We start from the raw sequence: 114446 nt of genomic DNA, 5'->3' as shown, positions 1-114446 counted from the left end.
CCACCGCCTCGAGCAGACCGCCAGCGGCAACGGCGGCCCGTCCAGCCCGATCACCGGCTACGGCGTGGTCCAGCCGGTCGAGGCGATCCAGCGCGACATCGCCGAGATGGGCGCCCAGCGCCAGCAGCAGGTCGAGCCCGCCCGCCCGCCCCGCGCCCAGGCCGACGCGCTGGCCGGTGCCCGCGACGACGCCGTGTGGTGGGGCCTCGGCGGCGGCGCCGCACTGGTCGTCCTCCTGCTGCTGCGGCCCTTGCTCTCCCGCCGTCGCTGACCTGCCACGGACCCGCCACGGAGGATGCCGCCCACCAGGCCCCGGAACGCCGAACGGCGCCGACTGGTGTCGACGCCGTTCGCGATGCTGGCGGAGCTGGGGGGATTCGAACCCCCGAGGGCTGTTAACCCAACCCGCTTTCCAAGCGAGCGCCATAGGCCACTAGGCGACAGCTCCGTGGAGGAGATTACCGGCACAGGGACGACGACGGGGAATCGGGAGCGACTTCCGAGGTGAGGGCTATCGTGCTGCCGTGACCAGCCGGCCGGCACGGGGCGGGACCAACGGGCAGATCGCCGCCGACATCGAGGCTCGCATCGTCGACGGCGAGTTCGCGCCGGGGGGCCGGCTTCCGAGCGAGGCCACCTTGGCCACCGAGTACGACGCCACCCGGGGCCGGGTGCGCACCGTGCTCGCCGCGCTGGCCCGCCGGGGAGTGGTCGTCGCGCGCCCCCGGGTGGGCTGGGTCGCCCAGGCGCGGCACCGCACGCAGAGCTTCGACCGGATGCAGTCCTTCTCGCAGTGGGCCGACCAGCACGGGCGGGTCGTGGGCGGTCGGGTGGTCGGGCGCGAGGACGGCCCGGCGACGGCCCACGAGGCGCGGGTGCTCGGGATCGGGCTGGGCAAGGAGGTGCACCGGTTCACCCGCACCCGGACCCTCGACGGCCGGCTCGTCATGGTGGAGCGCTCGGTCTGGGCACCGTGGGTGGGCCGTGAGGTCCGGGCGCTGCCCGACGACGTCGGGTCCGTGACCGGCGCGCTGGTCCGGGCCGGGATCGAGGTGGTGCGCGGCGAGCACCGGATCGAGGCGGTGGCGGCCTCGAGCCTGGACGCCGACCTGCTCGGCGTACGACGGTCCAGTCCGCTGCTCCAGGTCTCGCGGGCGACCGCGACCCGGGCGGGACGCCCGGTGGAGTACGGCGTGGACCGCTACCTGCCGCACGTGATCGCCTTCGACGTGACGGCCGGGGAGATGGCCGGAGCCGGCTGAGCGCCGCGCCGGCGCGGTGGCACCGGCCCAGTGTGCACAGTCGGCGGGCGGATCCGCCCCGGGGGCGCGTGCAGCGCCGTGCGGTGCCCCAGCGTTCACCTGCGGTTCGGAATCGTGCGTCTTGCTGGGCGGGAGCATTCCGCCCAGCCGAGGAGCACGACCATGGCCAGCGAGCCCACCCCCTTCGACGCCGAGCCCTACGACCGGGACCGGGTCGTCCCCGACGAGATCCTCCACTCCGGTCTCTCCCGGCGCGGGATGCTGCGCGCGATGGGCCTGCTGGGCGGCGCCGCCGCGGTCGCCGGCGGTGGCGCGGCGGCCTGGGCCGGCCCGGACGGCACCGCGGCGGGAGTGCAGTACGTCCTGCCGGAGGGCTTCTCCGGCGACATGGACGACCTGAGGCACGTGGTGATCCTGATCCAGGAGAACCGCTCCTTCGACCACTACTACGGCGCCTTCCCGGGTGTGCGCGGCCTCCACGACAAGCAGGCCCTGGCCTACCCGAACGGCACCACGGTGTTCGACCAGCCCCAGGGCAGCGGCGTGCGGCGTCCCACGCGGGTCACGACGGTCGCCGGGATGTCCACGGGTCTGCCGCACGGCTGGAGCGACGGACAGGCGGCGTGGGCCGAGGGCAGGAACAACGGCTGGGTCGCGGCCAAGGGCGCCGACTGCATGAACTACATGACGGGGGAGGAGCTGCCCTACCAGTACGCGCTCGCCAGCGAGTTCACCATCTGCGACCAGAACCACTGCTCGACGCCGACGTCGACGACGCCCAACCGGCTCTACCACATGTCGGGCACCTCGAGCTTCGAGGTGAACAACGGCAACGAGTCGACCGGGAGCCGCGCCTGGCAGACCTATCCGGAGGCGCTGCAGGCGGCCGGCGTGAGCTGGCGGATCTACGTCGACAACTCCAACAACGGCAGCAGCTGGGTCGGGGACTACACCGACAACCCGATCCGCGGTTTCGCGAACATCAGCCCGTCGGGCACGAACCTGCTCGACGCCGAGAAGAACCGCCCCGGGACCGGGCTGATGTGGCGCGCGGGCTCCGAGCCGTACCTGCTGCACGGGCTCCCCAACAACGACTCCGAGCAGAACCTCAACGGCGTGCTCAAGGACTTCATCGACGCCTGCCGGCCCGGCGCGGAGTTCCCGCTGCCGGAGGTGTCGTGGATCGTGGCGCCGTACGCCTGGTCCGAGCACCCGGCGGCCAACCCGGAGCACGGCGCGCACTTCACCAACCGGGTGCTCGAGACGCTCCAGGCCAACCCGGAGATCTGGAAGCACACGCTGTTCGTGATGACCTTCGACGAGAACGACGGCTACTTCGACCACGTGCTGCCGCCGCGTCCGGAGCCCGGCACGCCGGGGGAGTTCAAGGACGGCAAGGCGATGGGGTACGGCGCACGGGTGCCGATGATCCTCGTCTCTCCGTGGACGCGTGGCGGCTGGGTGAGCTCGGAGGTCTTCGACCACACCTCGATCCTGCGCTTCCTCGAGGTGTGGACCGAGCACCTCGGCAAGCCGGCCCGGTGCGCCAACATCACCGCCTGGCGGCGGGCGATCAGCGGCGACCTGACCAGCGCGATCGACTTCGCCCACCCGGTCGTCGCACCTGTCGACCTGCCCGACACCGCGGCGCTCAAGTACATCGCCGCGACGCTGCCCAACGCGCCGTTCGCCGGGCAGGTCGCCCCGGAGGACGAGTGGGTGCCGGCCAACCAGATCAAGCACCGGCCGCTGTCCTTCCACCCCCACGGCACCTTCGTCGAGGACCGCGCCGACGGCACCGTGGCGGCACGACTGGTCTTGGAGGGCGGACCGGACGGCAAGGCCGTGAGCCTGCAGGCGTTCCCCGACGCCCACCTGCCGTTCGCGAACACGCCCTACACCGTCTCGAAGACCAACTCGCGCAGCCACCTGTGGGACGTGAAGGCCACCGACGGCAGGTACGCCTTCACCGTCTACGGACCCGACGGCTTCGTCCGCTCGCACGCCGGCACGCTGCTCCCCGCCGGCCAGAACAGCGCGGGGGTGCCGCGTGCCGACGTCGCGCTGATCCGCGGCGCCAACGCGAAGGTGGAGATCACCTTGCGCAACGACGGTCGCCGCGCGGTGTCCTTCACCCTCGCCGCCAACGACCACGTCGGCGGCAGGCAGACGCTGTCCGTCGGGCCCGGCGCGACCAAGGTCGTGTCCTGGCCCACGTCGGAGGGCTACTACGACGTCGTGATCACGGCGAGCACCGGCACCGGCTGGAAGCACCGGTACGCCGGCCGCATCGCCACCGCCTGACCCACCCCTGCGAAGCTCTCGAGGAACCCTATGTCCCAGCGTTCGCTGCGCCACGCACTCACGACCCTGCTCGCCGGTCTCGTCGCCGCCACCGGCCTCGCGGCAGGCCCCGCTCCCACGGCCTCCGCCGACCCGACGTACGCGACGGGGAACCCCACGCCGGTGGTGTCCTACACCTTCGACACCGACACCGGGACGACGGTGCTCGACGCGACCGCCGGTCACGACGACGGCAGCTGGGTGGGCACGCCGGAGTACGGGCCGGGCATCTCGGGCCGTGCCGCCCGGGTCAGCAACAAGACGAACGAGGTCGTGCTGCCGAGGATCGTGGGCCGCACCGACGGGTCGGGCAGCTTCGCCTACAACTTCTGGATCAAGCAGGAGTCCTTCACCAGCGACTCCTGGGTCTTCACCAACATCGGCGGCTCGTCGTGCGATGCCGGACTCGGGCTCTACAACACCTCGGGATCGGGCGGCCGGCTCACCGGCTGCATCATCAAAGGCGGGATGAAGGACTACCAGACCAACTGGAACGGCACGAGCGGCATCAACGGCGCCTGGCACCAGATCGGCGTCTCGGTGGACCGGTCCGCGCAGACCCTCAAGTGGTACTTCGACGGCGTCCTGAAGAGCACCACCGCCCTCGACGACACCGTGGAGCTCAGCTCGGGCCTGCCGTTCACCTTCGGCGGCGACGCCGACCGGTCCTACGCGCCGTACACCAACGCGTGGATCGACGCCGTCAACTTCTACGACGTCGCGCTGAGCGACGGGCAGATGGCGGCGGACTTCGCCGCGACGGACCCGGCGAGCCACTTCCCGGTGACGGTGACCGACGACGGGCACGGCACCGGCTCCTCCAGCCTGCTGACCCCGACGGCAGGCGCGTCCGTCACGTTGAGCGCCCGGCCCGCGACCGGCTACCACCTCGACCGCTGGGTGCCGGTGACGCCGGCCGGCCTCGTGATCGCCGCGGACGGCACCTTCGCCGCGCCCGGTGTCGCCACCACCGTCAAGGCGCAGTTCGCCCCCAACCGCTATGTCGTGGCCTACGACGGCAACGGCGCAGACGGGGGCACGATGGCCCCGCAGACGATGACCTACGACGCCGCGGCCCCGTTGCGCGCGAACGCGTTCACCCGCGCCGGCCAGCAGTTCGCCGGCTGGTCGACCGTCCCGGACGGTCCCGTGGCCTACGTCGACGCCGCGAGCGTGACCAACCTCGCGAGCGCGCAGGACGCCACCACCACCCTCTACGCGCGCTGGGTGCCGGCGGGGAGCCGGCGCGTCGTCGTCCGCGGCGACGCCCAGGTCACCGTCACCGCCTCGAGCGACGTGACCGGCTTCGCGCGGCCCGGGGACGTGGTGACCCTGTCCTCGACCCCGAACCTCGGCTACCACGCCGCGTGGGACAGCACGCCCCACGTCGAGGTCGCCGCCGACGGCACCTTCACGATGCCCGACGCCGACCTCGAGGTGCGCGCCGTCTCGACGCCCAACTCCTACACCGTGCGCTTCGACGGCAACGGTGCCGACGGCGGCACCACCGCCGCACAGCCGATGACCTACGGCCAGGCCGCCACGTTGCGACCCAACGGGTTCACCCGTGCGGGCTGGGCGTTCCGCGGCTGGTCGCGGGCCACGACCGGGGCGCGCACGTGGGCGGACGGGGCGAGCGTCACCGACCTGAGCGCGACCGACGGCGCCACCGTGGTGCTGCATGCCGTGTGGAACCGGCTGCGGACCCCGGGCGACACGATCGCGCCGGTGGCCTCCTACGACTTCGAGGAGATCACGCGCGGCGTGGTCGCCGACAGCTCCGGCAACGGCTACGACGCCACGTTCACGGGGACCGTCGCCCGCGCGAGCGGCATCTCCGGGCGCGCCGCGCACGTCAGCGCCGGCACCAACGTCGTCAAGCTCCCGCTCGTCGCCGGGGTGAGTGACGGGTCGGGCAGCTTCTCGGTCTCCGGCTGGTTCGGCGTCTACGACAAGGTCGCGGACGCGCCGCTGGTCAGCAACGGTGACTTCTCGGCCTGCGCCAACGGCGGCCTGACCCTCTTCAACGACGAGCTGTCCGCCAAGACCGGCTTCTGCTGGGGCAACGGCAGCGGGACCAAGTACAAGTACCAGCAGAGCCCGACGGCCATCAAGGGCTCCTGGCACCACCTGGTCATGGTGGTCGACCGCGAGGCCGCGACCGTCCGGCAGTACGTCGACGGCGTCGCCGGCACGCCCGTGCCGATCGCGGCGGGCAGCAAGTTCGCCACCGGCCTGCCGTTCGTGATCGGCAACTCCGGCAAGCTCGACTACCACACGATCTCGCCGTACTTCGGCACGGTGGACGCGCTCGTCGACGACTTCGACCTGTACGACGCGGCGCTCTCGCCCGCCCAGGTCCAGGCGACCTGGGCGGCGACCCGGCCGGCCAGCGCGGCGCTGCCGGTCGACGGCGCGGGGGCGGCCCTGCCGACCGGCTTCGTGACGGACACCTTCTTCGCCCCGCAGGCGCGTACCGGTGCCGCCTGGGAGCAGAAGGTGGCCGGGCTGTGGACCGGCGAGGACCCGGTGACGACCTGGACCAAGGTCAGCGGTCCGAGCTGGGCCGACATCAGCGCCACGGGCGTGGTGAGCGGCCGGGCGCCGGGCCGCGCACCGCAGCAGCCCGCCGAGATCACGGTCGAGGCGAGTGACGGGACGACCACCTCGTCGATCACCGTCGTCGTGCCGGTGATCGACGGCGCGGACGCCCCGCGGTTGACCGCCGCGACCTGGAACCTGTGGGACGGGGGCAGCCACGTCGCGAGCTCCCTCGCCAAGGAGCTCGCCGTGATCGCGACCAACGGGCTCGACGTGATCGGCGTCCAGGAGGACGGCGGGGAGGGCGCGCAGGCGCTCGCCGACGCCCTCGGCTGGCACTCCTACGAGGGCGGAAACGGGCTCGGCATCGTCTCGGCGTACCCGCTGTCGGACCTGGTTCCGGCGAGCGCGGGCAGGCCGGTGGCCGGCGCGACGCTCGACGTCGCCGGCGTCGACCTGCGGGTGTGGACGACCGACCTCGACGAGGCGGGCTACGGCCCGCGCAAGGCGTGCCTGGACGGCGTCACCGACCCGGCCGCGCTGGTCGCAGCAGAGAACGGCAGCACCCGGATGGCGCAGGCGCAGGCCGTGGCGACGGCGATCGGGGCCAGCGTCGCGGCCGCCGACGACCTGCCGGTCGTGCTGCTCGGCGACCTCGCCTCGCCGTCCGGCGCCGACTGGACCGCCGCCACGGCGGCGAGCCACTGCGGCGTCGGCGCCGTCGACTGGCCGGTCGTCCCGACGATCCTCGGCACCGGGCTGACCGACAGCTTCCGGGCCGCGCACCCGGACCCGGTCGCCGCCCCCGGCGACACCTGGTCGCCGGTGGTGCGCGCCAACGGCGACCAGCCGGAGCCCCAGGACCGGATCGACTACGTCGCCCATGCGGGCGCGCTCCTGGAGCCGGTCGACGCCAGCACCCTGGTGGCCGGTTGGCCGTCCTCGACCGACATCGTGAACAACAGTTGGACGAGCGACCACCGCGCGGTGGTCGGGACGTTCACCCTCGGCACGCCGCTGCCGGCCGTCGAGGCGCCGTCCGTGGCCGTCGAGCACGACGTGGTGGCCTACCAGGTCCTCCGCGGCCCCGCGGACGATGCCGCGCTGCTCGCCGACCTCGGCGCGAGCGCCGATCCCGCGGACGCGACCCTCGCGGTCGACGACAGCGAGGTCGACTACGGCACCGTCGGCGACTACACCGCGCTGGTGAGCGCGACCCGGGACGGCGTCGTGTCCGACCCCGTGGCCGTGGTGGTCCAGGTGGTGCCGGCGGTCGAGGTCCGTCTCGCGCAGCCCGAGATCAGCCTGCGCCGCGCAGCGCTCACCGAGGCGTCGGTGCTCGCGGCGAGCGGGGCGCTGCTCAACGTGCCGGGCGAGCTGCACGTCGACCTCGCCGCCGCCGCGGCCGGGCCCGGGACCTACCGGGTCACCGTGACCGGCAGCGACCGCCACGGGTTCACCGCCACGGCCACCGTGACGCTCGAGGTGACCGGGGCGAGCCTCCAGGTGAGCGTCGATCCGGCCGTCCCCGACGGCGACGCCGGCTGGTATCGCACGCGTCCCACCGTGACCCTGACCGCCGACGACGCCGGCACCCCGGCCCCCGGGCTGGTCCTGGAGTGGCGCGTCGCCGGGGGCGACGGGGAGTGGACCCGGTACGCCGGCCCGTTGGCGGTCGCCGACGGCGAGCAGACCTGGCAGGTCCGCGCACGCGACGACGGGGGTGTGGCAGCCGCACCGGTCGACGTCGACCTCGCCGTGGACACCCTGGCCCCCGTGACCACGGGCTCCGTGGCACCCGGCGCGACCGGCACCGCGCCCGTCGTGGTCGAGCTCAGGGCGACCGATGCGACGTCGGGGGTCGCCGCGACCCAATACCGCCTCGGTGGCGGCACCTGGACCACCTACCAGCACGCGTTCGAGGTCACGCCCACCACGGCCGACCAGCAGGTGTCCTTCCGCTCGACCGACGCGGCCGGGAACCTCGAGGTCGCTCGCTCGCTCACGATCCCGGCAGCCGACCTGCGGGCCCCGACGCTCTCGGTGGGCGTCGCGCCGGCGACACCCGACGGAGCGGCCGGCTGGTACCTCACCTCGCCGCGGGTCACCGCCACGGCCACCGACGACGTCACGCCGGACCCGACGATCGAGGTCCGGACCGACGGCGGCGCCTGGACGGCGTACGACGGTGCGCTCGCGGTGGCCGACGGCGAGCACGCCCTCGAGCTGCGGGCCAGCGACCAGCAGCACAACATGTCCGCGCCCGTGGCCGTGGACCTGCGGGTCGACACCGTCGCGCCCACCGTCGCCGCCGACCTCGTCGCCGGGACCACCCGCAACGACCCGGCCACCGTCACCGTGACCGCGACCGACGCCACGTCGGGCGTGGCAGGCGTGGAGTACCGCATCGGCCAGGGCCCCTGGACGCCGTACGACACCGCGCTGGTGCTCACGCCCGGCGCGGCCGAGCAGGTCGTGACCTACCGGGCCACGGACGTGGCCGGTCACACCGCCGGCGGATCCGTGCGGATCCCGGCGGCCGACCACACCGCCCCCGTCCTCTCCGTCGGCGTCCTCCCGGCGGTGCCCGACGGGGCCGGGGGCTGGTGGGTCACCGCGCCGACCATCACCGCGTCCGCGACCGACGACCTCACCCCCGCGCCGGTCGTGGAGTACCGGGTCGGGGACGGCGCCTGGACCGCCTACCCGGGTCCGCTGGTCGCCGCCGACGGCGCCGCGTCCTACGGCTTCCGCGCCCTGGACGAGCTCGGCAACACCTCCGGCGTCACGACCGTCCCGGTCAAGGTCGACCGGATCGCGCCGGCCACCGTGAGCCAGGTCGCGACCGACGCCGACGGCGCGACGCTCACCCTGACCGCGACCGACGCGACCTCGGGTGTCGCCTCCACGCAGTACGCCGTCGACGGCGGCCCCGCGCAGGTCTACGGCGGCCCGTTCCGGGTCGCGCCGGCCGCGACCGGTCACACCGTCTCCTTCTGGTCGGTCGACGCGGCCGGGAACGTGGAGACGGCGGGCCGGGTCGTCGTCGGCGGGCGTGACTCGACGCCGCCGACGGTGACGGCCGGGCTGGATCGTGCGCCCGACGGCGCGGGCGGCTGGCATCGCACCCGGCCCGGGCTCGTGGCCTCGGCCGACGAGGCGGCGCTGCTGGAGTACCGCGTCGCCGGCGGCCCCTGGTCGCCGTACACCGGCCCGGTCGGGATCCCCGACGGTCGTCGGGCCTACGAGGTCCGGGCGACCGACGCCGCCGGCAACATCTCGCCCGCGGTCGTCGTCCCCGCCGCCGTCGACACCACGGCACCTGTGCTCCGGCCCCGGCTGCGGCTGGTCCGCCGCCACGGGCGGGTCGTCGCCCGCCTCGACCCCCGGGCCGCCGACGCGACGTCGGGCGTGGCGCGGGTGGAGTACCGCGCCGCCGGCCGGAGGTGGAGGACCGCCCGTGGCCCGATCGTCCTGCGCCCCGCCGCACAGGCCCGGACCGTGCGGGTGCGGGTCACCGACGGCGCCGGGAACCTGGCCGTCGTACGGGTGCGGGTGCCGGCGCGGCGCTGACCTCCGCCGGTCAGCCCCGCGCGGACGTAGGATCCGTCCATGACCGCGCGGGGCGACGATCTGGAGCCGTGGGCTCCCGAGGAGCACCTGCCCGCCGACGCGCGGCGGATGGGACTCAACAGCCTGGTCCCCGACGGCGCCCTGCTCGAGCTCGCGGGGTCGCTCGACGGGACGAAGCGCTCCCACCGGCTGGTCGCCTGGGTGCTGCTCGTCGCGATGCTCGCCCCCGTCGCGCTGACGGTGCTCAGCCTGCTGCGCTGAATGCCCCGGACGCGCGGGCTCCCCGGGGTCCCGGCCTCAGCGGTGCCAGAAGGCCAGCGGGTCGGCGGGCGCGCGGAAGCCGACCAGCTCGGCCATCGCCACGGCGTCGCGGAAGCCGGAGGCGACCAGCTCGGGCCGGTGGGCGTCGGAGGCGAAGCTGATCGCCTCGCCGCCGAGCTCGTGCCACCACTGGAGCAGGATCCGCGGCATCGGGAGCCGGGTGTTGACCTCGAGGACCTTGCCGCGCTCACGCAGGAGGGTGAGCACGTGGCGGTAGTGCTCGCCGAAGTCGTGCGCGTCGAAGGGCACGTGCTGCGGCCAGGCGCGCAGCGGGTAGTCGAGGTGGGCGAGGACCTGGAAGTCGTCGTACGACGTGACGAGGCGCGCGACCTCGTCGAGGTAGCCCTCGACCACCGCAGCGGGCGGGACGTGCGCGTAGTGCTGGCTGGAGTCGACGTGCCCGGCCGCGACAGGAGCGGAGTGCACGGAGGCCAGGACCCGCGCGAAGGAGCCGGAGGAGAGCAGCGCCGAGACGGCGGGAGCGTGCCAGTGCGGCTCGCCGAGCTCGACGCCGGTCAGGACGGTCAGGGACGGGTACCGCGCCCGGCAGCGCTCGACGGAGGCGAGGTAGCCCTCGACGTCGAAGGGTGGCGGGCGCAGCGTCCCCTCGACCACGCCGTGGCGGGTCCAGTCCTGCGGGAGCGCTGCGACGTCGTCGACGGCCCAGGCCGTGTGGTCGACGTGCTCGGTGAACGCGATCGAGGGCAGTCCGAGACGCACGGCGCGTGCGCAGGCCGCGTTCATGTCGCCGGCGGTCGTGTCCCACGACCACTGGCTGTGCACGTGGTCGTCGCCGGGCAGCCGCGGCGTGGGGGTCACGTGAGGGCCAGGCGCTTGCGCAGCCACACGCTGAGGAGGTCGATGAGGATGACCAGCACGACGACCTGGCACACGTAGGTCATCATCGTGTCGAACCGGAAGCCGGACACCGACTGCTTGATGTAGAAGCCGATGCCGCCGGCGCCGACGGTGCCGAGGATGACCGAGCTGCGGACGTTCGTGTCGAAGCGGTAGAGCAGCAGACCGAGCAAGGACGGCATCACCGTCGGCAGCACGGCGTGCACGGCGGTCTGGTAGCTCGACGCGCCCGCGCTCCGCAGCGCCTCGACCGGGCCCTGGTCGGCCTCGTCCATCGCCTCGGACCACAGCTTGCCCATCACGGCCACGTTGTGGATGGCGAGCGCGATGACGCCCGGGAAGGCACCGAAGCCGACGGCCGCGATGAACATGAGGGCATAGACGGTCTCGGGCACCGCGCGCAGGACCGACATCACCGCGCGGGCCAGCCAGAACAGCGGCGGGAAGCGGTTCGTCGTCCGGGAGCCGAGGACGGCGAAGACGAGCGACGCCGGGATCGAGAGGGTCGTCCCCATCAGGCCGATGCAGACCGTGAGCAGGCAGTAGCCGATGCCTGGCCTGATCGTCTCGCCCCACGACGTGTCGATCGGGAACGCGCCCTCGGTCGTGACGTGGTGGCCGTTGGGGTAGGTCTGGTCGCGCCCGAACAGGAAGTGCCAGATGCCCTGCCAGCCCTCGGCGAGCGCGGTGAGGGAGAACTCGGTCTGCGTCCAGGCGTACCAGTGGACGGCGAGCAGGCCCGCGGCCACGGTGCCGCCGATCGCGAGCGTGCGCTGGGAGACGCGGCGCGGAGCGGTACGACGCTCCGGCGTCGACGGCTCCCGCAGGGGGGCGAGGGTCACCGCTCCGCCTCGGCGTCGGGCCGGTAGAGCGCCTCGATCGTGGCGTCGTCCACCGCGCCGGCAGGCAGGTCGAAGGCCGAGCGCCCGTGCATCAGGCCGATCATCCGGTCGCTGTGACGACGGGCGAGGTCCGGCTGGTGGAGCACGGCGGCGACGGCGATGCCGTCCTCGTCGGCCAGGGAGCGGAGCAGGCGCATCACCTGCTCGGCGGCGGCCGGGTCCAGGGCCGAGACCGGCTCGTCGGCGAGCAGCACCTTGGCGCGCTGGCACAGCGCCCGCGCCACGGCGACTCGCTGCTGCTGGCCCCCGGAGAGCCGCCCGGCCTTCTCGGTGGCGCGGTCGGCGAGGCCGACCCGGTGCAGGCAGGCCATCGCCTCCTCCCGCAGCTCGGCGGGGAAGCCGAGCGTCGACCAGGACCGGGCGAGGTCGAGCCGGCCCAGCGCACCGGCGCAGACGTTGTCGATGACCGAGCGCCGCGGCACGAGATGGATCCGCTGGAAGACCATGGCGACGTCCGGGATCGGCCGGCCGTCGACGGCGGGCACGCCGTCGACGGTGATCGTGCCGCCGTCGGGCCTGCTGAGGCCGACGACGCAGCGCAGTGACGTGGACTTCCCGGAGCCGTTGGCTCCGAGCAGGCTGACCACCTCGCCCGCGGCGACGCTCATCGCGAAGCCGTCGAGGACCGACGTCGCGCCGTACCGCTTGGTGAGGCCGTCGATCTGCAGCATGGGCGCTCCCCGGTCGATCGTGTCGAGCTGCCGAGCAGAGGTGGTCAGCCGGGGCATCAGAGGTCGTCCGTGGTCAGGCCGAGGGTGTCGGCCAGGTCGAACAGCGGCTGGTAGTCGTCGTTGGAGACCTTGACCATCGCGCCGTCGGCGGGCGGGGTGAAGTCGAGGTAGCCGCCGATCTCGGCGACGGTGTCCGACGGCAGGGCGAGGAGCGCCTCCTGGACCTTGGCCGCGACCTCGGGGGTCATGTTCGGGCCCGCGGTGATCGGGTCGTTGAGGATCGGGTCGGACTTCCAGACCTGGACGAACTGTGACTCGTCGAAGGCGCCCTCGGCGATCGCCGAGGCGAGGGTCTGGCTGTTGATCTCGGCGGCGTCGACCTGGCCGTTGACCAGCGCCTGGAGGGCCTCGGTGTGGCCGCCGGCGTACTGCGCGTCGACGTCCTTGTCGATCCCGGCGTCGATCAGCGCCTTGCGCGGGACCGCGTCGCCGGAGGTCGAGCCCGACTCGGACAGGGCGAGCGTGTGGCCCGCGAGGTCCTCGATGGTCTTGATCGCCGAGTCCTTGGGCACCCAGATCCCGCCGGTGTACGACGCGGCCTCGCCGGTCTCGTCGGCGAACGCCGCGAGCGCGGTCGCGCCGGCCTGCTGGTTGGCGAAGACGAAGCCGAGCGGGCCGAACTGGCCGAGGTCGAGCTCGCCGTTCTGCATCGCGAGGATCTCGGCGACGTAGGTGTCGGAGACCTCGAGCTCGATCGTGCAGCCGAGCTCCTTGCCGAGGCCGTCGACGAGGGCCTGGTAGGCGGGGATCAGCTTCGCCGGGTCCTCGTAGGGCTCCACGCCCATGGTGAGGGTCCCGTCGGGGCAGACCTCGACGGCGCTGGAGGCGGGGGAGGTGTCGCTCTTCGCGTCGGTGTCGCCGCCGTCGCCGCCGTCGCCGCAGGCGGCGAGGGTGAGGGCGAGGGCGAGGACGCCGGAGGCGGCGCCGAGCGTGCGGATGGTGCGCATGGGTGGAGCTCCTGGCTGGTGGGGGGATGGGTGGAGGAGGTGTCTGGCTCAGAGCAGCTCGTCGAGGACCGACGCAGCGAGGCCCAGACCGGTGGTCATGCCGATTCCCGAGGTCACCGTGACCGCCCGGACGCCCGGGTGCGGAGCAGCGATGACGAAGTCCGTCGAGGGCGAGTCGGCGTAGACGCCGCGCCACCTCCGCCGGACGCTGAGCTCGGCGCCGAAGAGCCGGGCCCCTTCCCGCAGCACCAGGCCCGCGACGTCCTCGTCGTCGAAGGGCAGGTGGGTGCGGTCGTAGTGGTGGGTGTCGCCGAGGACGATCGAGCCGTCGGGGCGCTGGGTCAGCATCAGGTTCATGACGACCTCCAGCAGCTCGGGGTGGGTCGCCTCGACCTCCCGCCGCAGGGTCGCGGCCGACGGCTGCTCGACGAAGGCGGCGTAGCGCAGCAGGCTGGTCCCGGTGAGGAGCGCCGGTCGGATCCGGACGTCGCCGGGCGGCGCGACCTCGAGCATCTGGAGGCGGCAGCGGCGCACGTCGTACGCGTCGGCCAGGTCGGGGAAGAGCCGGTCGAGGTCGTGCCCGGTCGCGTGCACGACGTACGGCGCGGTGATGTCGCCGCGCGAGGTGTGCACGGCGCACGGGGTGATCGCGCCGACGTGGGTGTTCCACCAGAAGTCGACGCCGCGCTCCTCGAGCCAGGCGGCGAGGGCCGGCACCGCCTCGGTGGGGCACACCCGGAGGTCCCGGGGCAGGTGGGCGCCCCCGACGACCTCGTCGGTGGCGGCGGGGAAGTGGTCGCGCACGCCCTGGGGGGTGAGCAGGGAGACCTCGTCGGTGCCGCGGCTGGCGGCGAGCTCCTCGAGGACGGCGAGCTCGGTGGCCGAGCGGGCGACCACGACGGTGCCGGCGCGCTGCACCTCGAAGCCGGCGAGCTCGCCGAGGCGCAGCCACTCCTCGCGGGCGAGCAGGGCGTACTCGCGGGCCCGGCCGGCCTGGGGGGTGGTGCAGACGTGGCCGAAGTTGCGGATCGAGGCACCCACCGGCCGGTGGTCGCGCTCGACGACGGTCACGTCCAGCCCGCGGCGCACGGCATGGGCGGCGTGGGCGAGTCCGAGGATGCCCGCGCCGACCACGGCGAGGTCGGTGCGGGTGGCGGCGGAAGGGGTGGGCACGGCACGAGGTTCTTCGCCGTGGAGAGGGGTGTCAACGACTTGGAGCCGCTTGTCTGGACAAGTTCACTCGGTGTTTCTCCGTCCGCGGCTGGAGGTGAACTCCTGGCGACACGGTTAACCCGATGTTCGCTCGCGCCCTTGTCTGGTCAAGTGTAGGTTCGCCGGCATGGCCGACCCGTTGCACGCCCGGATCTCCGCCGAGCTCCGCGACCGCATCCTCAGCGGCGACCTCGCGCCCGGGGCCCCGCTGCCGTCGGAGGCCCAGCTGTGCGCCGAGTTCGGGACCTCCCGCGGCACCGTCCGCGCCGCGCTCGCGACCCTGCGCGCCGCCGGACTGATCCGCGGGGGGCAGGGCAAGTCACCGGTCGTGCGCGACAAGACGCTGAGCCAGCCGTTCGAGAACCTGCTCTCCTTCACCTCCTGGGCCGAGCGCGCGGGCCGCAGCCCCGGGCAGCGCACCGTCGAGCTCGCGCGCCGCCCTGCGAGCGCGCGGATCGCCCACCAGCTGGAGGTCGAGGAGGGCACACCGGTCGTCGAGCTGCTCCGGGTGCGCACCCTCGACGGCGAGGCGGTCATGCTCGAGCGCTCGTCGTGGGTGCTCGAGGTGGGCCGGCTGCTCTTCGAGGGCGGCTTCGACCCCGACGAGGGCTCGATCTACCGCTACCTCCTCGGCGCCGAGGTCGACCTGGCCACCGCCCGTCACACCATGGACGCGGTCGGCGCCGACGACCTCGACGCCCGCCTCCTCGACATCTCGGTGGGCACGCCGCTGCTGCGTGAGCGCCGCCTCGCGCGCGCCAGCGACGACCGCCCGTTGGAGTACGGCGACGACCGGTACATCCCCGGCCGCGTCACCTTCACCTTCGACAACGCCCGGCCGACCACCGCCGGGCAGCTCCCCAACCTGCGCATCCTCAAGGAGACCTCGTGACCCACCCCGCCTACGACCTGGCCGCCCTCGACATGGCCGGCACCACCGTGGAGGAGGGCGGGCTGGTCTACCTCGCGGTCGAGCGCTCCGTCGCCGAGGCGACCGGGGGCGAGATCCCCGCCGACGTCCTCCAGCGTTGGAAGGGCACCTCGAAGGAGGAGGCGATCGCCGGCATCCTCACCGACCTCGGCGAGGATGCCTCGCCGGCACGGGTCGCCGCCGTGTTCGAGCTGTTCACCGTCAACATCGACCAGGCCTACCGCGAGCACCCGCCGACGCCGATCCCGGGTGTGCTCGAGACCTTCGACGCGCTGCGCTCCGCCGGGGTCAGGGTCGCCCTGCAGACCGGCTACTCCGCGCCGGTCGCCGCCGCGATCCTCGACCAGCTCGGCTGGACGGTCGGCGAGACCGTCGACGCACTCGTCACCAGCGACCTGGTGCCGCTGAGCCGGCCGGCGCCGTACCTCGTCTTCCGGGCGATGGAGGCCACCCGCGTGAGCGACGTGCGCCGCGTCCTCACGGCCGGCGACACCCCCAACGACCTGGGCGCCGGCACCCGTGCGGGCGCAGGCTTCGTGGTCGGCGTGACCACCGGCTCGTTCGACCGCGCGGCGCTCGAGGCCGAGCCGCACACCCACGTCCTCGACAGCGTCACCGGCATCGCGGCCCTTCTGTGAGGCTGATGTGAGGGTCCGCGGCCCCATCCTCTAAGGTGGTCGGCAACCCCCCACGTGGCGGTATCTCACCCAACTCCCCCAGGGCCGGAAGGCAGCAAGGGTCAGTGAGCTCTATCGGGTACGTGGGGGGCCTTTGCTTCTCCGGTGCCGCTCAGGCCCTGCGGGCGAGGTAGAAGTAGTTGAACGGGTCGCTGCGGACCTCGCGGACCTCGACGTCGACCAGGCCGGCCTCCTCGAGCATCCGCACCGCGGTCTGCCGACCCCACACGGTGCCGAGACCGGCGCCCCCGTGGGCCAGGGACACGGTCATGCAGTGCATCAGGCTGAGCGTGTAGAGGAAGGTCAGCCAGGGCAGGCCCCGGTTGTTCTCGACGCCGGACTCGGCCTTGATGTCGACCATCAAGAACGTGCCGCCCGGGCGCAGCGCCGCGGCGATGCCGGCCAGCACCCGGTCGGGGAACGCCTGGTCGTGGATCGCGTCGAAGGCGGTCACGACGTCGTACGCCGCCTCCTCGCCCAGCGCCGCGACGTCGCGGACCTCGAAGCTCGCGTTGGTCAGGCCCCAGGCGGCGGCCTGGGCGCGTGCCGCCTCGATCGCCTCGTCGCCGAGGTCGTAGCCGACGAACCGGCTGGCCGGGTAGGCGCGCGCGAGCAGGTTCACGGCGTGCCCGGAGCCGCAGCCGACGTCGGCCACGTCGGCCCCGTCGACCAGCCGCTCGTGGAGCCCCGGGACGGTCGGTACGACGACCTCGAGCAGGCCGGCGTCGTGGACGGCGGCGGCGTCGGCGGCCATCAGCTCGTGGAACCGGGGGAAGCGGTCGTAGCCCAGGCCGCCTCCGTGGCGGAACTTCTCCCGCAGCTCGGGCTCGACGCCGGCGAGCATGGTCAGCATCTTCATGCTGCGCGCCAGGTTGACCGGACCGTCGGCCGAGGTGAGGCACGCGGCGCGCTCGCGGGGGAGCGCGTAGTGGCCGGTGGCGGCGTCGTAGGTCGCCACGTCGCCGGCGACGATGCCGTCCAGCCACTCGCGCAGGTACCGCTCGTCGACGCCGGCGACCGCCGCCAGCGTGGCCGGGTCCGTGGGGCCGGTGCGGGCCAGCGCGTCGAGCAGCCCGAGCTCGTCGCCGATGCCGAGGAGCAGGCCGAGGGCGGCGTCCTCGCGCACCCCGACCATCCGCTTCTGGAACGCACGTGCGGCGTCCCGGTCCATCGTCGTCGTGGTGGTCGTCGTGGTGGTCGTCGTGGTGGTGGTCGTGGTGGTCGTCATGGTGGTGGTCCTCCCGGTGATCCGCGTCTCACCCTAGGGCCGGGCCGCGCGGTCCTCACGAGGACCACGGCGGCCCCGGTGGCGACCCCGGTGGTGTCGGGACCAACGACTAGGGTGAGCCGCGTGGACTCCCCGCTCGCGCTCTACCGCCGCTACCGGCCCGAGACCTTCGCGGAGGTCATCGGGCAGGAGCACGTCACCGAGCCGCTGCGGGCCGCGCTCGCCGCCAACCGGGTCAACCACGCCTACCTGTTCTCCGGGCCGCGCGGCTGCGGCAAGACGACCAGCGCGCGGATCCTGGCCCGGGCGCTCAACTGCGAGAAGGCGCCGATCTCCGACCCGTGCGGGGAGTGCGACAGCTGCCGCGACCTGGCCCGCAACGGCCCGGGCTCGATCGACGTGATCGAGATCGACGCCGCCTCCCACGGTGGTGTCGACGACGCGCGCGACCTGCGTGAGAAGGCGTTCTTCGCGCCGGTGAAGAGCCGCTACAAGGTCTACATCATCGACGAGGCCCACATGGTCACCACGCAGGGCTTCAACGCCCTGCTCAAGCTGGTCGAGGAGCCGCCGCCCCACCTGCGGTTCATCTTCGCCACGACCGAGCCGGAGAAGGTCATCCCGACCATCCGCTCGCGCACCCACCACTACCCGTTCCGGCTGATCCCGCCGCGCCTGCTGACGTCGTACCTCACCGAGCTGTGCGAGCGCGAGGGCGTCACCATCGAGCCCGCCGCGCTGCCGCTCGTCGTCCGGGCGGGCGCGGGCTCGGCGCGCGACACCCTCTCGGTGCTCGACCAGCTGCTCGGCGGGGCCGGCCCGCAGGGCGTGACCTACGACCTCGCCAGCGGCCTGCTCGGCTACACGCCCGACACCCTGCTCGACGACGTGGTCTCCGCGTTCGCCGCGGGCGACGGCTCGGCCGTCTTCGGAGTGGTCGACAAGGTGATCGAGACCGGGCAGGACCCGCGCCGCTTCACCGAGGACCTGCTGCGCCGGCTGCGCGACCTCGTCATCATCTCCGCGGTGCCCGACGCCGCCGCGTCCGGCCTGCTCGACGTCTCCGGCGACCAGGCCGACCGCCTCGTCGCGCAGGCGGCCGCCTTCGGCCGCGCCGAGCTGACCCGGGCCGCCGACCTGGTCGCCGCCGGCCTCACCGACATGCGCGGCGCCACCGCGCCCCGACTGCTGCTCGAGCTGATCTGCGCCCGGATCCTGCTCCCCGCTGCCGACCACACGACCGAGGGGGTGCTCGCCCGCCTCGACCGGCTCGAGCGCCGGGCCTCGATCAGCGGGACGACGTCCGCGGAGTCCGCGCCCGCCCCCGCCGCCGCCGTGCCGGCCCAGGACCGGTTGGCGCCCTCGCGTGCCGAGCGCGCCGCGCCCGAGCGTGCCGAGGAGCCCGAGGCCGCTCCCGTGCCGCACGCCCGCACCGCGGCACCCGCCCAGCCGGCCCCCGAACCGGTGCCGACCCCGGTGCCGACCCCGGTGCCGGTCGCCGAGCCGGTGCCGGTCGCGCCCCAGCCGGTCGCGCCCCAGCCGCCGGCCCCCCAGCCGGCCGCCGCGGAGCCGGCGGCACCGGCGGGCGGGTCCGGGAGCGGCCTGAGCCTGGTCGACGTACGCCGGCTGTGGCCCTCGGTCATCGACCGGGTCAAGAGCGCCAAGCGGGTCACCTGGATCCACCTCACCCAGAACTCCCAGGTCGTCGGCTTCAACGGCAAGGTGCTCACCCTCGGGTTCCAGGCCGACGGCCCCCGCCGCTCGTTCGAGAGCGGCGGCCACGCCGAGATCGTCCAGCAGGCGGTGATCGACGAGATCGGTGCCGACATCCGGATCGAGGCGATCGTCGACCCGGCGGCCAACCCGGGCGCCCGGACCCCCGAGCCGGCGCCCGCCGCCCCTGCCGCGCCCGCTGCCCCGGCTCCCGCCGCCGACAACGGCTGGCCCGAGGTCACTGCGCCCCCGCAGGCGAGCGCCCCCGCCCCGGCCGCCGCGGTCCCGGACGCGCCGCCGGCCCCGGCCGGCCCGATGGCGCCCCCCGACGACCCGCCGCCGTGGGCGAGTGAGCCGCCGCCGATGGACGGTCCCCCCGAGCCCGACGCCCCGCCCGAGCAGCCCGGCGCGCGCCGGCAGCGGATCGCCGACATCCAGGCCCAGGCCGACGCCGCCGCGGAGGCGCCGCCGGAGGACCCGGACGCCGCGGTCGACCTCGACGACCGCGAGGTCGACGCCGAGTCCAGCGCGGAGCTCCTCGCCCGCGAGCTGGGCGCCCAGATGATCGAGGAGATCCCCCGCGGCAGCTAGCCGCCGTCGTTCCCCAGAGCCTGACGAACAGAGAAGAGAACCATCCCCATGACCCAGAACCCCTTCGACGCCCTCGCCGGTGGCGACGGCCTCGGTGGCCTCGACCTGGGCGCCCTGCTCCAGCAGGCCCAGCAGATGCAGGACCAGCTCCAAGACGCCCAGCAGCGCCTAGCCGAGGCCACGGTCGACGGCACGGTCGCCGGCGGCGCGGTGAGCGTCACGCTCACCGGGGCCGGTGACCTCACCGCCGTGTCCATCAGCCCCGACGCGATCGACGGCACCGACGCCGAGTCCCTCGCCGACCTCGGCGACCTGGTCGTCGCCGCGTTCCGCGACGCGCGGGCCAAGATCGACACGCTCGCCGAGCAGATGCTCGGCCCGCTGGCCGGCGGCATGCCGGACCTGGGCGGCGGCCTGCCGTCGCCCGGCCAGCTCGGCTTCTGAGCGGAGGCGACACCCTTGTACGAAGGCGTCGTCCAGGACCTCATCGACGAGCTCGGGCGCCTGCCCGGGGTCGGTCCGAAGAGTGCCCAGCGGATCGCGTTCCACCTGCTGCAGGCCGACCCGGCCGACGTCCGCCGCCTCGCCGAGGTCCTGATCGAGGTCAAGGACAAGGTGAAGTTCTGCTCGGTCTGCTTCAACGTCGCCGAGGACGACCAGTGCCGGATCTGTCGTGACCCGCGCCGGGACCCCTCGGTGCTGTGCGTGGTCGAGGAGTACAAGGACGTCGTGGCGATCGAGCGGACCCGCGAGTTCCGGGGCCGCTACCACGTCCTGGGCGGGGCGATCTCGCCCATCGACGGCATCGGGCCCGAGCAGCTCCACATCCGTGAGCTGCTCACCCGGCTCGGCGATGGCACCGTCACCGAGGTGATCTTGGCCACCGACCCCAACCTCGAGGGCGAGGCCACCGCGACGTACCTCACGCGGATGCTCGGGCCCCTGGGGTTGCGCGTGACGCGTTTGGCCAGTGGACTTCCGGTGGGAGGAGACCTCGAGTACGCCGACGAGGTCACCCTGGGCCGGGCATTCGTGGGAAGGCAGACAGCGACATGAACGGGAACATGAGCGACAACAGCACCGCCACCGAGAAGCTCCCAGGCCTCGCCGCGCTCGAGGCGCTGATCGCGGTCGAGACCGAGACCGTGCGGTTCGCCGACGACATCGCCGCGTCGGTGCGGTCCTTCCTCGACGGCCTGCGGGTCGTCGCGGCCCAGGCCACGGGCGGGCAGGCCGTCTCCCTGCTGCTGCTCCAGATCAGCCAGATCGCGCTGACGGGCGCCCGGCTCGGCGTGCACCGCGACTTCGCGCCGCGCGACGAGTACCAGCCCGACGACGGCCCGGACCCCGACCTCGACGAGCTGCGCCTCCAGCTGGCGAAGCTGCTCGGGAACCTCGACACCTACAGCTACGTCTTCGACCCGTACGCGCCCGAGATCGTCGAGGGCCTGCTCTCCGACGACCTCACCAGCATCGCCGCCGACCTCGCGGTCGGGGTGCGCCACCACGAGGCGGGCGACGTCGAGGAGGCGCTGTGGTGGTGGCAGTTCTCCTACGTCTCCTCGTGGGGAGCGCTCGCGGGTTCGGCGATGAAGGCGCTGCTCTCGGTGGTCGCCCACGACCGGCTCGACGTCGACCTCGACACCACCCAGGAGCTCGCGCTGGTCGAGGCGGCGGCCGCCGTGCTGGACAGCGCGGAAAACGCCTAGCGGGCTCTCGTAGAATCGGGGGTGGCCTCGTCGACCACTGACCTGGCCCCGCCCTTCCCCCGAGACCACCGCCAGGAGTGAGCCCCCGTGGGCATTGTCGTGCAGAAGTACGGCGGCTCGTCGGTCGCCGATGCCGCCGGGATCAAGCGCGTCGCGCAGCGCATCGTCAACACGAAGAAGGCCGGCCACCAGGTCGTCGTCGTCGTCTCGGCGATGGGGGACACGACGGACGAGCTGATCGACCTCGCCAACGAGGTGTCGCCGCTGCCGCCTGCCCGGGAGCTGGACATGCTGCTCACCGCCGGTGAGCGGATCTCGATGGCCGTGCTGGCCATGGCGATCCACGACCTCGGCCACGAGGCGCGCTCGTTCACCGGGTCGCAGGCCGGCGTGATCACCGACGCCGCCCACGGCAAGGCGAAGATCATCGACGTCACGCCGGGCCGGATCGAGGCGGCCATCGGCGAGGGCGCGATCGCCATCGTCGCCGGCTTCCAGGGCGTCTCGCAGACGACCAAGGACATCACCACGCTGGGTCGCGGCGGCTCCGACACCACCGCCGTGGCGCTCGCCGTCGCGCTCAAGGCCGACGTGTGCGAGATCTACTCCGACGTCGACGGCATCTTCACCGCCGACCCCCGCATCGAGCCCCGCGCCCGCAAGGTGCCGCGGATCTCGTACGAGGAGACGCTCGAGATGGCCGCGCAGGGCGCCAAGATCCTGCACCTGCGGTGCGTCGAGTACGCCCGCCGCTACGACATGCCCATTCACGTCCGCTCGTCCTTCTCCGACAAGGAGGGCACCTGGGTCGTCAAGGCCGAGGATGTAGTCCAGGAGGGTTCCATGGAAGCCGCGATCATCACCGGCGTCGCCCACGACCGCAGCCAGGCCAAGATCACGGTGGTCGGCGTCCCGGACAAGCCGGGCGAGGCGGCCGCGATCTTCCGCGCCGTCGCCGAGGCGCAGATCAACATCGACATGATCGTGCAGAACGTGTCGGCCGCGGCGACCAGCCTGACGGACATCTCCTTCACGCTGCCCGCCGGCGAGGGCCAGACCGCGATGACGGCGCTCTCGCGGCTGCAGGAGTCGGTCGGCTTCGAGGCCCTGCTCTACGACGACAGCGTCGGCAAGGTGTCCATCGTGGGCGCCGGCATGAGCTCCTCGCCGGGCATCTCCGCGCGCTTCTTCGAGGCGCTCTCGGAGGCCGGCGTCAACATCGAGATGATCTCCACCTCGGAGATCCGCGTCTCGGTCGTGGTGGCCGAGACCCAGGTTCAGGCGGCTGTCAACGCCGCCCACGCGGCGTTCGACCTCGGGTCGGACGAGATCGAGGCCGTCGTGTACGGCGGAACGGGGCGCTGAGCACCATGGGCATCAACATCGGAGTCGTCGGCGCGACCGGCCAGGTCGGCGTCGCGATGCGCCAGATCCTGCTCGAGCGGAACTTCCCGGTCGACCAGGTCCGCTTCTTCTCCTCGGCCCGCTCGGCCGGCAAGGTGCTGCAGTTCGGCGACCGCGAGGTCGTCGTCGAGGACGCCGAGACCGCCGACCCGACCGGCCTCGACGTCGCGCTCTTCTCGGCCGGCGCCACCGCCTCCCGTGCCCTGGCGCCCCGGTTCGTCGACGCCGGCGTGATCGTCGTCGACAACTCCTCGGCCTTCCGCAAGGACCCGGCGATCCCGCTGGTCGTCTCCGAGGTCAACCCGGAGGCGGCCGCCGAGGTGATCGCGGCCGGGCGCGGCATCATCGCCAACCCGAACTGCACCACCATGGCCGCGATGCCGGTGCTCAAGCCGCTGCACGAGGAGGCCGGCCTGGTCCGGCTGATCGCGTCGACGTACCAGGCCGTCTCCGGCTCCGGCATCGCCGGCGTCGAGGAGCTCGCCACGGGCGTCGCCGCGGCCGGCGACAAGGCCCGGGAGCTGGCGTACGACGGCGAGGCCGTCGCATTCCCCGAGCCGAGCGTCTACAAGCGGACGATCGCCTACAACGTGCTGCCGTTCGCCGGCAACCTCGTCGACGACGGCCTGAACGAGACCGACGAGGAGCAGAAGCTCCGCAACGAGTCCCGCAAGATCCTCGGCATCCCTGACCTGCGCGTCTCGGGCCTGTGCGTCCGCGTCCCGGTCTTCACCGGCCACTCGCTGGCGATCAACGCCGAGTTCGAGCGGGCCCTGACGCCCGAGCGTGCGCGGGAGCTGCTGGCCGGTGCCCCGGGCGTCGAGCTCGCCGACATCCCCAACCCCCTCGCCGCGGCCGGCAAGGACCCGTCGTACGTCGGCCGGATCCGCCAGGACCCCGGCGTCGACGGCGACCGCGGCCTCGCCCTGTTCGTCTCCAACGACAACCTGCGCAAGGGTGCCGCGCTCAACACGGTCCAGATCGCGGAGCTGATCGCTGCCTCCCGCTGAGGGAGTTTCACCGGCCGGCCGGTGAAACTCACGCTGGGACGAGGAAACTGCCTCGTCCCAGCGTGAGTTTTGTCGTCCAGGATCGCGTTATGTCGGCTATTCGGACGGGTCGACGAACGTCTTGGTGACCCATACCGAGGCGAGGTACGCGGCGATGCTGAGCGCCGGGACGACGATCAGCGTCGACCAGTGGTCGAGCAGGTCGATCAGGAACAGCAGCGCGACCACGGCCACCAGGCCGACCGCCAGGAAGCTGCTGCTGCCGGGGTCGGGGATGCCGAACGCCTTCAGCAGCTGACCGCCCAGCAGGACGCACACCGCGAACGTGGCGACGAGCAGCAGGAACCCGGGGCCGCCGCCGCACGAGGACGTGCCGCGGACCGCCTCGCAGCCGCGCAGGGACAGCCAGGTCAGCACGACCATCGCCGCACCGACCACGAGGCCGGTGAGAGCCGCGGCCCGGTAGACGGTCAGCAGCGGGCTGCCCTCGCCCAGCGCGGCGATCTCGGCGTCCTCGAGGGCCGCGGTGGTCACCGGCTCGGGCTCGACCTCGACGGCGGCGGACGGGGCCGGCTTGGGGGCCGGCTTGGGGGCCGGCTTCGGGGTGGGCTTCGGGGTGGGCTTCGGGATGGGCTCGGCGATGGGCTCGGTCTCGACGACGGGCTCGGTCTCGACGACGGGCTCGGCCTCGACCTCGGCCTCGACCTCGGCCTCGACCTCGGCCGCGACCTCAACGGCGGGCTCAACGGCGGGCTCGGTCACGGGCTCGGCCTCGACGACGGCCTCGGTCTCGACGACGGGCTCGGTCTCGACGACGGGCTCGGTCTCGACGACGGGCTCGGTCTCGACGACGGGCTCCGGGGCGGCGACCGGCTCGGTCTCGACGACGGGCTCCGGGGCGGCGACCGGCTCGGGCTCGACGACAGGACGAGCGGCACGCTTCTGAACGGCCGGGGCGGGGGCCTCGGCCGGCAACGCGGGCTTCTTCTTCCGCCCGAACAGCTTGGGCGGCTCCAAGCTGAGCTTCAGCTTGTCCTGCTCGTCTGACATGGCATGCAGTGTGTCACGAACGCCCAGGTGGGCGACGGGTGGCCGCAGGGCGACACGGCGACGGGCGTTCGGTGAAAAACACCGAAGGGCGGACCCGGTCTCACCGGATCCGCCCTTCGAATCTGTCGGGCTGACAGGATTTGAACCTGCGGCCTCCTCGTCCCGAACGAGGCGCGCTACCAAGCTGCGCCACAGCCCGCCGATCCCCGGCTCCGAAGAGGCCGGCTCACAAGCACGGGAGCATACCGGAGCAAGGGCCCCGACCTGCAATCGGGATGACCCTCCATCCCGCCGCCGGGGCTCACCGGGGCTGCAGGGTCAGCAGCGTGGCCTCGGGCCGGCAGGCGATCCGGACCCGGGTGTAGGGGTTGGTGCCGAGCCCGGCCGACACGTGCAGCCACGCCGAGCCCGGGTCGCCGGGCCGGGAGTCGGCAGGGTGGCGGTGCAGGCCGCGGGCGCGGTCGGCCTCGAGGTCGCAGTTGGTGGCGTACGCGCGGGACCCGCCCGGCCACGGCAGCCGGACCTGGCCGCCGTGGGTGTGCCCGGCCAGGATGGCGTCGTACCCGTCGGCGGCGAACCGGTCGAGCACCCGCACGTACGGCGCGTGCGCGACGGCGACTCGCAGGTCGGCTGTCGCGTCGGCAGGCCCGGCGACGGCGGCCAGGTCGTCGTACTCCAGATGGGGGTCGTCGACGCCGGCGAGGGCCAGCACCGTCTCGCCGACCGTGAGCCGATCGCGGCGGTTGGTGAGGTCGACCCAGCCGGCGCCGGTGAAGCCGGCGGTGAGGTCGCGCCACGGCAGCGGGGGGACGTCGGTGTGGCGGGTTCCATCGTCCGGGAGGAGGTACCCGAAGGGGTTGCGGAAGCCGGGCTCGAAGTAGTCGTTGGAGCCGTGCACGAACACGCCCGGCCGGTCGAGCAGCGGGCCGAGGCTGTCGAGCACCACCGGGACCGCGTCGCGGTGGGCGAGGTTGTCGCCGGTGTCGACGACCAGGTCCGGCTCCAGCCGGGCCAGGTCGCGCAGCCACTCCTGCTTGCGGGTCTGGCCGGGCGTCATGTGGAGGTCGCTGAGGTGCAGCACCCGCAGCGGTCGCATCCCGGCGGGCAGCACCCGCAGGTCGAGCCGGCGCAGCGTGTACTGGCGTGCCTCCCACAGCGCGTACGACGTCACCGCCGCGCCGAGCGCACCACCGGCCCCGGCGGTGCGGAGCAGTCCCCTCCCGAATCCCATTCGTCCAGTCTCGCCCACGGCAGGCAGAATCGAGGCATGAGCACCCTCAAGGACCAGCTGCGCACCGACCTCACCACCGCCATGAAGGCACGAGACGACGTCCGGTCCTCGACGCTGCGGATGATCCTGACCGCGGTGACCAACGCCGAGGTCGCCGGGAAGGTCGCCAAGGAGCTCACCGACGACGAGGTGCTCACCGTGCTGGCCGCCGAGGCCAAGAAGCGCCGCGAGGCCGCGGTCGCGTTCGAGGAGGGCGACCGCCCCGAGAGCGCAGCCAAGGAGCGCGCCGAGGCTGCGGTCATCCAGGACTACCTGCCCGAGCAGCTCGGTCCCGAGGAGATCGCCGCGATCGTCACGGCCGCCGTCGAGCAGGCCGGCGCAGCGGGCGCGGGCCCCAAGGCGATGGGCCAGGTCATGGGCATCGTCCAGCCGCAGGTCAAGGGCCGGGCCGACGGCGCGGCCGTCGCCGCGGAGGTACGCCGCCAGCTCGGCTGACGGCGTCCGGCTGTGTGCCGCACCCCATCCGAATTGGTCGCGTTCTGAGCCTCTCTGCGACCAGAACGCATGGGGTGCGGAGCAGACTCAGCCCCGGCCGTTGCCGCGGCCCTTGTTCTTCTTGCCCTTGTTCTTCTTGGGCGGCGTGCCGCTGGAGACGTAGAGCGTGACGGTGTCACCGGAGGCGAGCCGGGCGCCGGTGCCGGGGGCCGACCAGGCGACCAGGCCGCGGCCGACGGCGGAGTCGACGACGCCGCCGTTGACGACGTTGAAGCCGAGGCCCTCGAGGTCGGCCTTCGCGGCGTCGTACGACCTCCCGGACACGGCCGGGACCGTGATCAGCAGGCCGCGCACGTCGGTCGAGGACGGTCGGGTGAAGTCGACGTCGGCGAGCAGCGGGGCCACGGCCTTGAAGGCGTCACCCCAGATCGGTCCGGCGGTGGTCGAGCCGGAGGACGAGTACAGGGTGCGGCCGCCGACGGCCTTGCCGTCGAGCGACTCGGGATGGCCCTCCGGGTTCACGCCGGCGACCATCGCCGCACCGGCGAGGTTGGGCGTGTAGCCGACGAACCAGACCGCCTTGTTGTCGCTGGTCGTACCGGTCTTGCCGGCCGCGGGCTGGCCCGGGTACTGGGCGGCGGCGAAGCCGCCCGAGGAGACCACGCCGCGCAGCACGTCGTTGACGGCGTTGGCGACCGGGCTGGCGAGCACCTGGGTGCACTGCTTCTCGTACTTCTTCAGCACGTTGCCCTGCGCGTCGGCGATCTCGGTGACGGGGCGGGCGTCGCAGTGCAGGCCCTGGGCGGCGAAGGTGGCGTAGGCCTCGGCCATCTCCAGCGGGCTCACGTCGGCGATGCCGAGGGTGAACGACGGGACCTGGGCGGCCGGGGTCAGCTCGGTGATGCCCATCTCGCGGGCCAGCTTCCACGGCTCGCAGATACCGGTCGCCTTCTCGAGGTTCACGAAGAAGGTGTTGACCGACTTCTGGGTGCCCTCGTACAGGTTCGGGGCGGCCGAGGCGCTGGTCGAGTTCTTCGGGCTCCAGGTCTCGCTGCTCTGGTAGGGCCCGTCGCAGGTCGTGAAGTCGCCGAGGTTGACGCTCAGCGTCTGCGGCGCGGGGAAGCGCTGGGTGAGCGGGATGTCCTGGTTGATCGCCGAGGCGAGCACGAACGCCTTGAACGTCGAGCCGGGCTGGAAGCCGGCCGCGTCGCCGTACCGGGTCGGCACGGTGTAGTTGAGGAAGGTCTGGCCCTTCTTCTTGCCCATCGGGCGCGACTGGGCCAGGCCCTTGACGTTGCCGGTCCCGGGCTCGATCAGCGCGAGGCCGCCGATGGCCTGGTCGTCCTTGTAGACGTGGGAGGCCACGGCCGCGTTGGCGGCCTTCTGGTAGCGCAGGTCCACGGTGGTCTTGATGGTGAGGCCGCCGTTGAAGATCAGCCGCTTGCGCTCCTGCTCGGTCGCGCCGAGGGCCTGGTCGGTCATCAGCCAGCGCACGACGAAGTCGCAGAAGAACTGCGCCTCGGAGTTCACGCAGCCGTTGGGCTGCTCCTGCACGCGCAGGCCGAGCTTGCGGTCCTTCGCCTGGTCCGCGTCCGCGTCGGTGATGACGCTGAGCTGGGCCATCCGGTCGAGCACGATGTTGCGGCGGACCGTCGCCTGGGCCTTGTTCTTGGTCGGGTTGTAGGCCTCGGGGCTCTGCACCAGGCCGGCGAGCAGCGCCGCCTGGCGCAGGTTGAGGTCCTTGGCGTTGACGTTGAAGAAGTGCTGCGCAGCGGCCTGGACGCCGTACGCGCCGTCCCCGAAGTACGCCGTGTTGAGGTAGCGCTCGAGGATCCAGTCCTTGCTGTGCCGCTTCTCGAGGGCGATCGCGTAGCGCAGCTCGCGCAGCTTGCGGCCGTAGGTGTCGTCGGTCGCGGCCTTGCGCTCCTCGTCGGTGTCGGCCTGGTTCAGCAGGGTCAGCTTGACCAGCTGCTGGGTGATCGACGAGCCGCCCTGGGCGACCCCGCCCGAGGCCTGGTTGGTGAGCAGGGCGCGCAGCGTGCCCTTCAGGTCCAGCGCGCCGTGCTGGTAGAAGCGGAAGTCCTCGATCGCCACGATCGCCTCGACCATGGTGCGCGAGATCTGGCGCAGGGGGACGTTCACGCGGTTCTGGTCGTAGAGCGTCGCGATCGTCTTGCCCTCGGCGTCCTGCACCTCGGTGCGCTGGGGCAGCTGCTCGGTCTCGAGCTCCTGCGGCAGGTCGTCGACGGACTCGGACACGTTGCGCGCCGAGAAGCCGAGGACGCCGGCGAACGGGATCGCCAGCCCGGAGACGACGACGCCGAGCACGACCGCCACGAGCAGCATCACGCCGAGGTGGGATGCGACCTTGCCACGGGGAAGGCCGTCGAACCGGGTGCCAGACATGCGCTCAGGGTACGGGACCCGGCCTCACCGGCCCGACTCCTCGGCGGCCGCCGCCATCGACCTGTCTAGTCCCATCTGACTAGACAGGTTGGGCCCAATGAGCGGTATCAGTCTTGGCGATCCTCCTTTACTTTGGTTCGGTCGGAGAGACCGAGCGCTGTGGGGGCGACGGCTCTTCGGTTGTGGGAAGCATCAGGGGACGAACATGTGGGTTGAGGATTGGGCGCCGCGTGCCGCCTGCAGGGACCAGCAGCCGGACCAGCTCTTCGTGAAGGGCGCCGAGCAGAACAAGGCCAAGCAGGTGTGCACCAGCTGCGCCGTACGCACCGAGTGCCTCGCCGAGGCGCTGGACAACCAGATCGAGTGGGGTGTCTGGGGTGGCATGACCGAGCGGGAGCGTCGTGCCCTGCTCCGTCGCCGTCCCGCTGCCTCGTGGCGCCAGGTCCTCGAGGAAGCGCGCGACGAGCAGACCGTCGCGACGGTCTGAACCCTGCCTCGCCGGCGGCTGACCTGGGTCAGTGCCGCCGGGCCAGGAGGTCGCCGACCCGGCGCAGGCCGTCGAGGTCGTGCACGTCACCGGCGAGAGCCGGTACGACGGTCGTCGCCACCTGCGGGTGCGCGGTGGCGAACCGGTCGCGCAGCGTGCGCTCGCGCTCGACCATGCGCACCCGGTCGGCGTGCAGCCGGAGCAGCCCGGCCGTCAGCGCGCCGTCGCCGGTGCGCCGCAGCCGCTGTGCCGCGGCCATCGCCTCGTCGGCCGACAGCTCGCCGCCCGGCTCCGGGCTGGCGCGGTTGACGACCAGGCCGGCCAACGGCATGTCGTCCTCGCTGAGCCGCTCGACGAAGTACTCGGCCTCCCGCAGCGCGTCCGCCTCCGGGGCGGCGATGACGAGGAACGCCGTCCCGTCGGCCTTGAGCAGCGAGTAGGTCTGCTGCGCGCGCTGGCGGAAGCCGCCGAAGACGGTGTCGAGGGCGGTGACGAAGGTCTGCAGGTCCTTGAGGAACTGCGCCCCGAGGATCCGGGTGAGCGCGTTCGTGATCAGGCTGAGCCCGGCCGTCATCAGCCGCGCCGGCCCCTTCGCCGGCGCCAGCAGCAGCCGGACGAACCGGCCGTCGAGGAAGCTGGAGAGCCGCTCGGGGGCGTCGAGGAAGTCGAGCGCCGAGCGCGACGGCGGGGTGTCGACCACGATCAGGTCGTAGCTGCCGTCCGCCTGTGCATCGCGGTGGATCTGGCCCAGCTTCTCCATCGCCATGTACTCCTGGGTTCCCGCGAACGAGCTCGACAGGGCGATGTAGAACGGGTTGGCCAGGATCTGCTGCGCCTTCTCCGGGCTGGCCTGGGAGAGCACCACCTCGTCGAAGGTGCGCTTCATGTCGAGCATCATCGCGTCCAGGCGGCCGCTGCCCGCGACGTCCTTGACCGGGCGCGGGGTGTTGTCGAGCTCCTCGATGCCCATCGACTGCGCGAGTCGGCGGGCCGGGTCGATGGTGAGGACGACGACCTTCCGGCCGCGCTCGGCGGCACGCAGCGCGAGCGCGGCGCTGGTCGTGGTCTTCCCGACGCCGCCCGAGCCGCAGCACACGATGATCCCGGTCCGCAGGTCGTCGAGGAGCGCGTCGACGTCGAGGTGGCCGGCGTGGTGCCCGGGGGCGGCCGCGGGACCGACGCGGGAGGGACGGTGGGCGCTGCTGCGAGGCGTCATCAGGCCATCCCTTGCTCTCGGAGGTGCCCGGCGAGCTCGTAGAGCCCGCCGAGGTCGATGCCGCCGGCCATCCGCGGCAGCTCGTACGACGGAACGTCGAGCCCGGCGACCAGCCGGCGCTGCGAGTCCTCGAGCGCGCGGCGCTCGGCGTGGTCCGCTGCCTCGGCGAGCAGGCCGTCGACGAGGGCGGGGCTGACGGCGATGCCGCCCTCGACCAGGTCGGCCTCGATCCGGGCGCGGTCCAGGGTCCCGGCCCGGGCCGCCGCGAGGTCGTCGGCGTCCAGGTCGCGCGGGCGGACCTGGTTGACCACCACGCCCCCGACCGGCAGCCGCGCCGCGCGGAGCTCGGCGATCCCGTCGGCGGTCTCCTGGACCGGCATCTCCTCGAGCACGGTGACCAGGTGGACCGCCGTACGCGGGGACCGGAACAGGGTCATCATCGTGTCGGACTGCGCCTTGATCGGCCCGACCTTCGCCAGCCCGGCGAGCTCGTTGCTGACGTTGAGGAACGGGGTGATCCGGCCGGTCGGCGGCGCGTCGAGCACGACGGCGTCGTACTCGATGGCCGACTTGTTGCGGCTGTTGCGCTGCACAGCCTCGTAGACCTTGCCGGTGAGCAGCACGTCGCGGACGCCGGGGGCGATGGTGGTCGCGAACTCGATGACCCCGAAGCGGTCGAGCGCCTTGCCGGCGCGGCCGAGCCGGTAGTACATCGAGAGGTACTCCAGCAGCGCGGACTCGGCGTCGATGTGCAGCGCGTGGACGACGCCCCGGCCGCCGTCGTCGTCCGGCAGGCCGGTGGTGAGGCGCCGCTCCTGGTAGGGGAGCGGGTCGACGTCGAACATCCGGGCGATGCCCTGACGGCCCTCGACCTCGCAGAGCAGGACGTTCTTGCCGCGGGTCGCGAGGGCGAGGGCGAGGGCCGACGCAACCGTCGACTTCCCCGTGCCGCCCTTGCCGGTGACGACGTGGAGACGCACCTTCGGCCAATCGCTCACCCGACGGAGCCTAATGGTGCGTCCCCACCTCAGGGGGTCAGTCCAGCGAGAGGCCTGCGGCCGGGGTGATCCGCGCGGCCCTGCGCGAGGGGAGGACCGCCGCGAGCAGGCCTGCCAGAGCGGAGATCGTCACCACCAGGGCGAGCTGGCCCCACGGCAGGACCAGGCCGGCGCCGTGGACCGCGGGCTGGACCAGCGCCCGCACGGCGGTCCAGGCGAACGCCACGCCCAGGACGGTGCCGAGCACGGTCGCCACGACGGACAGCAGGACCGCCTCGGCGGCGAGCATCCGGCGCACCTGGCGGCGGGTGAGGCCGAGCGCGCGGAGCAGGGCGTGCTCGCGGCCACGCTCCAGCACGGACAGGCCGAGGGTGTTGCCGATCCCGACGAGCGCGATCACCACGGCGATCGCGAGCAGTCCCACGACACCGCCGGTGAGGACGTCGAGCTGGGTGTCGACGTACGCCCGGCGGGCCAGGCCGTTCTCCACTCCGGCGTCGACCGGCGCGGCGACCGCCTCGACCGAGCCGGCGAGGTCCTCGGGGTCGGCGTCCTCCGCGGCGCGCAGCCAGACCGCCTGGGTGGGGGCGCCGGGGGCGAGCCGGTCGAGCGTCGTCCGGCGGACCAGCGCGGCCTCGCCCCAGCCCTCGCCCCCGGCGACCCGGAGCTCGCGGGTGGTGTCGCCGACGGTGACGGGCACGAGGTCGCCGACCTCCAGGCCGTCGCCGACCAGGTCCCAGGGCACGAGGACCTGGTCCGGCCCGGGCACCGGCAGGTCGCCGTACAGCACCTTCGCGTCACCGTCGACCGTGGCCGGCAGGAGGGGGAGCGGGTCGAGGTCGCCGATCCGCGCCACCGCCCCCGGCACGGGTACGGCGGCCGCGACCCCGTCGATCGCCTCCAACCGGTCGAGCGTCTCGGCGGGCAGCGGGCCCGTGCCGGTGACCGCGAGGTCGATCGGGTGCTGCTCGTCCATGTCGGCGGCGAGGGCGGCGCGCGAGCTCGCCATGCCCGCCAGCACCGCCGTCGTCAGGGTGACGCCGACGAGCAGCGACGCCGTGGTGGCGGCGGTGCGCCGCGGGTTGCGCACGGCGTTGCCGGCGGCGAGCCGACCGGCCGGCCCGAGCAGCCGCTGCGTGAGCGGCCCCGCCGCGCGGATCAGCGCGGGCACCAGGACGGGGCCGAAGAGCAGCACGCCGACGAAGACCGCCGTACCGCCGACGGCGAGCGCGCCCACGTTGGCGGTGGCGACCGCCGCGGCCAGGGCGAGGACGCCGACGCCGACCGCGAGCCCGCCGAGCGCGAGCCGGATCCGGCCGGAACGGGTGCGGACCCGGGTGCTGTCGTCGGGGCGCAGCGCCGCGAGCGGGCTGACCCGGACCGCCCGGCGGGTCGGCAGCCAGGCGGCCACCACGGTGACGACCACGGCGACGCCGGCGGCACCCGCGAGCCAGGCGGGCGCCACGTGCGCCGTGCCCAACCGGGCCTCCGGCCACTGCGAGCGGACCAGCGCCACCAGGCCGTGCCCCGCGCCGAGGCCGGCGAGCACGCCGAGCACCGCGGCGAGGACGCCGAGCGCCAGGGACTCCAGGCGCACCGAGCGCAGCACCTGGCGCCGCGTCGCGCCGACGCAGCGCAGCAGCGCGAAGTCCCGCATCCGCTGCGCGAACAGGATCGTGAAGGTGTTGTTGATGACCAGGATCCCCACGACGAGGGCGATCGCGCCGAACAGCAGCACCACGACCTGGACGATGTCGACGCCGTTGTTGACCTGCTGGTGCAGGTCCTGGACGAACGCGTCGACCGCCACCACGTCCGCGTCGGGTACGACGGCCCGGATCGCCGTACCTGCGTCGGGTCCGGCCCAGGCCAGGCTCGTCACGAAGAGCTGGTCCTGCCAGCGGACGAGTTCGGGCCACAGCAGGTAGACCGACGCGTAGGCGTAGGTCGACGGCGAGTCGACCAGCCCGACGACGGCGACGTCGAGCGCGTCGCTGCCCGTGCCGATCCGCAGCCGGTCGCCGACGCCGATCCTCTCGACCTTGGCGGTGTTGCTGTCGACCACGGCCTCGCCCGGCCCGCCCGGGAACCGGCCCTCGACGAGCTCCTGCCAGCGGCGGTCGGGACGGTCGGGCAGCTGGCCGATGTCGGTGTCGATCACCGACGTCTCGCCGGCGGTGCCGGAGGCGACCTGCTGCATGGTCCAGCCGATCAGCCACGCGTCGGCGCCGTCGGTGCGCGCGGCGTCGAGGAGCCGGGCCGCATCGGCGGCGGACGGGCTGTCGACGACCGCGTCCGCGCCGTCGTACGGCTGCCCGAGGCCGGCGGTCAGTCCCTCCCGCATCGACGAGGACAGGGCGGCGGTGACCACGATGAACGCGGACCCGATGACGACGGCGAGCAGGGCGGCGCCGTACCGACGGGTGTGGGTGCGCAGCGACGCCAGGAGGACGGTACGCATCAGGCCGCGACCTCGCGGCGCTCGGTGACCTGGCCGTCGGCGAGCACGACGACGTCGTCGGCGTACCGCGCGGCTTCGGTCTCGTGGGTGACCATGACGACGGTCTGCCCGAGCTCGCGCACCGACTGGCGCAGCAGCGAGAGCACCTCGGCCGAGCTGGCGCTGTCCAGGTTGCCGGTCGGCTCGTCGGCGAACACGATCGCGGGCGCGGACAGCAGGGCCCGCGCGATGGCGACCCGCTGCTGCTGGCCGCCGGACAGCTCGGCCGGGCGGTGGCCGAGCCGCGCGGTGAGGCCCAGGGTCTCCACGATCCCGGCGAACCGCTGCTGCAGCTGGCGGCCGCGGTCGCGGGCGGCGAGCCCCGACAGCTCGGTCGGCAGCCAGATGTTCTGCTCCGCGCTGAGCATCGGCAGCAGGTTGAACGCCTGGAACACGAAGCCCACGTGGTCGCGCCGGAACCGGGTCAGCGCGTCGTCGTCCATTCCTTCGAGGGCCTGCCCCGCGACCTGCACCGAGCCGGTGGTCGGCTGGTCGAGCCCGGCCAGGCAGTGCATCAGGGTGGACTTGCCGGAGCCGGACGGCCCCATGATCGCGGTGAAGCGGCCCGCGGGGAGGTCGAGGTCGACGCCGCGGAGCGCGTGGACGAGGGTGTCGCCGCGGCCGAAGGACTTGGTGAGGCCGCGTGCGCTGGCGGCGAGCAGGGAGGTCATGACTCCGAGCCTCGCCGCGGACGGCGTCCCGATCGTCAGGCCACGGGCTGATCCGGGCGTACGACGACGGGTGGACCCGGGTGGGACGGTCAGGTCCCGACCAGTCCCGTCTCGTAGGCGAGCACGACCAGCTGGACCCGGTCGCGCGACGCCGTCTTGGAGAGCAGCCGGCCGATGTGGGTCTTCACGGTGGCCTCGGAGACCACGAACTCGGCGGCGATCTCGGCATTCGTGAGCCCGCGGCCGACCAGCACGAGGGTCTCGCGCTCACGGTCGGTCAGGGTGTCGAGGCGGCTGTCCGGGGCGGCGGACGAGGGATCGGGCAGGACGGCGGCGAAGTGGTCGAGCAGCCGGCGGGTGGTGCTGGGGGCGACGACCGAGTCGCCGGCGTGGACGGTGCGGATGGCGTCGAGAAGGGTCTCGGGGGTCGCGTCCTTGAGCAGGAACGCGGCGGCGCCGGCGCGCAACGCCGCGAAGGCGTACTCGTCGAGGTCGAAGGTCGTCAGCACGATCACCTGCGGCGCGGTGGGCCACGTTGCGAGCCGGCGGGTGGCCTCGACCCCGTCGAGGCGCGGCATCCGCACGTCCATGAGCACGACGTCGCAGCGGGTGACCGCGAGCCGCTCCAGCGCCTCCCCGCCGTCGCCGGCCTCGCCGACGACCGTCAGGTCGGGCTGGCTGTCGATGAGCATCCGGAACCCGGCGCGGACCAGGTCCTGGTCGTCGACGAGGAACACCCGGATCGGCTCGGGCACGGGCTGGCTCACAGCGGGATCCTCGCGCACACGGCGAAACCACCGCCCGCCGCGGGACCGGTGGTCAGCGTGCCGCCGTGCGCGGCGACCCGCTCGCGCATCCCCGCGAGTCCGAGCCCGCGGCCGTCGTCGTGTGCCGCGGCGCCACGCCCGTCGTCGGCGACCTCGACCACCACCGCCTCCGCCTCGACCCGCAGCGCGACGCTCGCGGTGGCGTCGGGACCGGCGTGCTTGCGGACGTTGCTCAGCGCCTCCTGCACGATCCGGTACGTCGTCAGCGCGACGCCGTCCGACACGACCGGGAGGTCCGGGGGCAGGTCGCCCACGACCGGCGTCCCCGCGCCGCGAGCCTCGGCCAGCAGCGTCGGCAGGTCGGCGAGGCGCGGCTGCGGCGCGGTCGGCGCCTCGTCCGCACGCAGCAGCCCGAGCATCCGGCGCAGCTCGGCGATCGCCTCGCGGCCCGTGGTCGCGATCGTGGCGAGGGCGGGGCCGGTCACCGACGGGTCGTGCGCGGCGGCGGCGCGGGCGCCGTCGGCCTGAACCACGATCGTGGTCAGCCCGTGGGCCACCACGTCGTGCATCTCGCGGGCGATCCGGTGGCGCTCCTCGATCGCGGCCAGCGCCGCCTGCTGGGACGCCTCGCGCTCGAGCCGTTCGCCGCGCTCGACCAGCGCGTCGACGTACGCCTGCCGGGTGCGGCCGAGGGTGCCGAGCGTCCACGCGACGACCACGAACAAGGCGATGGTGACGGAGTAGGCCAGCACGTTCTCCGCGGTGAGCATGGCGGCGCCGAAGCCGCGCAGCCAGTCCACGGCAGCGATCCCGGCACCGAGCACGCCGGTGCCGAGGGCGGCCGCGGCCCAGCGCGACCCGGCGTACCGGGCGACGGAGTAGACCGCCACCGGGAACGCGAGCTGGCTCCACAGCGGGTTGTCGGTCACCAGCGGCTGGACGGCGGTGGCGACGGCGACCAGGGTGAAGACCGCGACCGGGCGTCGGCGCCGCGCGACGAGCGGCGTGATCTGCGCCAGCATCAGCAGGCTGTCGGTGACGTCGACGAAGAACGCGTAGGGCAGCACCGGGAGCAGCAGGAAGCCGGTCAGGCCGAGGTCGAACCACCGCTCGCCCCCGGGGCCGAGCCGCCAGGGCTGTCGATGAGGTCCCGCCACCGGGCCACCGTAGACGCAGCCGGCGGCGCAGACGTCAGACCACGGGTGGATCCGCGGCGTAGCCTGGAAGACATCGGAAGGAGTCGCCATGGCCGAGCAGTCCCGGCTGGAGCGCTACAAGCACCTGCCCCCGCCGATCGACCCGGAGAAGCTGCGCACCACGCAGGACGTCGACCCGCCACCGCCCGACGAGGACGACACCTACCGTGAGCTGCTGTGGGTCGTGAACCGCTACGGCTGAGGCCGTCGCCCGCCGCGGGGATCGCCGGGCTCAGCCGAGCTTGTCGGCCAGCACCACCCAGGTGAAGAAGCTGATGCCGAGCAGCATCCCGACGTGTCCGAGGATCGACAGCGACGGCCCCTCGGCCCAGCTGTCGCCGGTCGTGTCGGCGGCGTGCTTGCCCGGCCGCGCGAACCAGCGCGCGAGGATCAGGATCCCGAGCAGCACCTCGAGCCACCAGGCGACCAGCGCGAGGGCGCCGAGCCCGCCGCCGGGCGAGGTCAGGTAGACGATCCACACCACGAGCGCCGCCACCCCGATGAGCGTGTGGGCGTTGACCACGGTGAGGGGGACGACGGCGTGGCCCGACTGGGCCTGCTCGGAGGAGAGCCGCATCCGGGTGAGGAGCACGACGACCGCGGCGAGCGCGGTCAGCATCCAGACGGCGTTGTCGAGGCTCACCGGCGCATCGTCGCACACCCTGTGACCCGCGCCACACGTCCGCGCCGCGGGGTCGTCCGCGAGCCGGCCGGAGATCCGCCTCAGCGGCGGGGGCCACCGCACCGGCCAGGGCGGCCGCGAGCACTGAGTAAGGTGCGGGCCATGACCAAGTGGGAGTACCAGGTGGCGCCCGTCCTCAACCACGTCGCGGCGCAGATCCTCAACAACTTCGGCCAGGACGGCTGGGAGCTCGTGACCCTCGTCCCGGGCCAGGGTGGCAACGACATCGCCTTCTTCAAGCGCCCGATCGAGGGCTGAGCGGTGACTGCGCACAGCACCCCGGAGGAGCGCCTGGCCGAGCTCGGCCTCAGTGTCCCGGCGGTCGCGCCCCCGGTGGCGGCGTACATCCCCGCGACCCGCAGCGGCAACCAGGTCTACACGGCCGGGCAGCTGCCGATGCGCGACGGCGCCCTGATGGCGACCGGCAAGGTCGGCGACAGTGTCAGTGCCGAGGACGCCTACGCCTGCGCGCGGCAGTGCGCGCTCAACGCGATCGCCGCGATCCGCTCGGTCACCGGCGACCTCGCGGACGTCCGGATCGTCAAGGTCGTCGCGTTCGTCGCGTCCACGCCCGACTTCACCGGGCAGCCCGGTGTCGCCAACGGTGCCTCCGAGCTGTTCGGCGACGTGTTCGGCGACGCCGGCATCCACGCGCGCTCCGCGGTCGGCGTCCCCGTGCTGCCGCTGGACGCGCCCGTCGAGGTCGAGGTCGTCGCCGAGATCATGGCGGCCCCGTGAGGGTCCCGCTCCCGCCGATCCCGCTGCCGGCGCACGTCGTCGACCGTGCGGCAGAGTACGGCGACGGCGGGCGCCCGGCGGCGGAGCCGCGCGACGCCGCCACGGTGGTCCTGCTGCGTCCCGACGCGCACGGCCGCCCGGAGATCTACCTGCTGCGTCGCCAGACCACCATGGACTTCGCCGGCGGCATGTGCGTCTTCCCCGGCGGTGCTGTCGACCCGCGCGACTACGACCACACCGTCGCCTGGGCCGGTCCGCAGCCGGCCGAGTGGGCGGCACGTCTCGGCACCGCCGAGGACGTCGCCCGGGCCCTGGTGTGCGCCGCGGTCCGCGAGACGTTCGAGGAGTCCGGGGTGCTGCTCGCCGGGACGTCCGCCGACAACGTCGTCGCCGACACCACCGGCGAGGACTGGGAGGCCGACCGGGTCGCGCTCGAGTCGCGCGAGCTGTCGATGACCGACTTCCTCGAGCGCCGCGGCCTGGTGCTGCGCACCGACCTGCTCGGCATCTGGAGCGGATGGCTCACGCCCGTCTTCGAGCCGAGGCGCTACCGGACCTGGTTCTTCGTCGCCCACCTGCCCGAAGGCCAGGTGACCCGCGACGTGTCCTCGGAGTCCTCCGAGGTCGTCTGGCTCCGCGTCGACGAGGCGCTCGAGCAGGTCGAGCGTGGCGAGATGGCGATGCTGCCGCCGACGTACCTGACCTGCCTCGAGGTCGGCACCCTCGGCGACGTCGACGCCGTGATGGCGGCGAGCCGGGGCCGGACGGTCACCATGTTCATGCCGGAGGTCGAGCCGCTCGGCGACGGGTTCACCCTGTCGATGCCCGACCGGCTGCGGCCGCTCGTCGCTGCCCGCCGGGGCTGAGCCCGTGACTGACGGGAGCGCGCCCTGGACCGGTGGCCCGTACGGCGAGCGCGGTCGCTGCGTCCTCGCGCCGAACCCCGGCATCATGACGCTCGACGGCACCAACACCTGGGTGCTGCGCGAGCCCGGCTCCGGCCGCTCGATCGTGGTCGACCCCGGACCGCTCCACGACGACCATCTCGACGCCGTGGCGGCGGTGGCCGGGCAGGTCGACATGGTCGTGGTCACCCATCACCACCTCGACCACACCGAGGCGGCCCGCTCGTTCGCCGAGCGGATGGGCTGCGGCGTGCGTGGCCTCGACCCCGCACAGTGCTGGCGCGCGGACCCGCTCGCCGACGGCGAGGTCCTCTCGGTCGCCGGCCTCGACGTCGAGGTGCTCACCACGCCCGGCCACACCACCGACTCCATCTCCCTGCTGGTGGAGGCCGACGGCGCGCTGCTGACCGGCGACATGGTGCTCGGCCGCGGCACGACCGTGATCGGGCACCCCGACGGCGACCTCGGCTCGTACTTCGACTCGATCGCCCGGATGCGCTCCCTGGTCACCGAGGGCCGGGCGAGCTCGCTGTGGCCGGCCCACGGCCCGGTGCTCCCCGACGCCGCCGGTGTCCTCGACCACTACGTCGTGCACCGCCGTGAGCGCCTCGCCCAGGTCGAGTCCGCGCTCCAGCGTCTCGGCCTGGCCCCGGCCGACCTCCCCGCCGACGTCGCCGAGGACCCGGTCCTGCCGCGGCGGGTCGTCGAGGTCGTGTACGCCGACGTCGACGAGTCGCTCTGGGGCGCGGCCGAGTGGTCCGTGCGCGCCCAGCTGACCTACCTCGCGCAGCGCTGATCGGACGCGCTCCCTCCTCCAAATCGTTCGATCGAACGATCCGGGGGACTTTTGAGTCGGGAACTCCCCCAGACCGTTCGATCGAACGATCCGGAGCACACCGCCCCCTCCAGGGGCCCGCGGACGCCTGTGGATGACGAGAGCGAGCTGCGCTGTCGCTGTGCAGGCTGCGGTCATGGACATCGACCTCAGCCGTCCGTTCCTGACGCGACACTTCGAGCGTGCGGGACGACGCCGATGGGAGCTGCAGAACAAGGAGTACCGCCAGGTCGTGACCGGCGTGTGGGTGCTCGAGAAGCATGTGGACCTCGACTGCATGTACCGCGCTGCACTGCTCCTGCATCCGCCCTGGGCGTTCGTGAGTCGCTTGAGCGCGGCTGCGCTCCTCGGCCTCCCGGTGCCCGAGCACCCTTTCGTCCACGTCACCGTCCGGCGGGAGAGCGAGCGTCGCTACCGCCCCCAGATCAAGGTGCACGTGACGCGTCGACGACGCCGCATCATCGTGGTGAGGGGGATGCGGGTCAGCGATCCCTGCGAGACGTTCATCGACTGCGCTGGAAGTCTCAGCTTCGTGGACCTGGTCATCCTGGGCGACGCGCTCTGTCGCAAGTACAAGATCAACGCCTCCGCTCTGCGCGAGGCATGTGCGAGCACCGACGCCTACTACGCAGGCTTGGCGCGTTCTGCGGCGCACTTCGTGCGGGACGGGGTCGACTCCCCGATGGAGACGCGGCTTCGGCTGCTCATCGTTCTCGCCGGCCTGCCGGAGCCGGAGGTCAACATCATCCAGCGATGGGAGGACGGCTCGTGGAGACGCAGGCTCGACCTGTGCTACCCGCGGATCAAGCTCATCATCGAGTACGACGGCCGACACCATTCCGGCACGACCCAGTGGCGGGTTGATCTCACCCGCCGCGAAGAGCTCGACGACGAGGGCTATCGGGTGGTCGTGGTGACCGCGGAAGGTCTCTTCGGCAAGCCGCTCGACACCCTGCGCCGGATCCGGCGTCAGCTCGTGCTCCGTGGCTGGGGCGACGTCCCGCCCATCAACGACGAGTGGCAGACTTGCGAACGACGAGAGGGACCTAGGCCCAGACGACCCCGCGGCTCAACGGGCCCGGCGCGACATCCGCTCCATGTCGAGGATGACGACGGAGCGGGGCTCCAGGCGCAGCCAGCCGCGGGACGCGAAGTCGGCGAGCGCCTTGTTGACCGTCTCGCGGGAGGCGCCGACCAGCTGGGCGAGCTCCTCCTGGGTGAGGTCGTGGTGGACGTGCACGCCGTCGTCGGCGGTGCGGCCGAAGCGGTCGGCGAGGTCGAGCAGCGCCTTGGCGACGCGGCCGGGGACGTCGGAGAAGACCAGGTCGGCGACGACGTCGTTGGCCTTGCGCAGCCGGGCGGCCAGCTGGGCGAGCAGCCCGCGGGCGACGGTCGGGCGGCCCTCGAGCCAGCGCAGCAGGTCCTCGTGGGACAGCGACGCGAACTCGGCGTCGGTCACGCAGGTCACGGTCGCCGAGCGCGGGCCCGGGTCGAAGAGCGACAGCTCGCCGAACATCTGGCCGGGGCCCATGATCGCGAGCAGGTTCTCGCGTCCGTCGGAGGACGTGCGGCCGAGCTTCACCTTGCCCTCGAGCACGACGTACAGCTTGTCGCCGCTGTCGCCCTCGTGGAACAGCACCTCGCCGCGGCGCAGCCGGGTCGTGGCCAGTGACGTGCGCAGCCCTGCCATCGCCTCGTCGTCGAGGGCACTGAACAGTGGCGCCTGACGGAGTACGTCGTTGTCCACGCTTCCTCCAAAGAACGTAAAACCCGGTCGGCGGCATCCTAGCCAGTGCGGCATGTCACACCTAACCCGCCACGCGGCGCGGGACTGTCGTCCCCACACCGTAGGGTGGCGTCCGTGCGGCCGATCGACACCACCGAGGAGACGACGACCCAGCTCGTCCGCCGGGCGCGGAAGATCGACCGGGTGCTGGGCGAGACCTACCCCGACGCGAAGGCCGAGCTCGACTTCGACAACCCCTTCGAGTGCCTGGTCGTCACGGTGCTGTCGGCGCAGACCACCGACAAGCGGGTCAACGCCGTGCGCCCGATCCTGTTCGCTGCCTACCCCGACCCGGTGTCGATGGCGTCCGCGGACCGCGCCCACCTCGAGCAGATCGTCGGCCCGCTGGGGTTCTTCCGGGCCAAGACCGAGTCGCTGCTCAAGCTGAGCGCCGCCCTCGTCGAGAAGTACGACGGCCAGGTGCCGGCGCGGCTCGACGACCTGGTGACGCTGCCGGGTGTGGGCCGCAAGACCGCCAACGTGGTCCTCGGCAACGCCTTCGACGTGCCCGGCATCACCGTCGACACCCACTTCGGCCGGCTGGCCCGGCGCCTCGGCTGGACCGCGGAGACCGACCCGGTGAAGGTCGAGCACGCGGTGGGCGCGCTGTTCCCCAAGCGCGACTGGACGATGCTGTCGCACCACCTGATCTGGCACGGCCGGCGCCGCTGCCACGCCAAGAAGCCGGCGTGCGGCGCCTGTCCCGTGGCGCGGTGGTGCCCGGCGTACGGCACCGGGCCGACGGACCCGGTCGAGGCGGAGAAGCTGGTCCGCACCGAGGGGCCCAACTGATGCGTCGCCCGTTCGCCCTGCTCGTCGCGCTAATCGGGGCCGCCGTGCTCCTCACCGGCTGCGACAGCGTCGCCCCGGCGGCGTTCGCCTGCAAGGTCGACGTCGCCTCCGCCGACCTGGTCGAGGACCGCGAGGCGGCGGGCATCGCCAGCTGCCAGACCATCCCCGCCACCGGCACCGACACGGGCCTGCCGGCCATCCAGCTCGACTGTCTCGGTGAGCAGGGCAGCGTGCGGCTCAACGCGATCAAGGGACCGGCGGTCCTCAACTTCTGGGCGTCCAACTGCGGGCCCTGCCGCAAGGAGATGCCGGCGCTGCAGGAGTTCCACGCCGCCTACGGCGACCAGGTGCGGGTCATCGGCGTGAACTACCTCGACACCTACCCCGGTGCCGCGATCGAGCTGGCCCGGATGAGCGGCGTCACCTACCCGTCGATCGCCGATGCCTGCGGTGACCTGCAGAAGACCGACGCCGAGCTCGGCCCCGGCCTGCCCTTCTTCCTCTTCGTGTCCGCCGACGGCACGGTCTCCCGGCCCCACGTCGGTGGCGTCACCTCCGCCGACGAGGTGGTCGCCCTGGTCCGCGACCAGTTGGGCATCGACCTGAGCGCGAAGGCCGCGAAGTGAGCGACCTGCCCGACGGCCTGCCCGACGGCCTGCCCGATTGGCTGGTCCCCGTCGCCGAGGGGGCGCGCGCCATCGAGGGCAGCGACCTGACCGCGTTCCTGCCGCCCCAGGGCAAGCCCGTACGCCGCGGCGCGGTGCTGATGCTGTTCGGCGACCACGACGTCCTGCTCACCGAGCGGGCCCACGACATGCGCTCGCACCCGGGCCAGGTCTCCTTCCCCGGCGGCAGCATCGACCCGGGCGAGACCGTGGTCGAGGCCGCGCTGCGCGAGGCCGACGAGGAGATCGGGGTCGACCCGGCGAGCGTCGAGGTCTTCGGCACGCTGCCCGAGCTGTGGCTGCCGCCGTCCAACTTCGCGGTCACGCCGGTCCTCGGCTGGTGGCGCGACCCGGCCCCGATCGAGGTGGCCTCCCCGGAGGAGGTGCACGCGATCCACCACGTGACGCTCGACGAGCTGTTCGCCCCGGAGCACCGGATCCAGGTGCGCCACCCGGGCGGCTGGATGGGCCCGGGCTTCCTCATCGGTCCCGACAAGGACGTGATCCTGTGGGGCTTCACGGGCGGGATCCTGACCCGATTCTTCGACTTCCTCGGGTGGCTGCCGCCCGTGGTCGACCCGCCGGTGCATGATCTGCCGGACTACATGCTCGCCGAGCACGTCCGCCGGACGAGCGCCGCGGCAGCTGCCGACGAGGAGCCGGGGGACGGCATGGACATCCTGGAGCCCAACGAGTGAACCTCCTCGACTGGCTGCTGCTGGTCCTCGTCGCGGCGTACGCCCTGTCCGGGTACTGGCAGGGCTTCATCACGGGCGCCTTCGCGACGGTGGGCCTGCTGTCGGGCGGCCTCGGCGGCATCCTGCTCGCGCCGCTGGTCCTCAGCAGCCTCGAGCCCTCGCTGGCCGTCTCGCTGGGCGCGCTGTTCATCGTCATCCTGTGCGCCTCGCTGGGCCAGGCCGTGCTGCAGTACGCCGGCGCGCGGGTCCGGGAGCGGATCACCTGGCAGCCCGCGCGGGCGCTCGACGCGGTCGGCGGCGCCCTGCTGAGCGGCCTCGCGGTGCTCCTGGTCGCCTGGGCGCTCGGCGTCGCGATCTCCGGTACCCGGATCGGCTCGGTCACCTCGATGGTGCGCAGCTCGGTGGTGCTGGCGAAGGTCAACCAGGCGCTGCCCGAGTCGGCGCCGAACGCGCTGCAGGCGTTCAACAACGTGGTCGGCACCGGCTTCTTCCCGCGCTACCTCGAGCCGTTCGCGCCTGAGCGGATCGTCGAGGTCGCGCCCGGACCGGCCGACCTGCCCGGCACCGGTCCGGTCAAGGCGACCCGGACCAGCGTGGTGAAGATCCGCGGCGCCAACAGCTGCGGCCGCGGCGTCGAGGGCACCGGGTTCGTCTTCGCCGAGGACCGCGTGATGACCAACGCCCACGTCGTGGCCGGCGTGGACGACCCCGAGGTCAGCATCGGCGGCGGCACCGAGCTCGCCCGGGTCGTGCTCTACGACCGCGAGCTCGACATCGCCGTCCTGGCGCTGGAGACCGACGACGCCCCGGTGCTGCGGTTCGACACCACCGTCGGGGCCGAGGACCCGGTCGCGATCGTCGGCTACCCGCAGGACGGGCCGTTCGACATCCAGACCGGTCGGGTGCGTGCGATGCAGAACCTCCGCTCGCCCGACATCTACGGCAACGGGACGGTGGTGCGCGAGGTCTACTCCCTGCGCGGCCTGGTCCGCCCCGGCAACTCCGGCGGCCCGATCGTCACGCCGCAGGGCAAGGTCGCGGGCGTCGTGTTCGCCGCGTCGGTCACCGACCCGGAGACCGGGTACGCCCTCACCGCCCAGCAGGTGCAGGCCAGCGCCCGGGCCGGCAGCGCGCCGGGCACCGGCGACGCCGAGGTCGACACCGGCAGCTGCGCGTCGTAGCCGCTGCGCCATAGTGGGCGCATGACCGAGATCTTCGTTCGCTACGAGTACGCCGACGGCATCGCCCGGATCACCCTCGCTGACGGTGACCGCGGCAACCCGGTCCACCACGGCTCGGTCGCCCAGCTCCACGACGCCGTCCGCGCCGCCGACCGCGACCACGCGCGCGTGGTCGTGCTCGCCGCCGAGGGCCGGTTCTTCTCGGTCGGCGGCGACCTCGGCGCCTTCGCGGACGCCGATGACGTGGCCGGCTTCATCGACGACCTCGCCGAGGCGTTGCACCGCGTCGTCAGCGAGCTGGTCCGCTCCGAGGCGATCGTCGTCAGCGTCGTGCAGGGCACGGCTGCCGGTGCCGGCTTCCCGCTCGCCGCGGCGGCCGACGTGGTGATCGCCGCCGAGAGCGCGAAGTTCAGCCTCGCCTACACGAAGGTCGGCCTCTCGCCCGACGGCGGCAGCTCGCTGCTCGTGCACACCCTCGGCCTCCACCGCACCCTGCGCCTGGCCATCCTCGGCGACCTGCTCACCGCCCAGGAGGCGTACGCCGCCGGCCTGGTCGCTCGCGTCGTCCCCGCCGACGAGCTGACCGCCACCGCCGACCAGGTCGTCGCCGGTCTCGCCGCCGGCTCCGCCGCCGCCAACGCCGCTGCGAAGCGCCTGCTGCGCGAGGCCGCCGCCCCCGCCCCGGAGACCGCGATGCGCAAGGAGTCGCTGTCGATCCGCACCCTCGCCGAGGGCCCGGACGGACGCGAGGGTGTCGCTGCGTTCGTGGAGAAGCGCGCGCCGCGGTTCAACGGCTGACCGTCACGCCCGTCAGGCCGAGCTGGTCCACCAGTGCGGCGGTGAGCCGGGCGAGCCCGGCGCCGCGGCCGGTCCCGAAGACGTACTTGTCGGGTCGCAGGACCACGACCGTCCCGTCCCGGACGCCGTGGCGGCGCAGCCAGCGCACGAACGCGTCCGAGGCGTCCTCCACGTCGAGCACGCCGGGAGTGCGGCCCACCTCACCGGCGCGGCCCTGCGGTCGGGTGCCGAACGGGTAGAGGGTCGCCCAGGTCGCGCCGACCCGTTCCCAGACGGTGGCGTCGTCACCGAGCGCGGCCCTCGGGTCGATGCCGATCCCGATGAGCGACCAGCCGGTGCCGAGGGCGTCGTCGAGCCGGACCGGGCGGCCGTCGTACCGGCGCACGACGGGCTGGGGAGCGAGCGTGCCCGCCACCCCGAGCGGGCGACGGGGAAGTCCGAGGTAGGCGCCGCGCCGGAAGCGCGGCCGCGGCTTCATGCCCATCCGCCTCACCCACCCCGCCAGACCGGGCACCCGCAGCGCGGTCCACATCAGCACGTCGCGACAGCGCGCCTTGACCGGGTCCTGCACCGAGACGATCGTCTTGTTGAACACGGACAGGTCGATCATCGCCTGCGCGTGCGGGCGGCGTTCGGACTCGTAGGAGTCGAGGATCCGCGGATCGGCACCGTGCCGCAGGATCGCCTCGAGCTTCCAGGACAGGTTGTCGGCGTCGCGGATCCCGGCGTTCATGCCCTGCCCGACGAACTGGGGCGTCATGTGCGCCGCGTCGCCCGCGAGCAGCACCCGGCCCTCGCGCCAACGGTCGGCGACCACGGCGTTGAAGGTGTAGACGAGCTGGCGGATCACCACCACCTGGTCCGGGTCGACGTGGCGCGCGAGCAGGCGCCGGACGGTCGCATCGGACTCGAACTCCTCCTTGCTGTCCTCGTCGGTGAGCGCGAACTCGAAGCGGTGGTGGCCCCCGGGCTGGGGGCAGCTCACGGTCGGCAGGTCCGGGTCGCAGACGAAGTCGAAGTACGGCAGGTGGCCGAATGCGTCCGCCCCGCCCTTCGCCTCGAGGTCGACGACCAGCCATCGCTCGGGATAGCTGGTGCCGGTCATGTCGATGCCCAAGGTGGTGCGGACGACGCTGCGGCCGCCGTCGGCGCCCACGAGGTACGCCGCCCGCACGGTCTCGGTCGCGTCCTCGACCACGGCCTCCCGCCGGCCGTACCCCGACCCGGTCGATCGCGCGTGGACCACCGTGACGCCCTCGGCGTCCTGGGTGAACGAGACGACCTCACGGCCCCGGCGGACCTCGACGTGGGGGTGGCGCTCGAGCAGGTCCTCGAGCCGGTTCTCCAGGTAGGGCTGGTAGAGGAAGTTGGTCACCGGCCAGGCCAGCGGGCGTCGGCTCTCCCGGAACCGGACGAGCACCGTGCCGTCGGCCTTGACCCACTGCACGGCGCTGTCGACGTTCATGTCGGCGTGCAGCTCGTCGGCGACGCCGGCGGTCTGGAAGACGCGCAGCGCCTCGTCGTCGGTGTAGACGGCCCGGGCCATGCCGTAGAACTCGGGTTCGCGTTCGAGGACCAGGACCCGCAGGCCGCGGCGGCCGAGCAGGGTGGCGAGGGTCAGGCCGGTCGGGCCGAGGCCGACCACCACGACGTCGTAGGTGTTCATCGGGGGGCTCCTGCGGGGGTGCTGAGGCCCGGGACCGTGATCTCGGGCCGGCGGGCGTTGAGTGCGGCCTGGCGGATCTGCCCGAGCCGGTCGAGGAGGCCGGGATCGACCGGCCGGTGCCCCCAGGTGCTGATGCCCTGGTGGGTGAGGACCTGCCAGGACTGCTCGAGCTCGGGCGTGAGCACGATCGGGTTCCAGCCGACCTCGAGCTCGAAGCCGGACGGGGTGACGCAGTAGAAGGACAACTCGCGGTCGTTGGTGTGCTGCCCGACCGACCAGGCCATCCGGAAGCCGAGCTCGCGGACCCGCTGGTAGGTGGCGAGCATGTCGTCGAGCGACGCCGACTGGATGTTGACGTGCTGCGCGCGGGTGCGCACCGGGTCGGCTCGCAGGCCGGGCACGTGGGCGACGGCGACCGAGTGGTGGCGCTCGTTGACCCGCAGGAAGCGGATCTTGAGGGGCATCCCGCCGACGTTCTCGTCGATGTAGTCGCTCAGCCGGGAGTCGAGGACGGTGTCGTAGAACCGGTGGATGCCGAGCGGGTCGCGCGAGGTGAGGGCGACATGGCCCAGCCCGGACTCGCCGGTCACCCAGCCGCTGCTGAGCATCCGCAGCGGCTGCGCCGCCGGGACCGGTGCGGTGTAGAGCTCCTGGACGATCCCCTTGGGGCCGGCGAAGCGCCACAACCGCTCCACGCCTCGCAGCGCGGCCTCGTCGGGGGTGCCCTCCGCGACCGGGACGCCGCGGTCGACCACGCGGCGCACGATCCGGTCGAACGTCTCGTGGTCGTCCACCTGCCAGCCGATCGCCATGAGGTCCTCGGCCGGCCCACGGCGTACCAGGAACCGGCAGGCGTGGTCGTCGAGACGGAACCGGAGCGCGTCCGCGGACAGCTCGTCGACGTGCAGCCCGATCGCGTCGGCGGCGAACCGGTGCCAGGACGTCAGTCGCTGCGACTCGACGACGAGGTAGCCGAGATGGACGGCGCCGAAGACCGACTCGTCGGGACGGGTGGGCGTCAGGAAGGCGAGGCTCATCGGGGCGCCTCGAGGAAGGAGGTGGCGAGGGCGTTGAACTCGTCGGCCCGTTCCCACTGGGCCCAGTGCCCGGTGCGGGCCATCAGGTGGAGGTCGCACTCGGGCATGGTCCGGGCCAGGAACGAGCCACCGGAGGGCCGGTTGACCCGGTCGTCGGCACCCCAGACGACGAGCGTCGGTACGGCGCAGCGGGCCAGCCGGCGGTCGCGGCTGAGGTCCATCCGCACCAGCGTGCGCAGGCCGGAGGGCCGGCGCAGCGGCGGCGAGGCGACCACGTCGGGCTGGATGCTGGCGGCGTAGCGCAGGTCGATGAGCGCGTCGGGAACGGTGCTGCCGTCGTACACGAGGTAGTCGCGGACGAAGGTCTCGAGCTTGGCCCGGCTCGGGCCGTCCCCGCCGTAGTAGCCGAGGAGGGTGGTGAGGCCCCGGGTGGGCAGCGCCCGGGTGGTGCCGATCCCGCCCGGCCCCATCAGGACCAGCCGGTCCACCCGGTCCGGACGGTCGAGCGCCATCCGCAGGGCGGCCGCGCCGCCGTAGGAGTTGCCGACGAGGTGGGCGCGGTCGACGTCGAGCGCGTCGAGCAGGCCGCGCACCGCGAGCGCCAGGTCGCCGAAGGGGTCGGCGTGGTCGAGGTCCTTCGACGAGGCGCCGTACCCGGGCAGGTCCGGCACGATCACCCGGAACCGCTCGGCCAGGGCGTCGATGTTGCGCACGTAGTTCGACGCCCCGGTGGCCCCCGGCCCGCCGCCGTGCAGCAGCACGACGGGCGGACCCTGCCCGGCCTCCGTCACGAACAGCTCGTGCCGTCCGACCCGGACGGTGCGCTCGGTGCGGGTGGCCCCGCGTGCGGTGGTCGTCATGCCAGCCTCCATCGTCCCAATAATGATGGAATCATCAGTTCCGATGAAACACTCTGTCAAGACGTTCTGATGAAGTCATCAGTTATGCTCGGGCCATGGCGAGCGAAGCGGCGGCGGGGCCGAGCCGGGGGGACCGGCGCAAGGAACGCACCCGGGCGGCGCTGCTCGGTGCGGCCCAGGGCTTCCTCGCCGAGGGCCGCTCGGCGGTGAGCATCCAGCAGATCACCGATGCCGCCGACGTCGGCTTCGGCAGCTTCTACAACCACTTCGAGAGCAAGGAGGCGCTCTTCGAGGCGGCCGTCGACTCGGTGCTGGTCACCTATGCGGCGCTGCTGGAGGAGATCGTCGCCGGGTACGACGACCCGGCCGAGGTGTTCGCGGTCAGCTTCCGGATGACGGGGCGCCTTCAGCGCCAGGTCCCGGAGATGGTGCGGGTGCTGCTTAACGAGGGCACCGGCATCCTGCTGCGCGACCGGGGCCTGGCCCCCCTCGCCCAGCGCCACATCCACGACGCGGTCGACGCCGGTCGCTTCGACGTCGAGTCGCCGCGGCTCGGCCTGATGGCCGCCGGCGGCGCACTGCTCGGGCTGCTGCAGATGCTCGACGCCGACCCGGACGCCGACGCGGGCGCGCTCGCGGACCGGATGACCGCCCGCGTGCTGCGCGCCTTCGGCATGGACGGTGCCGCGGCCGACGCGCTGTGTGCCCGCCCGCTCCCGGAGCAGCCGGTCCTCGACGGCCGGGTGAGCCCGTCGCACCCGACGCACGGGCTGTAGATCTGCTGGGTTCACAGCCCATTCGTCAGGTGCGCGGCGACAACCCGGGCCACACTGACCCGAGAATCCCCGTGAACCGATCCGGGGCCTCGTAGGAACAGAGCAGTGTGACCGAAGACCGACGTAGCGATCGCGAGCTCCTCGCGGCGATCGCCGAGCGCGACCGGGGAGCGCTGCACGAGCTGTTCGTACGGCACCAGCCGTGGCTCTCCGCGCGCGCGTCCCACCGGTGCGCCGACCCCGAGATCGTCGCCGAGGCGGTCAACGACACCTTCCTCGTGATCTGGCAGAAGCCGGGCTCGTACCGCGGGGACGGCGAGGTCGCCGCCTGGATCTGGGGCATCGCGATCCGCACCCTGCTCCACCACGTCCGCCCGCGGAAGTCCGTGGTCGAGCGGCTGACCCGGCTGCGGCACGACGACGTCGTGTCGACCGAGGAGACCGTGCTGCTCGCGCTGCACAACAGCGACGTCGGCATGGCGCTCGGGCGGCTCGCCCCCGAGCTGCGGGCCGTCGTCGAGGCCACCGTCCTCGACGGCCTGACCACCCGGGAGGCCGGCCGGCTGCTCGGGATCCCCAGTGGCACCGTGAAGAGCAGGATGAGCCGCGCGCGGCTCCAGCTGAGAGAGGCACTGCTGTGACGACCCAGCCCACCTGGCACCTGTCCGCCGAGGAGCTGGGGGCCTACCTCCGGTCCGCCTCCCAGCGCACGGTGCGCGACAGCTCCGCCGAGACCCACCTGCTCGCCTGCGCCGAGTGCCGGGCGCTGCTCGCGACCCTCACCGACGCCGCGAGCACCGATGCGGCCTGGCTGCGTCTGGCCGACGACGTCGACCGGACCTCCCGGCGCTCGTGGCTCCAGCTCGCCGGTGCGCCCGGGCTGCTCCGGACCGCTGTCGCGACGCCGCCGCTGCTCCGCGCCGCGGCGAGCGCCGCACTGGTGCTCGGTCTGGTGCCACTGCTCGCGTCCGCGATCGCGGGAGAGGGCGGGTTGCTCGCGCTGCTGGTGCTCGCCCCGCTCACCCCGATGGCCGCGGTCACTCTCGCCTACCGGCCCGCGCAGGACCCGGCCGGCGAGATCGGGCTCGTCGCGCCGGTCGCCGGGCTGCGCCTGGTGGCGCTGCGCGCGCTGGTCGTCGCCGCGCTGGCGCTCCCCGTGGTCTATGGCTCGCTGGCCCTCGTCTCGGCCGTGGGGCAGCCGATCCCGGCCAGCGACGCGGTCGCCTGGCTGCTGCCGGGGGCGGCGCTCGCCGCGGTCACCCTCGCCCTCGGCACGACGCGGGTCGACCCGCTCCCCGTCGCCATCGGCATCTCCGCGACCTGGGCGACGTCCGCGATCGCGCTGGGACGGTCCGGAGGCGGCATCGACGCCCGCTCCGTCACCGCCCTGCTCGCGGACCCCGTCACCCAGTGGGTCGCGCTCGCCGTCGCGGTGGGCGCCGCAGCCCTGGTCGTCGTACGACGCGACGAGATCGGCTACCGGAGGAGCATGTGATGGGCCTGAGCCTCGACCACGTCACCAAGCGCTTCGGTGCCCACAGCGCCGTGGATGCGGTCTCGCTCAGCGCCGCGGGCGGGATCGTGGGACTGCTCGGCCCGAACGGCGCCGGCAAGAGCACGCTGCTGCGGATGGCCGCGACCGTGCTCGCGCCCGACAGCGGGTCCCTGTCGATCCTGGGACGTGATCCTGCCGACCACCGGCAGCTGGTCGAGATCCGTCGCCGGCTCGGATACCTGCCGCAGAACCCGGGCCTGTACGGGGGCTTCACGCCCTTCGACTTCGTCGACTACGTCGCGGTCCTCAAGGAGCACACCGACGCCGCACGGCGTCGTGTGGAGGTCCGACGGGTCCTCGAGGCCGTCGGCCTCGAGGACGTGATGCACCGCAGGATCCGCCGGCTCTCGGGCGGCATGCGGCAACGGGTCGCGCTCGCGGCGGCCCTGGTCGGGCGCCCCGAGCTGCTCGTGCTCGACGAGCCCGCCAACGGCCTCGACCCGGACCAGCGGCTGCGGCTGCGCTCCTTGCTGGCCGACACCCCGACGGTGCTGCTCTCCACCCACAACATCAGCGAGGTCTCCGCGCTGTGCCGCCAGGTCGCGGTCATGCTCGAGGGTCGCATCGTGTTCACCGGCACGCCGGCCGAGCTGGCCGACCTCGCCGCCGGGCGGGTCTGGGAGGACGAGCGCCAGGACCCGCAGGCGCTGCGCAGCTGGCTCACCTCGGCCGGCAGCTACCGGCACCTCGGCGAGCCGCCGAGCGGTGCGACCGTGGTCGAGCCGACCCTCGACGACGGCTACCTCCTGCTCGCCCGCCGGGAGCACGGATGACGGCGTGGATGGCGCCGACCCTGCGTGCCACCACCTGGTCTCCGCTGCTCGGCTGCGTGTGCGCGCTGGCGGCGCTCGCGGTGGTCCGGGGACTGCTCGACGCCGGCCGGCCCGACCTGCCGGGCATCGCCGGTGCGGCGCTCGCCGCCGCCGTCGTCGGTGGCCTGCACGACCGGGCCGCCGACCTGCTCGCGGCGGTCCCCGTGTCCGAGGTGCGGCGCCGGGCGCGCCGGCTCGTGCTGCTCGTTCCCGCAGCCGCAGGCGCGTGGGGCGCCTACGTCGCGGGGGAGCATCTGCACAGCGAGCCGGGCTGGCCGCTCGGCCAGCCCGCCGCCCTGCTCGCCTGCGGGCTCGCCGTCACCGCGTGGGTCCCCGGACGTGTCGGGGTCAGCGCGGGGGCCGCGGTGCCCTTGTGCTGGGCCTTCACTGCCGTGGCGACGCCCGGAGGTGCCGTCGGCGACGCGCTCTTCGCCTGGCAGTCCCACCCCTGGCCGACCTGCCTGGTCGCCACCACCGTCGGGCTCCTCGGCGTCGCCCGCTCCACCCGCGACCCCCGGAGGACTCGATGACCGCCGTGCCTGCCACGCCGCCCGCGCGCGCCGCCCGGTCGCTCAGCGGCCCGGTCCGGAGCCTGGCCTTGCTCGAGGCCCGCCACCTGCTGCGCCACCCGGCGACCTGGCTCGGGATCCTGGCCTGCGGCTGGTGGTTGCTGCAGACCGACGGCGACTGGGCCAGTGCGCGCTACGACGGCTACCAGGCAGCACTGACCCCGATGTGGCTGGGCTTCTCGGTCGCCATGACCGGCAGCTTCGCCCGCGGGCGGTCCGGTGTCGCCGACGACGCACCGATGGCGCCGGGCGCGCGTGCGGCCGCTCGCCTGCTCGCCGGCCTCGTCCTCGTCCTGCTGGCCGCAGTGGTGGTCGGCGTCGGTGCCGTGGTCCTGCGCGCCGCTGGCGGCGTGCGCCTCGGCGACGACCCCGGGCGTACCGACCACGCGGTCTACACGCTGCCCGAGCTGCTGCAGCCGGTCCTGCTCGCGGCGTTCGCGGTCGCTCTCGGTGCGGCGGTGGTGCACGTGGTCCGCAGTCGGGCGGCGAGCACCGTGGTGCTGACCGTGTTCTGGTTCCTGTGCGGCGCGACGTACTGGATCTTCTCCGGCGACCTCGCCCGCCTGCTCGCGCCCTTGCAGGTGCAGCCGTTCTCGGTGCGGGCCGGCGCGTGGGACGCCGACCCGGCCACCTTCCCCGCGCACTGGCTGCTCTCCGCGCCCGGGGAGTACCAGGACTACTGGGCACGCCTGGTCGTCTCGCCGTGGCTGGCTGCGTGGCACGACCTGTACGTCGTGGGCCTGGCCGCAATCGCCGCCGGGATCGCCCTGCCCGGCCGGGCCCGCCGGGTGCTCGTCGGCGTCGGTCTGGTCGTCGCCGTGCTCGGGGTCGGCCTGCAGCAGGTCGTCGCCCCGTGAGGCCCGCCGCCCTCGCAGCCACCCTGTGCGCGACGCTCCTCGTGGCGTGCGCGCCGGCCGAGGGCGACGGCGAGCCGGTGCCGCCCGTGCCGCCCGGGCCGCTGGCCGCGGCTCCGGCGAAGGCCCCGGACGCGCGACGGGTCGTCGTCGACACCGATCTCGGCCGCGACGACCTGCTCGCCCTCGCGCTCCTGGTACGTCATCCGGGCGTCCGGGTGGAGGCGGTGACCATCGCCGCGACCGGCTTGGTCGGCTGCGCCGACGGGCGCCCGATCCTCGCCGCCCTCTTCCGGGACCTCGACGCGCCGGTGCCACCCGTGGCCTGCGGTCCCGGTGAGTCGCCCAGCGGCGCCCGCCCGTTCCCCGCGCCGTGGCGCACGGATTCCGCCCGCGGGTCCGGCCTGGACCTGGACGTCGCGCCGGTGCCCGTCGTCGACGCCGATGCCCCCGGCCTGCTCGCCGACCTGGCCACCCGCGCACCCGGTCTCACGGTGGTGGCCCTCGGGCCGCTGACCAACCTCGCCGAGCTCGCGCGACGCGACCCGCCGGCGTACCGCGACCTGGCGGGGATCCACGCCATGGCCGGCTCGACGCAGCCCGGCCGCGACGACGGTGTCGCGGAGTGGAACGCCGCCGCCGACCCGGGCGCGCTCGCCGCCGTCCTCGACCCGGCCCTCGCCGGCGCGGTCCCCGTCACCCTGGTGCCCGCGGACGCTGTACCCCCGGGGACGCCGGACGCGCTGGCAGCGCCGGTCGTCGGCCGGATCGCGACGCCCGGCACTCTCGACCGGTGGTGGGACCTCGCGGCCGCAGCCGCCCTCCTCGCCGGTCTGCCCACTCAGCAGGGGGCCGAGCGCGGGACCTGGCGCACGGACGCCGACGGCCTGCTGACCCGGGAGGGCGACGGCCCGGTCGCCGTGATCCGCACGGTGCCACCCGCGGTGGTGGAGGAGGCCTGCGCGGCCTCCTTCTGAGCGGACCCGGCTCAGGCGCTGGCGTCGTGGCGCACGGGGCAGCCCCCGGCGCCGGGGACCGGGAAGGTGCCGAGATCGGCCAGTCGGAAGCCGTCCGGGTAGCTCTTGATCCGGGGCAGGTCCGCCGTGTACGTCGGCACCCGGTTCGACGGGGTGTAGCGCAGCAGCCGGGCCCGGACCCGCATCGCGCCGACGCTGAGCCGGCGCACCAGGGGGCCGGGGTCGGTGTAGGCGAAGGCGTCGAGCAGTGGCTGGTCCATCAGCCCGCGGCTGAACAGCGCGACCGGCTTGCGCAGCGGCCGCGGGTAGAACGTGGTGAGCAGGCGCAGCGTGGCGTCGGCGACCCGCCGCCCGCCCGCGTCGAACTCGAAGTGCGCGCGCTCGTAGTCGTCCATCAGCTGCGCGAAGGCGTCGTAGGTCTCCGGGATGTCCTTGATCCCCATGTGCCTGCCCAGCGCCCGGTAGTAGTTGACGCTCGCGCGCAGCTCGGTGTCGGTGAGGGCGCGCCAGCCGTAGTCGTCGAGCCAGCGCCTGGGGACCACGACGAAGGTCGAGAGTACGTACAAGAAGTCGTCGTTGGAGATGTCGTACATGCGGTGCATCTGGTTGATCCGCCGCATCGCGGTCTTGCCGGCCTCGGAGTCGAAGCCGTGCACGAAGGGCGCCTCGAGGAGCAGGGCGGTGTCGTCGTACCGCTTCTGGACGGCGCCCGTGAACGCGCCGGTCTGGTCGAGGAGCCGCCCGATGCTCGGCACCGCGTAGGTCCGGAACAGCGCGAAGCTCAGGGCCTGGGTCAGGTCCCAGGTGAACTCGTAGAGCGCCAGGTTCTGGTAGATCTCGACGTAGTCGGTCTCCGGGTCGAGCGAGTCGTTGCGGTCGCGCCAGAGGGTCTTGGCCATGACGGCGAGCCTAGGACGGTCACCGGATCGGCAATAGATGACGAGTTCTCACTTTTCGCTCACTTTCCGCTGCCGCCATATCTAGAATTCGTTCTAGTTTCAGCGCTAGGGTGCGCGCGTGAACGCTCCCGACGTCTTCGCCCCGGTCGCCCTCGGTCCGGTCCGGCTCCGCAACCGCACGGTCAAGGCCGCCACCTTCGAGGGCCGCACGCCCGACGGCGTCGTCACCGACGAGCTCATCGCCTACCACCGCGCGCCGGCGGCCGGCGGCGTCGGGCTGACCACGGTCGCCTATCTCGCGGTCGCGCCCGACGGCCGGACCCACCGCGAGCAGATCGTGGTGGGGGAGCCGACTCTCCCCGGGCTGAGCCGCCTCGCCGACGAGATCCACGCGACGGGTGCCAAGATCGCCGGGCAGGTCGGGCACGCCGGTCCGGTCGCCAACGGCCGCTCCAACGGCGTGCCGGCCATCGCGGCCAGCGCGATGCCGAGCCCGCTGTCGATGCAGATGATCCGCTCGGCCTCCGAGCAGGACCTGACCCGCGTCACCCGGGCGTACGTCGACGCCGCCCGCACCCTGGTCCGGGCCGGGTTCGACGTGCTCGAGCTGCACATGGCGCACTCGTACCTCATCTCCTCCTTCCTCGCCCCGGGCCTCAACCGCCGCCGCGACCGCTGGGGCGGCCCGCTCGAGCGTCGGGCCCGGCTCGCGCGGCAGGTCGCGCGCGTCGTACGCGAGGAGGTCGGGGACGCCGTCGCGGTCACCGCCAAGGTCTCCGTCTCTGACGGCTTCAAGGGCGGTGTGACCACGCCGATGAGCATCGAGCTGGCCCAGCTGCTCGAGGCCGACGGCCACCTCGACGCGCTCCAGCTCTCGGGCGGCTCGTCGCTGATGAACCCGATGTACCTCTTCCGCGGCGACGCCCCCGTCGCCGAGTTCGCCGAGACCATGCCGCCGCTGGTGAGGTGGGGCATGAAGACCCCGGTGGGCCGGGGCTTCATGAAGCGCTATGCCTTCGAGGAGGCCTACTTCCGCCCCAAGGCGCTCGAGCTGCGCGGCGCCGTCGCGATGCCGCTCATGCTCCTCGGCGGGATCAACCGGCTCGAGACCATGCGGCAGGCGATGGCCGACGGCTTCGACTTCGTCGTGATGGGCCGGGCCCTGCTGCGTGAGCCGGACCTGGTCAACCGCCTCCAGGCGGGGACGGCGGCCGCGGGTATCTGCATCCACTGCAACCGGTGCATGCCGACGATCTACTCGGGCACCCGCTGCCCCGAGTGGGCGGCCGACGAGGTCATCCCGGTGCCTCGCTGACCCCGCGAACAGGCTGACGTAACGCGAACCTGGACGAGGAAACTGGCGCTGGGACGAGGAAGCTTCCTCGTCCCAGCGCCAGTTTCACCGGCCGGCCGGTGAAACTGGCACCGGCCAACCCATTCCCAGAAACTAGAACTCGTTCTACATTGGCCCGCATGTCACAGGTCATCCCCGAGAAGCCGCTGCGGGTCGTCGTCTGGTCCACGGGCACGATCGGACGGCACGCGATCGTCGGCGTCGACGCCCATCCCGACCTCGAGCTGGTCGGGGTGTGGACCTCGACGCCGGAGAAGCACGGCCAGGACGCCGGCCTGCTCGCCGGCCTGGACCGCGAGCTCGGCGTCAGGGCGACCACCGACCGCGACGAGCTGGTCGCGCTGCGCCCCGACTGCGTCGTGCACGCCGCGATGACCGACGACCGGGTCTTCGAGGCGATCGCGGACCTGACCGAGCTGATCCGCGACGGCGTCAACGTGGTGTCGTCGGGGCCGGTCATCCTGCTCCACCGCGCGGGCACGCTGCCCGACGAGATGATCGAGGCCATCGACGAGGCGGGCCGGCAGGGCAACGCGAGCCTGCACGTCAACGGCATCGACCCGGGCTTCGCCAACGACCTGCTGCCGCTCGTGCTGACCAGCCTCAGCCAGCGCATCGACCACGTCACCGTCAGCGAGATCGCCGACTACTCGACGTACTACCAGCCCGTCGTCATGCGTGACCTGTTCGGCTTCGGGGAGCCGCTCGACGACGGGGCCGCCACTCCGCTGCTTTGGGAGCCGGGCATCCTCACCACCGCGTGGGGCCCGGTGGTGCGGGTGATCGCGGCCGGGCTGGGCGTGACGCTCGACGAGCCGCTGGTCGAGGAGGTCGACCGGCGCCCGGCGGAGCGCGACACGAAGACCGTGTCGCTGGACGTGGCGGAAGGCACCATGGGGGCCGTCCGCTTCCGCGTCATCGGCACCGTCGACGGGGTCCCGCGGATCACCCTCGAGCACGTCACGCGTACGGCGCCCGACCAGGTCCCGGAGTGGCCCACGCCCGCCGAGGGCGACGGCTGCTACCGGGTCGAGATCACCGGCGAGCCGTGCATGAAGCTCGAGTTCACCCACCACGGCGAGCACGGCGACCACAACGTCTCCGGGATGATCGTCACCGCGCAGCGGCTGATCAACGCGATCCCTGCCGTCGTGGCCGCCGAGCCCGGCCTGGTCACCGTCCTCGACCTGCCGCTGGTCACCGGCCGTGGCCTGGTCGCCGGCACCAACACCGCAGCCCAGGAGAAGTGATGAGCATCCTCGACCGGTTCCGCCTGACCGACCACGTCGCCGTCGTCACCGGCGCCGGCCGCGGGATCGGTGCCGCCACGGCGGTCGCCCTCGCCGAGGCCGGTGCCGACGTCGTCATCTCCGCGCGCACCGAGGGTCAGCTCAAGGAGGTCGCCGCGCGGATCGAGGACGCCGGGCGCCGCGCGCTCGTCGTCCCTGCCAACCTGGCGCACACCGACGAGGTCGCCGGCCTCGCCCAGCAGGCGTACGACGCGTTCGGCCGCCTCGACGTGGTGGTCAACAACGTGGGCGGCACCATCCCCAACGCCTTCCTCGACACCGACGTGGCCTACCTGGAGGAGGCCTTCCACTTCAACGTCGCCACGGCCCACGCGCTGAGCCGGGCCGCCGTCCCGCTGATGCTGAGGTCGGCCGGCGAGGGGCGACAGAAGTCGATCACCTCGATCTCCTCGGCCATGGGCCGGCTGGCGGGTCGCGGCTACCTCGCCTACGGCACCGCCAAGGCCGCGCTCGCGCACTGGTCGCGGCTCGCCGCGACCGACCTCAACCCGGAGATCCGGGTCAACGGCGTGTTCGTCGGCTCGGTGATGACCAGCGCGCTGGAGTTCGTCGCGGGCGTGCCGGAGATGAAGAGCCAGCTCGAGGAGGCGACCCCGCTGGGCCGGATCGGCGAGGCCGAGGACATCGCCGCGGCGGTGGTCTACCTGGCCTCCCCGGCCGGCAAGTACGTCACCGGCAAGATGCTCGAGGTCGACGGCGGCATCCAGGAACCGAACCTCGACCTCCACCTACCCGACCTCCGTCCCGATGTGAACGGCGCCTAGAGTGCGACCATGACCACGGGAGGGATCGCCACCGGACACGCCGTCTCGCCGGACTCGGGCCGGTACTGGGCAGACGAGGGCGCGTGGGAGGTCGCGGAGGGCATCCACCGGATCCCGCTGCCGCTGCCGATGGACGCGCTCAAGGCGGTCAACGTCTACGTCGTCCAGGGCGACGACGGGCTCACCCTCATCGACGGCGGCTGGTCGATCCCGGTCGCGCGGGAGCTGCTCGACACGTCGCTGCGCTCGATCGGCTCGGGATTCGGGGACATCAAGCGGTTCCTGGTCACCCACGTGCACCGCGACCACTTCACCCTGGCCACCGTCCTGGGCCACGAGTACGGCGCCGACGTGGCGCTCGGTCGCGAGGAGCAGCCCGCCCTCGAGCTGCTCCACCGCGCCAGCCGCGACGGCCTCGACGAGAGCCCCTTCCTCGCCGTGCTGCGCACCGCCGGCGCCGAGGAGATCGCCGCGCTGTGGGCGGCCGGACCGGGCGACCTGCCGCAGGCCGTCGACTGGGCGTTCCCCGACACCTGGCTCGAGGGCGACCGCTCCTTCGACGTCGGCCGGCGCCGGATCGACGCGGTGCACACGCCGGGCCACACCCCCGGCCACTACGTCTTCGCCGACCAGGCCGAGGGCGTGCTGTTCTCCGGTGACCACGTGCTGCCCACGATCACGCCGTCCATCGGCTTCACGGTGCCGGCCGCTGACCAGCCCCTCGGTCAGTTCATGGCGTCCCTGGCCCGGGTCCGTGAGCTGCCCGACCTGCGCATCCTGCCCGCGCACGGCCCGGTCGCGCCGTCGTCGTACCAGCGCGTCGACGAGCTGCTCGCCCACCACGAGCACCGGCTCGACCTGTGCCTCGCCGCGGTCAAGGAGCGTGGCTCGGTCACCTCGCTCGTCGTCGCGAAGGACCTGGGCTGGACCCGCCACGAGCGGGCGTTCGGCGAGCTCGACGTGTTCAGTCAGGGCATGGCCGCGATGGAGACCAAGGCGCACCTCGACCTGCTCGTCGCCCGCGGCCAGGTGAGCGCCGTGGACCACCCGGACGGCGTCGTCTACACCGCGTCCTGACCTGCCGGGTGCACCGCGCCCCATGCGAGTTGGTCGCGAAATCGACCTGAACACAGCCAGATCGCATGGGGCGCGGTGCACACCCGCGCGACCGGCCGACGGCAGGTCCTAAACTGGCCGGGTCCGACAGGGGAGCACCAGCGGGTGCTGAGAGTGCGGCGTGGGCCGCAGACCCTCCGAACCTGATCCGGTTAGCACCGGCGAAGGGAGTCAACCGATGCGTATGCGCACGCTCACCGGCCGCACCCTCGTGGCCCTCTCCACGACCGCCCTCCTCGCGAGCAGCTGCTCGCTGATCGGCAGCGAGAGCGACAGCAAGGAGGGCGGTGACACGACGGTCACCCTGGTCACCCACGAGTCGTTCAACCTCCCCAAGGACCTGGTGACGGCCTTCGAGAAGGACACCGGCTACCGCCTCGAGATCAGCAAGCTCGAGGACGCCGGCGCGCTCACCAACGAGCTGGTGCTGACCAAGGACAAGCCGGTCGGCGACGTGGTGTTCGGCGTCGACAACACCTTCGCCACGCGCGCGATCGACGAGGGCGTGTTCGCCCCCTACGCCCCGAGCCTCCCGCAGGGCGCGGACGCCTACGAGCTCGACGGCGACGACGACGACGCGCTCACCCCGGTCGACACCGGCAACGTGTGCGTCAACATCGACGACGCCTGGTTCGCCGCGAAGGGCGTCCCCGCGCCGACGAGCCTCGATGACCTCACGAAGCCCGCCTACAAGGACCTCTTCGTGATCCCCGGCGCCAGCACCAGCTCACCCGGCCTGGCGTTCCTGCTGGCCACGATCGCGAAGTACGGCGCCGACTGGTCGTCGTACTGGACCCGGCTCGTCGACAACGGCGCCAAGGTGGTCAAGGGCTGGTCCGACGCCTACTTCACCGACTTCACCTTCTCCGGCGGTGACCGGCCGATCGTGGTGTCCTACGACTCCTCGCCGGCGTTCACGCTGAACAAGTCGGGGGACGAGACGACCACCAGCGCGCTGCTCGACGGCTGTTTCGAGCAGGTGGAGTACGCCGGCGTGCTGCGCGGGGAGACGACCAACACCGACGGCGCGCGGGCCGTGATCGACTGGCTGCTCTCGCCGCAGGTGCAGGCAGCGCTGCCCGAGTCGATGTACGTCTTCCCGGTCGCCACCGACGTCGAGCTGCCGGCCGACTGGGCGAAGTTCGCCGAGCGGCCCGAGACGACCGAGCAGGTGGCTCCCTCCGAGATCGCCAAGGAGCGCAAGGCGTGGCTGGAGCAGTGGACGGAGATCGTCTCCCGGTAGGCGGTGCGACGATGGCCCGACGACTGGCGCTGGGACTGCTCGCCGCGGTCCCGGTGGCCGTCGTCGCGGTCTTCTTCGTGCTGCCCGTCGGCGCGATGCTCCACCGCGGCGTGTGGCCCGAGGGGGCCTTCGACCCCGGCGCGGTGCTCGACGTGCTGCGCCGTCCCCGCACGGCCCGGGTGCTGTGGTTCACCGTCTGGACGAGCAGCGTCGCGACCGCGCTCGCCGTCTTGCTGGGCCTGCCTGCCGCCTACGTCGTGCACCGGCTCCGCTTCCCCGGCCGCGCCCTCGTCCGTACGGCGCTGCTCGTGCCGTTCGTGCTGCCGACCGTGGTCGTCGGGCTCGCGGTCCGCGAGCTCATCGCGGCCTCGGGCACCCTCGGGTTCCTCGACCTCGACGGGACGCCGGTCGCGATCCTGATCGGGCTGGTCTTCTTCAACGTGGCCGTCGTGATCCGTACCGTCGGCGTCGCCTGGGAGGGCCTGGACCGCCGGCCCGCCGAGGCCGCGGCCGCGCTCGGCGCCACGCCGGTCCAGGTGCTGCGGACGGTCACCCTGCCCGCGCTGCGCCCGGCGATCGTCTCCGCCGCCAGCGTCGTCTTCCTGTTCTGCGCGACCGCCTTCGGCGTCGTGCTGGTGCTCGGCGGGGTCCGGTACTCCTCCGTCGAGACCGAGATCTACCTGCTCACCGCCGACCTGCTCGACCTGCCCGCCGCCGCGGCGCTCTCGCTCGTGCAGATGCTGGCGGTCGTGGCCCTGCTCGTCGTGGTCGGCCGGCTGCGCGCCGTACCCGACCCGACGGTGCGGCGGGTCGCTGCCCCGCCCGCCCGGCCGCGCCCGCGTGACGTCCCCGCCCTCGCCGTCACGGTGCTCACCCTCGCGCTGGTGTCCGTGCCGGTCCTCACGCTGGCGGTGGGCTCGGTACGCCGCGAGGGCCGGTGGAGCCTCGACTTCTACCGCGCCCTCGGCGGCTCGGCCGACGGCCTGCTGCAGGTGTCGGTCACCGACGCGCTCGCGGCCTCGCTGCGGATCGCGGTCGACGCGACCTGGATGTCCCTCGCGCTCGGGCTGGTCGTCGCGTTCGTGGTGACCCGGAGGGTGCGCACCCGGGCCGGCAGGCGGGCGCGGGCGGTGCTGGACGGCTTCTTCATGCTGCCCCTCGGCGTCTCGGCGGTCACCCTCGGCTTCGGCTTCCTCATCGCGCTCGACCAGCCGCCGCTCGACCTGCGCGCCAGCCCGCTGCTGGTGCCGATCGCCCAGGCCCTCGTGGCGCTGCCGCTCGTCGTGCGCACCCTGGTCCCGGTGCTCGCCGGGATCGACGACCGCCAACGCCAGGCCGCCGCGTCGCTCGGCGCCGGGCCGCTGCGCACCCTGCTGAGCGTCGACCTGGCCGTCGTCTGGCGACCGTTGCTGGCCGCCGCGGGCTTCGCGTTCGCCGTGTCCCTGGGGGAGTTCGGCGCGACCTCGTTCATCGTGCGGCCGGCCGAGCCGACCCTGCCGGTCGTCATCTACCGGCTGCTCGGGCACCCGGGCGCCCTCAACTACGGCACCGCCATGGCCGCGTCGGTGGTGCTGGCCGCCGTGACGGCGGGTGTCATCCTCGTCGTCGAGCGGCTGCGTGTGCCGGGAGTGGGGTCGTGGTGAGCCTGGAGCTGCAGGGAGTCAGCGTCGCCTTCGACGGGGCGGTGGTGGTCGACGCCGTCGACCTGAGCGTCGAGGACGGCCACGTGTTGGCGGTCCTCGGGCCGTCCGGCTGCGGGAAGTCCACGCTGCTACGGGCGGTCGCGGGCCTCGAGCCGCTGACGTCCGGCCGGATCGGCTGGGACGGCGCCGACCTCGCCGGCGTACCCACCCACCGGCGCGGGTTCGCGCTGATGTTCCAAGACGGCCAGCTCTTCGACCACCTGACGGTCGCCCGCAACATCGGCTACGCCCGCCGTCTGCAGGGCGCCTCCCGGGCCGCCGTCCGGGCCGAGGTCGACGACCTGCTCGACCTGGTCGGTCTCGGCGGGTACGGCGGCCGGCTGCCCCGCACCCTTTCCGGCGGCGAGCGGCAACGCGTCGCCCTGGCCCGCTCGCTGGCCGCGCGACCGCGGCTGCTGTTGCTCGACGAGCCGCTGAGCGCCCTCGACGCCGGTCTGCGCGGCCGGCTCGCCGCCGACCTGCGGCGCATCCTCACCGAGTCCGGTACGACGGCCCTGCTCGTCACGCACGACCAGGACGAGGCCTTCGCCGTCGCGGACCGGCTGGCGGTCATGCGGGAGGGCCGCATCGTCCAGGAGGGCCCCACCGGTTCGGTCTGGGCGCACCCGGCCGACGCCGACACCGCCCTGTTCCTCGGCTACGCCCGCGTCCTGGGGCCGCGCGCCGCCACCGCTCTCCTCGGCCGCGCCACGGGCCCCGTCGCACTGCGACCGGCCGCCGTGCTGGCCGGCCCCGAGAGGGGCGACGGGATCCCCGCGACCGTCCGCAGCTTCCGCCCGACGCCGGACGCCGGCCGGCTCGTCGTGAGCGTCGACGGCGTCGGCGAGCTGGACGCCGTCGGGGTCCCGGGCTGGGTCGCGGAGCCCGGCCAGCGGGTCGCCGTACGTGTGGTGGAGCACGCGATCGCCGTCCTGCCGGGCGCTGCCGCGGAACCCGCTGGCAGCGCACCGTAGGATCCCTCGGGTGTACCGCCGCGCCTACACCCTTCTCATCGGCACGGCCGCGCTCATGCTGGGCCTCGCGGCCCTCACCGCGTGGAAGCTCGATCGCCGACTCCTCGACCCCGAGGGGAGCTTCCTCGGACCGTCGTACATCCGGCTGCCGCTGCTGCTCCTGGGTGCCCTCCTGCTCGACCTGCTGCCGCTGGCGCTGTGGAAGGCCCACGGCCGCCCGAGCCGGGTGGTGCCGGTCGTCCGCGAGCGGCTGCGCACGCACTGGACGAGGGAGCGCGCGACGCTCGTCGCGATCGGCGTCATCGGCTTCTACCTGACCTACGTCAGCTACCGGAACCTCAAGTCGTTCCTGCCGTTCGTGCGCTCCGACCCGAACGCCGCCCCCGGCGAGGTCCGGGCCCTGTCGTTCGACCGCGAGCTGCACATCCTCGACCGCGTCATCTTCTTCGGCCACGACCCGAGCGACGTGCTGCACGGGCTGCTCGGCAAGACGGTCACCGCGGAGATCCTCTCGCCGATCTACCTGATGTTCCTGCCGCTGGTGCCTCTCGCCGTCACCGCGTGGCTGGTCTGGTCGCGCAACTACTCCTTCGGCTACTGGTTCGTGACCTCGCAGTGCCTCGCCTGGTCGCTCGGCACGCTGTCCTACTACCTGCTGCCGACCCTGGGGCCCGGCATCGCCTACACCTCGGAGTACTACGGCGTCGGCGGCCTCGCCCACACCGGCACCACCGACTTGATGAACTCGATCGTCAGAGCCCGAGGGAACGTGCTGTACGGCGGCGCGACCGAGTCGGTCAACTCCATCGCCGGCTTCGCCAGCCTGCACTGCGCGATCACCCTGCTCTTCGCGCTGATGGTCCAGTACACGCTGCGCTCGCAGATCCTCAAGATCGTGTTCTGGGTGAACTTCGGCCTCACCGTCGTCGCCACCCTCTACTTCGGCTGGCACTACGTCGCCGACGACCTCGCCGGCATCGCGATCGCCGTCGTCTCCTTCTACGTCGGGGGCATCGCCAGCGGCCAGAAGTTCGACCGGCGCCTGCACTCGCACCCCACCACGACCACCTCGAAGGTGCCGGTCGAGGTGGACTGAGGCCCGATCGGGGCTGGAAATGAGTTTTGTCGTCCAACCCCCGACAGTTTCACCGGCCGGCCGGTGAAACTACCTCCGCTCGACAGAATGACAACCATGTAATTCGTCAACCCGACACGCCGCAGCCCTCTGTGATTTCTGAGATTTTTGTTTCGCATGTGACAAAAGCGCACTACGGTGACGCAAGTGCGTTCCCCGAGCATCGGTTCCGGCCTGGCTGCCCTCGTCCTGACGGCGGTGGTCTGCGTCCCCGGGGCACAGGCTGACCCGCCCGCCGACCCGGGCCCGTCGACCACATCGAGCACGCCGAGCGCCCCGACCACCTCGGGTGTCCCGAGTGCCGCGGACGTCCGGGCGGCCCGGGATCGGGCGGCGGGCGCCGAGGGCGAGGTCGCCGCGATCCAGCAGCGCATGGCCGCTGCGGCCGCGGAGCTCGACGGCGCCACGGTCCGGGCCGCGAAGGCCACAGAGGCCTGGAACGGGGCCCGCTGGGCGGCGCGCCGGGCGCGTGCGACCGAGCGGCGCGCCACGGCCGACGCGGCGGCCGCCGACCAGGCGCTGGCCGTCCACAAGGAGGCCTACCGCGAGGCGGTCATCGCGGCGCAGGGCATGGGCCTCGAGCTGTCCGTCGTGGAGGCGTTCGTCGACGCCGACGGCATCGACAGCCTGCTCGAGCGGTCCGCGGCCGACGAGCACGTCCAGGCCCTCTTCGACCAGCGCCGCGACGCGTACGTCGACGCGTCGGCCGCCGCCGCCAGTGCTGCCGACGCGGCCACCGCGGCCACGGCCGAGGCGGAGCGGACCCTCGCCGACGCGCGGGTCGCGCGTGACCGGGCCCGGGCCGCGGCCCGAGAGGCGGAGGCGGTCACGGCGCGGATCGAGGGCCGCCGCACCCGGCTCGTGAAGCGGCTCGCCCGCCTCCAGGGCGTCAGCGTCGCCGTCGCCGGGGCCTACCAGGCCGCCGTCGACGCGGAGGCGGCCGCCGAGGCGGCCGCCGTCAAAGCCGCCGCCGACGCGGAGGCGGTGAAGCAGGACGCGAAGGCCGCCGCACCCGGCCCGGACCCCGCGCCGGCGCCGTCCGACGGAGCGGCCGCCGCGATCGCCTTCGCCCGCGGCCAGCTCGGCGAGCCCTACCGGTGGGGCGCGGCCGGCCCGAACGCCTGGGACTGCTCCGGCCTCGTGGCGAGGGCGTGGGCCGCCGGCGGGACCTCGCTGCCGCACTACTCGGTGGCGCAGTACGAGCAGTCCACTCCGATCACCCGCGACCAGCTTCGCCCCGGCGACCTCGTGTTCTGGTCCGACGGCGGCCCGGGCGCGATCTTCCACGTCGCGCTCTACGTCGGCGAGGGCCGCATCATCCACGCTCCGCGCACCGGACGCCCGGTCACCGAGGAGTCGATCGACTACTGGCGCAGCCCGGACTTCTTCGCGCGGCCCTGACCGGGACGCTAGGTTCGCCCCATGGCCGAGGAGTCCACTGCGACCGCGCCCCCGGAGCTGACGGTCGACGTCGCCGGGCTCACCGCGCTGCTCGACGGGACGTACGCCGACGTGCGCCGCACCGTGCGCGAGCTGCTGCCGTCCTACGCCGGCGTGCTCGAGGACGCCGAGACGATGTCGCGTGACGCGTTCCGCGAACGGGTCAAGGACGTGGTGCTGGAGATCGCCGGCACCGGCGCCGCGGGCATGGGCTTCCCGAAGGAGTACGGCGGCGGGGGCGACATCGGCGCTTCCATCGCCGCCTTCGAGACCCTCGCGTACGGCGACTTGTCGGTGCTCGTGAAGGTCGGGGTGCAGTTCGGCCTGTTCGGCGGCGCGATCCTGCAGCTCGGCACGCAGCGCCACCACGACGCCTACCTCGCCGACGTCGTCAGCGGCCGCCTGCTCGGCTGCTTCGCGATGACCGAGACCGGCCACGGCAGCAACGTGCAGGCGCTCGGAACCGTCGCCACCTACGACGCCGCGACCGCGGAGTTCGTGGTCACCACGACGAGCCCCGAGGCCGGCAAGGACTACATCGGCAACGCCGCGAAGCACGCGCGGGTCGCGGTGGTGTTCGCCCAGCTGGAGGTGGGCGGCGAGGGGCACGGCGTGCACGCCCTCGTCGTACCCCTGCGCGACGAGGACGGCGCGCTCCTGCCCGGCGTCCGGATCGAGGACGACGGCCCCAAGATGGGCCTCAACGGCGTCGACAACGGGCGGATCTGGTTCGACGGCGTGCGGGTGCCGCGCGAGGCGTTGCTCAACCGGTTCGCCGACGTGACCGAGGACGGGACCTACGTCAGCGAGATCGAGAGCGCCGGCCGGCGGTTCTTCACGATGCTCGGCACCTTGGTCCAGGGCCGGGTCTCGGTCGGCGCAGCGGGGGTGAGCGCGTCGAAGGCCGCGCTGACCATCGCGGTGCGCTACGGCCTGCAGCGCCGTCAGTTCGAGACCGGGACCGAGGACGGGACCGAGGAGGGCGCCGAGCAGCTGCTCCTCGACTACGGGCTCCACCAGCGCCGGCTGTTCCCGCGGCTGGCGCGGACCTATGCGCTGCACTTCGCGCAGGAGGTGCTGGCCGGGGAGCTGCACGACGTGTTCTCCGGTGTCCGCGACGACGAGGAGACCCGGCGGCTGCTGGAGTCCCGGGCGGCCGGTACGAAGGCGCTGGCGACCTGGCACGCGACCGACACCGTCCAGGAGTGCCGTGAGGCGTGCGGTGGCGCCGGCTACCTCGCCGTCAACCGGTTCGCGGCGCTCAAGGCCGACACCGACGTCTTCACCACCTTCGAGGGAGACAACCACGTCCTGCTGCAGCTGGTCGGCAAGGGCCTGCTCACCGACTACGCGAGCGACTTCTCCGACCTCGACCAGCTCGGCATGGTCCGGTTCGTCGCGGGGCTCGCCGTCGACACCGTCCTCGAGCGCACCCGGGTGCACCGCCTCTTCGAGCAGATCCGCGACGCGCTGCCCGGCGGCAAGGACGACTGGCACGCCGACAGCGGGCTGCGCGACCCCAGCTACCACCTCGCGATGTACCGCTTCCGCGAGGAGCACCTCATCGGCGGTGTCGCGCGGCGGCTCAAGCGCGGCGTCGACGCGGGGATGAACCCCGGCGAGGTCTTCTCCCGGGTGCAGGACCACGTGATCGCCGCTGCCCGCGCCCACGTCGAGCGGCTGGTGCTGGAGGCGTTCGTCGAGAAGGTCGCCTCGGTGCCCGAGGACGACGGCGGCCTACGGCTCACCCTCAACCTGCTGTGCGACCTGCACGCCCTGTCCGGGATCGAGGCCGACCGCGCCTGGTTCATCGAGCACGGCCGGTTGACCGCCCAGCGCTCGAAGGCGATCACCCGCGAGGTGGGCGAGCTGTGCCGCCGGGTGCGGCCGCTCGCGCGCGAGCTCGTCGACGCGTTCGCCGTACCGGAGGCGCTGCTGCGGGCGCAGGCGCTCATCGGAGGCGAGGCATGATCCGCTCGGCCCTGTCCCACCTCCCCGGGCTGGGCGGCTGGTCCGAGGACCCGCTCTGGGCCTCCTTCTACGACTGGACCGTGGAGCACCCGAACGCCGGCGGCGCCGTGTGGCGCGTCGGCATCAACAGCGATCTGCGGCGTCTGTACCGGGCAGCCGACGAGATCGGCCGCCAACCCGCGGGCAGCCGGATCCTCGACATTCCCTGCGGCGGTGGGGTCGCGTTGCGCGGCCTGCGCCCCGGACAGGGCGTCGAGTACGTCGCCGCCGACATCGCGCAGACCATGCTGGACCGCACGACGCGGGCAGCCGCGAGGCGCGGCGTCGCCGACCAGGTGCAGCCGCGGATCGCCGACGTCGGCGACCTCCCGTTCGCCGACGATTCCTTCGACCTGGTCGTCACCTTCACCGGCCTGCACTGCTTCCCCGACCCGCGTCGCGCGGTCGTCGAGGTGGCGCGGGTGCTGCGTCCCGGCGGCGTGCTCACCGGCAGCGCGCTGCTCAACGACACCGGACTCCGCTTCGGCCCGCTGCGCCGGGCCGGCCGCGTCGCGGGCCTGCTCGGCCCTGGCTGCACGAGCACCGACCTGCAGACCTGGTTGGCCGAGGAGGGCATCGCCGACGTCGTCGTCGAGCGCAGCGGCGCGCTGGCCTACTTCCGCGGGGTCAAGCGCGCGTGAGCGCGGTGGCGGAGCGTCGCACCGCCGTCTTCGCGGCCCTGCGCGCCCTCCTCCTCGAGCAGCCCTGGGGGGAGGTGACGCTGGAAGCGGTCGCCCGGGACGCCGGCGTGAGCCGGCAGACGCTCTACAACGCCTTCGGGTCCCGCTACGGTCTCGCCCAGGCGTACACCGTCCACCTCGCCGACGCGCTGTGCGCGCTCATCGCCGAGACCCTCACCGCCCACCCCGACGACCCACGCACGGGCCTGGAGGAAGGCCTGCGGCTCTTCCTCGAGACCGCCGCGGAGGACCCGCTGATCGACCGGGTCCGCGCCGGGGACGCCCACCACGACCTGGTCCGGATCGTCACCACCGACGCCGGCCCGCTGCTGGTCCGCGTCGCCGGACAGCTCGAGGCCGCCGCACGCACCGCCTGGCCGCAGGCCGACCCCGCCCTCCTGCCGCCGCTGGCGCGGACGCTCGCCCGGCTGGCCCTCAGCTACGTGAGCGTGCCGCCCGAGTACGACGACAGCCCGGCCGTGATCGCGTCCGGGCTGTCGATGCTGTTGACCCCTCGTTGAGTTGCCACTTCCTCACCGTTGACCTGCCCCTTCGAGACCGTCGAGCTGCCGCGGATGCGCGACCTCAACGGTGAGGAAGTGGCAGCTCAACGCAAGGAGTCAGTGGCCGTTCGTCTTGAACCGCTCGAAGGAGGCGTTGATCTCGGCCTCGGCCTCGACGCGGCCGACCCAGTCGGCGCCCTCGACGGACTTGCCGGGCTCGAGGTCCTTGTAGACCTCGAAGAAGTGCTGGATCTCGAGCCGGTCGAAGTTCGGCACGTGGTTGATGTCGCGCAGGTGCTCCATGCGCGGGTCGCCCGCCGGGACGCAGAGGACCTTGTCGTCGCCGCCGGCCTCGTCGGTCATCCGGAACATGCCGATCGCGCGGCACTTGATGAGGCAGCCCGGGAAGGTCGGCTCCTGGAGCAGGACCAACGCGTCGAGCGGGTCGCCGTCCTGGCCGAGGGTGTCCTCGATGTAGCCGTAGTCGGCCGGGTACATCGTGGAGGTGAACAGGAAGCGGTCCAGGCGCATGCGCCCGGTCTCGTGGTCGACCTCGTACTTGTTGCGGCTCCCCTTGGGGATCTCCACGAGCACGTCGAACTCAAGCACAGTCTTCCTCCACACTCTCGGCCCGGTCGGGGCTGACGATCGGGTCAGGCGCGGACGTGCTCACGGGAGCTGTGAAACCTGCCCGGCGCCGTTGTCCGCAGCATTGTCCCGCACAATGTCCCGGAATGCGCAGTCGGGAGCACAGTCCGGGAGGAGAGACGGTGGCGAAGAAGGACCGCGACCCGGGTAGCGGCCGCGCTCGCCGGGCGCTCGCCGGGCTGCTCGTGGTCGCGCTGGTGGCCGGCGCGGGCCTCGCCTGGCGGACCGGCTGGGCCGAGCGCTGGTGGGACGAGCTACGGGCCGACTCCGGAGCCCCCGCCGACCCGGCCGCCGTCGCGCCCCCGCCGGAGGTGGACGTCCCGCCGGTCGTCGTGCCCGGGGCGGTGGCGCCGGCCGCCGACGGCACTGCCGCGCTCGACGGCGCCGCCCTGAAGCAGGCGCTCGCGCCGCTCGACTCGCCCGACCTGGGCCGCCACGTGATCGCTGCGGTCGGCCCGCTCGAGGGCACCGGCTACGCCTACGAGGCGGCCGAGGGCGCCGGGGTCGCCATCCCCGCATCGACCACCAAGCTGGTCACCTCGGCCGCGGCCCTGTTCCTGCTCGGGCCCGAGCACACCTTCGCGACCACCACGGTCCTCGACACCTCCGGTACGACGCCCCGGCTGGTGCTCGTCGGCGGCGGCGACCCGCTGCTGGCGCGCGCACCGGGCAAGCCGGCGGACGGGTCGACGTACGACCCCCCGCGCGCCGACGTCCGCACGCTCGCCCAGCGGACCGCCCGCGCGTTGAGGAAGTCGGGCGTCACGACCGTCGCGCTCGGCGTCGACGACTCGCTGTTCACCGGGCCGGCCGTCCACCCGAGCTGGAAGCCGGACTACATCCCCGAGGAGATCAACCCGGTCAGCGCGCTGTGGGTCGACGAGGGGCGCCCGCTCCCGGGCAACGGCCCGGTCGCCGACCCCGCGCTGGAGGCCGGCGCGACCTTCGGCCAGGCGCTGGCCCGCCGCGGCATCACGCTCACGGGCGGCCCCGTGCGCGCCACCGCCCCCGCGACCGCGACCGAGGTCGGCCGGGTGACCAGTCCCACCGTCGCGCAGATCGTGCAGCGGCTGGTCGAGGTCAGCGACAACGCCGCCGCCGAGGTGCTGCTGCGCCACGCCGGACTCGCCGACCAGGGCGAGGGCTCCTTCGCCAGCGGCCGGCAGGCCGTCGAGCGGGTGCTCGCCGCCAACGGCATCGACCTGCGCGGCTCGGTCCTGTACGACGGCAGCGGGCTGTCCCGCGACAACCGGCTCGCCCCCGGCGTGCTGGTTGACGTGCTGCGCCTGGCCGCCTCCGCCGAGCACCCCGAGCTCCGTCCGCTCCTGGCCGCCCTCCCCGTCGCCGGCTACACCGGCTCGCTGACCGACCGGATGGACCTCGGCCCGGCGGCCGGCCGCGGCCGGGTCCGCGCCAAGACCGGCACCCTCACCGGTGTCACCTCGCTGGCCGGCATCGCCGTCGACGCCCAGGGGCACCTCCTCGCCTTCGCCCTCATGGCCGACAAGGTGAAGAAGGACAAGGGCCTGCTGGCCCGCACGACCATGGACACCGCAGCCGCCGGCCTCGGCGCCTGCCGGTGCTGATCCCCCCGGGGATCAGCGCGGCAGTGCCGGGCTGGGGCGACGGCCTAGGCTTCCGGGCATGACCGCCCCCGCCGCACCGCTGCCCCCGATGATCGACTGGGGCCTCGCCGTGGGGCTCGGCTCCCGGCTCGCGGGCGACGGGCCGGTGGTCAGCCGGGCCGAGGCCGACGAGGCGGTGGCCGAGCTGCGGGCCGGCGCCCACCGGTCGACCGGACTGGTGCGGGAGTTCACCGGGTTGGACGCGCCCGAGGGCACCGCGCCGATCCTCGTCGTCGACCGGCCGGGCTGGGTGCAGGCCAACGCTGAGGGCTTCGCCGTCGCGACCCGGCCGATGATCGAGAAGCTGGCCGCCAGCAAGCCGCCGAGCGGGATCGGGCTCAAGGTAGGCGCGAAGGTCACCGGCGCCGAGGTCGGTGGTCTGCTCGGGTTCCTGGCGGGCAAGGTGCTCGGCCAGTTCGACCCGTTCCACGAGCCCCACGGCCGGCTGCTGCTGGTCGCCCCCAACATCGTCCACGTCGAGCGCGAGCTCGCCGTCGACCCCCACGACTTCCGGCTCTGGGTCTGCCTGCACGAGGAGACCCACCGCGTGCAGTTCACCGCCGTACCGTGGATGCGCGAGCACCTGTTCTCGGAGATCCGGGCGATCAGCGACACCGTCGAGCCGTCCGGCATCCTCGAGGGCGGCCTCGACCGGATCGTCGAGGCGGTCAAGGCCGGGCGCAACGGCGGCAGCATCGTCGAGATGTTCAGCACCCCCGAGCAGCTCGCCGTCATCGACCGGGTCACCGGGATGATGTCGCTGCTCGAGGGCCACGCCGACGTCGTGATGGACGACGTGGGCCCCACGGTCATCCCGAGCGTCGCGCGGATCCGCAAGAAGTTCACCAAGCGTCGCCAGGGCGTCGGCACCCTCGACCGCGTCCTGCGCCGGCTGCTCGGCTTGGAGGCCAAGATGGCGCAGTACCGCGACGGCGCCCACTTCGTGCGCGCGGTGGTCGACAAGGTCGGCATGGACGAGTTCAACGCCGTCTGGGCCGGACCGGAGAACCTCCCCAGCAAGGCCGAGCTGAGCGACCCCGACGGCTGGGTCAAGCGCGTCCTGGCCTGACCTGTCGCTGTCATGGGCCTCCACCCGGCGATCGCCGCAGTCCGTCACGGCGTACGACGCACGCTGGCCGACCTCGACCCCGGCACTACCGTCGTCGTGGCCTGCTCGGGCGGCGCCGACTCGCTCGCCCTGCTCGCCGGAGCCGTCTTCGAGGGCCACAAGGCGGGGCTGCGGATCGTCGGCGCGACCGTCGACCACGGCCTCCAGGCGGGCTCCGGCGAGCACGCCGCCCGGGTCGTCGCGCAGATGGCCGGCCTGGGCGCCGACGAGACCGCGACCGCCCGGGTCCACGTCGACCCGGCGGGCCTCGGGATCGAGGCGGCCGCCCGCCGCGCCCGGTACGCCGTCCTCGACCAGCTCCGCGAGCACCTCGGCGCGGCCGTCGTGCTGCTCGGCCACACCCGCGACGACCAGGCCGAGACGGTGCTCCTGGGCCTGGCCCGCGGCTCCGGGGGCCGCAGCCTGGCCGGGATGCGGCGTGCGTTCGACCACTACCGCCGCCCGCTCCTCGACGTGGCCCGCGCCGACACCGTCGCCGCCTGCCTGGCCGACGGCATCGAGTTCTGGGACGACCCCCACAACAGCGATCCCGGCTTCGCCCGGGTCCGGGTCCGCCAGCGCGTGCTGCCCGTCCTCGAGGACGAGCTCGGCCCCGGCATCGCCGCCACCCTGGCCCGCACCGCCGACCAGGTCCGCGCCGACGTCGAGGCCCTCGACGCCCTCGCCGCCACGGCGTACGACGACCTGGCCGGTCCCGACGGCCTCCCGCTCGCCGCCTTGGCCGGCCTGCTCCCCGCCCTCGCCGGCCGGGTGCTCCGCCTCGCCGCGCTCGATGCGGGAGCCGTCGACGCCGAGCTGTTCCACGTCCACGTCACCGCCCTCGCCCGGCTCGCCCGCGGCGAGATCAGCGGCGAGGTCCAGCTCCCCGGCCACGTGACGGCGTACCGCGACCGCGCCCACCTCCGCTTCCGCCGTACCGCTGTGGCAGGCTGACGCCATGCATGCGAGCGACGTCGCGGACGACCTGGTCGAGGTGCTCTTCACGGAGAAGCAGATCCAGGACCGGGTGAAGGAGCTCGCGGTCGAGATCGAGCGCGACTACGACGGCAAGGACCTCGTCCTGGTCGGCGTGCTGCGCGGCGCGGTGATGATCATGGCCGACCTCGCCCGCGCTCTGAACAAGCACGTCGAGATGGACTGGATGGCGGTCTCGTCGTACGGCTCCGGCACCAAGTCCTCCGGCGTGGTCCGGATCCTCAAGGACCTCGACGCCGACATCGCCGGGCGCCACGTCCTCATCGTCGACGAGATCATCGACACCGGCCTGACCCTGTCGTGGCTGACCTCCAACCTGGGCTCGCGCGGCCCGGCGAGCGTCGAGATCGCCACCCTGCTGCGCAAGCCCGAGGCGCTGCAGATGCCGGTGAAGCCCAAGTACGTCGGCTGGGACATCCCCAACGAGTTCGTCGTCGGCTACGGCCTCGACTACCGCGAGAGCTACCGCAACATGCGCGACATCGGCACCCTGTCGCCCTCCGTCTACTCCTGATCCGGTCCTGAATCCCGGCTTCCCGGCGCTGCCCAACCAGGGACCAGACAGAATGGGACCCGTCGGCGGCGTGTACCGTCGTCAGATCCTTGTCGACGGAGTTGGGGAGCGAGTAAGTCTGTGAAGCGCGTTTTCAGGGGGCCCTGGCTCTGGATCGTGGTGGCGGTCCTCGCCGTCGTCCTCGCTCTCGAGTTCCTCGCACCCGGAGGCGGGTACGACGAGATCCCGACCTCGCAGATGGCCAAGTACATCGACAAGGGCCAGGTCGAGGAGATCACCTTCATCGACGGGGACCAGTCGATCGAGGCCACCCTCGACAAGGGCACCCGCAAGCAGGGCGACAAGGTGACGACCCAGTGGGTCACCGACCAGCAGCTGATCCTCATCGAGGCGGTCGACGAGCAGGTCGCCAAGGGGACCATCGACAAGTCGATCTCGAAGAACCCGCAGCCCAGCCTGCTCGGCTCGATCCTCGCGACGCTGTTGCCGTTCGCGCTGATCATCTTGCTGTTCGTCTTCTTGATGAACAACGTCCAGGGCGGCGGCCGGGGCGTGATGCAGTTCGGCAAGTCCAAGGCCAAGATGATCACCAAGGACATGCCGAAGACCACCTTCGCCGACGTCGCCGGCTGTGACGAGGCGATCGAGGAGCTCGGGGAGATCAAGGAGTTCCTCCAGGAGCCCGCGAAGTTCCAGGCCGTCGGCGCCAAGATCCCCAAGGGCGTGCTGCTCTACGGCCCGCCCGGAACCGGCAAGACCCTGCTCGCGCGCGCCGTCGCCGGCGAGGCGGGCGTCCCGTTCTACTCGATCTCCGGCTCGGACTTCGTCGAGATGTTCGTCGGTGTCGGTGCCTCCCGGGTCCGGGACCTGTTCGAGCAGGCCAAGGAGAACGCGCCCGCGATCGTCTTCATCGACGAGATCGACGCCGTCGGCCGCCACCGCGGCGCCGGCATGGGCGGCGGTCACGACGAGCGCGAGCAGACCCTCAACCAGCTCCTCGTGGAGATGGACGGCTTCGACGTGCGCGGCGGGGTCATCCTGATCGCGGCCACCAACCGGCCCGACGTGCTCGACCCGGCGCTGCTGCGCCCGGGCCGCTTCGACCGCCAGATCCAGGTCGACGCGCCCGACCTGGCCGGCCGCAAGCGCATCCTCGACGTCCACTCCCGGGGCAAGCCGCTCGGTCCCGACGTCGACCTGGTGTCGGTCGCGCGTCGTACGCCCGGCTTCTCCGGTGCCGACCTGGCCAACGTCCTCAACGAGGCCGCGCTGCTCACCGCGCGCAGCAACCAGAAGGTCATCACCGCGCCGCTGCTCGACGAGGCCATCGACCGCGTCATCGCCGGCCCGCAGCGCCGGACCCGGCTGATGACGGAGAAGGAGAAGCTGATCACCGCCTACCACGAGGGTGGCCATGCCCTCGTCGCGGCGGCGCTTCCCGGCACCGACCCGGTCCACAAGATCACGATCCTGCCGCGCGGCCGGGCGCTGGGCTACACGATGGTGCTGCCCGACGAGGACAAGTACTCCCAGACCCGCTCGGAGATGCTCGACAAGCTCGCCTACATGCTGGGCGGCCGGGCCGCGGAGGAGCTGATCTTCCACGACCCGACGACCGGTGCCGGCAACGACATCGAGAAGGCCACCTCGCTGGCCCGCGCGATGGTCACCCAGTACGGCATGACCGAGCGCCTCGGCGCGATCAAGCTCGGCGAGTCCAACTCCGAGCCGTTCCTGGGCCGCGACCTCGGCCACTCCCGGAACTACTCCGAGGACGTCGCCGCGATCGTCGACGAGGAGACCAAGAACTTCCTCGCCGCCGCCCACCAGGAGGCCTTCGACATCCTGGTCGAGAACCGCGACGTGCTCGACGCCCTCGTGCTCGCCCTGCTCGACAAGGAGACCCTCGACAAGGAGCAGGTCGCGCAGATCTTCACCGCGCTGCGCCTGCGCCCCGAGCGGCCCGCCTGGACCGGGTCCCCGACCCGGATCCCCTCGAGCATCCCGCCGGTGGAGATCCCCGAGGAGATCCGTCGGCGCGCCGCGCAGAACGGCCAGACCGCACCCGAGCCGGGGGAGAGCGGCCAGATCCTGACCCCGCCCGGACCCGGCGGAGACGTGTACGGCGGCACGCCGGCCGCGCCCCCGACCGACCCCCAGCCGCCGGCGCCGTCCGCATGACCGCTCCCACGGGCGGGTTCGACCACGAGCGCGCCGAGGCTGCTGTCCGTGAGCTCCTCGCCGCCATCGGCGAGGACCCCGAGCGCGAGGGACTCCGGGACACCCCCGCCCGGGTGGCCCGCGCCTACGCCGAGCTGACCGCCGGGCTGCGGATGACGCCGGAGGAGGTGCTCACCACCACCTTCGACCTCGGTCACGACGAGATGGTCCTGGTCCGCGACATCGAGCTGTGGTCGATGTGCGAGCACCACCTGGTGCCGTTCACCGGTGTCGCCCACGTCGGCTACATCCCGGCCGCGACCGGCAAGATCACCGGCCTGTCCAAGCTGGCCCGGCTGGTCGACGTCTACGCCAAGCGACCGCAGGTCCAGGAGCGGCTGACCACCCAGATCGCCGACTCGCTCATGGAGCTCCTCGACGCCCGCGGCGTGATCGTGGTGATCGAGGCCGAGCACCTGTGCATGACGATGCGCGGCGTCCGCAAGGCCGGCGCCCGCACCATCACCTCGGCGGTCCGCGGCAGCATGCTCAAGGACCCCGCCACCCGCGCCGAGGCGATGGCGCTGATCCACAGCCCGCGCGGCTGACCGCGCTGTCGCCGTACGGCCTCATCAGCCTCACCCGTCCCATCGAGTAGGCAGTTCATGCGCTGGTCAGGTGTTGCAACCCCTGACCAGCGCATGGATCCCCGGATGTCCGGGGATCCATGCAGCGGCGCGGCCTCAGGCCAGGTACGCCGCCAGCGCCTCGTCGGCGTCGATGCTCACGAACCCGGTGCTGGCGAGCTTGTCGAGCGCGAGCGTGCTGTGCAGCGGGCGGGGGGAGAGGTCCTTGCCGGCGGCGTACTCCTCGGTGGTCACCGTGCTGACCCGGGCCGGGTCGTGGCCGGTGAGCTCGAAGACCTTGCGGGCGTAGTCGGCCCAGGAGCGCGGCTCGCCTCCGTTGGTGACGTTGTAGGTGCCGTACGGCGCCTGGGTGGCCACCAGGTGCGCGGTGGCTCGGGCGAGCTCGGAGGTGAAGGTCAGCCGCCCCACCTGGTCGGACACGACGGCCGGGTCGACGCCGTCAGCGGCGAGCCGAGCCATGGTGCGCACGAAGTTGTGGCCCTCGCCGATCACCCACGAGGTCCGCAGGACGTAGTGGCGGGGTGCACCCGCGACGGCGAGGTCGCCGGCGGCCTTGGTCTGGCCGTAGACGCCGAGCGGCGCGAACGGCTCGTCCTCGCGGTGGCCGCCGTCGACCGGCGAGCCGTCGAAGACGTAGTCGGTGGAGTAGTGGACGAGCGTGATCCCCCGTGCGGCAGCGAGGCGGGCCAGTGCGGCCGGGGCAGCGGCGTTGGCGGCCCAGGCGACCGGACGGCCCTCGGGCGTCTCGGCCTTGTCGACGGCGGTGTACGCGGCCGCGTTGAGGATCAGCCCGTACTCCTCCCACGGCCACGCCGCCAGCGCGGCGGCATCGGTGAGGTCGAGCTCGTCGAGGTCGACCAGGGTCGCGCCCGGGTAGAGGCGCGCGAGCGCCTGGCCGAGCTGCCCCCGGCAGCCGGTGATCAGCGTCTTCTTCGGCGCCATCGGCTCGACGTCGCCCAGCGCGGGGTTGGCCAGGTCCTTGGCCGAGATCTCGACCTCGGCGGAGTCGAGCGGGATCGGCCACGGGATGGCGGCGGTCGCGTCGGCGAGGTTGAGCGCGGGGTAGACCCGCCCGGCGACGTAGTGGTCGTTGACCAGGTACGAGTAGACCGTGCCGTCCTCGAGCGCCTGGTAGGAGTTCCCGACGCCGCGCGGCACGAAGACCGCCACACTCTCGTCGACCTCGGTCCAGTACGTCGCCCCGAAGGTGTCGCCCTCGCGCATGTCGACCCACGCGGCGAACACCTTGCCGGTCGCGACGGAGACGAACTTGTCCCAGGGCTCGGTGTGGATGCCGCGGGTCGCGCCACGCGCCGCGTTGAAGCTCATGTTGTTCTGCACGGGACCGAAGTCGGGAAGGCCGAGCCCCACCATCTTCTCGCGCTGCCAGTTCTCCTTGAACCAGCCGCGGTCGTCGCCGTGCACCGGCAGGTGGACGACCAGCAGGCCCGGGATCGGCGTCGTCTCGATGCGGAGGTCGCTCATGGTCACTGGCCCTTCGCCGCGTAGGCAGCCTCGGTCGCACCCTTCTTCGGGCGCCACCAGGCCTCGTTCTGCTGGTACCACGCGACGGTCTGCGCCAGACCCGCCTCGAAGTCGCCGTACTGCGGGGTCCAGCCCAGCTCGGTGCGCAGCTTGCCGGAGTCGATGGCGTAGCGCAGGTCGTGACCGGCGCGGTCGGTGACGTGCTCGAAGTCGTCGGCGTCGCGGCCCATCAGGGTCAGGATCATCCGGACCACCTCGAGGTTGGACTTCTCGCCGTCGGCGCCGATCAGGTAGGTCTCCCCGATCCGGCCCTGCTCCAGGATCCGGAGCACCGCGGAGGAGTGGTCCTCGGTGTGGATCCAGTCGCGCACGTTCTCGCCCGAGCCGTAGAGCTTGGGCCGGCGGCCGTCGATCACCTCGGTGATCTGGCGCGGGATGAACTTCTCGATGTGCTGCCACGGGCCGTAGTTGTTGGAGCAGTTCGAGATCGTGGCCTGCACGCCGAAGCTCCGCACCCACGCGCGCACCAGGTGGTCGGAGCCGGCCTTCGACGCCGAGTACGGCGACGACGGGGTGTAGGGCGTGTCCTCGGTGAACCTCTTCGGGTCGTCGAGCTCCAGGTCGCCGTACACCTCGTCGGTGGAGACGTGGTGGAACCGGACGCCGGCCTTGCGGACCGCCTCGAGCAGCGTGAACGTCCCGATCAGGTTGGTCTGGATGAACGGCGAGGGGTCGTTGAGCGAGTTGTCGTTGTGCGACTCCGCCGCGTAGTGGACCACCGCGTCGTGCTGGTTGACCAGCGGCTCGACGAGCGTGGCGTCGACGATGTCGCCGACGACGAGCTGGACGCGGTCCTCCGGCAGCCCGGCCAACGCCTCGCGGCTGGCGGCGTAGGTCAGCTTGTCGAGCACCGTCACCGAGGCGTCGGTGTGCCGGACGAGGTGGTGGACGAAGTTGGAGCCGATGAACCCGGCTCCGCCGGTCACGAGGATGCGCACGTCGGTCAGTGTATGAAGGACAATGCCCTGTCGAGACATCGAGACGGGGCGGCGACGCGCCCCGAGGAGTGGGAGACGAGATGCGCGGGATCATCCTGGCCGGTGGCACGGGAAGCCGACTGCACCCGATCACGCACGCCATCAGCAAGCAGCTGATGCCGATCTACGACAAGCCGATGATCTACTACCCGCTCTCGACGCTGATGCTCTCCGGCATCCGCGAGGTGCTCGTCATCACCACCCCCCACGAGGCCGACCAGTTCCGGCGCCTGCTCGGCGACGGCAGCCAGTTCGGCATCGAGATCAGCTACGCCGTGCAGCCCTCGCCCGACGGCCTCGCGCAGGCCTTCCTCATCGGCGAGGAGCACCTCGACGGCGGCGGTGCCGGTCTCGTGCTCGGCGACAACATCTTCTACGGCGCCGGCCTCGGCTCGCGCCTGCGCCGCTTCGCGGACCTCGACGGCGCCGCGGTGTTCGGCTACCGCGTCGCCGACCCGACGGCGTACGGCGTCGTCGAGTTCGACGCCGAGGGCCGCGCCCTGTCGCTGGAGGAGAAGCCCGAGAAGCCGCGCAGCCACTACGCCGTGCCCGGGCTCTACTTCTACGGCTCCGACGTCGTCGAGAAGGCCAGGTCGCTGAAGCCCTCGGCCCGGGGCGAGCTCGAGATCACCGACCTCAACCGGATGTACCTCGACGAGGGTCGGCTCCAGGTCGAGGTGCTCCCGCGCGGCTCCGCCTGGCTCGACACCGGCACCTTCGACGACCTCAACGACGCGAGCAACTTCGTCCGGGCGTTGGAGGCCCGGCAGGGCACCAAGGTCGGCGCCCCCGAGGAGATCGCCTGGCGGCTCGGCATCATCGACGACGCCCGTCTCGAGGAGCTGGCCAAGCCGTTGCTCAAGAGCGGGTACGGCCGCTACCTGCTCGACCTGCTCGCCGAGGCTGCCGACGCCGGCCCCAACCACCTGCTGTGAGCTGATGGCGCGAGCGCGTCGTCGCTTCGCTCCGCCGCGCTGCCGCGCGCGCAGTCGAGTCCCATAGCCGGTCGCGTTCGCGTGGCGGCAAGCCCGCCGGCTCGCGGAAAGGCTCGGCTTCTCCGCTCCGGTCGCTCGTTCCTCGCTCCCTGCGCTCCGCCGCCCTCGCTTCCCGCGAGGACCGGCGGTGGGGGGTACGGGCAAGCTCGCTGGCTCAGCCCTTGCGCAGGCGGCTGAGCAGCCCCTTGCGGGCGGGCGGCGCGGGCGGCTCGGGAGCCTGGAGCCGGAGCAGCAGCCCGTCCTGCGCGGAGTAGTCGAGCACGACCGGGCCGACCGGGGTGCCGGCGGGGAGCGCGCTGAAGGCCCGCTTGATGCCGGTGCGCCCGTCGAGCTGGCACATGCCGAGCACCAGGTGGGCGCCGGGCGGCAGCGGGCCGCCCATCGCGGCCGTGGCCGGGTCGAAGCGAGCCCGGAACGTCCCTGCCGGTTCGAGGGTCCCGTCCTCCTGCTCGACGAGCTCGACCGCGGACTCCGACGGCAGCAGCCAGTTGACCCGGGTCGGGGCGTGCCGGATCGCCACGTCGACGAACGCGTCGCTCACCTCGGCGCTCGGGGTCAGGCCGTGCGCGGCGAGCAGGGCGGCCAGCGGCTCGGGCAGGTCGCGCACCACCTCGCCCCCCGCCGTACGCCGGGCGAAGGGCTGTCCGGGCACCCGGCTCCAGGCGACGGTGCCCGTGATCGTGACGCTGCCGTCGCCGGCGTCCTCGACCGCGGTGACGGTGTACTCGGGACGGCGGTCGATCCCGTCGCGCAGGTAGTCGGCCGCCGCGTCGGCGTACCCGGCGCGGAAGAGGGTGATCGCGACCCGGCTGCGCGCGGGGAGGTGCTCGTCGACGTCCGCGGGGACGTGGGCGGCGAGGAGTCGCTCGATCTCGGCGCGGTCGTGGGCGATCCTGGCGTCGTCACGTCCGGTCGGGCGGTGCCCGATCTCGGGGACGAGCCGCACGTGGGCGGTGTGGGCCAGCAGCTCGGTGCGCAGCGCCGGGTCCCGGACCGCGGCGATCCGGGCGAACAGCTTGTCGAGGTAGGGCCAGTAGTCCGGCGTGCCGCGGTAGTCCCGCTCGCCCTCGGCGGTCGAGGAGTTGTTCTGCCCGGTGTGCCGCCAGTGGTAGAACGGGGTCGAGCTGAGGATCGCCACCACGGGTTGCTGCTCGACCAGGTCGACCTGGAAGAAGATGTCCTCCCACAGGTGCCGTGGCGCCTCGGGGAAGCGGATGTCGTGCTCGACGAGGAACGCGCGCCGGTACAGCTTGTGCGGCGTCATCGGCAGCAGCCCGCGCAGCGGCTCGTCGCGGGCGTCGTGGGTGTCGTGGGTGTAGTGCGTGAGTCCCCAGCGGGCGACCTGGGTCCGCACCTCCTTGCCGTTGACGACGTCGGCGCGGGCCTCGTCGCCGAGCGCGACCCCGGCCCGCAGGGCGTCGGGGTACAGCTCGTCGTCGTGGTCCAAGAAGAGCACGTAGCGACCGCGGGCCTCGCGCACGCCGATGTTGCGTGGCCGGCTCGGCCACCCGGACGGCTCCAGCGCGAACGCCCGGTAGTTCGCCCGGCCGGCCGCGATCCGCTCGATCCGCTCCGCGGTGTCGTCAGGGGAGCCGTCGTCGAGCAGCAGCACCTCGAGCTCGCCCTGCGGCAGGGTCTGCGCGTCCAGCGACGCGATCGCCCGGTCCAGGCCGGGGCCGGACCGGTAGGTCGGGATCACGACGGACACCGCAGGAGCCTCGGCCATGCCCCGGAGTCTAGTGGCGGGTCTCGGAGCCGGATCACCCGTCTGCGCACCCCGGCCCACGCACACGGGCAACCTGTCCCCGAGACGCACCACTAGGGTTTCGGCCATGACCCGACCGTCGACGCCCCTGGTGATGGGGGTCGTCAACGTCACGCCCGACTCCTTCTCCGACGGGGGGCGCTACGACGACCCGGAGCGCGCCATCGCCCACGGTCGCGAGCTGCTCGCGGAGGGGGCCGACATCCTCGACGTCGGCGGTGAGTCCACCCGTCCCGGAGCGACCCGGCCGCTGCTCGCCGAGGAGCTCGACCGCGTCGTACCCGTCATCGAGGCGCTCGCCGCCGACGGCGCGACCGTCTCGGTCGACACCATGCGCGCGGAGGTGGCGGCCCGTGCCCTCGAGGCCGGCGCGACGATCGTCAACGACGTCTCCGGCGGCCTGGCCGACCCGGCGATCCTGGACGCGGTCGCCGGCGCCGGCGCCACGTACGTCGCCATGCACTGGCGGGCCCACAGCGACCGGATGCAGCAGTTCACCGCGTACGACGAGCAGGGCGGTGTGGTGGCGGCCGTCCGTGCCGAGCTGGCTCAGCGGGTCGCCGCGATCCGCGGCGCCGGCGTGCGGGACGACCGGATCGTGCTCGATCCCGGTCTCGGCTTCGCCAAGCTGCCCCACCACAACTGGGAGCTGCTGCGCCACCTCGACGTGCTGGCGGAACTCGGGTACCCGCTGCTGGTCGGGGCCAGCCGCAAGACCTTCCTCGGGCGCCTGCTCGAGGACGCCGCGGGCCAGCCGCGCCCGGTGGGGGAGCGGGAGGCGGCCGGCGTCGCGTTGAGCAGCCTGCTGGCGGCCGGGCTCGGCGGCGCGCCCGTGTGGTGCCTGCGCGTCCACGATGTGCGTGCCCATCGCGACGCCTTGGCCGTTGCGGCACAGTGGGGACCAGCGACGGATCGGGCCGTGGCGCCGGAGAGGGATCGGGAATGACGGACGAGCTGAGCATCCTCGGCATCGAGTGCTTCGCCCACCACGGCGTCTTCGACCACGAACGCCGCGACGGCCAGGTCTTCAGGATCGACCTGACCCTCGCGGTCGACACCGCCCCCGCGGCGGCCTCGGACGACTTGCGCGACACCGTGGACTACGGAAGCCTCGTTGACCAGGTCGTGGCTGCCGTGACGAGGGACCCGGTCGACCTGATCGAGACCCTCGCGCAGCGGATCGCGGACACCTGCCTGTTGGACACTCGTGTTGAATGGGTACGTGTGACCGTCCACAAGCCGGATGCGCCGATCAAGGCGACGTTCGCCGACGTACAGCTCACCATCACCCGGCGCCGTGAGGCGGCAGGGGTGGGAGATCGAACCGGGAAGGCAGAGGGCCCAGCATGACCGAGACCCCCAATCCGAACATCGTCGACGCGGACACGCTGACCGGCGAGATGCGACCGATCCGTCGGGTGGTGATCGCGCTCGGATCCAACCTCGGCGAGCGGTTCACGGCGCTGCAGGGTGCGATCGGTGTCCTCGCGGACACCCCTGAGGTCTGGATCACCGGCGTCTCCCCGGTCTACGAGAGCACCCCGGTGGACTGCCCGCCCGGGGCGCAGGACTTCCTCAACGCGGTCGTCCTGGCGGACACGACGCTGTCAGCGCACCGGCTGCTCGACCGCGCCCAGGCCATCGAGGACGCCTTCGACCGCGAGCGCGGCGAGGTCAAGAACGCCCCACGCACCCTCGACGTCGACCTGATCGCGGTCGGCGACCGGCGCAGCGACTCCGACGCCCTGCGTCTCCCGCACCCCCGTGCCCACGAGCGCCCGTTCGTGCTCAAGCCCTGGCACGACCTCGAGCCGGACGCCGAGCTGCTCGACCATGGCCCGGTCGCCGTGCTGCTCGAGAAGGTCGGAACCGAAGGCCTCAAGCTGCGCGAGGACCTGGTCCTCGAGACGGAGTGACGAGGGACCCGATCCGGCGGCCCGAGGAGCCCGAGCAGGAGCCTTCGGGCCCGTCGCCGGACGGGCTGCGGCCCACCGGCCTGCCCACCGTCCTCGCCTGGGCCGTCGTCGGTGTGGTCGTCGGCTGGGCGGTCCACCCGGTGTGCAACCGGCTCGACCTCGTCCCCCCGCTGGTGTCGCCGGCCCAGCCGCTCGCCCTGCTGCTGCTCGCCGCCATCCTCGGGTACGTCGCCTGGGGGACCCACCGCGCGGTCCACGTGCGCCGCGAGCGGCTGGAGGCCCACCAGGCCGTCAACCGGCTGGTGCTGGGCCGCGCCAGCGCCCTCGTCGCCGCCCTCGTCGCCGGCGGGTACGTCGGCTACGCACTCTCCTGGATCGGCGACGCCGCCGAGCTTGCCGACCAGCGGATGGTGCGCTCGTTCGTCGCGGCCGGCTGTGCGCTGGCCGCCGTGGTCGCCGGGCTGTTGTTGGAAAGGGCTTGCCGAGTCCACGACGACACTTAGGATCCTGCCATGCGCCTGATTCTCGGTCCGGTCATGTCACTTGCCCTCGCCCTCGGGGTTGCGCCCGCCGGGGCGCGCACCACCGCATCGCCGGACCCGAGCGCGCATGCCGCGTTCCGGGCCGCACTGATGGCGTCCTTCGACACGGCGTGGAGCGAGGGCGGCGGCACGTACGTCCGACGGTGCGCTGGCGTCGTCTCGGTCACCCAGTTGGACCGCAAGAGCGGAACGATCCGCCGCACGGTCGACTGGGGCGCCGACTCGATCGGTCTCGACTTCGCCCAGGTGCAGCGCGGCCGGGTGCGCTACTCGCGGACCGTGGCGCCGGTCCGTGCCTCCTTGCGGGCGCATCGCGCAGCAGTGCCTCCGACGTGGATCCGCAGTGTCCGCTCGTACTCGGAACCATTGAAGGGCGAGACCCTCTGGGGCGACCAGGACGAGCCGCCCTACGCCGACTCCTCGCAGTGGGCCGAGCTCACCATGGCGCCCGCTCCCGGCGGCGGGACCATCTTCACGGCGTCGCCCAAGGGCGCCGGTCACGTCGTCTTCGTGACTGACTCGCAGGGCAGGCTGGTCAGCGCCACCCCGCAGGCCGATGTGGTGGGCGAGACCGAGGCCAGCTACACGAACCCGCTCGCCTGCACGCAGACCTGGGACTGGACGCGACCGCACATCGCGATCCCGAAGTCGCGCACGTTCTCCGGTACCAAGCGCTACACCTGGGAGTGGATCGCCGTCAGGAAGGTGCGTGAGCTGGTTCTGGAGGCCAACCGTCGGCTTGCCGCGAGCGCGAACGAGGCCTCCGTGATCGAGTGGCTGCAGAGCCAGGTCGCGCCGACGCAGTGGCGTGTTCACGGAATCCGGTTCGTCCAGCGGCGGACGGCGAAGCCGGCCCAACGCTGGAAGCCCACCATCGCGTTCTCCGTGATCGTCCGCGACGGACACGCGTCGTACCGCCCGGTCCGCTGACGTCCGATTTCGAACCTGTGACGGTTGGGGCGAGTGTGACAAGCGTGTCTGCCGCGTCTACCGGGACCAGAGGCCTACCGTGCAAGACATGACTTCCCCTGTCATGTCCGGCAACCGCCGTCGTCAGCGCTCCACGCGGCTCGTGGTCGCTGTGCTCCTCCTCGTGCTCGCGACGCTCGCCGTCGCCGGCACCGCCGTGACCGGCTCTTGGGCCCTCGTCACGATCGCCGCGGTCGTCGCCCTCGTCCTGGGTGTCGCCGCCACCAAGATCACCCACACCGAGCTCCTGGACTCCCGTCAGGAGGCCGCCCGCGACCGGGCCGCCCAGGCGCGTGCGTACGCCGACCTGACCGAGGTCCGCACCGCGGAGAACGTCGCGTTCGCCGCCGACATGCAGGGCCTGGTCGCCAAGCGCGACGCCACCGTCGCCCGCCTCGAGAAGCGCCTCGGCGACGCCGCCGCCGAGCTGGCCGAGGCCCGCCGCGAGCTGGTGGAGGCCGGCGACCGTGCTGAAACCGCCCAGCGGGCCGCCGAGCGGCTCACCCAGCAGCTCGCCGGTGCCGACGAGCGCGCCAACCAGGCCGTCGTCCGGGTCGCCGAGCTCGAGGCCGAGCTCGACGTCCTCACCTCGCAGATCCACGCCCTCGAGGCGCAGGCCCGCACTCAGGCCCGCCGCCCCGCCTGATCCCTCCGTTCGACCCGCCCCTCGGTAGCATCGGGCGACCCACCCGTCGACCCGGAAGGACGCTGCCGCCGTGGCACTCGACCGCGCCCGCGCCCAGCAGGGCCTGATCCGGCTCGCCAAGGCAGGACCCGGGCGGATGCGCGGGCCCATCGGCCGTGCCACCCGCCGGTTCCGCGGTGAGTTCTCCGGGCCGCTGGTCACCGTCGTGCTCCCCGTCAGTGACGACGACACCACCCGGATCGGCACCTGCCTGGACTCGCTGAAGGTCCAGACCCACCGCAACCTCGAGGTCCTCGTGGTGCGCTTCGGACGCCACGAACGGGTCACCGCGACCGTGCGCGAGCACGCCGCCGAGGACTGGCGGATCAAGACCCGGGTCAGGGTCGAGAAGTCCCTCGCCGCGGCCCGCAACGCCGGTGTCGCGGCCGCGTCCGGCGAGCTCGTCGTCGTGGTGACCAACGCCGGGGACGACTTCGTCCACACCGGCATCGAGCGGCTGGTCGAGGCTCACGCCCGCTCCGGCTCGCCGGTCGTGGTCGGCGCGATGCGCGAGCCCGACATCGCCGGCTGGATCCCCGACTCGGCGTACGACGCCGCCCACCACACCCCCGTGCGCGGTACGACGCTCGCCGCCACGCCGGTCGCGGTCACCGACCTCGGCCTCGGCAACAAGCTCTTCACGAAGGCGACCTGGCGCCAGCTCGGCCTGCGCTTCTGCGAGGAGTTCCCCGACGGCGCCGACGTCGCGCTCGGCCTGCTCGAGCGGGCCAGCGCCTTCGACCTGCTGGCCGACTTCACCTACATCCCCACCGACCGACGTGACGGCGTCCAGGTCGGCACCGTCCCCGACGTGCTCAGCGGCCTGGCCGGCTGGATCGACCGCAACGACCACACCTGGCACCGGGTCGAGGCACTCGGCCTGCCCGAGGTCCGGGAGTGGTTCTTGTGGGGCGTGCTCGACACGGCCGTGCAGCCGCTGATCGCCGACGTCGAGCGCGCCGACGAGCACCAGTGGCAGACCCTGCGCGACCACGTCACGATGCTGCTCGACGCCGCCGACGAGCACGTCTGGGCGAGGCTGAACGCCGAGGCCCGGGTCAAGCTCTGGCTGCTGCGCAACGACCACCGCAAGGCGCTCGAGGACTTCCTCGGTGCCCGGCTGTTCACCCGCGGCAACCGGCCCACCGCGGTCCGCGACGGCAAGGTGTGGGCGCTGCTGCCGCACCACGACGACGCCGAGCTCGGCATCCCGGCCGACCTGTTCGAGATGACCGCCGACGAGACCCGATTCCGCGCGATGCTGCGCGAGGCCCGCTGGGTCGACGCCACCACTCTCGAGCTGACCGTGTTCGCCGCGGTCGACTTCGTGCACATGAGCGCGCCGCCCGCGATCACCTGCGCGCTCGTCGAGAGCGCCACCGGGCGACGGGTCCCGCTGGAGATCCGCCAGTTCCGCGACGCCCGCGCCAACCAGGCGCTGCGCCGCCACCAGGACTTCTCCTGGGGCGCCTTCGACGCCGTCGTCCCCGTCGCCGAGGTGGTCGCCGCCACCGACAGCGCCGACGGCACCACCACCTGGGTCCTCGAGGTCGACATCGACGTCGACGGCGTACGACGCTCCGGTGCCGTCCCGCTCATCGACGAGCAGGCCTCGGCCGGCTTCATCGGCCGCGACCACCTCGCCCCGCGCCCGGTCGCCGGATCGGTGGTCGCGTTCAACCCGCGCTCCGACGTGGTCGGCCTCCGGATCCGTCCCGACCGTGGCCCGCGGCTGCGCACCCTCGCCGTCGCTGGGCGCACCGTCGAGGGCACCCTCGACCCCGCCGGCTCGACGGTGACGGCCCTTCGGGTCACCCAAGGCACCCAGCAGGTCCGCGCCGAGCTCACCGAGGGGCCCGACGGTGCCTCCGCCTTCCGGGTCCAGCTCCCCGCCGCGTGGTCGGGTCAGCGTCGCTGGCAGGTCCGGGCGATCACCCCCGACGGTCGCGAGGTCCCGCTCGGCTGGGCCGCCGGCGCGCCCCAGTGGCTCGGTGTCGGCGAAGGTGAGCTGGTCGGCTCCCGGACCCCGGCCGGCGACACCGAGCTCTACGAGACCGCCGGCACCCTCGTCGTGGACGACGTCGTCGTCGAGGGACTCCGGCTCGACGTGACCGGCCGTTGGCTCGGCGCTCCCGCGCCCGCCGACGCCCGGCTGGTGCTGCTGGCCCAGGTGGGCGGCGCCGAGGTCGTCGCCGGCGACCTGCGCCCGGGCGACCAGCCCGGAGCGGTCCGGGCGAGCATCACGCTGACCACCGACCGGTGGGGCCTCGGCGAACGCCCGCTGGCTCCCGCCTGGTTCTGGTTCGCCGTCACCAGTGCGGGCGCCACCACGCGCACCCTCCTCGGGGAGCGTGGCATCGACCGTCTCCACCACTTCATGGTCGGCTCCGACTACTCCGCGCGCGTCGTGCAGGAGGGGCGCGTGGCCGGCGTCGAGCTGCTTCCGGCGGTGCCGGTCGAGGACCGCGTCCCCTACGGCCAGACCCAGCTCCAGGAGTGGTACGCCGACGGCGACATCCCGCTCGAACCGGACTCCGTCTACTTCCAGTCCTACGTCGGCGCCACCGCGACCGACAGCCAGCTCGCGCTGCACCACGAGCTGCGGCGAACCCGTCCCGACCTCACGCTCTACTGGGGGGTCGCCTCGGCCGCGTCGTGGGTGCCGGAGGGCGCCGTACCCGTCGTGATGACGACCCGCGAGTGGTACCGGGTGCTGGCCGCCGCCGGTCAGCTGTGCATGAACATCGATCCCGAGCGCTGGTTCCGCAAGCGGCCCGGGCAGCGGCTGCTCCAGACCTTCCACGGCTACCCGTCCAAGTCGATGGGCATCCGGATGTGGGACGCCAAGCACTACCCGCCGCGGCGCATCGAGCTCGAGCTCGCCCGCACCTCGCGGCAGTGGGACCTGATCTTGACGCCCGACCCCGACATGGACCAGTACTACCGCCGCGAGTACGCCTACGACGGGGCGATCCACAGCGAGGGCTACCCGCGCGACGACGTGCTCGTCGGCGAGCGGGCCGCGGTGGTCCGCGACGACGTACGGCGCCGGCTCGGGATCCAGCCCCACCAGAAGGCGATCCTCTACGCCCCCACGTGGCGCGACGACCAGGCGACCAACTGGCGTGCGGCCGATGCCGTGCACCACCTCGACGTCGCCTCCGCCGCCCGCGAGCTGGGCCCCGACTACGTCCTGCTGCTGCGCGGCCACCGGTTCCACAACCCCGCCGGCGACGGTGCCGGCGCGACTCGCTTCCTCGACGTCACCGAGTATCCCGAGATCAACGACCTGATCCTCGCCGCCGACGCGGCGGTGCTCGACTACTCGTCGCTGCGCTTCGACTTCGCGCTGACCGACCGCCCGATGGTGTTCCTGGTCCCCGACCTCGACACCTACGTCGGCGGCGTGCGCGGCTTCCTCTACGACTACGGGCCCACCGCGCCGGGGCCGCACGTCGACACCGCGGAGCAGGTCGTCGACCTGCTCCGCGACCTCGACGGCCTGCGGCGGCGGTACGCCGGCGAGGTGGCGGCCTTCCACGAGCGGTTCAGCCGGTACATGGACGGTCATGCCGCGGAGCGGGTGGCGGCGGCCTTCTTCGGAGCAGAGTCCTAGGATCACCCGATGCGCTCTGTCGACCTGCCCGACGCCCTCCCGGACGGCTCGCGGTTCCTCCACATCGGTCTCCCCAAGACGGGGACGACGGCGCTGCAGGGCGCGCTCGACCGCGCCCGCCCCGAGCTCGAGGCGCTCGGTGCCCACAACGTCAACCACGGCCGGCACGAGATGCGGGTCGGCCAGGTTGCGGCAGGCGGCCTCGCGGACTTCTGGCAGGGCACGTGGGAGAAGCGCTGGCAGGCGCTCGCCACGGAGTTCCGGGAGTCCGAAGCCCGCTGCACGTTCTGGTCGAGCGAGTCGCTGAGCCACGCCAAGGGGGAGCGGATCTCCTACCTCGCCGACCAGCTCGGCGCCGATACCCACATCGTCGTCACGCTGCGGCCGCTGGCGCCGCTCATGGTGTCCCAGTGGCAGCAGTGGCTGCGCCGGCGCGGCACCGAGTCGTTGGAGGAATGGGCGACCAACCAGTTCGCCGCGGTCAGCGTCGAGGGCGAGGTGAGCGTCGACTACGTCAAGTTCATGCCGTCGCTGCACCGGTTCAGCCTGCGCCGCATCATCGAGGAGTGGGGCCCGGTGTTCGGTGAGGACCGGATCATCCTCGTGGTCCCCGACCCGGTCGACCGGCTGCACAACCTGCGGGTCTTCGAACGGCTGATGGGCGTCGCCGACGTGCTCCAGCTGGTGCCCGAGGGCAACGCGTCGCTGCCCTACCCCGAGGCCGAGATGCTGCGGCACTTCAACCGCGCCTGGACCGACCACGGCGGCGACCATCCGACCTGGATGGAGGTGATCGGCGTGCTGGCCCGGATCCCGCTGCGCGACTACACCAACACCACCTCGCCCCACCCCATCCGCGCACCGCGCTGGGTCGCGGAGAAGGCCAACGAGTACGCCGCCGCGTGGAACGCCGCCGTCGAGGCCTCCGGCGTCACCGTCGTCGGTGATCTGGCCAGCCTGGTCGTCGATCCCGCCGACTACGCCGAGGAGGTGGAGGTGCCGACCGCCGTCGACGTCGAGAGCGCCGGCCGGATGATGGACGTCGTGTTCACGGCGGCACTCCAGCACGCGGCGAAGGCCCCCGCGGGCGCACCTGCCCCGCCGGACCTGTCGACATACGGGGGCCGTGCACTGCTCGGAGAGCTCGGTCGCCGGGCCCGCCGGCGGGTGACGCGCAGGTGAGCCTGCTCCACGTCCCCGACGCCCGCGCCGGGATGAACGCCTTCGCCGTGCCCACGTGGTGGGCCTCGCTCGAGGACGAGCGCGTCACCCGCGACGACGACGAGCTTCCCGACGTGACCGTGCTCGACCTCGCCGACCTCGCCGACGACCGCACGCTGCTCGTCGTCGGCGCGATGGCCGAGCTGCTCGCCGAGCCGACCGCCGAGGGGCTGGCTGCCTGGGTCGCCGAGGTGCGGGCGGTCCACACCGCCGCCGCGCCGGTGCACCTCGCGGTGTCCCTCGACGAGGTCACCTCGCTCGACCAGCTGCTGACCCTCGCCGCCGGTCGCCGCTGGCCGCGCTTCGACGTCGCCGCCGCGGCAGCCCACAGCGACGCCGACCCGGTGCCGCCGCAGAGCGTGGCCAGCGGCCAGGCCACCGCCCGTGCGTACGCCGACGCGATCGTCGCCCAGGTCGAGGTGCTGCTGCCGCCGACCTGGCAGACCGCCGTGGACGGCACCGCCGACGCGACCGCCTGCATCAGCCGGGCGCTCGACACCGATCCCGATCTCGGGCCCGCCGAGGCCCGCGCGATGCGCGACGCCTGTCGCGCCGCACTCGCGGACCTCGAGGCCGACGGCGTGACGATCAGCGGACCCCGCGACGCCCTGCTCTGGCCGGTCCGCGCCGAGCGCGGCCTGGTCCCCATCGACGTGGCCACCGACGCAGCGCTCGAGGTGATGCTCGGCCAGCTCGAGCGGCCGGCCGACCTCGCCCCGGACCGTGCGGTCGTCGTCCCCGTCGAGGACCTGCCGGCGCGCGCCCTCCTGAACCGACTGCGGGGGAGCCGATGACCGGCGTCGAGCCGCTGCCCGACGGCACCACCCTGGTCCACATCGGGCCCTACAAGACCGGCACCACCGCGATGCAGGGAGCCCTGTGGGAGGCGCGTGATGCCCTCGCGACGCACGGTGTCGCCTACCCCGGCGAGCTCGCCCACGAGATGAACGCCGCCATGGCGGTCGCCCTCGGCCGGGTCGACCCCGGCAAGGACATCGACGCCTTCCGCGAGCGTTGGTACGCGATGGTCGGCGCCCTGCAGGACGCGCGGCCGCGGGTCGGGGTGCTCAGCAGCGAGGTCTACTGCGAGGCCACCGACGACGGCGCCCGCACGGTCCTCGACGTGCTCGGTCCGCAGACGCACGTCGTGATCACGGTGCGCCCGATCGTGCGCCTGCTCGGCTCGCAGTGGCAGCAGTACGGACAGAACGTCCCGGTGCCGTCGTACGACGACTGGCTGCGCGCGATCCTCGATGCCGCCGACGCGCCCGACGGCGGCACGGTCACCCCCTCCTTCTGGCAGCGGCACCGCCACGACCGCCTGGTCGAGCGCTGGGTCGGGCTGGTCGGTGCCGACCGGGTCACCGTGATCGTCGTCGACGACCGCGACCACCGGGGCCTGCCCGCCGCGTTCGAGGGCCTGCTCGGGCTCCCCGATGGGCTGCTCCGCCCGCCGGCCGACAAGACCAACCGGTCGCTGACCTTCGCGGAGGCGACCCTGATGCAGGAGCTCGTCGACCGCACCTCCCAGCCGCCGTGGACCAGCGCCGACCACGGCCGGTTCATCCGGTTCGGCGCTGCCCGTGGCCTCCAGGCCGCGCCGCCGGACCCGGCCGCCGAGAAGTTGCTGACCCCGGGCTGGGCGATCGACCGAGCGCTCGAGGTCGGCGCCGCGATGGCCCAGCGGATCGGCGCCTCCGGCGCCCGGGTCATCGGCGACCTCGGCCTGCTCTCCGACCGGGCCCTCGCGCCCGCCGAGGGCGAGAACGCCCCCGTCACCGCGATCGACCCCGGCGCTGCCGCCGCTCTCGCCGCCGGCATCATCAGCAAGCTCACGGGCGTCCACCCGCGCCCCGAGCACCGCGACCTCGCCGGCCCGGTCGAGCGCGCCGTCTGGTCCCGCCACCGCGCGGTCACCGAGCTCTGGGACGCCGAGCGCGACCTCGCCGGCGCCCGTCGTACCGCGGCGCGCGAGCTCGCCCGCCGCGCCCGGCGCCGGCTGGGTGGTGACTGATGGACTCCCTGCCCGACGGCGCCAAGCTGCTCCACATCGGAATGCCGAAGACCGGCACGACAGCACTCCAACACTCGCTGTGGGCTGCACGTGCCGCGCTCGAGGAACATGGCGCCCACAACGTGTCACGGCGCGCCCACGAGCGGAAGGTGGCGATCACCGCAGCCGGCGATGTCCGGTCCTACTGGGCCGCCGAGCACGAGCGGTGGCAGGAGCTCGCCCATGAGTTCCGCACGTCCACGGCCCGGCGCACCTTCTGGTCGAGCGAGTCCCTGTCGCTGGCCCAGCCGGACCGGATCAGAGGGCTGCGGGAGGAGCTCGGGCCGTCGTACGTCGTGTGCACGCTCCGTGCCCTCGCGCCTCAGCTCGCGTCGCGATGGCAGCAGGGTCTGCGGCGCGCGCAGCCGGAGCCGCTCGAGGACTGGCTCCGGACGACCTTCGCCGAGGAGCCGCTCGGCGGGGTCGGGGCCGGCTTTGTCCCGGGACAGCCGCTGCGGCGGCTCAACCCGCGCCGGGTGCTGCAGGACTGGGGCTCGGTGTTCGGTGCGGAGAACCTGGTCTTCGTCGTCCTCGACCCGACCGATCACAGCTGGCTCCTACGGGCCTTCGAGAGGCTGCTCGGGGTCCCTGAGATGCTCGAGCTGTCGGCGTCGCGCAACCTGTCCCTGCCGCTGCCCGAGGCGGAGATGCTGCGCCACTGCGCGGCCGCCTACCGTGAGCACGGAGGAGATCTCGACGCCTGGATGGCGACCGCAGGAGACACCCGCAAGATCAAGCTGCGCTCCGTCGTCGAGGCCGCCCCGCGGAGCCAGACCGTGCGGGTGCCCCGGTGGGCGGCCGAGCGAGCCAACGAGTACGTCGCCGACTGGGTCGAGGCGCTGGAGTCCTCCGCTGCGCGGGTGTTGGGCGACGTGCGCCACCTGTTCAGCGATCCTGACGCGCACCCCCGGGAGGTCGAGGTTCCCGAGGCCGTCGACGTTGCGTCGGCGGGGCGGATGATGGAGGCCTACTTCCGCGTGGCGCTCAAGCTTCCTGGCCAGCCGTCCGAAGCAGCGCGGCCTCCTGCGCTCGAGGATGTCAGCGCTCGGAGCATCCTCGAGGAGCTCCGGCGGCGAATCCTCCGCCGATCGTGACCCGTGGGAGACTGCCAGCCATGACGAGGAATGTCGCCGTCCTGCTCGCCGGTGGTGTCGGGAGCCGGGTCGGGCTCGACATCCCCAAGCAGCTGATCAAGGTCGCCGGCAAGACCCTGCTGGAGCACACCCTGCTCGCGCTGCACGACCATGCCGACGTCGACGAGGTCGTCGTGATGATGACGCCCGGTCACACCGACGCGGTCCGCGACATCACCCGCGGCGGCGGCTACCCCAAGGTCACCGCGATCCTCGAGGGCGGCGAGACCCGCAACGACACCACGCAGCGCGCCATCGACCACCTGATCGAGACCGGCGACGCCGCGGAGACCCGGATCCTGCTGCACGACGCGGTCCGTCCGCTCGTGACGCCGCGGATCATCGGTGAGTGCTTCACCGCGCTGGAGCGCTACCCGGCCGTCGACGTCGCGATCCCGTCGGCCGACACGATCATCGAGGTCGCCGCCGACGACACCATCGCCAGCATCCCGCCGCGCGCCTCCCTGCGCCGTGGCCAGACGCCGCAGGCGTTCCGCCTCGACGTCCTGGCCCGGGCCTACGAGATCGCCGCCGGCGACCCCGACTTCACGGCCACCGACGACTGCAGCGTCGTGCTGAAGTACCTGCCCGACGAGCCGATCATCGTGGTCCACGGCGACGACCGGAACATGAAGGTCACCGAGCCGATCGACGTCTTCATCGCCGACAAGCTCTTCCAGCTCACCGGCATCGACCTGCCCCGGGCCAAGGACGACGCCGGCTACCGGGCCGCTCTCGAGGGCAAGACCATGGTCGTCTTCGGCGGCAGCTACGGGATCGGTGCCGACATCGCCGAGCTCGCCCAGTCCTACGGCGCCACGGTGCTCACCTTCAGCCGGTCGACCACCAACACCGACGTCGGCCGGCGCGCCGACGTCGCTGCCGCGGCGAAGGAGGCGATCGCGAAGGCCGGCTCCATCGACTTCGTCGTCAACACCGCCGGCGTGCTGCCCCGGGGCGAGCTCCTCGAGACCAGCGAGGAGACGGTCTACGCCGCCACCGAGATCAACTACCTCGGCCCGATCTTCATCGCCCAGGAGTTCTACCCGCACCTGGCCGCCAGCCAGGGCGCGCTGCTGCTGTTCACCTCGAGCTCCTACACCCGTGGCCGCAGCGGCTACAGCCTCTACTCCTCGGCGAAGGCGGCCACCGTCAACCTGACCCAGGCGCTGGCCGACGAGTGGGCCGACGCGGGCGTGCGGGTCAACTGCATCAACCCCGAGCGGACCGCCACCCCGATGCGCACCAAGGCCTTCGGCCAGGAGGCGCCCGGCACCCTGCTCGACTCGCAGACGGTCGCGCGCACCTCCGTCGACGTGCTGATCTCCGACCAGTCGGGGCACGTCTACGACGTCCGCAAGGACGACCCCTTCAGCCTCGGCGACTGAAGCCTTCCCGCAACCCCCTCGTCGGGCCACACCGACGGACGCCGACGTGTCCGGGGTGGCGCGGGCAGACCCGACGTCCTTCCTGCCCAGCTCGACACTGCCGTGGCCGCGGATCCGGGTTGTGACGCAGGCCACCGGACCGACCCGTTCCCGGGCTCCGCGGGCAGGCGTACCGTTGAGCCGTCCCGGAACCCCGGGACGACACCACTGAGCACAACGTCCGGTACCCACACCGGCTCGCACCGCAGGGCGCGAGTGGTCGGCGGGACGGGAACGAAAGGTTCACGATGTCCCCCAAGCTCTCCGTGGGTGTGATCGGCGCGGGTCGCGTCGGCGCCGTCCTCGCCGCGGGTCTGCGCGCAGCCGGCCATCCCGTCGTCGCTGCTGCCGGTGAGTCCGACGCCTCGCGTCGTCGCGCCGCCGACCTGCTGCCGGGCGTCGCGCTGCGCAAGCCGAGCGACGTCGCTCGCGAGGCCGAGCTGCTGCTGCTCACGGTCCCCGACGACATGCTCCCCAACGTGGTGAAGGTGCTCGCCGACAGCGGCGCCCTCCACGCCGGGCAGGTCGTCGCGCACACGTCGGGCCGCCACGGCCTCGCTGTCCTCGCGCCCGCGGCCGCGGTCGGCGCGCGGGTGGTCGCGCTCCACCCGGCGATGACCTTCACCGGCACCGCCGTCGACCTCGAGCGTCTCCACGGCTGCGTCTTCGGCCTCACCGCCGGCCCGGCTGAGCGCGAGCTCGCCGAGTCCCTCGTCGCCGACCTCGGCGGCCGCCCGACCTGGGTGCCCGAGGAGATGCGCACGCTCTACCACGCGGGCCTCGCCCACGGCGCCAACCACCTGGTCACCCTCGTCAGCGAGGCGATGGGCCTGCTCAGCGCCGCCGGCGTCGACGACCCGGCCGGCACCCTGCGCCCGCTCCTCGACGCGGCCCTCGACAACGCCCTCGCCCACGGCGACGCCGCACTGACCGGCCCGATCGTGCGCGGCGACGTCCGCACGGTCGCCGCGCACCTGAAGGACATCTCGGCCAACGCGCCCGACACCGTGCCGTCGTACGTCGCGATGGCGTGGGCCACCCTCGACCGCGCGGTCACCGACGGGCGGCTGCTGCCGATCCGTGCCCAGGCGATCGCCTCCGTCCTCAGCGCCTACGGCGAGCGCCGGCTGCTGCCCACCCACCGGGTGGGGACCGCGTGACGACACTGACCACTCCCGCTGTCGCACGCAGTCGGGCCGAGCTCGCCGGCCTGCTCGCCGGCCGCGGCACCGTCGTCCTGGTGCCGACGATGGGTGCGCTGCACGAGGGCCACGCGACGCTGATGCGGATCGCTCGCGAGCGCGCGGGCGTCGACGGCACGGTCGTCGTCTCGATCTTCGTCAACCCGCTGCAGTTCGGGCCTGGTGAGGACCTCGACCGCTACCCGCGCACCTTCGACGCCGACCTCGCCCTCGCCGCCGCCGAGGGCGTCGACGTGGTGTTCGCGCCGGTCGTGGCCGAGATGTACCCCGACGGCGTCCCTCACGAGGGGGCCGTCTCGGAGGCCGTCACCGTCCAGCCCGGCCCGCTCGCCGACGTCCTCGAGGGCGCCAGCCGGCCCGGTCACTTCCGCGGCGTGCTCACCGTCGTCGCCAAGCTGTTCGGCCTGGTCCGGCCCGACGTCGCCGTCTTCGGCGAGAAGGACTACCAGCAGCTCGCTCTGATCCGCCGGATGACCACCGACCTGTGCCTCGGCATCGACATCGTCGGCGCCCCGACCGACCGCGAGCCCGACGGGCTGGCCCGCTCGAGCCGCAACCGCTACCTCGACGCCGAGCAGCGGCAGCAGGCGGCGGCGCTGAGCCGGGCCCTGCGCGCGGCCCAGGCGCGGGCGTCGTACGGCGTCCCGGCGGCGCGGTGGGCCGCGATGTCCGTCATCAAGGCCGAGCCGGGCGTCGAGCTCGACTACCTCGCGCTGACCACGACCGGCCTCGGTGAGCTGCCCGACTACCCCGAGCCCGGCACCGAGGGCCGGGTCCTCGTCGCCGCCCGGGTCGGCGCCACCCGGCTCATCGACAACCTGCCGCTGCAGTTCTGACACCCAGGGGGAGTTCCCATGCTGCGCACCATGATGAAGAGCAAGATCCACCGCGCCACCGTGACGCAGGCCGACCTGCACTACGTGGGCTCGGTCACCGTCGACGAGGACCTGCTCGAGGCCGCCGACCTGCTGGCGGGCGAGCTGGTCCACATCGTCGACATCACCAACGGCGCCCGGCTCGAGACCTACACGATCGCCGGCGAGCGGGGCAGCGGCGTGATCGGCATCAACGGGGCCGCCGCCCGCCTGGTCCACCCCGGTGACCTGGTCATCCTGATCGGCTACGGCCAGATGACCACCGAGGAGGCCAAGGCGCACCAGCCGCACGTCGTCTTCGTCGACTCCGACAACAAGATCATGGCGACCGGCTTCGACCCGGCCGAGACGTTCGGCGACCCGAGCCTGTCCCGCGGCGACGTCACCGCCGGTCACTGAGTAGCCTGCGGGGATGCCTGAACAGCTGCGCCTGCCCGGGTGCCTGACCGCCCCGAGCCCCGGCTGGACGACGCGCGCCGACGTCGTCATCGTCGGCTCCGGCATCGCCGGCCTCACCGCGGCCCTGCGCCTGCGCGGCCGGGTCGAGAAGATCCTGGTCGTCACCAAGGACGTGCTCAACGCCGGCTCCACCCAGTGGGCCCAGGGCGGCATCGCCGCGGCGCTCGGCCCCGGGGACACCCCGGAGGAGCACGAGGTGGACACGCTGGTCGCCGGCGCGGGGGCCTGCGACCGCGACGCCGTACGTGTGCTGGTCAACGAGGGACCCGAGGCGGTCCACGAGCTGATCGCGCTCGGCACCAACTTCGACCACACCGCCGACGGCGAGCTGTCGCTGACCCGCGAGGGCGGCCACCACCGCGACCGGATCGCCCACGCCGGCGGCGACGCCACGGGCGCCGAGATCCAGCGGGCGCTGATCGCCGCGATCGAGGCCGCTCCCGACATCGAGGTCATCCCGCACGCGCTGGCCGTCGACCTGCTGCTCGGCCCTGGTGACGTGGCCGCCGACGGTACGCCGGGCCCGTCAGCAGTGGCCGGCCTGACCCTCCACGTCATCGGCGAGGGTGAGCGCGACGGCGTCGGCGCCGTCCACTGCCGCGCCGTCGTGCTCGCCAGCGGCGGTCTCGGACAGGTGTTCACGCAGACCACCAACCCGCTCGTGTCGACCGGCGACGGGATGGCGCTCGCGCTGCGGGCCGGCGCGACGCTGCGCGACCTGGAGTTCGTCCAGTTCCACCCGACGGTGATGTACCTCGGACCCGACTCGCGCGGCCAGCAGCCGCTCATCTCCGAGGCCGTCCGCGGCGAGGGCGCCTTCCTCGTCGACGACGACGGCAACCGGATCATGCAAGGGGTGCACGAGCTCGGCGACCTGGCGCCGCGCGACGTCGTCGCCAAGGCGATCATGAAGCGGATGCTGGAGACCGGCCGGCCGCACATGTGGCTCGACGCCCGCCACCTCGGCGCCGAGTTCTGGGAGCGCCGCTTCCCGACCATCCTCGCGACGGCACGGTCCTACGGCATCGACCCGGTGACCCAGCTGATCCCGGTCGCCCCCGCCTGCCACTACGCGTCGGGCGGCGTGCGCACCGACCTCCACGGGCGCACCGACCTCGCGGGGCTCTACGCCACCGGTGAGGTCGCCTGCTCCGGCGTCCACGGCGCCAACCGGCTCGCCTCCAACTCGCTCCTCGAGGGCCTCGTCTTCTCCCGGCGGATCGCCGAGGTGCTGCCCGCCGAGCTGGGGCGCTGGCGCGAGCCCGGCCCGGACCGTCGTACCGCCGGTCTGGTCGCGGGCGACGTGCGCCGCGAGCTGCAGGAGACGATGAGCTCGCGGGTCGGCGTCCTGCGCTCGGCCCCCGGTCTGGCCGAGGCGGCCGCCGTGCTCGACAAGCTCGCCAGCCACAGCGCCGAGACGGTCGACCAGGCCTCGTGGGAGGCCACCAACCTGCTCACCATCAGCGCCGCGCTCGCCGACGCGGCGGCGTTGCGCGAGGAGACGCGCGGCTCGCACTGGCGCGAGGACTTCCCGGAGCGCGACGACGCCGACTGGGCCGGCCACTTCGACGTGACCATGGACGACGGTGTCACCACGGTGACCTTCGTGCCCTCGCCCGCGACCGACGGAGGACCGGCGTGATCGCCCGGACGCCGTACGACGAGCTCCCGGCCGCCCTGGTCGCCGAGATCCGCGCGGCGGGACTCGACCCGCACGCGGTCTACGACCACGTCGTGGTCGCCTTCGAGGAGGACCTGCCCGGAGGCGTCGACGACGTCACCAGCGACGCGATGCCCGACATGGGCCAGGCCGTCGCCGACTTCGCCGCGCGCGAGCCGGGCGTCGTCGCCGGTCTCGCCATCGCCGAGCTCGCCTTCGTCTACGCCCTCGGCGACACCGTGACGATCACCGGCCGCGTCCCCGACGGCACCCGGGTGGAGCCCGGCGACGTCGTGCTCACCGTCTCCGGGCCGGTCCGCGGCGTGCTCACCGCCGAGCGCACCGCCCTCAACTTCGCCTCGCACCTCTCCGGCGTCGCCACCGCGACCTCCCACTGGGTCGACGCACTCGCCGGCACCCGCGCCCGGGTGCTCGACACCCGCAAGACGCTGCCGGGCTGGCGAGCGCTGCAGAAGTACGCCGTGCGCTGCGGCGGCGGCGTCAACCACCGGTTCAGCCTGGTCGACCGGGCGATGGTCAAGGACAACCACGCCGTCGCCGCGGGGGGCGTCGTGGCGGCGTACGACGCCGTGGTCGCCCGGCACCCCGGGCTGCGGGTCGAGGTCGAGGTGATGGACCTCGACGAGCTGCGTGCCGTCCTCGCCGCCGGCTGCACCGAGGTGCTGCTCGACAACATGAGCACCGCCGACATGGCCGAGGCGGTCCGGATCAACCGGGCCGCGGGCGGCCACGCGACGCTCGAGGCCTCCGGCGGGCTCACCCTCGAGCGGGCCCGGGAGGTCGCCGAGACCGGCGTCGACTTCATCTCCGTCGGCGCGCTCACCCACTCGGTCACCGTCTTCGACCTCGGCCTGGACTTCCGGCCACACGGGGGCTCCGCGCCCGTGGCCCCCCGGACAGACAAATGAGCCTGCTCGCCGCCGACATCGGCAACGCTCACACCGTGCTCGGGCTCGTCTCCGACGGTGCGGTGCACGCCGACTGGCGGGTCTCGACGGCCGAGCACCGCACCGCCGACGAGTGGGGCGTGCTGCTGCGCGGGTTGCTGGGCGCGCGTGAGGACGAGGTCACCGGAATAGCGGTGTGCGCGACGGTTCCTGCCGTCCTCAATGCGTGGCGCGAGATGGTGCCCGCGCATTTCCCCGACATTGCGTGTGTCATTGTCGAGCCCGGCATTCGCACCGGCGTGCCCATTCTCGTCGACAACCCGCGTGAGGTCGGCACCGACCGCATTGTCAATGCACTCGCCGCGGCGGCCGATTTCGAATGCCCGGCGGTCGTCGTCGATTTCGGCGCCACCGCCACGACCTACGACGTCCTCGACCAGGAGGGCCGCTACGTCGGCGGCGCGATCACGCCCGGGATCGAGATCTCCCTCGACGCGCTCAGCCGCGGCGGTGCCCAGCTGCGGATGGTCGAGCTGGTCCGGCCGCGCGGGGTGATCGGCAAGAACACCGTCGAGGCGCTCCAGTCGGGCATGGTCTTCGGCGTGGCCAGCCAGGTCGAAGGCATGATCGAGCGGATCGTCGCCGCGCTCGGCTGCTCTGCCGGGGAGGTGTCGGTCATCTCGACCGGGTACCTCGCCCCGCTCGTCGCCGAGGAGTGCCGCTGCTTCACCCACCGCGCTCCGTGGCTGACGCTGCGCGGACTCGAGAAAGTATTCGTGCGCAATCAGCGCTGATGCGCTTTCGCCTCGCTTTGTGCAAGGATTGAATATCGCGCCACCATCGGCGCATTTCCATTCCTTATCGAGGAGCTGCGCGCAATGGCACAGAAGGTCAACATCGTCTTGGTCGACGACATCGACGGCACCGACGCCACCCAGACCGTGAGTTTCGGTCTCGACGGTGCCAATTACGAGATCGACCTCAACGACGAGAACGCCTCGGCGCTGCGCGAGGCGCTGGCGGCCTACGTCGGTCACGGCCGCAAGGTCGGTCGCGCTGGCGGCGCCAAGCGGGGTGGCCGGGCCGCGGCCGGCGGCGGTACGTCGGCCAAGGAGATCCGCGAGTGGGCCCGCGACAACGGATTCACCGTCCCCGAGCGTGGCCGGATCCCCGCCGACGTGCGCGAGGCCTACGAGTCGGCCCACTGAGTCGCCTGACATAAGTCGAACCTGGACGACGAAACTCACGCTGGGACGAGGAAGTTTCCTCGTCCCAGCGCGAGTTTCACCGGCCGGCCGGTGAAACTGTCCCCGGCCCGTTCGCTGACAGCGGACGAACAACGGGCGCTTCCACGGAACGCGTAGGGTGTGAGCGGGGTTGTATCCCTTGAACAACCCCGTGTGACGTGTGAGGAGCGTGCAATGTTCGAGCGGTTCACTGACCGTGCCCGCCGGGTGGTCGTGCTGGCCCAGGAAGAGGCCCGCATGCTCTCCCACAACTACATCGGGACCGAGCACATCCTGCTCGGCCTCATCCACGAGGGTGAGGGTGTCGCCGCCAAGGCTCTCGAGTCGCTGGACATCTCCCTGGAGGCCGTGCGCGCCCAGGTCGAGGAGATCATCGGCCAGGGCCAGCAGGCGCCGTCGGGCCACATCCCGTTCACGCCGCGTGCCAAGAAGGTCCTCGAGCTGTCCCTGCGTGAGGCGCTGCAGCTGGGCCACTCCTACATCGGGACCGAGCACATCCTGCTCGGCCTGATCCGCGAGGGCGAGGGTGTCGCGGCCCAGGTGCTGCAGAAGCTCGGCGCCGACCTCAACCGGGTCCGCCAGCAGGTCATCCAGCTGCTCTCGGGCTTCCAGGGCAAGGAGGGCACCGCCGCCGCGGCCAGCACCGGCAGCGCGAGCAGCGGGGACCAGCCGTCGTCCTCGCTGGTGCTCGACCAGTTCGGTCGCAACCTGACCCAGGACGCCCGCGAGGGCAAGCTCGACCCGATCATCGGCCGTGCTCAACAGATCGAGCGCGTGATGCAGGTGCTCTCGCGCCGTACCAAGAACAACCCGGTGCTCATCGGTGAGCCCGGCGTCGGCAAGACCTCGATCGTCGAGGGCCTGGCCCAGGACATCGTCAAGGGCAACGTGCCCGAGACGCTCAAGGACAAGCAGATCTACACCCTCGACCTGGGTGCGCTGGTCGCCGGCTCGCGCTACCGCGGTGACTTCGAGGAGCGCCTGAAGAAGGTGCTCAAGGAGATCCGCACCCGCGGCGACATCGTGCTGTTCATCGACGAGATCCACACCCTCGTCGGCGCCGGTGCGGCCGAGGGTGCCATCGACGCCGCCTCGATCCTCAAGCCGATGCTGGCCCGTGGCGAGCTGCAGACGATCGGTGCGACCACCCTCGACGAGTACCGCAAGTACCTCGAGAAGGACGCCGCGCTCGAGCGTCGCTTCCAGCCGATCCAGGTGCCCGAGCCGTCGATCGCCGACACCATCGAGATGCTCAAGGGCATCCGCGACCGCTACGAGGCCCACCACCGGGTGACCATCACCGACGAGGCGCTGGTCTCCGCGGCCACGCTCGCCGACCGCTACATCTCCGACCGCTTCCTGCCCGACAAGGCGATCGACCTGATCGACGAGGCCGGCTCCCGGCTGCGGATCCGCCGGATGACGGCGCCCGCCGACCTGCGCGAGTACGACGAGCAGATCGCCGAGGTCCGCCAGCGCAAGGAGGCCGCCATCGACGGCCAGGACTTCGAGGCCGCCGCGCGCCTGCGCGACGAGGAGAAGCAGCTCATCCTCAAGAAGTCCGAGCGCGAGAAGCAGTGGCGCGCGGGCGACATGGACGAGGTCGCCGAGGTCGACGAGGAGCTGATCGCCGAGGTGCTGGCCGTGGCGACCGGCATCCCGATCGTGAAGCTCTCCGAGGAGGAGTCCACGCGGCTGCTCAAGATGGAGGACGAGCTGCACAAGCGGGTCATCGGGCAGGAGGAGGCCGTCAAGGCGCTCAGCCGCGCGATCCGTCGTACCCGTGCCGGCCTGAAGGACCCGAAGCGTCCTGGTGGCTCGTTCATCTTCGCCGGGCCCTCGGGCGTCGGTAAGACCTGGCTGTCCAAGACGCTCGCCGAGTTCCTCTTCGGCGACGAGGACGCGCTGATCCAGCTCGACATGTCGGAGTTCGGCGAGAAGCACACCGTCTCGCGGCTCTTCGGCTCGCCCCCGGGCTACGTCGGCTACGAGGAGGGCGGCCAGCTGACCGAGAAGGTGCGCCGCAAGCCGTTCTCCGTCGTCCTCTTCGACGAGGTCGAGAAGGCCCACCCCGACATCTTCAACAGCCTGCTGCAGATCCTCGAGGAAGGTCGCCTGACCGACTCGCAGGGCCGGGTCGTCGACTTCAAGAACACCGTCATCATCATGACGACCAACCTCGGCACTCGCGACATCGCGAAGGGGATCAACCTCGGCTTCCAGCAGGCCGGCGACGCGGCGGGCTCTTATGAGCGGATGAAGGCCAAGGTGTCGGAGGAGCTCAAGCAGCACTTCCGTCCGGAGTTCCTCAACCGTGTCGACGAGATCATCGTGTTCCCGCCGCTGTCGCAGGAGCAGATCATCGCGATGGTCGACAACATGATCGCCGCGGTGGAGGTCCGCCTCAAGGACCGCGACATGCAGCTGGAGCTGACCCAGAAGGCGAAGAACCTGCTCGCCGAGCGCGGCTTCGACCCGGTGCTGGGTGCGCGCCCGCTGCGCCGCACGATCCAGCGCGAGATCGAGGACGTGCTGGCCGAGAAGATGCTCTACGGCGAGGTCGGCCCCGGACAGATCGTGCTCGTGGACGTCGACGGCGAGGGTCCCGGCGCGACCTTCACCTTCGAGGGCCAGAAGGTCGGGACGCTGCCCGACCTGCCGCCGCTCGAGACCGTCGCGGAGGCGATCGCCGAGCCCGGCGAGACCGGCGAGGGTGAGGTCCCGGCCGCCGGCAACGACTGACCTGTCGCCGACTGCACCGACCGCAACGCCGCCCCGCCCGGTTCCGACCGGGCGGGGCGGCGTCGTTCGTCGGTCAGTGCGCGCCGGCGAGGTTGAGAAGCACGACGCCGAGCACGATCAGCGCGAGCGCGGCGGCCTTCATCAGGTCCAGGCGCTCGTCGAGGAAGAGCACCCCGACCACCGCCATGCCGGCGGTGCCGAGACCGGCCCACACGGCGTACGCGATCGACACCGGCAGGTGCTTCACCACCAACGCGAGCAGCCAGATGGAGGCGGCGTACCCGGCCAGGACCAGCGCGGTCCACAGCGGGTCGCGGAAGCTCTGGGTGCGGGGGAGCGCGGCGCTCGCCGCGACCTCGACCCCGATGGCGGTCATCAGGAGCGCCCAGGCCATCGCCATGGCGCACCTTCCTCTCTGCCCGTCGTCCGGGCGGTATGTAGCAACTGCTACAAACTGTAGCACCTGCTACATTGACGGCGTGGAGACGGGAACCCCGCGCGAGGGCGACCGGCGGCGACAGCTGGCCGAGGCGGCGACCGACCACGTCCTCGAGCACGGACTGATCGGGCTCAGCCTGCGCCCGCTCGCGGCCGCGCTGGGGACCAGTGACCGGATGCTGCTCTACCACTTCTCGGGCAAGGACGACCTCGTCGCGACCGTGCTGCACACCTCCAACGAGCGCTCGATCGGACTCGTCCGCTCGCTGCCCGCGGCGCCCTCGGTGCGCGAGGCGGTCCTCGCCCTGTGGGCCGCGTCGACCCATGGGCAGCTCGAGCGCTGCCAGCGGCTCTACGTCGAGGCCGCCGCCCTCGGCCTGCTCGGCCAGGAGCCCTACGCCAGCGTCGTCGGCGAGTCGAACCAAGCCTGGCTCAGGGCGCTCGCCGACCTGCTGGTCGCGGCCGGGTGCAGCCCCGACCTCGCGCCGCGCGCCGCCCACCTGCTCGACGCCGCGATGATGGGCCTCCAGCTCGACCTGCCACTCGACCGCGGCACGGCCGTGCTGGACCGCTCGGTCGCCGACCTCGCCGACGCCGTCGCCTCGATCGCAGCCTCGGCGCCGGGGGGTCAGGGCAGCCGGTAGCGCCCGTCCGGGGCGAGGGCCGCCAGGCCGTCCTCGACCAGCGAGGCCAGGCACCGCTCGCGCTGCGCGTCGTCGTCCCACGTCGCGTCCAAGCGGGCCTTCGCGACCGCTCCCGGGGCGTCGCGCAGCGCCGCCAGCAGCCGTCCCCGGCACTGCCGGTCGGTGCCGGCATAGGTCTGCACCGGACGCGGCGGCCCGTCGTACGCCGGTGCGCCGGCCCGCTGCCACGCGCACAGGTCGATGACCGGGCAGCCGGCGCAGCGCGGCCGGTCGGCGGTGCAGACCAGGGCGCCGAGCTCCATCACCGCGACCGACCAGGTCGCGGCGCTCGGCGCGTCCTGCGGCAGCAGCGCCGCGCCGAGGTCACGCTCGGCGCGGGTCACCGAGCGCGGCGGGAACTCGGTCCCCGTCACGGTGCGTGCCAGCACCCGGCGCACGTTGGTGTCGAGCACGACCTGGCGCTGGCCGTACGCGAACGCCGCCACCGCGGCCGCGGTGTAGTCACCGACCCCCGGCAGCGCCAACAGGTCGTCGTACGACGCGGGCACCTCGCCGCCGTGCTGTTCGGTGATCGCGACGGCCGCGCCGTGCAGCCGCAGCGCCCGGCGCGGGTATCCCAGCCGGCCCCACGCCCGCACCGCCTCGCCCGAGGACTCCGCCGCCAGCGCGGCCGGCGTCGGCCACCGGGTCAACCAGGCCTCGTGCACCGGCAGCACCCGGACGACCGGCGTCTGCTGCAGCATGAACTCGCTGACCAGGACCGACCACGGGCTCGCCTCCGGGCGGCGCCACGGCAGGTCGCGGGCGTTCTCGTCGTACCAGTGCAGGACCGTCTCGACCAACAGGCTCGTCGTCATGGCGGGTCCATTGTGACGTGCCTCCCGGTCCCGATCGCCGGCGGCCTCGGCGGGTCAGCCCGGTTCGCGTGGCACGGCTGACTACGGTCGTGCCATGCCCTCGTCCCGTCCACTCCCGCCCGGGGTGTACTGGCGGCGCCGGCTGTTCGTGCTCGGCATCGCCTTCGCCCTCGTCTTCGTGATCGCGCGCCTGCTCGCCGCGGGCAGCGACGGGAGCTCGGACCAGGAGCCGGCCGCCGAGCAGGCCGGCGGTCGGGTCGCCACGGACGCGACCGAGAAGTCCGGCGCGAGCGACCCGGCGGGCACGGATCCCGACGGGGCGCAGGCCGGCGCCGGGACGACCGGTCCGGCCACCGTGCCCACGACGCCGACCCTCGCCGTCCCCGACGGGGAGTGCGCCGCCTCCGACGTCCTGGTCACGCCGTCCGTGGCGCAGGACGCGGTCGCGGGCCACGACGTACCGCTCACCCTCTCGCTGCAGACCCGCGAGTCCGAGGCGTGCACCTGGCAGGTCGGCTCCCAGAGCCTGGTCGTGAAGATCGCCCAGGGCGGCAAGGACGTGTGGACCTCCCGACAGTGTCCGCAGGCGGTGGCGGCGCAGGCCGTCGTGGTGCGTCGTGCCGTCCCGGCCACGGTCCAGGTCGTCTGGGGCGAGGCGCGCGAGTCCACCGACGGGTGCACCCGCCGCGCCGGCTGGGCCGCGCCGGGCGACTACACCGTCGCCGCCGCCGCGCTCGGCGGCGAGCCCGGTGAGATGGACTTCGTGCTCGGCGCACCCGCGCCGGAGACCATCCTGGTCACGCCGAAGGCGACGAGCACCAAGAAGGCGAAGAAGCCGAAGAAGCCGGTGAACTGAGGCCGTCCGCGGGTGAGGTACGAACCCGCGGTCAGCGGCCGAAGATCGAGGAGCGCCGGCGAGCTCGCGCCGCGAAGCAAGCGAGGTCGTGGCGCGTCACGAGATCAGGTGAGGTGGTGCCGGGACTGGCCGGCCACAGTTGCGAGAGTGGGTCGGGTGGTCTCGTGACGGTCGCTGCGCGACCTCCTCGACCTCCGGTCGGAGCTATACGTAACGCTCGAGGATGGTCGACTCGGCCAGCCGGCTCAGGCCCTCGCGGACGCTGCGGGCGCGCAGCTCGCCGACGCCCTCGACGGCCTGGAGGTCGTCGATGCCGGCGGACAGCAGCTTCTGCAGGGTGCCGAAGTGGTCGACCAGGCCCTCGACCACGTTGCTGGGCAGCCGCGGGACCTTGGTGAGCAGGCGGTAGCCGCGCGGAGCGACGGCGCCGTCGAGGTGCTCGCCGGTGCCGATGCCGAGGACCTTCGCGACCGCGGACGGGTCGACCAGGTCGGTCGAGGAGAGCTGCTCCAGCTTGGACAGCAGGTCGCCGGGCTCGCGGCTACGGCGCCGGGTCGGCGCGTAGTCGCGGATCACCAGCTCGCGCTCGGTGTCGACGCCGGTGATGAGCTCCTCGAGCTGGAGGGCCAACAGGCGACCGTCGGTGCCGAGCTCGAGCACGTAGTCCTCGATCTCGCGGGCGATCCGGCTGACCATCTCGAGGCGCTGGGCCACCACCGCGACGTCGCGCACGGTCACCAGGTCCTCGATCTCCAGGGCCGACAGGGTGCTGGAGACCTCGTCGAGGCGCAGCTTGTAGCGCTCGAGCGTCGCCAGCGCCTGGTTGGCACGGGAGAGGATCTGCCCGGAGTCCTCGAGGACGTGGCGGGTCTCGCCGACGTACGCCGCGATGATCTGCATCGACTGCGACACCGAGATCACCGGGTGCCCGGTCTGCTTCGCGACCCGGTCGGCGGTCCGGTGCCGGGTGCCGGTCTCCTCCGACGGGATGCTCTGGTCGGGCATCAGGTGCACCGCCGCGCGGATGATCCGGTTGACCGCGCCGTCCACGATGATCGCGCCGTCCATCTTGGCCAGCTCGCGCAGGCCGGTGGCGGTGAACGGGACGTCGAGCTCGAAGCCGCCGGTGCACAGGCTGTCGACCAGGCGGTCCTGCCCGAGCACGATCAGCGCTCCGGTTCGGCCGCGGAGGATCCGTTCGAGGCCGTCGCGCAGCGGGGTGCCGGGGGCGATGGACGCGAGGGCCTCGCGGAGTCGGAGATCGGCCGACGTGACCACTGGTGGGCTCCCTGCTGATGTGCTGCTCGGACGGTCACACCCTATCTGCGCCAGGCTCATCTCACGCCTGGATATCCGCGCACGAGGGTCCTCGGATGCGATGGGGGTGGGTCTATTCGACCACCTCCAGGGCGTGCTTGGTGCGGCGGTCGAGGTGCAGGGCGACCAGGGCCGAGGTCACGTCGGGGACCTCGACCACCCGCATGCCGTCGACCGTCCGCTCGCTGCCGGTGCGGCGGACCCCCTGCGCGGTCCCCGGGTCGGCGGGGACCACGGCCATCGCGAAGCCCAGGCGGGCGGCCTCGGCCAGACGTTGCGGGAGGTCGCGGACCCGGCGCAGCTCGCCCGAGAGCCCGATCTCGCCGAGCGCCACGACGCCGGCCGGCGGCGCGCTGACGAAGTGGGCGGAGGCGATGGCGACCGCGAGGGCGAGGTCGGCGCCGGGATCGCTGATCCGGGCGCCGCCGACGGTGGAGGCGAAGACGTCGTGCTGGTGGAGCCGGATCCCGCAGTGCTGCTGGAGCACGGCGAGGATCATCGCCAGCCGGGAGCCGTCGATACCGGACGTCGTGCGCCGGGGGCGCTCGGCCGGGGACAGGGTCACCAGCCCCTGCACCTCGGCCAGCATCGGGCGGCGACCCTCCATCGAGACCGCGACGCAGGTGCCGGGGACCCGGCCGTGGTGGCGCTCGACGAAGATGCCGGTCGGGTCGTCGACGGTGCGGATGCCGTCGGGGCCGAGGTCGAAGCAGCCGACCTCGTCGACCGGGCCGAAGCGGTTCTTGACCGCGCGCAGCATCCGGAACCGGGAGTTGCGCTCGCCCTCGAAGTGCAGCACGACGTCGACGAGATGCTCGAGCACCCGGGGGCCGGCGATCGCGCCGTCCTTGGTGACGTGGCCGATCATCACCACGGTGACGTCGCGGCTCTTGGCCATCCGGACCAGCGCCTGCGCCACCTCCTTGACCTGGGTGACGCCGCCGGGCACGCCGTCGACGCCGGAGGCGCTGATCGTCTGCACCGAGTCGATGACGACGGTGCTGGGCCGGACCTGCTCGATGTGGGTCAGGACCGCGCCCAGGTCGGTCTCGGCGGCGAGGTAGAGCTGGTCGTGGATGCCGCCCGTGCGGTCGGCGCGCAACCGGACCTGGGCAGCGGACTCCTCGCCGGTCACGTAGAGCGTGCGCTGCCGGGCGGCGGCGGTGCGGGCCGCCACCTCGAGCAGCAAGGTCGACTTGCCGACGCCGGGCTCGCCGGCGAGCAGGACCGCGGCGCCGGGCACCAGCCCGCCGCCGAGGACGCGGTCGAGCTCGGGCACGCCGGATCGGTGGTGCACGGCTCGCTCGGCCGAGACCTGGCCGATGGGGACGGCGGCGCTGGTGACGGGCGCCGCCGTCGTCCGGCGGGAGGGGCCGGCGCTCGCGACCGCGACCTCGGACACCGATCCCCATGCCTGGCACTCGCCGCACCGGCCGACCCAGCGCGCCGTGGACCAGCCGCACTCACTGCAGCGGTAAGTCGAACGTGTTTTCGAACCAGCCATGGCATGACAGTAGGACAGACCGCCGACGCAACTCCTCCTGGCGCGCGGAGGTGGGGAGAATGGCGTGGGAGAATCGCGCGGTGGACACCCCCCGCCCGCCGGCCACCCTCGCCGACGTCGCCGAGCGGGCCGGCGTGTCGCGACAGACCGTGTCCAACGCGATCAACAACCCCGACCTGCTGCGCCCCGACACCCTGGCCCGGGTCCAGGAGGCGATCGAGCGCCTCGACTACACGCCCAACCAGGCCGCCCGCCACCTGCGGACCCGCTCGTCGCACCTCGTCGGGCTGCGGCTGAGCCCCCCGCAGGAGTTCACCGCCAACATGGCGATGGACCGGTTCGTGCACGCGCTGGTCGAGGCCTGCCGCGAGGCGGGCTACCACGTGCTGCTCTTCTCCGGCGGCCGGGTCGCGGAGGGCGAGCAGCCGGACCCCCTCGGCGGGTACGACGACCTCCTGCGCTCCACGGCGGTGGACGCGTTCGTGGTGACCGACACCTACCTGGGCAACCCGCAGACGATCGGCCTCGCCCGGCGCCGGGCGCCGTTCGTGGCGTTCGGGCGGCCGTGGGACGACCCGGGAGCGACCCACCCCTGGGTCGACGTGGACGGCGCTGCTGGCGTCGCCGCGGCCACCGAGCACCTGCGCGACCAGGGCCACGAGCGGATCGCCTGGCTCGGCTGGCGGCCGGGGTCGCGGATCGGTGAGGACCGCCGGGCCGGCTGGCACCGCGCGATGACCACCCTCGGCCTGCCGACCGCGGGCCTCGAGGCCGCCGTCGAGGACGAGGTGCTCGCCGGCGGGCGCGCGGCGGCCTCGTTGCTCGAGTCCAGCGCGCCGACGGCGTTCGTCTGCGCCTCCGACACCCTCGCCGTCGGTGTGCTCGGGGCGCTGTCCGACCGCGGGCTGAGGCCCGGCCGCGACGTCGGGGTGGTCGGCTTCGACGACTCGCAGGTCGCCCAGGTGATGGGGCTGACCTCGGTGCGCCAACCCCTGGAGGAGGTCGCGGTCCACCTCGTCGCCGCGCTGCGGACCCTGCTCGCGCCCGGGCACGCGGTCGAGAGCGGCGTTCTCCTCCAGCCCACGCTGGAGGTCAGAACGTCTTCGACCAGAGGTTGACCGCGTAGTCGACCTCGAGGCCCCGGTGCTCGGCGAGCACCAGGTCGGCGACCTCGGGGGCGAACTCGATCCGGACGACGGCCTCGAGGTCGGCGCGGGAGGCGAACCGCCAGCCCATGTCGACCCGGTCCAGGGTCCAGCCGCGCACGCTCCAGAACCGCTCGGTCTCCGCGGGCGGGTCGAGGTGCGGGTAGCCCCGGCGGAACCAGGCGCCGAAGGTGGAGCGCGAGCCGTCGTTGTCGATGACCAGCGCGACCCCGCCCCGGCGTACGACGCGCTGGAGCTCGGCCAGCCCGGGCTCGCAGCCGCGGCCGAAGAAGTACGCCCACCGGGCGTGGACCACGTCGACCGACGCGTCCGGGAGCGGGACCTCCTGCGCGGTGCCCCGGCGGATCTCGGCGTTGGCGACGTTGCGGGTGCGCAGCCGGCGCTGCGCCAGCCGGGCTAGGCCGGCGTGCGGCTCGACGCCGATCACGTGCGCCGCGGTCGCCGCGAACGCGGGCAGGTGGAAGCCGCTGCCGCAGCCGAGGTCGAGCACGGTCCGGTCCGTCCAGTCCGCCCGTGCGGACATCGCGGCCCAGAGCCTGCCGTCGGGGTCGGCGGCGCGGTTCTCGAGCTCGTAGGTCGCGGTGTGGTCCCAGATGTTGGGGCTCGGGATCGTGCCCCGCGGTTGCATCGGGTCAGATGCGGACGATGCCGCCGGGGGTCAGCACCTGTGCGGCGAGGATGCCGGGCGTGCCGTGCGGGGCGACCCACTCGACCTTGACGTCCTCGAGCGGCGCCTCGACGGTCTCGCCGAGCCATTCGCTGACCCGCTGCGGGTCACCGGCGATCTCGATGCCCGCCAGCGACACGGTGCCGTCGCCGCCGGTCGAGGGGTGCAGGTCGGCGGGGATGTCCCACTGGAGGAAGAACGGCAGCTGCGGGTCGGCGATGAGGCCGTTGATGCCGATCTGCTTCCAGCGCAGCTCGGTGCCGTCGGGGCGGTGCCGCGAGCCGGGGACGGCGGAGCGGCCGAGGCGCTCCTCGACGATGGCGATGTCGGGGACCGCGACGGCCCAGCCGAGCCAGCCGCCGCCGAGGGCCGAGCGGGCCTTGACGGCCTGGCCGAACGGCGCCTTGTCCGACGCCGGGTGGTCGAGTGCCTCGACGACCTCGAGGTAGGTCCGGTCGGTCAGCGGGAGGATCATGTTGCGCGTGCCGAAGCGGGGGTGGACGCCACCGTCGACGAACTCACGCCCGATCGCTGCGCCGAGGCGGGCTGCGGTGCTCGCGAGTCCGTCGGGGCCGGCCGCGTAGGAGAGATGATCCAGGCGCATGCCAGACATTCTGAGCATGTCCTGAGAGGTCCGACGAATCGGGGTCACAGTCTCTTGACGTCGAGAGGTGGCTGAGCGTGTGTCCGGAGGGCTTGTAACTAAGTGTTACAGCGCGAAAACCGGTGCCTGAGCACCGAGGTAGTGACAACAGCGCCCGGGAAGATCGGGTGACGGCGCGCCGGCTGTCGTCCGGTCGCTGGTGACGGCGTCGACTCGTATCGGGCCCGGATGCGGCGACTGCCCGGGTGTTGTTGCTACTACCCGGGTGCTTGGGCGCCGAAATTCGTGCAGTAACACTTAGTTACAAGCGGTCGCAGCGGCGCTCAGCCTCAGCCCTGATCCACCACGGGCGGCTGGTCAGGTGCCGTGGCGTAGAACGAGAAATGCCCCTTGAGCAGGGACGATGTTGATTGCGACGTCAGCATCTGACCTACCCAAAGGGGCACCTCGTAAGTGAAACCTTCTCACACGATCCGACCTGTCTTCGATGAC

At 72.9% G+C, this 114446-nt stretch carries 105 protein-coding genes, 2 tRNA genes, 1 other RNA gene, 1 pseudogene and 1 riboswitch (1 of these 110 running past the window's edge); of the genes and pseudogenes, 76 read left to right on the top strand and 33 right to left on the bottom strand.

The window, feature by feature from the left end; translation table 11 throughout:
- Positions 1-271, top strand: partial view of a S8 family serine peptidase gene (locus KU893_RS16475; protein ID WP_218235468.1) — the 3' portion only. 1010 nt of this gene lie to the left of the window's left edge; the window shows 271 of its 1281 coding nt (coding positions 1011-1281); the start codon falls outside the window, past its left edge; it ends in the stop codon at positions 269-271.
- Positions 272-359: 88 nt separating this feature from the next.
- Here the strand turns inward: KU893_RS16475 and KU893_RS16470 are convergent.
- Positions 360-448: transfer RNA gene (locus KU893_RS16470), tRNA-Ser, on the bottom strand.
- A 76-nt stretch (positions 449-524) separates the two neighbouring features.
- Between KU893_RS16470 and KU893_RS16465 the strand changes: the two genes are divergently transcribed.
- The 4 genes from KU893_RS16465 to KU893_RS16450 all read left to right on the top strand — a co-directional run bounded on the left by KU893_RS16465 (position 525) and on the right by KU893_RS16450 (position 9980).
- Complete coding sequence (locus KU893_RS16465) at positions 525-1262, top strand: GntR family transcriptional regulator (protein WP_218235467.1); 738 nt, start codon at positions 525-527, stop codon at positions 1260-1262.
- Positions 1263-1424: 162 nt separating this feature from the next.
- Positions 1425-3566, top strand: a complete 2142-nt coding sequence (locus KU893_RS16460) for an alkaline phosphatase family protein (protein ID WP_218235466.1) — start codon at positions 1425-1427, stop codon at positions 3564-3566.
- Between the two features lie 30 nt (positions 3567-3596).
- On the top strand, positions 3597-9719 hold the full coding sequence (locus KU893_RS16455; RefSeq protein ID WP_218235465.1) for an OmpL47-type beta-barrel domain-containing protein: 6123 nt from the start codon (positions 3597-3599) through the stop codon (positions 9717-9719).
- A 39-nt stretch (positions 9720-9758) separates the two neighbouring features.
- Complete coding sequence (locus tag KU893_RS16450; protein ID WP_218235464.1) at positions 9759-9980, top strand: hypothetical protein; 222 nt, start codon at positions 9759-9761, stop codon at positions 9978-9980.
- Positions 9981-10016: 36 nt separating this feature from the next.
- Here KU893_RS16450 and KU893_RS16445 read toward each other — a convergent pair whose 3' ends face one another.
- From KU893_RS16445 to KU893_RS16425, 5 genes are read right to left on the bottom strand one after another with little or no spacing between them, the layout of a single operon-like run.
- On the bottom strand, positions 10017-10859 hold the full coding sequence (locus KU893_RS16445; RefSeq protein WP_218235463.1) for a PHP domain-containing protein: 843 nt from the start codon (positions 10857-10859) through the stop codon (positions 10017-10019).
- On the bottom strand, positions 10856-11740 hold the full coding sequence (gene phnE, locus KU893_RS16440) for a phosphonate ABC transporter, permease protein PhnE (protein WP_257441381.1): 885 nt from the start codon (positions 11738-11740) through the stop codon (positions 10856-10858). The genes KU893_RS16445 and phnE overlap by 4 nt, the downstream gene beginning before the upstream one ends.
- Entirely contained in the window at positions 11737-12471 is a 735-nt protein-coding gene (locus KU893_RS16435) for a phosphonate ABC transporter ATP-binding protein (protein WP_246592745.1), read from the bottom strand. Before KU893_RS16435 ends, phnE begins: the two co-directional genes overlap by 4 nt.
- A 56-nt stretch (positions 12472-12527) precedes the next feature.
- Positions 12528-13478 (bottom strand): phosphate/phosphite/phosphonate ABC transporter substrate-binding protein, encoded by a 951-nt coding sequence (locus tag KU893_RS16430; protein WP_218235461.1) that lies wholly within the window; start codon positions 13476-13478, stop codon positions 12528-12530.
- Positions 13479-13526: 48 nt separating this feature from the next.
- A complete protein-coding gene (locus tag KU893_RS16425) occupies positions 13527-14651 on the bottom strand; it encodes a TIGR03364 family FAD-dependent oxidoreductase (RefSeq protein WP_218235460.1) in 1125 nt (374 codons plus the stop codon).
- Positions 14652-14817: 166 nt separating this feature from the next.
- On the opposite strand from KU893_RS16425, the gene KU893_RS16420 reads away from it, so the two are divergent.
- From KU893_RS16420 to ffs, 3 genes are all read left to right on the top strand, one after another.
- On the top strand, positions 14818-15582 hold the full coding sequence (locus KU893_RS16420) for a GntR family transcriptional regulator (protein WP_218235459.1): 765 nt from the start codon (positions 14818-14820) through the stop codon (positions 15580-15582).
- The gene (locus KU893_RS16415; protein ID WP_257441382.1) at positions 15579-16259 is read left to right on the top strand and encodes a phosphonatase-like hydrolase; all 681 of its coding nucleotides are present in this window, start codon (positions 15579-15581) and stop codon (positions 16257-16259) included. The genes KU893_RS16420 and KU893_RS16415 overlap by 4 nt, the downstream gene beginning before the upstream one ends.
- A gap of 44 nt (positions 16260-16303) precedes the next feature.
- Positions 16304-16394, top strand: an RNA gene (ffs, locus tag KU893_RS16410) — signal recognition particle sRNA small type.
- A 16-nt stretch (positions 16395-16410) separates the two neighbouring features.
- On the opposite strand, the gene KU893_RS16405 is transcribed toward ffs, so the two are convergent.
- A complete protein-coding gene (locus tag KU893_RS16405; protein WP_218235458.1) occupies positions 16411-17526 on the bottom strand; it encodes a class I SAM-dependent methyltransferase in 1116 nt (371 codons plus the stop codon).
- A 123-nt stretch (positions 17527-17649) separates the two neighbouring features.
- On the opposite strand from KU893_RS16405, the gene KU893_RS16400 reads away from it, so the two are divergent.
- The 6 genes from KU893_RS16400 (at position 17650) to KU893_RS16375 (ending at position 23953) form a co-directional block, all read left to right on the top strand.
- Complete coding sequence (locus KU893_RS16400) at positions 17650-19830, top strand: DNA polymerase III subunit gamma and tau (RefSeq protein WP_218235457.1); 2181 nt, start codon at positions 17650-17652, stop codon at positions 19828-19830.
- 48 nt (positions 19831-19878) lie between these two features.
- A complete protein-coding gene (locus tag KU893_RS16395; protein ID WP_218235456.1) occupies positions 19879-20274 on the top strand; it encodes a YbaB/EbfC family nucleoid-associated protein in 396 nt (131 codons plus the stop codon).
- Between the two features lie 15 nt (positions 20275-20289).
- On the top strand, positions 20290-20886 hold the full coding sequence (gene recR, locus KU893_RS16390; protein WP_218235455.1) for a recombination mediator RecR: 597 nt from the start codon (positions 20290-20292) through the stop codon (positions 20884-20886).
- An 8-nt stretch (positions 20887-20894) separates the two neighbouring features.
- The gene (locus KU893_RS16385; RefSeq protein ID WP_218235454.1) at positions 20895-21539 is read left to right on the top strand and encodes a DUF5063 domain-containing protein; all 645 of its coding nucleotides are present in this window, start codon (positions 20895-20897) and stop codon (positions 21537-21539) included.
- Positions 21540-21626: 87 nt separating this feature from the next.
- A complete protein-coding gene (locus tag KU893_RS16380; protein ID WP_218235453.1) occupies positions 21627-22904 on the top strand; it encodes an aspartate kinase in 1278 nt (425 codons plus the stop codon).
- A 5-nt stretch (positions 22905-22909) separates the two neighbouring features.
- Positions 22910-23953, top strand: a complete 1044-nt coding sequence (locus tag KU893_RS16375; protein ID WP_218235452.1) for an aspartate-semialdehyde dehydrogenase — start codon at positions 22910-22912, stop codon at positions 23951-23953.
- A 96-nt stretch (positions 23954-24049) separates the two neighbouring features.
- On the opposite strand, the gene KU893_RS16370 is transcribed toward KU893_RS16375, so the two are convergent.
- The 3 genes from KU893_RS16370 to KU893_RS16360 form a co-directional block, all read right to left on the bottom strand.
- On the bottom strand, positions 24050-25003 hold the full coding sequence (locus KU893_RS16370) for a hypothetical protein (protein ID WP_218235451.1): 954 nt from the start codon (positions 25001-25003) through the stop codon (positions 24050-24052).
- 125 nt (positions 25004-25128) lie between these two features.
- Positions 25129-25202 (bottom strand) — tRNA-Pro (locus tag KU893_RS16365).
- Between the two features lie 102 nt (positions 25203-25304).
- On the bottom strand, positions 25305-26234 hold the full coding sequence (locus KU893_RS16360; protein WP_218235450.1) for a metallophosphoesterase: 930 nt from the start codon (positions 26232-26234) through the stop codon (positions 25305-25307).
- Positions 26235-26270: 36 nt separating this feature from the next.
- On the opposite strand from KU893_RS16360, the gene KU893_RS16355 reads away from it, so the two are divergent.
- The gene (locus KU893_RS16355; protein WP_218235449.1) at positions 26271-26729 is read left to right on the top strand and encodes a GatB/YqeY domain-containing protein; all 459 of its coding nucleotides are present in this window, start codon (positions 26271-26273) and stop codon (positions 26727-26729) included.
- Positions 26730-26816: 87 nt separating this feature from the next.
- Here the strand turns inward: KU893_RS16355 and KU893_RS16350 are convergent, their stop codons facing one another.
- Complete coding sequence (locus KU893_RS16350; RefSeq protein WP_218235448.1) at positions 26817-29135, bottom strand: transglycosylase domain-containing protein; 2319 nt, start codon at positions 29133-29135, stop codon at positions 26817-26819.
- A 205-nt stretch (positions 29136-29340) separates the two neighbouring features.
- Here KU893_RS16350 and KU893_RS16345 point away from each other — a divergent pair, with 205 nt between their 5' ends.
- The gene (locus tag KU893_RS16345) at positions 29341-29622 is read left to right on the top strand and encodes a WhiB family transcriptional regulator (RefSeq protein ID WP_218235447.1); all 282 of its coding nucleotides are present in this window, start codon (positions 29341-29343) and stop codon (positions 29620-29622) included.
- A 28-nt stretch (positions 29623-29650) separates the two neighbouring features.
- Here the strand turns inward: KU893_RS16345 and bagB are convergent, their stop codons facing one another.
- The 6 genes from bagB to KU893_RS22855 form a co-directional block, all read right to left on the bottom strand.
- Positions 29651-30838 (bottom strand): ArsA family ATPase, encoded by a 1188-nt coding sequence (bagB, locus tag KU893_RS16340; protein WP_218235446.1) that lies wholly within the window; start codon positions 30836-30838, stop codon positions 29651-29653.
- Positions 30838-31836, bottom strand: coding sequence for an ATPase BagA (gene bagA, locus KU893_RS16335; RefSeq protein ID WP_218235445.1), 999 nt, complete (start codon positions 31834-31836; stop codon positions 30838-30840). Before bagA ends, bagB begins: the two co-directional genes overlap by 1 nt.
- 37 nt (positions 31837-31873) lie before the next feature.
- Entirely contained in the window at positions 31874-34297 is a 2424-nt protein-coding gene (locus KU893_RS16330) for an ABC transporter permease (protein WP_218235444.1), read from the bottom strand.
- A complete protein-coding gene (locus KU893_RS16325) occupies positions 34297-35007 on the bottom strand; it encodes an ABC transporter ATP-binding protein (protein ID WP_218235443.1) in 711 nt (236 codons plus the stop codon). Before KU893_RS16325 ends, KU893_RS16330 begins: the two co-directional genes overlap by 1 nt.
- A gap of 89 nt (positions 35008-35096) precedes the next feature.
- Positions 35097-35762 carry a response regulator gene (locus KU893_RS16320; RefSeq protein ID WP_218235582.1) on the bottom strand — a complete coding sequence of 222 codons (666 nt, stop codon included), beginning with the start codon at positions 35760-35762 and terminating at the stop codon, positions 35097-35099.
- 8 nt (positions 35763-35770) lie between these two features.
- Positions 35771-36931, bottom strand: coding sequence for a sensor histidine kinase (locus tag KU893_RS22855; RefSeq protein ID WP_218235442.1), 1161 nt, complete (start codon positions 36929-36931; stop codon positions 35771-35773).
- A gap of 88 nt (positions 36932-37019) precedes the next feature.
- On the opposite strand from KU893_RS22855, the gene KU893_RS16310 reads away from it, so the two are divergent.
- Entirely contained in the window at positions 37020-37172 is a 153-nt protein-coding gene (locus KU893_RS16310) for a hypothetical protein (protein WP_218235441.1), read from the top strand.
- 30 nt (positions 37173-37202) lie between these two features.
- Here KU893_RS16310 and KU893_RS16305 read toward each other — a convergent pair whose 3' ends face one another.
- Positions 37203-37613 (bottom strand): DUF3742 family protein, encoded by a 411-nt coding sequence (locus KU893_RS16305; protein ID WP_218235440.1) that lies wholly within the window; start codon positions 37611-37613, stop codon positions 37203-37205.
- Between the two features lie 141 nt (positions 37614-37754).
- On the opposite strand from KU893_RS16305, the gene sp36 reads away from it, so the two are divergent.
- The 5 genes and pseudogenes from sp36 to KU893_RS23820 form a co-directional block, all read left to right on the top strand.
- The gene (gene sp36, locus KU893_RS16300; protein ID WP_218235439.1) at positions 37755-37910 is read left to right on the top strand and encodes a Sp36 family protein; all 156 of its coding nucleotides are present in this window, start codon (positions 37755-37757) and stop codon (positions 37908-37910) included.
- 3 nt (positions 37911-37913) lie between these two features.
- Positions 37914-38390: a RidA family protein gene (locus KU893_RS16295; protein WP_218235438.1), complete on the top strand. Its 477-nt coding sequence runs from the start codon at positions 37914-37916 to the stop codon at positions 38388-38390.
- Positions 38387-39256, top strand: coding sequence for an NUDIX hydrolase (locus KU893_RS16290; protein WP_218235437.1), 870 nt, complete (start codon positions 38387-38389; stop codon positions 39254-39256). Before KU893_RS16295 ends, KU893_RS16290 begins: the two co-directional genes overlap by 4 nt.
- Before the next feature lie 4 nt (positions 39257-39260).
- Positions 39261-40091: an MBL fold metallo-hydrolase gene (locus KU893_RS16285; RefSeq protein WP_257441383.1), complete on the top strand. Its 831-nt coding sequence runs from the start codon at positions 39261-39263 to the stop codon at positions 40089-40091.
- Positions 40092-40224: 133 nt separating this feature from the next.
- Positions 40225-41088 (top strand): annotated as a pseudogene (locus KU893_RS23820) (putative endonuclease domain-containing protein); the annotation flags it as partial.
- 111 nt (positions 41089-41199) lie between these two features.
- Here KU893_RS23820 and KU893_RS16275 read toward each other — a convergent pair.
- A complete protein-coding gene (locus KU893_RS16275) occupies positions 41200-41877 on the bottom strand; it encodes a Crp/Fnr family transcriptional regulator (RefSeq protein WP_141800618.1) in 678 nt (225 codons plus the stop codon).
- 114 nt (positions 41878-41991) lie between these two features.
- Here KU893_RS16275 and nth point away from each other — a divergent pair, with 114 nt between their 5' ends.
- From nth to KU893_RS16250, 5 genes are read left to right on the top strand one after another with little or no spacing between them, the layout of a single operon-like run.
- The gene (nth, locus tag KU893_RS16270; RefSeq protein ID WP_218235435.1) at positions 41992-42708 is read left to right on the top strand and encodes an endonuclease III; all 717 of its coding nucleotides are present in this window, start codon (positions 41992-41994) and stop codon (positions 42706-42708) included.
- A complete protein-coding gene (locus KU893_RS16265) occupies positions 42708-43334 on the top strand; it encodes a TlpA family protein disulfide reductase (protein WP_218235434.1) in 627 nt (208 codons plus the stop codon). Before nth ends, KU893_RS16265 begins: the two co-directional genes overlap by 1 nt.
- Positions 43331-44071, top strand: coding sequence for an NUDIX hydrolase (locus KU893_RS23330; protein WP_308167228.1), 741 nt, complete (start codon positions 43331-43333; stop codon positions 44069-44071). The genes KU893_RS16265 and KU893_RS23330 overlap by 4 nt, the downstream gene beginning before the upstream one ends.
- The gene (locus KU893_RS16255) at positions 44068-45252 is read left to right on the top strand and encodes a MarP family serine protease (protein ID WP_218235433.1); all 1185 of its coding nucleotides are present in this window, start codon (positions 44068-44070) and stop codon (positions 45250-45252) included. Before KU893_RS23330 ends, KU893_RS16255 begins: the two co-directional genes overlap by 4 nt.
- A 21-nt stretch (positions 45253-45273) precedes the next feature.
- Entirely contained in the window at positions 45274-46050 is a 777-nt protein-coding gene (locus KU893_RS16250; protein ID WP_218235432.1) for an enoyl-CoA hydratase/isomerase family protein, read from the top strand.
- Here KU893_RS16250 and mhpA read toward each other — a convergent pair.
- From mhpA to KU893_RS16235, 3 genes are read right to left on the bottom strand one after another with little or no spacing between them, the layout of a single operon-like run.
- Complete coding sequence (gene mhpA / locus KU893_RS16245; protein ID WP_218235431.1) at positions 46040-47716, bottom strand: bifunctional 3-(3-hydroxy-phenyl)propionate/3-hydroxycinnamic acid hydroxylase MhpA; 1677 nt, start codon at positions 47714-47716, stop codon at positions 46040-46042. The genes KU893_RS16250 and mhpA overlap by 11 nt on opposite strands.
- Positions 47713-48753, bottom strand: coding sequence for a VOC family protein (locus KU893_RS16240; RefSeq protein ID WP_218235430.1), 1041 nt, complete (start codon positions 48751-48753; stop codon positions 47713-47715). The genes mhpA and KU893_RS16240 overlap by 4 nt, the downstream gene beginning before the upstream one ends.
- Positions 48750-49613: an alpha/beta fold hydrolase gene (locus KU893_RS16235; RefSeq protein ID WP_218235429.1), complete on the bottom strand. Its 864-nt coding sequence runs from the start codon at positions 49611-49613 to the stop codon at positions 48750-48752. The genes KU893_RS16240 and KU893_RS16235 overlap by 4 nt, the downstream gene beginning before the upstream one ends.
- A gap of 95 nt (positions 49614-49708) precedes the next feature.
- Between KU893_RS16235 and KU893_RS16230 the strand changes: the two genes are divergently transcribed.
- The 7 genes from KU893_RS16230 to KU893_RS16200 all read left to right on the top strand — a co-directional run bounded on the left by KU893_RS16230 (position 49709) and on the right by KU893_RS16200 (position 55156).
- Entirely contained in the window at positions 49709-50389 is a 681-nt protein-coding gene (locus KU893_RS16230) for a TetR/AcrR family transcriptional regulator (protein WP_218235428.1), read from the top strand.
- Positions 50390-50496: 107 nt separating this feature from the next.
- A complete protein-coding gene (locus KU893_RS16225; protein WP_218235427.1) occupies positions 50497-51030 on the top strand; it encodes an RNA polymerase sigma factor in 534 nt (177 codons plus the stop codon).
- The gene (locus tag KU893_RS16220; protein WP_218235426.1) at positions 51027-51884 is read left to right on the top strand and encodes a hypothetical protein; all 858 of its coding nucleotides are present in this window, start codon (positions 51027-51029) and stop codon (positions 51882-51884) included. Before KU893_RS16225 ends, KU893_RS16220 begins: the two co-directional genes overlap by 4 nt.
- Positions 51884-52717: an ABC transporter ATP-binding protein gene (locus KU893_RS16215; protein ID WP_218235425.1), complete on the top strand. Its 834-nt coding sequence runs from the start codon at positions 51884-51886 to the stop codon at positions 52715-52717. Before KU893_RS16220 ends, KU893_RS16215 begins: the two co-directional genes overlap by 1 nt.
- Positions 52714-53286, top strand: a complete 573-nt coding sequence (locus tag KU893_RS16210) for a hypothetical protein (protein ID WP_218235424.1) — start codon at positions 52714-52716, stop codon at positions 53284-53286. The genes KU893_RS16215 and KU893_RS16210 overlap by 4 nt, the downstream gene beginning before the upstream one ends.
- Positions 53283-54182, top strand: coding sequence for a hypothetical protein (locus KU893_RS16205; protein ID WP_218235423.1), 900 nt, complete (start codon positions 53283-53285; stop codon positions 54180-54182). The genes KU893_RS16210 and KU893_RS16205 overlap by 4 nt, the downstream gene beginning before the upstream one ends.
- The gene (locus tag KU893_RS16200) at positions 54179-55156 is read left to right on the top strand and encodes a nucleoside hydrolase (RefSeq protein WP_218235422.1); all 978 of its coding nucleotides are present in this window, start codon (positions 54179-54181) and stop codon (positions 55154-55156) included. Before KU893_RS16205 ends, KU893_RS16200 begins: the two co-directional genes overlap by 4 nt.
- 11 nt (positions 55157-55167) lie before the next feature.
- Here the strand turns inward: KU893_RS16200 and KU893_RS16195 are convergent, their stop codons facing one another.
- On the bottom strand, positions 55168-56055 hold the full coding sequence (locus KU893_RS16195) for an oxygenase MpaB family protein (RefSeq protein WP_218235421.1): 888 nt from the start codon (positions 56053-56055) through the stop codon (positions 55168-55170).
- 118 nt (positions 56056-56173) lie between these two features.
- Between KU893_RS16195 and KU893_RS23665 the strand changes: the two genes are divergently transcribed.
- The 12 genes from KU893_RS23665 to KU893_RS16135 all read left to right on the top strand — a co-directional run bounded on the left by KU893_RS23665 (position 56174) and on the right by KU893_RS16135 (position 70284).
- Entirely contained in the window at positions 56174-57370 is a 1197-nt protein-coding gene (locus KU893_RS23665) for an oxidoreductase (protein ID WP_218235420.1), read from the top strand.
- 158 nt (positions 57371-57528) lie between these two features.
- Positions 57529-58659 carry an NAD(P)H-dependent amine dehydrogenase family protein gene (locus KU893_RS16185; protein ID WP_218235419.1) on the top strand — a complete coding sequence of 377 codons (1131 nt, stop codon included), beginning with the start codon at positions 57529-57531 and terminating at the stop codon, positions 58657-58659.
- The gene (locus tag KU893_RS16180) at positions 58659-59483 is read left to right on the top strand and encodes an SDR family oxidoreductase (protein WP_218235418.1); all 825 of its coding nucleotides are present in this window, start codon (positions 58659-58661) and stop codon (positions 59481-59483) included. Before KU893_RS16185 ends, KU893_RS16180 begins: the two co-directional genes overlap by 1 nt.
- Before the next feature lie 9 nt (positions 59484-59492).
- Complete coding sequence (locus tag KU893_RS16175) at positions 59493-60560, top strand: MBL fold metallo-hydrolase (RefSeq protein ID WP_218235417.1); 1068 nt, start codon at positions 59493-59495, stop codon at positions 60558-60560.
- 118 nt (positions 60561-60678) lie between these two features.
- Positions 60679-60786, top strand: a riboswitch (TPP riboswitch).
- Positions 60778-61842 (top strand): thiamine ABC transporter substrate-binding protein, encoded by a 1065-nt coding sequence (locus tag KU893_RS16170; protein ID WP_218235416.1) that lies wholly within the window; start codon positions 60778-60780, stop codon positions 61840-61842. (Overlaps the previous riboswitch by 9 nt.)
- Positions 61843-61853: 11 nt before the next feature.
- On the top strand, positions 61854-63485 hold the full coding sequence (locus KU893_RS16165) for an ABC transporter permease (protein WP_218235415.1): 1632 nt from the start codon (positions 61854-61856) through the stop codon (positions 63483-63485).
- Positions 63482-64498, top strand: coding sequence for an ABC transporter ATP-binding protein (locus tag KU893_RS16160; protein WP_218235414.1), 1017 nt, complete (start codon positions 63482-63484; stop codon positions 64496-64498). The genes KU893_RS16165 and KU893_RS16160 overlap by 4 nt, the downstream gene beginning before the upstream one ends.
- 10 nt (positions 64499-64508) lie before the next feature.
- The gene (locus tag KU893_RS16155; RefSeq protein WP_257441384.1) at positions 64509-65594 is read left to right on the top strand and encodes a phosphatase PAP2 family protein; all 1086 of its coding nucleotides are present in this window, start codon (positions 64509-64511) and stop codon (positions 65592-65594) included.
- Between the two features lie 186 nt (positions 65595-65780).
- Positions 65781-67034, top strand: coding sequence for a C40 family peptidase (locus KU893_RS16150; RefSeq protein WP_218235413.1), 1254 nt, complete (start codon positions 65781-65783; stop codon positions 67032-67034).
- A 21-nt stretch (positions 67035-67055) separates the two neighbouring features.
- Positions 67056-69044 carry an acyl-CoA dehydrogenase family protein gene (locus KU893_RS16145; protein ID WP_218235412.1) on the top strand — a complete coding sequence of 663 codons (1989 nt, stop codon included), beginning with the start codon at positions 67056-67058 and terminating at the stop codon, positions 69042-69044.
- Positions 69041-69724: a class I SAM-dependent methyltransferase gene (locus KU893_RS16140; RefSeq protein ID WP_218235411.1), complete on the top strand. Its 684-nt coding sequence runs from the start codon at positions 69041-69043 to the stop codon at positions 69722-69724. Before KU893_RS16145 ends, KU893_RS16140 begins: the two co-directional genes overlap by 4 nt.
- Entirely contained in the window at positions 69721-70284 is a 564-nt protein-coding gene (locus KU893_RS16135; protein WP_218235410.1) for a TetR/AcrR family transcriptional regulator, read from the top strand. The genes KU893_RS16140 and KU893_RS16135 overlap by 4 nt, the downstream gene beginning before the upstream one ends.
- A gap of 99 nt (positions 70285-70383) precedes the next feature.
- Here the strand turns inward: KU893_RS16135 and KU893_RS16130 are convergent, their stop codons facing one another.
- Positions 70384-70875: an inorganic diphosphatase gene (locus tag KU893_RS16130; protein WP_218235409.1), complete on the bottom strand. Its 492-nt coding sequence runs from the start codon at positions 70873-70875 to the stop codon at positions 70384-70386.
- 161 nt (positions 70876-71036) lie between these two features.
- Between KU893_RS16130 and dacB the strand changes: the two genes are divergently transcribed.
- From dacB to folE, 6 genes are all read left to right on the top strand, one after another.
- Positions 71037-72500 carry a D-alanyl-D-alanine carboxypeptidase/D-alanyl-D-alanine endopeptidase gene (dacB, locus tag KU893_RS16125; protein ID WP_218235408.1) on the top strand — a complete coding sequence of 488 codons (1464 nt, stop codon included), beginning with the start codon at positions 71037-71039 and terminating at the stop codon, positions 72498-72500.
- 58 nt (positions 72501-72558) lie between these two features.
- Positions 72559-73608 carry an Rv3626c family coenzyme F420 biosynthesis-associated protein gene (locus tag KU893_RS16120; RefSeq protein ID WP_246592743.1) on the top strand — a complete coding sequence of 350 codons (1050 nt, stop codon included), beginning with the start codon at positions 72559-72561 and terminating at the stop codon, positions 73606-73608.
- 12 nt (positions 73609-73620) lie between these two features.
- Positions 73621-74601 carry a tRNA lysidine(34) synthetase TilS gene (gene tilS / locus KU893_RS16115; protein WP_218235407.1) on the top strand — a complete coding sequence of 327 codons (981 nt, stop codon included), beginning with the start codon at positions 73621-73623 and terminating at the stop codon, positions 74599-74601.
- A gap of 4 nt (positions 74602-74605) precedes the next feature.
- Complete coding sequence (gene hpt, locus KU893_RS16110; protein WP_218235406.1) at positions 74606-75157, top strand: hypoxanthine phosphoribosyltransferase; 552 nt, start codon at positions 74606-74608, stop codon at positions 75155-75157.
- Positions 75158-75277: 120 nt separating this feature from the next.
- Complete coding sequence (gene ftsH / locus KU893_RS16105; protein ID WP_218235405.1) at positions 75278-77338, top strand: ATP-dependent zinc metalloprotease FtsH; 2061 nt, start codon at positions 75278-75280, stop codon at positions 77336-77338.
- Entirely contained in the window at positions 77335-77925 is a 591-nt protein-coding gene (gene folE / locus KU893_RS16100; protein WP_218235404.1) for a GTP cyclohydrolase I FolE, read from the top strand. The genes ftsH and folE overlap by 4 nt, the downstream gene beginning before the upstream one ends.
- Positions 77926-78060: 135 nt before the next feature.
- Here folE and KU893_RS16095 read toward each other — a convergent pair whose 3' ends face one another.
- Together KU893_RS16095 and rfbB are read right to left on the bottom strand one after the other, a co-directional pair.
- Complete coding sequence (locus tag KU893_RS16095) at positions 78061-79449, bottom strand: sugar nucleotide-binding protein (protein WP_218235403.1); 1389 nt, start codon at positions 79447-79449, stop codon at positions 78061-78063.
- A gap of 2 nt (positions 79450-79451) precedes the next feature.
- Complete coding sequence (gene rfbB / locus KU893_RS16090) at positions 79452-80486, bottom strand: dTDP-glucose 4,6-dehydratase (RefSeq protein WP_218235402.1); 1035 nt, start codon at positions 80484-80486, stop codon at positions 79452-79454.
- 41 nt (positions 80487-80527) lie between these two features.
- Between rfbB and rfbA the strand changes: the two genes are divergently transcribed.
- Positions 80528-81421 carry a glucose-1-phosphate thymidylyltransferase RfbA gene (gene rfbA / locus KU893_RS16085; protein WP_218235401.1) on the top strand — a complete coding sequence of 298 codons (894 nt, stop codon included), beginning with the start codon at positions 80528-80530 and terminating at the stop codon, positions 81419-81421.
- 214 nt (positions 81422-81635) lie between these two features.
- On the opposite strand, the gene KU893_RS16080 is transcribed toward rfbA, so the two are convergent.
- Positions 81636-83207 (bottom strand): glycosyltransferase family 2 protein, encoded by a 1572-nt coding sequence (locus KU893_RS16080; RefSeq protein ID WP_218235400.1) that lies wholly within the window; start codon positions 83205-83207, stop codon positions 81636-81638.
- Between the two features lie 106 nt (positions 83208-83313).
- Between KU893_RS16080 and folP the strand changes: the two genes are divergently transcribed.
- The 20 genes from folP to KU893_RS15980 all read left to right on the top strand — a co-directional run bounded on the left by folP (position 83314) and on the right by KU893_RS15980 (position 105901).
- Positions 83314-84192: a dihydropteroate synthase gene (gene folP, locus KU893_RS16075; protein WP_246592742.1), complete on the top strand. Its 879-nt coding sequence runs from the start codon at positions 83314-83316 to the stop codon at positions 84190-84192.
- Positions 84189-84596 (top strand): dihydroneopterin aldolase, encoded by a 408-nt coding sequence (gene folB, locus KU893_RS16070; protein ID WP_218235399.1) that lies wholly within the window; start codon positions 84189-84191, stop codon positions 84594-84596. The genes folP and folB overlap by 4 nt, the downstream gene beginning before the upstream one ends.
- A complete protein-coding gene (folK, locus tag KU893_RS16065) occupies positions 84593-85162 on the top strand; it encodes a 2-amino-4-hydroxy-6-hydroxymethyldihydropteridine diphosphokinase (protein ID WP_218235398.1) in 570 nt (189 codons plus the stop codon). The genes folB and folK overlap by 4 nt, the downstream gene beginning before the upstream one ends.
- Entirely contained in the window at positions 85159-85665 is a 507-nt protein-coding gene (locus KU893_RS16060; RefSeq protein WP_257441386.1) for a DUF3180 domain-containing protein, read from the top strand. The genes folK and KU893_RS16060 overlap by 4 nt, the downstream gene beginning before the upstream one ends.
- 9 nt (positions 85666-85674) lie before the next feature.
- Positions 85675-86634, top strand: a complete 960-nt coding sequence (locus KU893_RS16055; RefSeq protein ID WP_218235397.1) for a hypothetical protein — start codon at positions 85675-85677, stop codon at positions 86632-86634.
- Positions 86635-86722: 88 nt separating this feature from the next.
- On the top strand, positions 86723-87319 hold the full coding sequence (locus KU893_RS16050; protein WP_218235396.1) for a hypothetical protein: 597 nt from the start codon (positions 86723-86725) through the stop codon (positions 87317-87319).
- A gap of 70 nt (positions 87320-87389) precedes the next feature.
- Complete coding sequence (locus tag KU893_RS16045; protein ID WP_218235395.1) at positions 87390-90974, top strand: CDP-glycerol glycerophosphotransferase family protein; 3585 nt, start codon at positions 87390-87392, stop codon at positions 90972-90974.
- A 9-nt stretch (positions 90975-90983) separates the two neighbouring features.
- Positions 90984-92156, top strand: a complete 1173-nt coding sequence (locus tag KU893_RS16040; RefSeq protein WP_218235394.1) for a hypothetical protein — start codon at positions 90984-90986, stop codon at positions 92154-92156.
- Positions 92153-92989, top strand: a complete 837-nt coding sequence (locus KU893_RS16035; RefSeq protein WP_218235393.1) for a hypothetical protein — start codon at positions 92153-92155, stop codon at positions 92987-92989. The genes KU893_RS16040 and KU893_RS16035 overlap by 4 nt, the downstream gene beginning before the upstream one ends.
- Positions 92986-94209, top strand: coding sequence for a hypothetical protein (locus KU893_RS16030; RefSeq protein ID WP_218235392.1), 1224 nt, complete (start codon positions 92986-92988; stop codon positions 94207-94209). Before KU893_RS16035 ends, KU893_RS16030 begins: the two co-directional genes overlap by 4 nt.
- Positions 94209-95342 carry a hypothetical protein gene (locus KU893_RS16025; RefSeq protein ID WP_218235391.1) on the top strand — a complete coding sequence of 378 codons (1134 nt, stop codon included), beginning with the start codon at positions 94209-94211 and terminating at the stop codon, positions 95340-95342. Before KU893_RS16030 ends, KU893_RS16025 begins: the two co-directional genes overlap by 1 nt.
- Before the next feature lie 20 nt (positions 95343-95362).
- Positions 95363-96769, top strand: coding sequence for a bifunctional cytidylyltransferase/SDR family oxidoreductase (locus KU893_RS16020; protein WP_218235390.1), 1407 nt, complete (start codon positions 95363-95365; stop codon positions 96767-96769).
- A gap of 287 nt (positions 96770-97056) precedes the next feature.
- Entirely contained in the window at positions 97057-97968 is a 912-nt protein-coding gene (locus tag KU893_RS16015; protein WP_218235389.1) for a Rossmann-like and DUF2520 domain-containing protein, read from the top strand.
- Positions 97965-98846, top strand: a complete 882-nt coding sequence (gene panC, locus KU893_RS16010; RefSeq protein ID WP_308167227.1) for a pantoate--beta-alanine ligase — start codon at positions 97965-97967, stop codon at positions 98844-98846. Before KU893_RS16015 ends, panC begins: the two co-directional genes overlap by 4 nt.
- A gap of 18 nt (positions 98847-98864) precedes the next feature.
- The gene (gene panD / locus KU893_RS16005) at positions 98865-99284 is read left to right on the top strand and encodes an aspartate 1-decarboxylase (protein ID WP_218235388.1); all 420 of its coding nucleotides are present in this window, start codon (positions 98865-98867) and stop codon (positions 99282-99284) included.
- A gap of 13 nt (positions 99285-99297) precedes the next feature.
- Positions 99298-100986 (top strand): L-aspartate oxidase, encoded by a 1689-nt coding sequence (locus tag KU893_RS16000; RefSeq protein WP_218235387.1) that lies wholly within the window; start codon positions 99298-99300, stop codon positions 100984-100986.
- Positions 100983-101933, top strand: coding sequence for a carboxylating nicotinate-nucleotide diphosphorylase (gene nadC / locus KU893_RS15995; RefSeq protein ID WP_257441387.1), 951 nt, complete (start codon positions 100983-100985; stop codon positions 101931-101933). Before KU893_RS16000 ends, nadC begins: the two co-directional genes overlap by 4 nt.
- Positions 101930-102706 carry a type III pantothenate kinase gene (locus tag KU893_RS15990; RefSeq protein ID WP_218235386.1) on the top strand — a complete coding sequence of 259 codons (777 nt, stop codon included), beginning with the start codon at positions 101930-101932 and terminating at the stop codon, positions 102704-102706. The genes nadC and KU893_RS15990 overlap by 4 nt, the downstream gene beginning before the upstream one ends.
- 84 nt (positions 102707-102790) lie before the next feature.
- A complete protein-coding gene (locus KU893_RS15985; protein WP_218235385.1) occupies positions 102791-103120 on the top strand; it encodes a histone-like nucleoid-structuring protein Lsr2 in 330 nt (109 codons plus the stop codon).
- A 213-nt stretch (positions 103121-103333) separates the two neighbouring features.
- A complete protein-coding gene (locus KU893_RS15980) occupies positions 103334-105901 on the top strand; it encodes an ATP-dependent Clp protease ATP-binding subunit (protein ID WP_218235384.1) in 2568 nt (855 codons plus the stop codon).
- 73 nt (positions 105902-105974) lie between these two features.
- On the opposite strand, the gene KU893_RS15975 is transcribed toward KU893_RS15980, so the two are convergent.
- Positions 105975-106301, bottom strand: a complete 327-nt coding sequence (locus KU893_RS15975; protein ID WP_246592741.1) for a DMT family transporter — start codon at positions 106299-106301, stop codon at positions 105975-105977.
- A 79-nt stretch (positions 106302-106380) separates the two neighbouring features.
- On the opposite strand from KU893_RS15975, the gene KU893_RS15970 reads away from it, so the two are divergent.
- Positions 106381-106983, top strand: a complete 603-nt coding sequence (locus KU893_RS15970) for a TetR/AcrR family transcriptional regulator (protein WP_257441388.1) — start codon at positions 106381-106383, stop codon at positions 106981-106983.
- On the opposite strand, the gene KU893_RS15965 is transcribed toward KU893_RS15970, so the two are convergent.
- On the bottom strand, positions 106968-107840 hold the full coding sequence (locus KU893_RS15965; RefSeq protein WP_218235382.1) for an HhH-GPD family protein: 873 nt from the start codon (positions 107838-107840) through the stop codon (positions 106968-106970). The two genes, KU893_RS15970 and KU893_RS15965, sit on opposite strands and share 16 nt — an antisense overlap.
- 94 nt (positions 107841-107934) lie before the next feature.
- Here KU893_RS15965 and KU893_RS15960 point away from each other — a divergent pair, with 94 nt between their 5' ends.
- Positions 107935-108696, top strand: a complete 762-nt coding sequence (locus tag KU893_RS15960; protein ID WP_218235381.1) for a hypothetical protein — start codon at positions 107935-107937, stop codon at positions 108694-108696.
- A 204-nt stretch (positions 108697-108900) separates the two neighbouring features.
- Here KU893_RS15960 and disA read toward each other — a convergent pair whose 3' ends face one another.
- Positions 108901-109974 (bottom strand): DNA integrity scanning diadenylate cyclase DisA, encoded by a 1074-nt coding sequence (gene disA / locus KU893_RS15955; RefSeq protein ID WP_257441389.1) that lies wholly within the window; start codon positions 109972-109974, stop codon positions 108901-108903.
- Positions 109975-110086: 112 nt separating this feature from the next.
- Positions 110087-111517, bottom strand: coding sequence for a DNA repair protein RadA (gene radA, locus KU893_RS15950; protein WP_218235379.1), 1431 nt, complete (start codon positions 111515-111517; stop codon positions 110087-110089).
- Positions 111518-111597: 80 nt separating this feature from the next.
- Here radA and KU893_RS15945 point away from each other — a divergent pair, with 80 nt between their 5' ends.
- Positions 111598-112635, top strand: a complete 1038-nt coding sequence (locus tag KU893_RS15945; protein ID WP_257441390.1) for a LacI family DNA-binding transcriptional regulator — start codon at positions 111598-111600, stop codon at positions 112633-112635.
- Here KU893_RS15945 and KU893_RS15940 read toward each other — a convergent pair.
- Both KU893_RS15940 and KU893_RS15935 read right to left on the bottom strand, forming a co-directional pair.
- Positions 112610-113311 carry a class I SAM-dependent methyltransferase gene (locus tag KU893_RS15940; protein WP_218235377.1) on the bottom strand — a complete coding sequence of 234 codons (702 nt, stop codon included), beginning with the start codon at positions 113309-113311 and terminating at the stop codon, positions 112610-112612. The genes KU893_RS15945 and KU893_RS15940 overlap by 26 nt on opposite strands.
- Positions 113312-113315: 4 nt before the next feature.
- Entirely contained in the window at positions 113316-113954 is a 639-nt protein-coding gene (locus KU893_RS15935) for a VOC family protein (protein ID WP_218235376.1), read from the bottom strand.
- Positions 113955-114446: the final 492 nt, after the last annotated feature.

It is taken from the genome of Nocardioides daeguensis (assembly GCF_019192965.1).
Lineage (GTDB): Bacteria > Actinomycetota > Actinomycetes > Propionibacteriales > Nocardioidaceae > Nocardioides > Nocardioides daeguensis.
This window is presented reverse-complemented; position numbering and strand designations above follow the sequence as displayed.

Excerpts from the sequence above, each read along its gene's own strand:
- KU893_RS16120 (WP_246592743.1), top strand. The coding sequence starts at position 72,559 with ATGACCGCCCCCGCCGCACCGCTGCCCCCGATGATCGACTGGGGCCTC.
- KU893_RS16265 (WP_218235434.1), top strand. The coding sequence starts at position 42,708 with ATGCGTCGCCCGTTCGCCCTGCTCGTCGCGCTAATCGGGGCCGCCGTG.
- KU893_RS16055 (WP_218235397.1), top strand. The coding sequence starts at position 85,675 with ATGCGCCTGATTCTCGGTCCGGTCATGTCACTTGCCCTCGCCCTCGGG.
- hpt (WP_218235406.1), top strand. The coding sequence starts at position 74,606 with ATGCATGCGAGCGACGTCGCGGACGACCTGGTCGAGGTGCTCTTCACG.
- mhpA (WP_218235431.1), bottom strand. The coding sequence starts at position 47,716 with ATGAACACCTACGACGTCGTGGTGGTCGGCCTCGGCCCGACCGGCCTG.
- KU893_RS15985 (WP_218235385.1), top strand. The coding sequence starts at position 102,791 with ATGGCACAGAAGGTCAACATCGTCTTGGTCGACGACATCGACGGCACC.
- KU893_RS16185 (WP_218235419.1), top strand. The coding sequence starts at position 57,529 with ATGTCACAGGTCATCCCCGAGAAGCCGCTGCGGGTCGTCGTCTGGTCC.
- rfbB (WP_218235402.1), bottom strand. The coding sequence starts at position 80,486 with ATGTCTCGACAGGGCATTGTCCTTCATACACTGACCGACGTGCGCATC.
- KU893_RS15940 (WP_218235377.1), bottom strand. The coding sequence starts at position 113,311 with ATGCAACCGCGGGGCACGATCCCGAGCCCCAACATCTGGGACCACACC.
- KU893_RS16025 (WP_218235391.1), top strand. The coding sequence starts at position 94,209 with ATGGACTCCCTGCCCGACGGCGCCAAGCTGCTCCACATCGGAATGCCG.
- KU893_RS16330 (WP_218235444.1), bottom strand. The coding sequence starts at position 34,297 with ATGCGTACCGTCCTCCTGGCGTCGCTGCGCACCCACACCCGTCGGTAC.
- panD (WP_218235388.1), top strand. The coding sequence starts at position 98,865 with ATGCTGCGCACCATGATGAAGAGCAAGATCCACCGCGCCACCGTGACG.
- KU893_RS16145 (WP_218235412.1), top strand. The coding sequence starts at position 67,056 with ATGGCCGAGGAGTCCACTGCGACCGCGCCCCCGGAGCTGACGGTCGAC.
- KU893_RS15960 (WP_218235381.1), top strand. The coding sequence starts at position 107,935 with ATGCCCTCGTCCCGTCCACTCCCGCCCGGGGTGTACTGGCGGCGCCGG.
- KU893_RS16095 (WP_218235403.1), bottom strand. The coding sequence starts at position 79,449 with ATGAGCGACCTCCGCATCGAGACGACGCCGATCCCGGGCCTGCTGGTC.
- KU893_RS16205 (WP_218235423.1), top strand. The coding sequence starts at position 53,283 with ATGACCGCCGTGCCTGCCACGCCGCCCGCGCGCGCCGCCCGGTCGCTC.
- KU893_RS16460 (WP_218235466.1), top strand. The coding sequence starts at position 1,425 with ATGGCCAGCGAGCCCACCCCCTTCGACGCCGAGCCCTACGACCGGGAC.
- KU893_RS16140 (WP_218235411.1), top strand. The coding sequence starts at position 69,041 with ATGATCCGCTCGGCCCTGTCCCACCTCCCCGGGCTGGGCGGCTGGTCC.
- KU893_RS16450 (WP_218235464.1), top strand. The coding sequence starts at position 9,759 with ATGACCGCGCGGGGCGACGATCTGGAGCCGTGGGCTCCCGAGGAGCAC.
- KU893_RS16250 (WP_218235432.1), top strand. The coding sequence starts at position 45,274 with ATGACCGAGATCTTCGTTCGCTACGAGTACGCCGACGGCATCGCCCGG.
- KU893_RS16215 (WP_218235425.1), top strand. The coding sequence starts at position 51,884 with ATGGGCCTGAGCCTCGACCACGTCACCAAGCGCTTCGGTGCCCACAGC.
- KU893_RS16310 (WP_218235441.1), top strand. The coding sequence starts at position 37,020 with ATGGCCGAGCAGTCCCGGCTGGAGCGCTACAAGCACCTGCCCCCGCCG.
- KU893_RS16395 (WP_218235456.1), top strand. The coding sequence starts at position 19,879 with ATGACCCAGAACCCCTTCGACGCCCTCGCCGGTGGCGACGGCCTCGGT.
- KU893_RS15935 (WP_218235376.1), bottom strand. The coding sequence starts at position 113,954 with ATGCGCCTGGATCATCTCTCCTACGCGGCCGGCCCCGACGGACTCGCG.
- KU893_RS16455 (WP_218235465.1), top strand. The coding sequence starts at position 3,597 with ATGTCCCAGCGTTCGCTGCGCCACGCACTCACGACCCTGCTCGCCGGT.
- KU893_RS16240 (WP_218235430.1), bottom strand. The coding sequence starts at position 48,753 with ATGAGCCTCGCCTTCCTGACGCCCACCCGTCCCGACGAGTCGGTCTTC.
- KU893_RS16435 (WP_246592745.1), bottom strand. The coding sequence starts at position 12,471 with ATGCTGCAGATCGACGGCCTCACCAAGCGGTACGGCGCGACGTCGGTC.
- folE (WP_218235404.1), top strand. The coding sequence starts at position 77,335 with ATGACCGCTCCCACGGGCGGGTTCGACCACGAGCGCGCCGAGGCTGCT.
- tilS (WP_218235407.1), top strand. The coding sequence starts at position 73,621 with ATGGGCCTCCACCCGGCGATCGCCGCAGTCCGTCACGGCGTACGACGC.
- KU893_RS16405 (WP_218235458.1), bottom strand. The coding sequence starts at position 17,526 with ATGACGACCACCACGACCACCACCACGACGACCACCACGACGACCACC.
- KU893_RS16385 (WP_218235454.1), top strand. The coding sequence starts at position 20,895 with ATGAGCGACAACAGCACCGCCACCGAGAAGCTCCCAGGCCTCGCCGCG.
- KU893_RS16235 (WP_218235429.1), bottom strand. The coding sequence starts at position 49,613 with ATGACGACCACCGCACGCGGGGCCACCCGCACCGAGCGCACCGTCCGG.
- KU893_RS16175 (WP_218235417.1), top strand. The coding sequence starts at position 59,493 with ATGACCACGGGAGGGATCGCCACCGGACACGCCGTCTCGCCGGACTCG.
- KU893_RS16430 (WP_218235461.1), bottom strand. The coding sequence starts at position 13,478 with ATGCGCACCATCCGCACGCTCGGCGCCGCCTCCGGCGTCCTCGCCCTC.
- rfbA (WP_218235401.1), top strand. The coding sequence starts at position 80,528 with ATGCGCGGGATCATCCTGGCCGGTGGCACGGGAAGCCGACTGCACCCG.
- KU893_RS16195 (WP_218235421.1), bottom strand. The coding sequence starts at position 56,055 with ATGGCCAAGACCCTCTGGCGCGACCGCAACGACTCGCTCGACCCGGAG.
- KU893_RS16420 (WP_218235459.1), top strand. The coding sequence starts at position 14,818 with ATGGCCGACCCGTTGCACGCCCGGATCTCCGCCGAGCTCCGCGACCGC.
- KU893_RS16180 (WP_218235418.1), top strand. The coding sequence starts at position 58,659 with ATGAGCATCCTCGACCGGTTCCGCCTGACCGACCACGTCGCCGTCGTC.
- KU893_RS16050 (WP_218235396.1), top strand. The coding sequence starts at position 86,723 with ATGACTTCCCCTGTCATGTCCGGCAACCGCCGTCGTCAGCGCTCCACG.
- KU893_RS15975 (WP_246592741.1), bottom strand. The coding sequence starts at position 106,301 with ATGGCGATGGCCTGGGCGCTCCTGATGACCGCCATCGGGGTCGAGGTC.
- folB (WP_218235399.1), top strand. The coding sequence starts at position 84,189 with ATGACGGACGAGCTGAGCATCCTCGGCATCGAGTGCTTCGCCCACCAC.
- KU893_RS16355 (WP_218235449.1), top strand. The coding sequence starts at position 26,271 with ATGAGCACCCTCAAGGACCAGCTGCGCACCGACCTCACCACCGCCATG.
- KU893_RS16170 (WP_218235416.1), top strand. The coding sequence starts at position 60,778 with ATGCGTATGCGCACGCTCACCGGCCGCACCCTCGTGGCCCTCTCCACG.
- KU893_RS16030 (WP_218235392.1), top strand. The coding sequence starts at position 92,986 with ATGACCGGCGTCGAGCCGCTGCCCGACGGCACCACCCTGGTCCACATC.
- KU893_RS16360 (WP_218235450.1), bottom strand. The coding sequence starts at position 26,234 with ATGGGATTCGGGAGGGGACTGCTCCGCACCGCCGGGGCCGGTGGTGCG.
- KU893_RS16210 (WP_218235424.1), top strand. The coding sequence starts at position 52,714 with ATGACGGCGTGGATGGCGCCGACCCTGCGTGCCACCACCTGGTCTCCG.
- KU893_RS15965 (WP_218235382.1), bottom strand. The coding sequence starts at position 107,840 with ATGACGACGAGCCTGTTGGTCGAGACGGTCCTGCACTGGTACGACGAG.
- bagB (WP_218235446.1), bottom strand. The coding sequence starts at position 30,838 with ATGACGCCTCGCAGCAGCGCCCACCGTCCCTCCCGCGTCGGTCCCGCG.
- KU893_RS16375 (WP_218235452.1), top strand. The coding sequence starts at position 22,910 with ATGGGCATCAACATCGGAGTCGTCGGCGCGACCGGCCAGGTCGGCGTC.
- sp36 (WP_218235439.1), top strand. The coding sequence starts at position 37,755 with ATGACCAAGTGGGAGTACCAGGTGGCGCCCGTCCTCAACCACGTCGCG.
- KU893_RS16325 (WP_218235443.1), bottom strand. The coding sequence starts at position 35,007 with ATGACCTCCCTGCTCGCCGCCAGCGCACGCGGCCTCACCAAGTCCTTC.
- KU893_RS16020 (WP_218235390.1), top strand. The coding sequence starts at position 95,363 with ATGACGAGGAATGTCGCCGTCCTGCTCGCCGGTGGTGTCGGGAGCCGG.
- KU893_RS16350 (WP_218235448.1), bottom strand. The coding sequence starts at position 29,135 with ATGTCTGGCACCCGGTTCGACGGCCTTCCCCGTGGCAAGGTCGCATCC.
- KU893_RS15990 (WP_218235386.1), top strand. The coding sequence starts at position 101,930 with ATGAGCCTGCTCGCCGCCGACATCGGCAACGCTCACACCGTGCTCGGG.
- folP (WP_246592742.1), top strand. The coding sequence starts at position 83,314 with ATGACCCGACCGTCGACGCCCCTGGTGATGGGGGTCGTCAACGTCACG.
- folK (WP_218235398.1), top strand. The coding sequence starts at position 84,593 with ATGACCGAGACCCCCAATCCGAACATCGTCGACGCGGACACGCTGACC.
- KU893_RS15980 (WP_218235384.1), top strand. The coding sequence starts at position 103,334 with ATGTTCGAGCGGTTCACTGACCGTGCCCGCCGGGTGGTCGTGCTGGCC.
- KU893_RS16015 (WP_218235389.1), top strand. The coding sequence starts at position 97,057 with ATGTCCCCCAAGCTCTCCGTGGGTGTGATCGGCGCGGGTCGCGTCGGC.
- KU893_RS16165 (WP_218235415.1), top strand. The coding sequence starts at position 61,854 with ATGGCCCGACGACTGGCGCTGGGACTGCTCGCCGCGGTCCCGGTGGCC.
- KU893_RS16370 (WP_218235451.1), bottom strand. The coding sequence starts at position 25,003 with ATGTCAGACGAGCAGGACAAGCTGAAGCTCAGCTTGGAGCCGCCCAAG.
- KU893_RS16000 (WP_218235387.1), top strand. The coding sequence starts at position 99,298 with ATGCCTGAACAGCTGCGCCTGCCCGGGTGCCTGACCGCCCCGAGCCCC.
- KU893_RS16080 (WP_218235400.1), bottom strand. The coding sequence starts at position 83,207 with ATGGCCGAGGCTCCTGCGGTGTCCGTCGTGATCCCGACCTACCGGTCC.
- KU893_RS16040 (WP_218235394.1), top strand. The coding sequence starts at position 90,984 with ATGCGCTCTGTCGACCTGCCCGACGCCCTCCCGGACGGCTCGCGGTTC.
- KU893_RS16230 (WP_218235428.1), top strand. The coding sequence starts at position 49,709 with ATGGCGAGCGAAGCGGCGGCGGGGCCGAGCCGGGGGGACCGGCGCAAG.
- radA (WP_218235379.1), bottom strand. The coding sequence starts at position 111,517 with ATGGCTGGTTCGAAAACACGTTCGACTTACCGCTGCAGTGAGTGCGGC.
- KU893_RS16345 (WP_218235447.1), top strand. The coding sequence starts at position 29,341 with ATGTGGGTTGAGGATTGGGCGCCGCGTGCCGCCTGCAGGGACCAGCAG.